At 59.7% G+C, this 112835-nt stretch carries 118 protein-coding genes and 1 tRNA gene (1 of these 119 cut by a window edge); 71 read left to right on the plus strand and 48 right to left on the minus strand.

The features are described 5' to 3' along the window. From rsgA to CFU_RS16690, 4 genes are all read left to right on the plus strand, one after another. A protein-coding gene (rsgA, locus tag CFU_RS16675) for a ribosome small subunit-dependent GTPase A (RefSeq protein WP_014007207.1) crosses the window boundary here: on the plus strand, positions 1 to 292 show its end. The gene continues 674 nt to the left of window position 1, outside the view; the window shows 292 of its 966 coding nt (coding positions 675-966); its start codon lies beyond the left edge, outside the window; the stop codon is at positions 290 to 292. A gap of 199 nt (positions 293 to 491) precedes the next feature. Beyond that, complete coding sequence (argF, locus tag CFU_RS16680; protein WP_014007208.1) at positions 492 to 1409, plus strand: ornithine carbamoyltransferase; 918 nt, start codon at positions 492 to 494, stop codon at positions 1407 to 1409. Positions 1410 to 1466: 57 nt separating this feature from the next. Continuing rightward, positions 1467 to 2798, plus strand: coding sequence for an argininosuccinate synthase (gene argG / locus CFU_RS16685; RefSeq protein ID WP_014007209.1), 1332 nt, complete (start codon positions 1467 to 1469; stop codon positions 2796 to 2798). A gap of 25 nt (positions 2799 to 2823) precedes the next feature. Beyond that, positions 2824 to 3138, plus strand: coding sequence for a pyrimidine/purine nucleoside phosphorylase (locus CFU_RS16690; RefSeq protein WP_014007210.1), 315 nt, complete (start codon positions 2824 to 2826; stop codon positions 3136 to 3138). 153 nt (positions 3139 to 3291) lie between these two features. On the opposite strand, the gene murB is transcribed toward CFU_RS16690, so the two are convergent. Beyond that, entirely contained in the window at positions 3292 to 4323 is a 1032-nt protein-coding gene (gene murB, locus CFU_RS16695; protein WP_014007211.1) for a UDP-N-acetylmuramate dehydrogenase, read from the minus strand. A gap of 150 nt (positions 4324 to 4473) precedes the next feature. Between murB and CFU_RS16700 the strand changes: the two genes are divergently transcribed. Together CFU_RS16700 and CFU_RS16705 are read left to right on the plus strand one after the other, a co-directional pair. After that, entirely contained in the window at positions 4474 to 4959 is a 486-nt protein-coding gene (locus CFU_RS16700; RefSeq protein ID WP_014007212.1) for a YajQ family cyclic di-GMP-binding protein, read from the plus strand. Between the two features lie 103 nt (positions 4960 to 5062). Beyond that, positions 5063 to 5698, plus strand: a complete 636-nt coding sequence (locus CFU_RS16705; RefSeq protein ID WP_041742233.1) for a retropepsin-like aspartic protease family protein — start codon at positions 5063 to 5065, stop codon at positions 5696 to 5698. A gap of 54 nt (positions 5699 to 5752) precedes the next feature. On the opposite strand, the gene aroG is transcribed toward CFU_RS16705, so the two are convergent. The 4 genes from aroG to CFU_RS16725 all read right to left on the minus strand — a co-directional run bounded on the left by aroG (position 5753) and on the right by CFU_RS16725 (position 9189). Next, positions 5753 to 6820: a 3-deoxy-7-phosphoheptulonate synthase AroG gene (gene aroG / locus CFU_RS16710; protein WP_041742234.1), complete on the minus strand. Its 1068-nt coding sequence runs from the start codon at positions 6818 to 6820 to the stop codon at positions 5753 to 5755. A 313-nt stretch (positions 6821 to 7133) separates the two neighbouring features. Next, on the minus strand, positions 7134 to 7424 hold the full coding sequence (gene nadS, locus CFU_RS16715) for a NadS family protein (protein WP_014007215.1): 291 nt from the start codon (positions 7422 to 7424) through the stop codon (positions 7134 to 7136). Between the two features lie 2 nt (positions 7425 to 7426). Continuing rightward, positions 7427 to 7744, minus strand: a complete 318-nt coding sequence (locus CFU_RS16720; RefSeq protein WP_425304674.1) for a type II toxin-antitoxin system RelE/ParE family toxin — start codon at positions 7742 to 7744, stop codon at positions 7427 to 7429. A 239-nt stretch (positions 7745 to 7983) separates the two neighbouring features. Continuing rightward, positions 7984 to 9189, minus strand: coding sequence for an MFS transporter (locus CFU_RS16725; protein WP_014007217.1), 1206 nt, complete (start codon positions 9187 to 9189; stop codon positions 7984 to 7986). A 322-nt stretch (positions 9190 to 9511) separates the two neighbouring features. Here CFU_RS16725 and CFU_RS16730 point away from each other — a divergent pair, with 322 nt between their 5' ends. The 6 genes from CFU_RS16730 (at position 9512) to CFU_RS16755 (ending at position 13636) form a co-directional block, all read left to right on the plus strand. Continuing rightward, positions 9512 to 10075 carry a methylated-DNA--[protein]-cysteine S-methyltransferase gene (locus CFU_RS16730; RefSeq protein WP_014007218.1) on the plus strand — a complete coding sequence of 188 codons (564 nt, stop codon included), beginning with the start codon at positions 9512 to 9514 and terminating at the stop codon, positions 10073 to 10075. Further along, a complete protein-coding gene (locus CFU_RS16735; RefSeq protein WP_014007219.1) occupies positions 10072 to 10815 on the plus strand; it encodes a 2OG-Fe(II) oxygenase in 744 nt (247 codons plus the stop codon). Before CFU_RS16730 ends, CFU_RS16735 begins: the two co-directional genes overlap by 4 nt. 10 nt (positions 10816 to 10825) lie before the next feature. Next, positions 10826 to 11488 (plus strand): DNA oxidative demethylase AlkB, encoded by a 663-nt coding sequence (gene alkB, locus CFU_RS16740; RefSeq protein ID WP_041742235.1) that lies wholly within the window; start codon positions 10826 to 10828, stop codon positions 11486 to 11488. Positions 11489 to 11500: 12 nt separating this feature from the next. Beyond that, on the plus strand, positions 11501 to 12184 hold the full coding sequence (locus CFU_RS16745; protein ID WP_041742236.1) for a DNA-3-methyladenine glycosylase family protein: 684 nt from the start codon (positions 11501 to 11503) through the stop codon (positions 12182 to 12184). Between the two features lie 86 nt (positions 12185 to 12270). Beyond that, a complete protein-coding gene (gene ada / locus CFU_RS16750) occupies positions 12271 to 13350 on the plus strand; it encodes a bifunctional DNA-binding transcriptional regulator/O6-methylguanine-DNA methyltransferase Ada (RefSeq protein WP_014007222.1) in 1080 nt (359 codons plus the stop codon). 7 nt (positions 13351 to 13357) lie between these two features. Then, positions 13358 to 13636 carry an Ada metal-binding domain-containing protein gene (locus tag CFU_RS16755; RefSeq protein ID WP_014007223.1) on the plus strand — a complete coding sequence of 93 codons (279 nt, stop codon included), beginning with the start codon at positions 13358 to 13360 and terminating at the stop codon, positions 13634 to 13636. Positions 13637 to 13639: 3 nt separating this feature from the next. Here CFU_RS16755 and CFU_RS16760 read toward each other — a convergent pair whose 3' ends face one another. The 6 genes from CFU_RS16760 to CFU_RS16785 form a co-directional block, all read right to left on the minus strand. Further along, a complete protein-coding gene (locus CFU_RS16760) occupies positions 13640 to 14011 on the minus strand; it encodes a cupin domain-containing protein (protein ID WP_041742237.1) in 372 nt (123 codons plus the stop codon). Between the two features lie 44 nt (positions 14012 to 14055). Further along, positions 14056 to 15081: a cupin-like domain-containing protein gene (locus CFU_RS16765; RefSeq protein WP_014007225.1), complete on the minus strand. Its 1026-nt coding sequence runs from the start codon at positions 15079 to 15081 to the stop codon at positions 14056 to 14058. A gap of 76 nt (positions 15082 to 15157) precedes the next feature. Then, entirely contained in the window at positions 15158 to 15613 is a 456-nt protein-coding gene (locus CFU_RS16770) for a GNAT family N-acetyltransferase (protein WP_014007226.1), read from the minus strand. Between the two features lie 19 nt (positions 15614 to 15632). After that, positions 15633 to 17093: a metalloprotease TldD gene (tldD, locus tag CFU_RS16775; RefSeq protein WP_014007227.1), complete on the minus strand. Its 1461-nt coding sequence runs from the start codon at positions 17091 to 17093 to the stop codon at positions 15633 to 15635. 113 nt (positions 17094 to 17206) lie between these two features. Continuing rightward, positions 17207 to 18037: a carbon-nitrogen hydrolase family protein gene (locus tag CFU_RS16780; protein WP_014007228.1), complete on the minus strand. Its 831-nt coding sequence runs from the start codon at positions 18035 to 18037 to the stop codon at positions 17207 to 17209. Between the two features lie 38 nt (positions 18038 to 18075). Beyond that, the gene (locus CFU_RS16785; RefSeq protein ID WP_041742238.1) at positions 18076 to 22281 is read right to left on the minus strand and encodes a YhdP family protein; all 4206 of its coding nucleotides are present in this window, start codon (positions 22279 to 22281) and stop codon (positions 18076 to 18078) included. A gap of 230 nt (positions 22282 to 22511) precedes the next feature. Here CFU_RS16785 and glnE point away from each other — a divergent pair, with 230 nt between their 5' ends. Next, positions 22512 to 25265 carry a bifunctional [glutamate--ammonia ligase]-adenylyl-L-tyrosine phosphorylase/[glutamate--ammonia-ligase] adenylyltransferase gene (glnE, locus tag CFU_RS16790; RefSeq protein ID WP_014007230.1) on the plus strand — a complete coding sequence of 918 codons (2754 nt, stop codon included), beginning with the start codon at positions 22512 to 22514 and terminating at the stop codon, positions 25263 to 25265. Between the two features lie 83 nt (positions 25266 to 25348). Here the strand turns inward: glnE and gap are convergent, their stop codons facing one another. The 3 genes from gap to tkt are packed head-to-tail and all read right to left on the minus strand — an operon-like array spanning position 25349 to position 28965. Continuing rightward, positions 25349 to 26362, minus strand: a complete 1014-nt coding sequence (gene gap, locus CFU_RS16795) for a type I glyceraldehyde-3-phosphate dehydrogenase (RefSeq protein ID WP_014007231.1) — start codon at positions 26360 to 26362, stop codon at positions 25349 to 25351. Between the two features lie 36 nt (positions 26363 to 26398). Continuing rightward, a complete protein-coding gene (locus tag CFU_RS16800) occupies positions 26399 to 26974 on the minus strand; it encodes a GNAT family N-acetyltransferase (protein WP_014007232.1) in 576 nt (191 codons plus the stop codon). After that, the gene (gene tkt, locus CFU_RS16805; protein ID WP_014007233.1) at positions 26971 to 28965 is read right to left on the minus strand and encodes a transketolase; all 1995 of its coding nucleotides are present in this window, start codon (positions 28963 to 28965) and stop codon (positions 26971 to 26973) included. Before tkt ends, CFU_RS16800 begins: the two co-directional genes overlap by 4 nt. Before the next feature lie 302 nt (positions 28966 to 29267). On the opposite strand from tkt, the gene CFU_RS16810 reads away from it, so the two are divergent. The 8 genes from CFU_RS16810 to CFU_RS16845 all read left to right on the plus strand — a co-directional run bounded on the left by CFU_RS16810 (position 29268) and on the right by CFU_RS16845 (position 38494). Further along, positions 29268 to 29993: a 16S rRNA (uracil(1498)-N(3))-methyltransferase gene (locus CFU_RS16810; RefSeq protein WP_014007234.1), complete on the plus strand. Its 726-nt coding sequence runs from the start codon at positions 29268 to 29270 to the stop codon at positions 29991 to 29993. A 245-nt stretch (positions 29994 to 30238) separates the two neighbouring features. After that, the gene (locus CFU_RS16815) at positions 30239 to 30718 is read left to right on the plus strand and encodes a YidB family protein (protein WP_014007235.1); all 480 of its coding nucleotides are present in this window, start codon (positions 30239 to 30241) and stop codon (positions 30716 to 30718) included. Positions 30719 to 30952: 234 nt separating this feature from the next. Continuing rightward, on the plus strand, positions 30953 to 31939 hold the full coding sequence (locus CFU_RS16820; protein WP_014007236.1) for a bifunctional riboflavin kinase/FAD synthetase: 987 nt from the start codon (positions 30953 to 30955) through the stop codon (positions 31937 to 31939). A gap of 67 nt (positions 31940 to 32006) precedes the next feature. Then, positions 32007 to 34916: an isoleucine--tRNA ligase gene (ileS, locus tag CFU_RS16825; protein WP_014007237.1), complete on the plus strand. Its 2910-nt coding sequence runs from the start codon at positions 32007 to 32009 to the stop codon at positions 34914 to 34916. A gap of 133 nt (positions 34917 to 35049) precedes the next feature. Further along, positions 35050 to 35553 carry a signal peptidase II gene (gene lspA / locus CFU_RS16830; protein WP_041742240.1) on the plus strand — a complete coding sequence of 168 codons (504 nt, stop codon included), beginning with the start codon at positions 35050 to 35052 and terminating at the stop codon, positions 35551 to 35553. A 68-nt stretch (positions 35554 to 35621) separates the two neighbouring features. Continuing rightward, positions 35622 to 36827 carry a bifunctional phosphopantothenoylcysteine decarboxylase/phosphopantothenate--cysteine ligase CoaBC gene (gene coaBC, locus CFU_RS16835; RefSeq protein ID WP_014007239.1) on the plus strand — a complete coding sequence of 402 codons (1206 nt, stop codon included), beginning with the start codon at positions 35622 to 35624 and terminating at the stop codon, positions 36825 to 36827. A 123-nt stretch (positions 36828 to 36950) separates the two neighbouring features. Further along, entirely contained in the window at positions 36951 to 37400 is a 450-nt protein-coding gene (dut, locus tag CFU_RS16840) for a dUTP diphosphatase (protein ID WP_041742241.1), read from the plus strand. Positions 37401 to 37411: 11 nt separating this feature from the next. Next, the gene (locus tag CFU_RS16845) at positions 37412 to 38494 is read left to right on the plus strand and encodes a M48 family metallopeptidase (RefSeq protein ID WP_238531327.1); all 1083 of its coding nucleotides are present in this window, start codon (positions 37412 to 37414) and stop codon (positions 38492 to 38494) included. 143 nt (positions 38495 to 38637) lie between these two features. On the opposite strand, the gene clpA is transcribed toward CFU_RS16845, so the two are convergent. Together clpA and clpS are read right to left on the minus strand one after the other, a co-directional pair. Continuing rightward, positions 38638 to 40938 carry an ATP-dependent Clp protease ATP-binding subunit ClpA gene (gene clpA / locus CFU_RS16850; RefSeq protein WP_041742243.1) on the minus strand — a complete coding sequence of 767 codons (2301 nt, stop codon included), beginning with the start codon at positions 40936 to 40938 and terminating at the stop codon, positions 38638 to 38640. Then, entirely contained in the window at positions 40935 to 41243 is a 309-nt protein-coding gene (clpS, locus tag CFU_RS16855) for an ATP-dependent Clp protease adapter ClpS (protein WP_014007243.1), read from the minus strand. Before clpS ends, clpA begins: the two co-directional genes overlap by 4 nt. A gap of 327 nt (positions 41244 to 41570) precedes the next feature. Between clpS and cspE the strand changes: the two genes are divergently transcribed. Next, positions 41571 to 41774, plus strand: a complete 204-nt coding sequence (gene cspE / locus CFU_RS16860) for a transcription antiterminator/RNA stability regulator CspE (RefSeq protein WP_009665919.1) — start codon at positions 41571 to 41573, stop codon at positions 41772 to 41774. A gap of 131 nt (positions 41775 to 41905) precedes the next feature. On the opposite strand, the gene icd is transcribed toward cspE, so the two are convergent. Then, on the minus strand, positions 41906 to 43159 hold the full coding sequence (gene icd / locus CFU_RS16865; protein ID WP_014007244.1) for an NADP-dependent isocitrate dehydrogenase: 1254 nt from the start codon (positions 43157 to 43159) through the stop codon (positions 41906 to 41908). A 191-nt stretch (positions 43160 to 43350) separates the two neighbouring features. Between icd and CFU_RS16870 the strand changes: the two genes are divergently transcribed. The 3 genes from CFU_RS16870 (at position 43351) to CFU_RS16880 (ending at position 44881) form a co-directional block, all read left to right on the plus strand. Beyond that, positions 43351 to 43920, plus strand: coding sequence for a pseudouridine synthase (locus tag CFU_RS16870; protein WP_041742244.1), 570 nt, complete (start codon positions 43351 to 43353; stop codon positions 43918 to 43920). Positions 43921 to 44054: 134 nt separating this feature from the next. Continuing rightward, complete coding sequence (locus CFU_RS16875) at positions 44055 to 44279, plus strand: hypothetical protein (RefSeq protein ID WP_081466571.1); 225 nt, start codon at positions 44055 to 44057, stop codon at positions 44277 to 44279. 140 nt (positions 44280 to 44419) lie between these two features. Beyond that, positions 44420 to 44881 (plus strand): DUF192 domain-containing protein, encoded by a 462-nt coding sequence (locus CFU_RS16880; RefSeq protein WP_014007247.1) that lies wholly within the window; start codon positions 44420 to 44422, stop codon positions 44879 to 44881. A 151-nt stretch (positions 44882 to 45032) separates the two neighbouring features. On the opposite strand, the gene rpsT is transcribed toward CFU_RS16880, so the two are convergent. Next, a complete protein-coding gene (gene rpsT / locus CFU_RS16885) occupies positions 45033 to 45302 on the minus strand; it encodes a 30S ribosomal protein S20 (protein ID WP_014007248.1) in 270 nt (89 codons plus the stop codon). 329 nt (positions 45303 to 45631) lie between these two features. On the opposite strand from rpsT, the gene murJ reads away from it, so the two are divergent. Beyond that, positions 45632 to 47182: a murein biosynthesis integral membrane protein MurJ gene (gene murJ / locus CFU_RS16890; protein ID WP_014007249.1), complete on the plus strand. Its 1551-nt coding sequence runs from the start codon at positions 45632 to 45634 to the stop codon at positions 47180 to 47182. A 41-nt stretch (positions 47183 to 47223) separates the two neighbouring features. Then, positions 47224 to 48075 carry a SirB1 family protein gene (locus CFU_RS16895; protein ID WP_014007250.1) on the plus strand — a complete coding sequence of 284 codons (852 nt, stop codon included), beginning with the start codon at positions 47224 to 47226 and terminating at the stop codon, positions 48073 to 48075. A gap of 4 nt (positions 48076 to 48079) precedes the next feature. Here CFU_RS16895 and CFU_RS16900 read toward each other — a convergent pair whose 3' ends face one another. Continuing rightward, on the minus strand, positions 48080 to 48649 hold the full coding sequence (locus CFU_RS16900) for a GNAT family N-acetyltransferase (RefSeq protein WP_014007251.1): 570 nt from the start codon (positions 48647 to 48649) through the stop codon (positions 48080 to 48082). 62 nt (positions 48650 to 48711) lie between these two features. Next, positions 48712 to 50607 carry an ATP-binding cassette domain-containing protein gene (locus CFU_RS16905; RefSeq protein WP_041742245.1) on the minus strand — a complete coding sequence of 632 codons (1896 nt, stop codon included), beginning with the start codon at positions 50605 to 50607 and terminating at the stop codon, positions 48712 to 48714. A gap of 423 nt (positions 50608 to 51030) precedes the next feature. On the opposite strand from CFU_RS16905, the gene CFU_RS16910 reads away from it, so the two are divergent. Then, positions 51031 to 51795 (plus strand): MHYT domain-containing protein, encoded by a 765-nt coding sequence (locus tag CFU_RS16910; RefSeq protein WP_041742246.1) that lies wholly within the window; start codon positions 51031 to 51033, stop codon positions 51793 to 51795. Positions 51796 to 51802: 7 nt separating this feature from the next. Here the strand turns inward: CFU_RS16910 and CFU_RS16915 are convergent, their stop codons facing one another. Next, complete coding sequence (locus CFU_RS16915; protein WP_148264868.1) at positions 51803 to 52864, minus strand: hypothetical protein; 1062 nt, start codon at positions 52862 to 52864, stop codon at positions 51803 to 51805. 124 nt (positions 52865 to 52988) lie between these two features. On the opposite strand from CFU_RS16915, the gene CFU_RS16920 reads away from it, so the two are divergent. Both CFU_RS16920 and CFU_RS16925 read left to right on the plus strand, forming a co-directional pair. After that, on the plus strand, positions 52989 to 53612 hold the full coding sequence (locus CFU_RS16920) for a TetR/AcrR family transcriptional regulator (protein ID WP_014007255.1): 624 nt from the start codon (positions 52989 to 52991) through the stop codon (positions 53610 to 53612). Between the two features lie 47 nt (positions 53613 to 53659). Further along, positions 53660 to 54862: an MFS transporter gene (locus CFU_RS16925; RefSeq protein ID WP_014007256.1), complete on the plus strand. Its 1203-nt coding sequence runs from the start codon at positions 53660 to 53662 to the stop codon at positions 54860 to 54862. A 276-nt stretch (positions 54863 to 55138) separates the two neighbouring features. Here CFU_RS16925 and CFU_RS16930 read toward each other — a convergent pair whose 3' ends face one another. Next, entirely contained in the window at positions 55139 to 55987 is an 849-nt protein-coding gene (locus CFU_RS16930) for an SDR family oxidoreductase (RefSeq protein WP_041742248.1), read from the minus strand. An 89-nt stretch (positions 55988 to 56076) separates the two neighbouring features. Between CFU_RS16930 and CFU_RS16935 the strand changes: the two genes are divergently transcribed. Both CFU_RS16935 and CFU_RS16940 read left to right on the plus strand, forming a co-directional pair. Then, entirely contained in the window at positions 56077 to 56487 is a 411-nt protein-coding gene (locus tag CFU_RS16935) for a winged helix-turn-helix transcriptional regulator (protein ID WP_014007258.1), read from the plus strand. A 120-nt stretch (positions 56488 to 56607) separates the two neighbouring features. After that, positions 56608 to 57042: a VOC family protein gene (locus CFU_RS16940; RefSeq protein WP_014007259.1), complete on the plus strand. Its 435-nt coding sequence runs from the start codon at positions 56608 to 56610 to the stop codon at positions 57040 to 57042. Between the two features lie 114 nt (positions 57043 to 57156). On the opposite strand, the gene CFU_RS16945 is transcribed toward CFU_RS16940, so the two are convergent. From CFU_RS16945 to CFU_RS16960, 5 genes are all read right to left on the minus strand, one after another. Then, positions 57157 to 58032: an SDR family NAD(P)-dependent oxidoreductase gene (locus CFU_RS16945; protein ID WP_190275167.1), complete on the minus strand. Its 876-nt coding sequence runs from the start codon at positions 58030 to 58032 to the stop codon at positions 57157 to 57159. Between the two features lie 700 nt (positions 58033 to 58732). After that, the gene (locus CFU_RS16950; protein WP_041743613.1) at positions 58733 to 60910 is read right to left on the minus strand and encodes a TonB-dependent siderophore receptor; all 2178 of its coding nucleotides are present in this window, start codon (positions 60908 to 60910) and stop codon (positions 58733 to 58735) included. A gap of 517 nt (positions 60911 to 61427) precedes the next feature. Further along, positions 61428 to 61820, minus strand: a complete 393-nt coding sequence (locus tag CFU_RS23975; protein ID WP_337999058.1) for a DUF2946 domain-containing protein — start codon at positions 61818 to 61820, stop codon at positions 61428 to 61430. A 977-nt stretch (positions 61821 to 62797) separates the two neighbouring features. Next, a complete protein-coding gene (locus CFU_RS24935; RefSeq protein ID WP_190275168.1) occupies positions 62798 to 62971 on the minus strand; it encodes a hypothetical protein in 174 nt (57 codons plus the stop codon). A 34-nt stretch (positions 62972 to 63005) separates the two neighbouring features. Beyond that, positions 63006 to 63449 carry a hemerythrin domain-containing protein gene (locus CFU_RS16960; RefSeq protein ID WP_014007262.1) on the minus strand — a complete coding sequence of 148 codons (444 nt, stop codon included), beginning with the start codon at positions 63447 to 63449 and terminating at the stop codon, positions 63006 to 63008. 411 nt (positions 63450 to 63860) lie between these two features. Between CFU_RS16960 and CFU_RS16965 the strand changes: the two genes are divergently transcribed. After that, positions 63861 to 64322 carry an Imm51 family immunity protein gene (locus tag CFU_RS16965; RefSeq protein ID WP_041742250.1) on the plus strand — a complete coding sequence of 154 codons (462 nt, stop codon included), beginning with the start codon at positions 63861 to 63863 and terminating at the stop codon, positions 64320 to 64322. 389 nt (positions 64323 to 64711) lie between these two features. Continuing rightward, positions 64712 to 65140 (plus strand): transposase, encoded by a 429-nt coding sequence (locus tag CFU_RS23405; RefSeq protein ID WP_050808626.1) that lies wholly within the window; start codon positions 64712 to 64714, stop codon positions 65138 to 65140. A 196-nt stretch (positions 65141 to 65336) separates the two neighbouring features. On the opposite strand, the gene CFU_RS16975 is transcribed toward CFU_RS23405, so the two are convergent. After that, positions 65337 to 65411, minus strand: a tRNA-Arg gene (locus tag CFU_RS16975). Between the two features lie 130 nt (positions 65412 to 65541). Here CFU_RS16975 and CFU_RS16980 point away from each other — a divergent pair. Continuing rightward, entirely contained in the window at positions 65542 to 67185 is a 1644-nt protein-coding gene (locus CFU_RS16980) for a diguanylate cyclase domain-containing protein (RefSeq protein WP_050808627.1), read from the plus strand. Between the two features lie 76 nt (positions 67186 to 67261). Here the strand turns inward: CFU_RS16980 and CFU_RS16985 are convergent, their stop codons facing one another. Continuing rightward, positions 67262 to 67741 carry a surface-adhesin E family protein gene (locus tag CFU_RS16985; protein WP_014007264.1) on the minus strand — a complete coding sequence of 160 codons (480 nt, stop codon included), beginning with the start codon at positions 67739 to 67741 and terminating at the stop codon, positions 67262 to 67264. Between the two features lie 150 nt (positions 67742 to 67891). After that, positions 67892 to 68182: a PsiF family protein gene (locus tag CFU_RS16990; RefSeq protein WP_041743616.1), complete on the minus strand. Its 291-nt coding sequence runs from the start codon at positions 68180 to 68182 to the stop codon at positions 67892 to 67894. 259 nt (positions 68183 to 68441) lie between these two features. Here CFU_RS16990 and CFU_RS24940 point away from each other — a divergent pair, with 259 nt between their 5' ends. Then, positions 68442 to 68609: a hypothetical protein gene (locus CFU_RS24940; RefSeq protein ID WP_014007266.1), complete on the plus strand. Its 168-nt coding sequence runs from the start codon at positions 68442 to 68444 to the stop codon at positions 68607 to 68609. A 414-nt stretch (positions 68610 to 69023) separates the two neighbouring features. Here the strand turns inward: CFU_RS24940 and CFU_RS16995 are convergent, their stop codons facing one another. The 7 genes from CFU_RS16995 to CFU_RS17025 all read right to left on the minus strand — a co-directional run bounded on the left by CFU_RS16995 (position 69024) and on the right by CFU_RS17025 (position 75341). Then, positions 69024 to 69281, minus strand: a complete 258-nt coding sequence (locus CFU_RS16995) for a hypothetical protein (RefSeq protein WP_041742252.1) — start codon at positions 69279 to 69281, stop codon at positions 69024 to 69026. A gap of 121 nt (positions 69282 to 69402) precedes the next feature. Continuing rightward, complete coding sequence (locus CFU_RS17000; protein ID WP_041742253.1) at positions 69403 to 70416, minus strand: 2-dehydropantoate 2-reductase; 1014 nt, start codon at positions 70414 to 70416, stop codon at positions 69403 to 69405. Next, positions 70416 to 70871 (minus strand): DUF962 domain-containing protein, encoded by a 456-nt coding sequence (locus tag CFU_RS17005; protein WP_041742254.1) that lies wholly within the window; start codon positions 70869 to 70871, stop codon positions 70416 to 70418. The genes CFU_RS17000 and CFU_RS17005 overlap by 1 nt, the downstream gene beginning before the upstream one ends. A 40-nt stretch (positions 70872 to 70911) precedes the next feature. Continuing rightward, on the minus strand, positions 70912 to 71679 hold the full coding sequence (locus tag CFU_RS17010; RefSeq protein WP_014007269.1) for a helix-turn-helix domain-containing protein: 768 nt from the start codon (positions 71677 to 71679) through the stop codon (positions 70912 to 70914). Between the two features lie 20 nt (positions 71680 to 71699). Next, a complete protein-coding gene (locus CFU_RS17015) occupies positions 71700 to 72647 on the minus strand; it encodes a cupin-like domain-containing protein (protein WP_148264869.1) in 948 nt (315 codons plus the stop codon). 114 nt (positions 72648 to 72761) lie between these two features. Further along, complete coding sequence (locus CFU_RS17020) at positions 72762 to 74024, minus strand: hypothetical protein (protein ID WP_041742255.1); 1263 nt, start codon at positions 74022 to 74024, stop codon at positions 72762 to 72764. A gap of 372 nt (positions 74025 to 74396) precedes the next feature. Beyond that, complete coding sequence (locus CFU_RS17025; protein ID WP_014007272.1) at positions 74397 to 75341, minus strand: LysR family transcriptional regulator; 945 nt, start codon at positions 75339 to 75341, stop codon at positions 74397 to 74399. Positions 75342 to 75404: 63 nt separating this feature from the next. On the opposite strand from CFU_RS17025, the gene CFU_RS17030 reads away from it, so the two are divergent. Then, complete coding sequence (locus tag CFU_RS17030) at positions 75405 to 76478, plus strand: zinc-binding dehydrogenase (protein WP_014007273.1); 1074 nt, start codon at positions 75405 to 75407, stop codon at positions 76476 to 76478. Between the two features lie 27 nt (positions 76479 to 76505). Here the strand turns inward: CFU_RS17030 and CFU_RS17035 are convergent, their stop codons facing one another. Continuing rightward, positions 76506 to 76898 (minus strand): SRPBCC domain-containing protein, encoded by a 393-nt coding sequence (locus CFU_RS17035; RefSeq protein WP_041742257.1) that lies wholly within the window; start codon positions 76896 to 76898, stop codon positions 76506 to 76508. Positions 76899 to 77041: 143 nt separating this feature from the next. Beyond that, on the minus strand, positions 77042 to 77266 hold the full coding sequence (locus CFU_RS17040; protein ID WP_014007275.1) for a VF530 family DNA-binding protein: 225 nt from the start codon (positions 77264 to 77266) through the stop codon (positions 77042 to 77044). Between the two features lie 621 nt (positions 77267 to 77887). On the opposite strand from CFU_RS17040, the gene CFU_RS17045 reads away from it, so the two are divergent. From CFU_RS17045 to CFU_RS17095, 11 genes are all read left to right on the plus strand, one after another. Continuing rightward, positions 77888 to 78433 (plus strand): glycoside hydrolase family 99-like domain-containing protein, encoded by a 546-nt coding sequence (locus CFU_RS17045; protein ID WP_014007276.1) that lies wholly within the window; start codon positions 77888 to 77890, stop codon positions 78431 to 78433. A 51-nt stretch (positions 78434 to 78484) separates the two neighbouring features. Then, positions 78485 to 79042, plus strand: coding sequence for a hypothetical protein (locus CFU_RS17050; protein ID WP_041742258.1), 558 nt, complete (start codon positions 78485 to 78487; stop codon positions 79040 to 79042). 18 nt (positions 79043 to 79060) lie between these two features. After that, positions 79061 to 79843: a glycoside hydrolase family 99-like domain-containing protein gene (locus CFU_RS17055; RefSeq protein ID WP_041742259.1), complete on the plus strand. Its 783-nt coding sequence runs from the start codon at positions 79061 to 79063 to the stop codon at positions 79841 to 79843. Then, complete coding sequence (locus CFU_RS17060) at positions 79840 to 80397, plus strand: glycoside hydrolase family 99-like domain-containing protein (protein ID WP_014007278.1); 558 nt, start codon at positions 79840 to 79842, stop codon at positions 80395 to 80397. The genes CFU_RS17055 and CFU_RS17060 overlap by 4 nt, the downstream gene beginning before the upstream one ends. A 62-nt stretch (positions 80398 to 80459) precedes the next feature. Further along, positions 80460 to 81143, plus strand: a complete 684-nt coding sequence (locus CFU_RS23410; RefSeq protein ID WP_148264870.1) for a hypothetical protein — start codon at positions 80460 to 80462, stop codon at positions 81141 to 81143. Further along, positions 81133 to 81897: a glycoside hydrolase family 99-like domain-containing protein gene (locus tag CFU_RS17070; RefSeq protein ID WP_190275169.1), complete on the plus strand. Its 765-nt coding sequence runs from the start codon at positions 81133 to 81135 to the stop codon at positions 81895 to 81897. Before CFU_RS23410 ends, CFU_RS17070 begins: the two co-directional genes overlap by 11 nt. After that, complete coding sequence (locus tag CFU_RS17075; protein ID WP_014007281.1) at positions 81894 to 82736, plus strand: formyltransferase family protein; 843 nt, start codon at positions 81894 to 81896, stop codon at positions 82734 to 82736. Before CFU_RS17070 ends, CFU_RS17075 begins: the two co-directional genes overlap by 4 nt. After that, positions 82733 to 83893 (plus strand): DegT/DnrJ/EryC1/StrS family aminotransferase, encoded by a 1161-nt coding sequence (locus CFU_RS17080; RefSeq protein ID WP_014007282.1) that lies wholly within the window; start codon positions 82733 to 82735, stop codon positions 83891 to 83893. Before CFU_RS17075 ends, CFU_RS17080 begins: the two co-directional genes overlap by 4 nt. A gap of 30 nt (positions 83894 to 83923) precedes the next feature. Then, positions 83924 to 85174, plus strand: a complete 1251-nt coding sequence (locus CFU_RS17085; protein ID WP_014007283.1) for a Mur ligase family protein — start codon at positions 83924 to 83926, stop codon at positions 85172 to 85174. Beyond that, complete coding sequence (locus CFU_RS17090) at positions 85171 to 85893, plus strand: DUF6071 family protein (protein WP_041742261.1); 723 nt, start codon at positions 85171 to 85173, stop codon at positions 85891 to 85893. Before CFU_RS17085 ends, CFU_RS17090 begins: the two co-directional genes overlap by 4 nt. Positions 85894 to 86005: 112 nt before the next feature. Then, on the plus strand, positions 86006 to 87553 hold the full coding sequence (locus CFU_RS17095) for a carbamoyltransferase family protein (protein WP_041742262.1): 1548 nt from the start codon (positions 86006 to 86008) through the stop codon (positions 87551 to 87553). Between the two features lie 22 nt (positions 87554 to 87575). On the opposite strand, the gene CFU_RS17100 is transcribed toward CFU_RS17095, so the two are convergent. Next, positions 87576 to 88853 (minus strand): SGNH/GDSL hydrolase family protein, encoded by a 1278-nt coding sequence (locus CFU_RS17100; RefSeq protein WP_202946125.1) that lies wholly within the window; start codon positions 88851 to 88853, stop codon positions 87576 to 87578. A gap of 386 nt (positions 88854 to 89239) precedes the next feature. Between CFU_RS17100 and CFU_RS17105 the strand changes: the two genes are divergently transcribed. From CFU_RS17105 to CFU_RS17145, 9 genes are all read left to right on the plus strand, one after another. After that, positions 89240 to 89896: a response regulator gene (locus CFU_RS17105; protein WP_014007287.1), complete on the plus strand. Its 657-nt coding sequence runs from the start codon at positions 89240 to 89242 to the stop codon at positions 89894 to 89896. Beyond that, positions 89893 to 91206: a sensor histidine kinase gene (locus CFU_RS17110; RefSeq protein ID WP_014007288.1), complete on the plus strand. Its 1314-nt coding sequence runs from the start codon at positions 89893 to 89895 to the stop codon at positions 91204 to 91206. The genes CFU_RS17105 and CFU_RS17110 overlap by 4 nt, the downstream gene beginning before the upstream one ends. A 94-nt stretch (positions 91207 to 91300) precedes the next feature. Further along, on the plus strand, positions 91301 to 91585 hold the full coding sequence (locus CFU_RS17115; RefSeq protein ID WP_425304676.1) for a BrnT family toxin: 285 nt from the start codon (positions 91301 to 91303) through the stop codon (positions 91583 to 91585). Continuing rightward, on the plus strand, positions 91569 to 91841 hold the full coding sequence (locus CFU_RS17120) for a BrnA antitoxin family protein (RefSeq protein WP_041742263.1): 273 nt from the start codon (positions 91569 to 91571) through the stop codon (positions 91839 to 91841). The genes CFU_RS17115 and CFU_RS17120 overlap by 17 nt, the downstream gene beginning before the upstream one ends. A gap of 107 nt (positions 91842 to 91948) precedes the next feature. Further along, positions 91949 to 93430, plus strand: coding sequence for a DegQ family serine endoprotease (locus tag CFU_RS17125; protein WP_041742264.1), 1482 nt, complete (start codon positions 91949 to 91951; stop codon positions 93428 to 93430). A gap of 26 nt (positions 93431 to 93456) precedes the next feature. After that, positions 93457 to 93759, plus strand: a complete 303-nt coding sequence (locus CFU_RS17130) for a hypothetical protein (RefSeq protein ID WP_041742265.1) — start codon at positions 93457 to 93459, stop codon at positions 93757 to 93759. Positions 93760 to 94208: 449 nt separating this feature from the next. Further along, on the plus strand, positions 94209 to 94634 hold the full coding sequence (locus CFU_RS17135) for a YciI family protein (protein ID WP_041742266.1): 426 nt from the start codon (positions 94209 to 94211) through the stop codon (positions 94632 to 94634). 51 nt (positions 94635 to 94685) lie between these two features. Beyond that, positions 94686 to 95210, plus strand: coding sequence for an SRPBCC family protein (locus tag CFU_RS17140; RefSeq protein ID WP_014007293.1), 525 nt, complete (start codon positions 94686 to 94688; stop codon positions 95208 to 95210). Between the two features lie 81 nt (positions 95211 to 95291). Continuing rightward, positions 95292 to 95702: a VOC family protein gene (locus tag CFU_RS17145; RefSeq protein WP_041742267.1), complete on the plus strand. Its 411-nt coding sequence runs from the start codon at positions 95292 to 95294 to the stop codon at positions 95700 to 95702. A 56-nt stretch (positions 95703 to 95758) separates the two neighbouring features. Here the strand turns inward: CFU_RS17145 and CFU_RS17150 are convergent, their stop codons facing one another. Beyond that, positions 95759 to 95986, minus strand: a complete 228-nt coding sequence (locus tag CFU_RS17150) for a hypothetical protein (protein WP_014007295.1) — start codon at positions 95984 to 95986, stop codon at positions 95759 to 95761. Between the two features lie 47 nt (positions 95987 to 96033). Continuing rightward, a complete protein-coding gene (locus tag CFU_RS17155) occupies positions 96034 to 96510 on the minus strand; it encodes an Lrp/AsnC family transcriptional regulator (protein WP_014007296.1) in 477 nt (158 codons plus the stop codon). Between the two features lie 192 nt (positions 96511 to 96702). On the opposite strand from CFU_RS17155, the gene kynB reads away from it, so the two are divergent. The 3 genes from kynB to kynA are packed head-to-tail and all read left to right on the plus strand — an operon-like array spanning position 96703 to position 99398. Further along, the gene (gene kynB, locus CFU_RS17160) at positions 96703 to 97299 is read left to right on the plus strand and encodes an arylformamidase (RefSeq protein WP_014007297.1); all 597 of its coding nucleotides are present in this window, start codon (positions 96703 to 96705) and stop codon (positions 97297 to 97299) included. Next, positions 97296 to 98537: a kynureninase gene (kynU, locus tag CFU_RS17165; protein WP_014007298.1), complete on the plus strand. Its 1242-nt coding sequence runs from the start codon at positions 97296 to 97298 to the stop codon at positions 98535 to 98537. Before kynB ends, kynU begins: the two co-directional genes overlap by 4 nt. An 18-nt stretch (positions 98538 to 98555) precedes the next feature. Then, entirely contained in the window at positions 98556 to 99398 is an 843-nt protein-coding gene (gene kynA, locus CFU_RS17170; RefSeq protein WP_014007299.1) for a tryptophan 2,3-dioxygenase, read from the plus strand. Positions 99399 to 99409: 11 nt separating this feature from the next. Here the strand turns inward: kynA and CFU_RS17175 are convergent, their stop codons facing one another. From CFU_RS17175 to CFU_RS17195, 5 genes are all read right to left on the minus strand, one after another. Then, on the minus strand, positions 99410 to 99973 hold the full coding sequence (locus tag CFU_RS17175) for a hypothetical protein (protein WP_041742269.1): 564 nt from the start codon (positions 99971 to 99973) through the stop codon (positions 99410 to 99412). A 17-nt stretch (positions 99974 to 99990) separates the two neighbouring features. Next, on the minus strand, positions 99991 to 100236 hold the full coding sequence (locus CFU_RS17180) for a hypothetical protein (protein ID WP_014007301.1): 246 nt from the start codon (positions 100234 to 100236) through the stop codon (positions 99991 to 99993). Next, positions 100229 to 101134 (minus strand): DNA/RNA non-specific endonuclease, encoded by a 906-nt coding sequence (locus CFU_RS17185; RefSeq protein WP_014007302.1) that lies wholly within the window; start codon positions 101132 to 101134, stop codon positions 100229 to 100231. Before CFU_RS17185 ends, CFU_RS17180 begins: the two co-directional genes overlap by 8 nt. An 84-nt stretch (positions 101135 to 101218) precedes the next feature. Next, on the minus strand, positions 101219 to 101749 hold the full coding sequence (locus CFU_RS17190; protein WP_041742270.1) for a hypothetical protein: 531 nt from the start codon (positions 101747 to 101749) through the stop codon (positions 101219 to 101221). Between the two features lie 76 nt (positions 101750 to 101825). Continuing rightward, positions 101826 to 102818, minus strand: a complete 993-nt coding sequence (locus tag CFU_RS17195; protein WP_014007304.1) for a GlxA family transcriptional regulator — start codon at positions 102816 to 102818, stop codon at positions 101826 to 101828. A gap of 157 nt (positions 102819 to 102975) precedes the next feature. Here CFU_RS17195 and CFU_RS17200 point away from each other — a divergent pair, with 157 nt between their 5' ends. Both CFU_RS17200 and lepB read left to right on the plus strand, forming a co-directional pair. Then, entirely contained in the window at positions 102976 to 103587 is a 612-nt protein-coding gene (locus CFU_RS17200; protein ID WP_014007305.1) for a cysteine hydrolase family protein, read from the plus strand. A gap of 193 nt (positions 103588 to 103780) precedes the next feature. Further along, positions 103781 to 104449: a signal peptidase I gene (gene lepB / locus CFU_RS17205; RefSeq protein WP_014007306.1), complete on the plus strand. Its 669-nt coding sequence runs from the start codon at positions 103781 to 103783 to the stop codon at positions 104447 to 104449. A 29-nt stretch (positions 104450 to 104478) separates the two neighbouring features. Here the strand turns inward: lepB and CFU_RS17210 are convergent, their stop codons facing one another. After that, a complete protein-coding gene (locus CFU_RS17210) occupies positions 104479 to 105396 on the minus strand; it encodes a LysR family transcriptional regulator (protein ID WP_014007307.1) in 918 nt (305 codons plus the stop codon). A 137-nt stretch (positions 105397 to 105533) separates the two neighbouring features. Between CFU_RS17210 and CFU_RS17215 the strand changes: the two genes are divergently transcribed. The 9 genes from CFU_RS17215 (at position 105534) to CFU_RS17255 (ending at position 112749) form a co-directional block, all read left to right on the plus strand. After that, positions 105534 to 106832, plus strand: coding sequence for a CitMHS family transporter (locus CFU_RS17215; protein WP_014007308.1), 1299 nt, complete (start codon positions 105534 to 105536; stop codon positions 106830 to 106832). A gap of 27 nt (positions 106833 to 106859) precedes the next feature. Continuing rightward, entirely contained in the window at positions 106860 to 108188 is a 1329-nt protein-coding gene (locus CFU_RS17220) for an acyclic terpene utilization AtuA family protein (RefSeq protein ID WP_014007309.1), read from the plus strand. A gap of 8 nt (positions 108189 to 108196) precedes the next feature. Then, on the plus strand, positions 108197 to 108517 hold the full coding sequence (locus tag CFU_RS17225; protein ID WP_041742271.1) for an AtuA-related protein: 321 nt from the start codon (positions 108197 to 108199) through the stop codon (positions 108515 to 108517). A gap of 29 nt (positions 108518 to 108546) precedes the next feature. After that, positions 108547 to 109956, plus strand: a complete 1410-nt coding sequence (locus tag CFU_RS17230; RefSeq protein WP_014007311.1) for a M20/M25/M40 family metallo-hydrolase — start codon at positions 108547 to 108549, stop codon at positions 109954 to 109956. 136 nt (positions 109957 to 110092) lie between these two features. Beyond that, the gene (locus CFU_RS17235) at positions 110093 to 110977 is read left to right on the plus strand and encodes a DMT family transporter (RefSeq protein WP_014007312.1); all 885 of its coding nucleotides are present in this window, start codon (positions 110093 to 110095) and stop codon (positions 110975 to 110977) included. A 133-nt stretch (positions 110978 to 111110) separates the two neighbouring features. Further along, entirely contained in the window at positions 111111 to 111332 is a 222-nt protein-coding gene (locus CFU_RS17240) for a hypothetical protein (RefSeq protein WP_014007313.1), read from the plus strand. Positions 111333 to 111347: 15 nt separating this feature from the next. After that, complete coding sequence (locus CFU_RS17245; protein ID WP_014007314.1) at positions 111348 to 111890, plus strand: DUF2975 domain-containing protein; 543 nt, start codon at positions 111348 to 111350, stop codon at positions 111888 to 111890. Further along, positions 111891 to 112142 carry a helix-turn-helix domain-containing protein gene (locus tag CFU_RS17250; protein ID WP_014007315.1) on the plus strand — a complete coding sequence of 84 codons (252 nt, stop codon included), beginning with the start codon at positions 111891 to 111893 and terminating at the stop codon, positions 112140 to 112142. Next, entirely contained in the window at positions 112135 to 112749 is a 615-nt protein-coding gene (locus tag CFU_RS17255) for a hypothetical protein (RefSeq protein ID WP_014007316.1), read from the plus strand. The genes CFU_RS17250 and CFU_RS17255 overlap by 8 nt, the downstream gene beginning before the upstream one ends. Positions 112750 to 112835 lie beyond the last annotated feature (86 nt).

A 112835-nucleotide genomic window follows, 5' to 3' on the forward strand; every position in this document is an offset into this window, starting at 1 on the left:
CCGCCTATATGAAATGGACATGGCCGATACCAGCCTGGACGGCCATCCGGCCAACATCATCGATTCGCCGGGCTTCCAGGAATTCGGCCTGTACCAGCTGAGCGAAGGCATGCTGGAGCGCGCCTTCGTCGAATTCTCGCCCTACCTCGGCAAATGCAAGTTTTACAATTGCCACCACCTAATCGAACCGAGCTGCGCCGTGCTGGAAGCCGTCAAGGAAAACAAGATAGCGGCCATGCGCCACCAGCTGTACGTGCAGTTGCTGCACGAATCGTCGCAAAAGCTGTATTGATTGCCAAAAACACCATCTTTTGATGGGTATCTTTTCTACTGAAATCCCTTATAATTGAAGCACTTATTTCATTTCTAAGCCAATCTCAGGCACTCTGTCCAGGTACGCTGGATACGCGCGGACGGCATTACAGTAGTTGTTTTAAAAATGGAATTCCAACTATCGGCGGCAGTCGCCACAGCGGCCGCCGTTTTCATTTATGGCAATCAAACATTACCTGCAGTTTTCTGATTTTTCGCTGGACGAATACGAGTACGTGATTGAACGTAGCCGTCTCATCAAACGCAAATTCAAGAATTACGAACCGCACTACACGCTGCTCGACCGCACGCTGGTGATGGTGTTCGAGAAAAACTCGACCCGCACCCGCCTTTCGTTCGAAGCCGGCATGCACCAGCTGGGCGGCGCCGCCATTTACCTCAACACGCGCGACAGCCAGCTTGGCCGCGGCGAACCGGTGGAAGATGCGGCGCAGGTCATGTCGCGCATGTGCGACGTCATCATGATCCGTACTTTCGGCCAGGACATCATCGAGCGCTTCGCCACCCATTCGCGGGTGCCGGTGATCAACGGCCTGACCAACGAGCAGCATCCCTGCCAGGTGCTGGCCGACGTCTTTACCTATATCGAGCATCGCGGCTCCATCGCCGGCAAGAAAGTGGCCTGGATCGGCGACGCCAACAACATGCTGTACTCCTGGCTGCAAGCGGCCCAGGTATTCGGTTTCCACGTCAATGTCTCGACCCCCAAGGGCTACGATATCGATCCGGGCCAGGTGGCCGCCGACAACCAGCGCTACACCTTCTTCGCCAACCCGTCCGACGCCTGCGAAGGGGCCGACCTGGTCACCACCGACGTCTGGACCAGCATGGGTTACGAAGACGAAAACACAGCGCGCCTGAAAGCCTTCGACGGCTGGATCGTCGACCAGGCCAAGATGCAGCGCGCCCAGCCGGACGCCTTGTTCATGCACTGCCTGCCGGCGCATCGCGGCGAGGAAGTCGCGGCCGAAGTGATCGACGGCCCGCAATCGGTAGTCTGGGATGAAGCCGAGAACCGCCTGCATGTGCAAAAGGCCCTGCTCGAATATCTGGTGCTCGGAAAAGTGGATCAATAGTACAAAACCGCGGTACAAACAGCACAACCCCAGTCACAACAACCCACACGAAATATCATGTCCAATATCCTGCAATCCGTTCCAGTTAACGAAAAAGTCGGCATCGCCTTTTCAGGCGGCCTAGATACCAGCGCCGCGCTGCACTGGATGCGCCAGAAAGGCGCCATTCCTTACGCCTATACCGCCAACCTGGGCCAGCCCGACGAGCCGGACTACGACGCCATCCCTAAAAAAGCCAAGGCCTACGGCGCTGAACTGGCGCGCCTGGTCGATTGCCGCGAACAGCTGGTGGCCGAAGGCATCGCGGCATTGCAAAGCGGCGCTTTCCACATCTCTACTGCAGGCGTGACCTATTTCAACACCACCCCGCTCGGACGCGCCGTCACCGGCACCATGCTGGTGGCCGCCATGCGCGAAGACAATGTCGATATCTGGGGCGACGGCAGCACCTTCAAGGGCAACGATATCGAGCGTTTCTACCGCTACGGCCTGCTGGTCAATCCCAAGCTGCGCATCTACAAACCCTGGCTCGACGACCAGTTCATCGACGAATTGGGCGGCCGCAAGGAAATGTCGGAATTCATGATCAAGTCGGGTTTCGATTACAAGATGTCGGTGGAAAAAGCCTATTCGACCGATTCCAACATGCTGGGCGCCACGCATGAAGCGAAAGACCTGGAATACCTGAACTCCGGCATGCAGATTGTCGAACCGATCATGGGCGTCGCCTTCTGGCGCGACGATGTCGAAGTCAAGCGCGAAACGGTCACCGTGCGCTTCGAAGAAGGCCGCCCGGTCGCCCTCAACGGCATCGCGTTTGCCAGCCAGGTCGAGCTGATGATGGAAGCCAACCGCATCGGCGGACGCCATGGCCTGGGCATGAGCGACCAGATCGAAAACCGCATCATCGAAGCCAAGAGCCGCGGCATCTATGAAGCACCGGGCCTGGCCCTGCTGTTCATCGCCTACGAGCGCCTGGTCACCGGCATCCATAACGAAGACACCATCGAGCAATACCGCGAAAGCGGCCGCCGCTTGGGCCGCCTGCTGTACCAAGGCCGCTGGTTCGATTCGCAGGCGATCATGCTGCGCGAGTCGGCGCAGCGCTGGGTAGCGCGCGCCATCACCGGCGAAGTGACGATCGAGCTGCGCCGCGGCAACGATTATTCGATCCTCAACACCGAGTCGGCCAACCTGACCTATCATCCGGAACGCCTGACCATGGAAAAGGGCGCAGGCGCCTTCTCGCCGCAGGATCGTATCGGCCAGCTGACCATGCGCAACCTCGATATCAGCGATACCCGCCAGAAGCTGGCGATCTATCAAAGCACCGGCCTGCTGGCATCCAGCAACGCGGTATCGCTGCCGCTGCTCGACAAAGACGAATAACCCACGCCAACGAAAAGAACCCAACATGACTACTCAGTTCGATAATGTCACGGTCCTCAAGCAAGGCAATGTCTATTTCGACGGCAAGTGCGTTTCCCATACCGTGGTTTTCGCCGACGGCAGCAAGAAGACGCTGGGCGTGATCCTGCCCTCGTCGCTGACTTTCAGCACCGGCGTCGCCGAAATCATGGATGTCACCAGCGGCAGCTGCCGCGTGCGCCAGAAGGACCAGCAAGCTTGGACCACCTATAGCAGCGGCGAGAGTTTTGAGGTGCCGGCCAATTCGAGTTTTGATATCGAAACGCTGGAAACCTTGAACTACGTCTGCAATTACGCCTGAGGCGGGTAAAAAAATAGGCAAAAAAAACCCGCGATGCTGTTGCATGGCGGGTTAAATCCATTACCTTAGGGAGTGTTGGATATGAGGCATAACAGAGATTAATTCCGTTATGTGACCTAATAATGACACATTAAGATACAAATTGCTTGCGCCTCAAATAAAAATAGGTTCCGGCTCCAGTCCCACCCCAAATCTCGCCATGACGTCGGCTTGCACCGCCTGCGCCAGGCGCACCACATCCTGGCCGCTGGCGCCGCCGCGGTTGACCAGCACCAGCGCCTGTTTTTCATAGACGCCGGCCGCGCCCAGGTTCTTCCCTTTCCAGCCGCACTGATCGATCAGCCAGCCGGCAGCCAGCTTGAAACTGCCGTCCGCCTGTTGATAATTCACCAATTGCGGATGCTGCGCCAGCAAGGCTGCGCGTTGCGCCGCCGTTACAATAGGATTCTTGAAAAAACTACCGGCATTGCCGATCAGCGCCGGATCCGGCAATTTGCGGGTGCGGATGGCGATCACCGCAGCGCTGATATCGCGCGCGCTCGGCTGCGCCAGCTTGCGCGCGTCCAGCTCTTGCGCCACATCGGCATAGCGCAGGTCGGGCTGCCAGCGCTTGGGCAAGGCGAAAGTCACGTCCAGCACCACTGCCCGGTCGCGCAGGCTGTGCTTGAACACGCTGTCGCGGTAGGCAAAGGCACAGGCATTGCGGTCCAGGGACAGGATTTCACCGCTCTCCATGTCGATCGCGGTCAGCGCATGGAAACGCTCTTGCAGCTCGATGCCGTAAGCGCCGATGTTCTGGATAGGCGCGGCGCCGACGCTGCCCGGAATCAGGGACAGGTTTTCCAGCCCGGCCAGCCCCTGCTCCAAGGTCCATAGCACCAGCTCATGCCAGTTCTCGCCGGCGGCGGCGCGCACATAAACGGCGTCGTCGTCTTCGCCGACGATTTCCCGTCCGCGATTACACATATGCAACACCAGTCCCGGGAAATCCTGGGTCAGCACCAGGTTGCTGCCGCCGCCCAGCACCAGGCGCGGCAAGTGTGATGCATGGGCGTCCGACCTGAGCGCCTGCAGGATAGCCAGCGATGTGACCGGCAGATAGGCATGCGCGCTGGCGTCGATACCGAAGGTATTGTGCCGGCGCAGCGAAAAATCGAATTGGAGCGGGAGCTGGGAGATAGTCATAGCACCGGGATTATAAACTTAAGTAACTGCGGCAAGAAAATAGCGCGGCAGACCGACACCTCGGGTTTCTTGTCCGCTAAAATGCGCATAGCTCGACGGCCGCACACCACCGCGGCCGGCTTTGTTTGAACATACAGAAGGAATATCACCATGCCATCATTCGATACCGTATCGGAAGCCAACCTGGTCGAAGTAAAAAACGCCAACGACCAGGCCAACAAGGAAATCTCGACCCGCTTCGACTTCAAGGGCAGCGACGCCCGCATCGAGTTGAAAGAGCGCGACCTGACCGCCTATGCCGACTCGGAATTCCAGCTGAGCCAAGTGCGCGACGTACTGACCGCAAAACTGGTCAAGCGCAATGTCGACACCCGCTTCCTCGACATCGGCAAGATCGAAAAGATCGGCGGCGACAAGGTCAAGCAGGTCATCAAGATCAAGAACGGCATCGAATCCGAAGCGGCCAAGAAGATCGTCCGCATCGTCAAGGACAGCAAGATGAAAGTCCAGGCCAGCATTCAGGGCGACGCCGTGCGCATCACCGGCGCCAAGCGCGACGATTTGCAGGCAGCGATGGCGATGCTGCGCAAGGAAGTGGCCGATTTGCCACTCGAATTCAATAATTTCCGTGACTAAATTGAAACTAGGCAACATATAAGGTTATCATCCACCTGCTGTTGCCTGCTGACTACTAAATCAGCGGCACTCTCTTAACCTCTTGCCAAGAAAGTCGGACCCCATGCGCCCGCTTGCCCTGATCTCCAGCCTGTTTCTGTTTGCCTCCGTCACCGCCCAAGCTTCCGACATCGGCGTGGTTGGCCTGTTCCCGGGCAAGGCGGTGCTGGTGATCGACGGCTCCGGACCGAAGACTTTTGCGGTCGGCAGCAAGGTCACCGACGACGTCAAGCTGGTGGAAGCCAACGGCGCCACCGCCACGCTGGAAATCAAAGGCAAGCGCCAGGTCATCGGCATCGGCGACTATGTCAGCCGCAGCGCCCCGGGCGCCACCTCCAGCGTCACCCTGAAAGTCAATCCGCAAGGCCACTTCGTGGCGCAAGCCCAGATCAACGGCGCCATGATGACCATGCTGGTCGATACCGGCGCCACCATGATCGCCCTGCCGGCATCGGATGCGATGCGGCTCGGCGTGGACTACAAGAAGGGCCGGATGACCATGGTCAATACCGCCAACGGCGCGGCGCCGGCGTATATGGTCAAGCTGAACACCGTGAAGATCGGCGATATCGAAATGAACCAGGTCGACGCCCTGGTGCAGGAAGCCGGGCTGCCGTTCGCGCTGCTCGGCATGTCGTTCCTGAACCGCACCGAAATGAAACGCGAAGGCGAGATGATGGTGCTGACCAAGCGCTTCTGACAGCGCCTGGCCTGCATGCGGGCGGAACACATATCCGCCCTTTGAACCGCCCGCTTAAGCCGGGCTGCTATTGAGCAAACGGCGCTGTTTTACCGCTGCCGCCAAACCTTCCAGCACCGCCACGCTTTCTTCCCAGTTGATGCAGCCGTCGGTCACCGACTGGCCGTAGACCAGTTCCTTGCCCGGCACCAGGTCCTGGCGGCCGGCGATCAGGTGCGACTCCACCATGACACCGACGATACGGCCATCGCCGGCGGCAACCTGGCTGCCGATATCGGCGCATACGGGAATCTGGTTTTCCGGCTTCTTCGAGCTGTTGGCGTGCGAAGCATCGATCATCAGGCGCGACGCCAGGCCGCTGTTGGCGATATCCTTGCAAGCCGCATCGACGCTGGCCGCATCGTAGTTGGGTGCCTTGCCGCCGCGCAGGATGATATGGCAGTCTTCATTGCCGTTGGTCGACACGATCGCCGAGTGGCCGCCCTTGGTCACCGACAGGAAATGATGCGGCTGCGAAGCGGCCTTGATGGCGTCCACTGCAATCTTGATGTTGCCGTCGGTGCCGTTCTTGAAACCGACCGGGCACGACAGGCCGGAAGCCAGCTCGCGGTGCACCTGCGATTCGGTGGTGCGGGCGCCGATCGCACCCCAGCTGATCAGGTCGGCGATGTATTGCGGGCTGATCACGTCCAGGAACTCGGTGCCGGCCGGCAGGCCCAGCTCGTTGATGTTCAGCAGCAGCTCGCGCGCCAGGCGCAGGCCGTCGTTGATGCGGAAGCTGTTGTCCATGTACGGATCGTTGATCAGGCCCTTCCAGCCCACCGTGGTGCGCGGCTTTTCGAAGTACACGCGCATGACGATTTCCAGTTCGCCCTTGAAGCGCTCGCGCTCGCCGACCAGGCGGCCGGCATATTCCATCGCCGCCTTGGTGTCGTGGATCGAGCATGGGCCGATCACCACCATCAGGCGGTCATCCTGGCCGTGCAAGATGCGATGCAGGGCAATGCGCGAATTGGCAGCCGTATCGGCCACTTTCTCGGAGCAGCCGAATTCGCGGATCAAATGGGACGGTGGAACTAATTCTTTCATTTCTCGTATGCGCAGATCGTCGGTGCGTAGCATGTTTTTCTCCTGGCTCAAAAGTGACTGGGTATAAAAAAACCGCCATCGCTGGCGGTTTTTTAGAAATTTCGGTTTGCTCTTTACTTACGAACGCTTACCGCTTTTCACCGCCGTGGGGCTGGAATAGCTAAAGTAAAAAAAGAAGTAAGCGCGTGCGAAAGACATGTTTTTCAGTAAAGGATTATTAAAATCAAGGCCAATAGTGCAGGATTTCCGGAAATTTGGCAAGGCCAGGATTACCACAGGCCAGGACACCGCTCCAAGGCAGTTAAGCGGATCCATGGAGTCCACTCGCCTCAACCAATGGCTCTATTCAACTATGCAATGACTTAAGCGCTATATCTGGCGCCGTTGATACAATTTTGAGCAAGGCGGCGGCTGGGCCAGTCGGACTGCGCCGGTGCTGCTCCCAGTTTTGCAAAGTCTTGATGCTGACACGCATCAGTTTTGCAAATTCGCTCTGAGATAAGCCAATTTGCTCACGAACGGCTTTTACATCGGTAGGCGACATCTGAAATCGGCGCGATGCCTCGGCTTTCCCTTCGGAAATAGCCTTTGCTTCTTTCAGACTTTGCAGCAGGTCATCAAAAAGTACATTTTCCATACTTACAGTTCCTTCACAAATTCCCGCAAAATAGCAATTTCCTTATCGGATAGCGTATCTTTTTTGGATTTCGGATAGGCCACTAGCATGTAAACCTGGTGGTTATCCTTTATCCAATAATAGATCACTCTGATTCCGCCGCTTTTGCCACGACCTCGCGCTGCGTACCGCATTTTGCGGATGCCGCCGCCATCTTTGATGACATCGCCCCGGGACGGATCCTCCATCAATACCGATTGCAGTTCCCGGTATTCTTCCTCTGCAAGCAAGGCTGTGATCATCCGAGTAAAAGTGGGCGTCTCGATGAATTCCATTATCATTATATACGCCATTGGCGTATAGAGAAAACACCAGTCATTTTCGTCGCCGATATGACCAGTTAGTAAAAAAGGAATATTGGAACATGATGAAAACTCTATTTCGCCAAGAGCCTCCCGTAAAGTCATACGACATAGGGTAATCACCTAAATAGCTGTCTCGCGCGCACCGGTGGCGCATCAACCGCAACCATTCCCTGGCAATCCCGGCTCGCGCAAAACAAACCAGGACCTACGCTCAATCAATGCATAGCAACCGCATGCCCCGACCCAACGATGGGCGCAATCCCGTCCCGCCGATCCAGCCGTCCCGCCAGTGAAGTCAGGCCCAACGCACCCAGCACCACGACGGCGCCGATCCAGGGCGTCGCCATCAAGCCAAGATGGCTGACGATCAGGCCGCCGCCCCAGGCGCCTAGCGCAATACCGACATTGAACGCCGCGATGTTCAGGCCGGACGCCACATCCACCGCGCGCGGCGCATGGCGTTCAGCCTGCTGCACCACATACACCTGCAAACCCGGCACATTGCCGAAGGCGAAAGCCCCCCAGGCCAGCACGGTCAGCACAGCCAGCCAAGGATTGGCCGCGGTAAAGGTAAGCACGAACAGGACCACAGCCAGCATGGCAAACACGATCTGCAATGCGCGTATCGGACCCCTTTTGTCGGCCAGCTTGCCGCCCCAGATATTACCGAAGGCAACCGAAACGCCGTACACCAGCATCACCAGGCTAACGGTAGAAGCCGAGAAACCGGAGATTTCCTGCAGGATCGGCGCCAGGTAGGTGAACGCGATGAAAGAACCGCCGTAACCCAGGGCAGTGATCGCATACACCAGCAACAGCCGCGGTTTCTTCAGCACGGCGGCCTGCGTCAGCAAGGACGCCGGCTTGCTGCTGGCAATATTGTTAGGCACCAGGATCCAGCTGCCGACAAACGCGATCACACCTAGCAGCGACACCGCCAGGAAAGTCGACTGCCAGCCGAACGTCTGGCCGATGAAAGTTCCAAGCGGCACGCCGGTGACCAGGGCAACGGTCAGCCCGGTGAACATGAGGGCGATTGCACTGGCCGCCTTTTCTTTCGGCACCAGGCCGGTGGCGATGGTCGATCCGATCGAGAAGAACACGCCGTGCGCCAATCCTGTCAGCACACGCGCCGCCATCAGCGCTTCGTAGCCCGGCGCCATCCAGGCAACAAGGTTGCCGATCGTGAACAAGGCCATCAGGCCCAGCAACAGCTGCTTGCGCGGCACGCGGCCGGTCAAGGCTGTCAGCACCGGCGCGCCTACCGCAACACCCAGCGCATAGAGGCTGACCAGCAGGCCGGCCGAAGGAACGGAAACGCCGAGACTGGTGGCGATAGTTGGAATCAGGCCAACGATAACGAATTCTGTCGTACCGATGGCAAAAGCGCTGAGCGTGAGCGCCCAAAGTGCGAGTGGCATGATGATTTTCCTGTTTGAAGTTTGACGCCATGCAGTTTGACGGCAGGCGCAACAAAGAAAAACCATTATGGCCACAATACATATTTGACTAAAAATCAAATATATAGGAGATTTAATGTAAATTTCGCACAAAACTTGCCCAATGCCACGGCCTGTGCTCCGTAGCCAATCAATTAGGGTCAGAGTCGAATTTTTAAGCATCAAATAATTCGACTCTGACCCTAATTAACTGCTGGATTACTGAATTCGACCGCAAGACCCGGAGTGCGACACCCTGACTGGCTGCCTAGACTGGGAACCGTCAACCACTCTGGAGTAAGTCATGAACACACTACATAACGCTATCGGACCAGCCCCCTACCTGCGGCAACCCCAAACTGCGGTGGAGGAAGAAATCCATTACGCCATCGGCAACGGCCTGCTCGGTAAATTCCTGGCGGCCCGGACCTCGCACGGTATCTGCGCCATCATGTTCGGCGACGATGAAGAAGTCCTGGTCACCGAACTGGCGCGCGGCTTTCCCAAAGCAAAATGCATCTTGAGCGACCACGCGCTGCAAGAACTGCTCACGGAAATAAACACCGTGATGGCTTGGCCGGAATACAGGCTGAGCCAGCCGCTGGACATCGGCGGCACCAGCTTCCAGCAGCAGGTATGGCAAGCGCTGCTGGAAATTCCTGCAGGCGCCACCGCCAGCTACCAGGACATCGCCAACCGCCTCGGCAAACCCGATGCCGTGCGCGCCGTGGCAGGCGCCTGCGCCGCCAACCTGCTGGCGCTGGCCATCCCCTGCCACCGGGTCATCAGACAAGACGGCGACATCTCAGGCTACCGCTGGGGCGTGCAACGCAAGCAGGCGCTGCTGCAACGCGAGGCGCAGGCATGAACGCCCCCATCCGCACCGCCGCGGCCAGCGCCGATACCATATCCAGTCGGCTGCAAGCCATGGACTGGGAAAGCGTTTACCAGGACTTGGACAGCTACGGCAGCGCGCTGCTGCCGCGCCTGGCAACACCGGCCGAATGCGCGGCGTTGACCGCGCTTTACCCGCGCGACGACATCTTCCGCAGCCGGGTCGTGATGGAGCGCCACGGCTTCGGACGCGGCGAATACAAGTATTTCAACTATCCCTTGCCCGGCCTGATAGCGGACTTGCGCAGCGCGCTCTATCCACTCTTGGCGCCTCTGGCCAACCGCTGGAACGAAACGATGCATATCGCCGCCCGCTTCCCGCAGCAACATGCCGATTTCATTGCCCGCTGCCACGCTGCAGGGCAATTGCGTCCGACGCCGCTGATGCTGCAATACGGCGCGGGCGACTACAACTGCCTGCATCAAGACCTGTACGGCGAACATGTGTTTCCGCTGCAGGCGGCAATCCTGCTGTCGGAACCGGGCCGCGATTTCCGCGGCGGCGAATTCGTGATGACCGAACAAAGGCCGCGCATGCAGTCGCGCCCCGAGGTCATCCCTCTGACCCAGGGCGACGCCGTCGTGTTTGCGGTCCATAATCGCCCGGTGCAAGGCCAACGCGGCGCATATAGGGTAAATTTACGGCATGGCGTCAGCCGCATCCGCTCCGGGTCGCGGCACACGCTGGGCGTGATTTTCCATGACGCTTTATGAAGAGCAGCACATGACTTTAGATTTGTTCGACCTTGAAGAATTGTCCGAATTGTCAGACAAACGCCAGCAACAGCTGGCGCAAGATGCATTCGTATTGCGTGCCTTCGCCACGCCTTACGTGGCGCAGCTGTTGCCGCTGCTGGAAACAATCCAGCAAGCATCGCCGTTCCGCCACCTGGTGACTCCGGGCGGCTTCCGCATGTCGGTAGCCATGACCTGCTGCGGCGCCCTAGGCTGGACCAGCGACCGCCGCGGCTATCGCTACAGCGCTATCGACCCGGACAACGGCCGCAACTGGCCCGCCATGCCCGACATTTTTTTACTGCTGGCGCAAGCTGCGGCAGCACAAGCCGGGTTCGACGGCTTCCTGCCGGATGCTTGCCTGATCAACCGCTACCAGCCGGGAACCAGGCTGACCCTGCATCAGGACAAGGATGAGCAGGACTACGCCGCGCCCATCGTTTCCGTCTCGCTGGGCATCCCTGCGATGTTCCTGTTCGGCGGCCACGAGCGCAGCGACAAGGCGGCGCGCGTGCCGCTGTTCCATGGCGACGTCGTAGTCTGGGGCGGCGTCGACCGCTTGCGCTATCACGGCGTGCTGCCGCTGAAGGAAGCCGAACACCCGCTGCTCGGCGGGCAAAGGATCAATCTCACTTTTCGCAAGGCCGCTTAAGTGCTCACTTCAATGCCCGCTTCAACCATTCTCGCTGCCGACATATCAGACAACGCCTACCATGAAGCAGAACAATTCCTCTCGGCGCTAGATGCTGACTGGGCGCGCCATATAACCCGCATCGGCCCCTGCCGCCACGCCGCCAAGCCGGCGCGCGATCCCTATGAAGCCCTGGTGCGGGCAATCGCTTATCAACAGCTGCATGCACGCGCCGGCGACGCCATCCTTGGCCGCATGCTGGCTCTGTTTGGCGATGCGCCTTTTCCGAGTGCGCGGCAATTGCGGGATACGCCTGTCGACATCTTGCACGGCTGCGGCTTCTCGGCCGGCAAGATCGCCACGATCCACGGCATTGCCCAGGCGGCACTGGATGGCGTTGTGCCGCCGCGCGCCGAAGCGGTAACCATGAGCGACGCCGACCTCATTGAACGCCTGACCAGCCTGCGCGGCGTCGGCCGCTGGACCGTGGAAATGTTCCTGATTTATACGCTGGAGCGCATGGATATCTTGCCGGCCGACGATTTCGGCGTACGCGAAGGCTACCGCCGCCTGAAGAACCTGCCGCAGGCGCCGACCAAAAAACAGATCGGCGACATCGGCCGGGCCTGGAGCCCTTACCGCACCGTGGCCGCCTGGTATCTGTGGCGTCTGCCGAAAAATCCAGCAAATCATGAGGATAACAAGGGTATTGTCTGAATTTGACAGCAAGACTCGGAGTGCTACGGCTCCGATGCGTTGCTAAAGTACAGCTACGATACAACGATAGCTAACCGGAAGCCGATATGCGAACGCTGACACAACACCAACACACCGCCCGGCAAGCTGCCGAGCGCGACCCGCGCTGGGCGGCGGTACTGGCGCGCGATCCGGCCGCAGATACGCAATTTGTCTACGCCGTCAAGACCACCGGCGTGTATTGCCGCCCGAGCAGCCCGACACGCCTGCCGCGTCCGGAAAACGTCGAGTTTTTCGATACGCCGGCGGCGGCCGAAGCAGCCGGCTACCGGCCTAGCAAACGCGGCGCCGACCAGACCTCGGTGGCGGCCCAGCATGCCGAACTGGTAGCGGCCGCCTGCCGCCGCATCGAAAGCGCGGAAGAACTGCCGAGCCTGGAGGCGCTGGCGGCCGACGCCGGCCTCAGCCTGTTTCATTTCCACCGCGTGTTCAAGGCCGTCACCGGGCTGACGCCCAAGGCCTATGCTAACGCCCACCGCGCAAAAAAAATACGCGACCATCTCAGGCGCAGCCATTCCGTCACCGAGGCAATCTACGACGCCGGCTTCAATTCCAACAGCCGCTTCTATGAAGCCTCGGGCAAGGTGCTGGGCATGACGCCAACCGACTATCGCGCCGGCGGCGCCAACACCGATATCCGTTTTGCCATCGGCGAATGCTCGCTGGGGGCGATCCTGGTGGCGCGCAGCGAACGCGGCGTCTGCGCCATCTTCCTGGGCGACGATCCGAATGCGCTGGCGCACGACTTGCAGGATAAATTCCCGCGCGCCCACCTGATCGGCGCCGACCATGATTTCGAACAGCTGGTGGCACAAGTGGTGGGCTTCATCGAAGCGCCGGCCCTCGGCCTCGACCTGCCGCTGGATGTGCGCGGCACAGCTTTCCAGCAGCGCGTCTGGCAGGCGTTGCGCGACATACCTGCCGGCAGCACCACCAGCTATGCCGAAATCGCGGCCCGCATCGGTTCGCCCAAGGCGGTGCGCGCCGTGGCCCAGGCTTGCGCCGCCAACAGCCTGGCGGTAGCGATTCCCTGCCATCGCGTGATCCGCAGCGACGGCAGCGCCTCCGGTTATCGCTGGGGGGTGGAACGCAAGCACGCATTGCTGGAACGCGAACAAATAAAATGAAACGAAAGTGAGTAAAGCGTGGCGGCTCGTCGGCGCCGACGGCAACAGCTATGACAGCGACCGTCCGGGCGCATTGGGCGGCCACCGCCGCAGCCGCATATACGGCCGCCTGGATTGCCGCGCGGCGTTACAGGCGATTGCACGCGGCGGTTATGTGAAGAACCGGGTGTTCTTTCTCAACCAGACTGATGCACGAGCCGCCGGCTACCGCCCTTGTGCAGTCTGCCTGCCGCAAGATTACGCACGCTGGAAAATGCAGCAGGACCAGGCGGCTGCAAGCCGGTAATTTTTACAGTGGGCGCAACTGCTCGTCCAGCGAACGCGTTTTTTCACTGACGACATCGCCGGTATGCAGCGTCGTCTTGCGTTCGATCAGCATGATGTGACACTCTTGTTCTGCTACCGGGTTATGCCGCACGCCTTTCGGCACCACGAACATTTCTCCTTCGCCCAACTCTACCGTGCGGTCTTCCATCTCGATGCGCAGATGGCCTTTCAGGATCAGGAACAGTTCGTCTTCGTTGTCATGGCTGTGCCAGGCCAGCGAACCTTTTACCTTGGCGACCTTGACGTAAGAGTCGTCGACCTCGGCGACCACGCGCGGCGACCAGTGTTCTGTCAGTGAAGCTGCTATCTGTTGCGGTGAGCTGACGTTAGACATGATTTTCCTATCGGTTGCTGTTTCCATTAATTGCTGGAGGCCCATCATGGGCCTTTCAGTTTGGTGGCCAGGTAATTCCGCACTTGCTGTTCCTGTTCCGTCGACATGTCGCCCAGCACGCCATGCCGGTGTGCGGGAATGTGCGCAGCCAGGTCTGCATTGTCGTCAAAGACATAGTGATTGAAGATGGCGGCCCAGGCCTGGCGATACGCCGGCGCCCGCTTCTTCAGATTGACCAGGGCCAGCATCAGGCTGTCGGAACCGGAGTGGATCGAATCGGCCGTGCCGACCGCGCCGCCCCACCAGTAATTGACCAGGATATTGCAAGCCTGCAGCGACTCGACATGGTGCCACCACAGCGGCGGTATGTAGAGCGCGTCGCCCGGCTCCAGTTCCGCCGACCGGGCCGCTTTCAGGGCATCCCTGAACCTGGGATATTTTTCGAAATCCGGCTCATTCAGCGCCACCATGCTGATCGGCGCACCGGTGGGCGCGAAATCCAAAGGGCCGATATAAAGATTGCCGATCTGCTCCGGCGGGAACAGGGTAAAACGGCGCTTGCCGCTGACCACGCAGGCGATGTTATGGGCATCGTCAAAATGCGCGGGAGTGGTGACGGCGTTGCCTATCCAAATCCGAGGGATGACTTCCGGGCCAAGCACCGACAATCTGTTCTCATCCAGGAATCCCGGCAGGCAGCTGGAGATCAGCGCGCTCTGGGCCGCGACAGCCGGCGGATTGGCAAACTGCCGGTAGCGCAGCAATTGTTCGAGGATGACGGAAACCGGCAACCGGTTGCGCAGGTAGTTGAAGCCGTTCATGGCTTCATCGTAGAAGATGCGTCCCTTGGCTTGCGGCGGCGTCATGATCGCATCGACGTCGCTGCCGCTATCCAGTTTCCTCAGGTAGCCGCAAATCGCTTCGGTAGAAGTCTTGGCCAACCGCACTGCCGGCCAGTCTTTCACATAACCGCGCAGGACCACCGGCTGGTATTGGGTGGCGATCTCCTCCTTGAAGATGCGGTCGTCCACATCGTATCGTTCGGCAATCGCTTGCAAGTTCTGGCTCATTCGGCTTCCTGGTAAAAGACGGCTATCAATTTGCCTGAGGAGGATAACTCGATTTGAGCTGATGATCCAGAATGCGTTATGGTGCGGCCGGTGCGATCATATGAATGTGTGAAATACCATCTTCGTCGTACAGCTCGCCGACAGGCTGGAAGCCAAAGCGACTATAAAACCGCTGCAAGTGCGCTTGCGCGCCGATCTTGACGTCATGCCCTGGAAACAGCCTGGCGGTTTGCGCCATGGCCTGCTGCATCAGTTCGTAACCGGCGCTTTTGCCGCGCAGCTCGGGCGCGGTCACTACCCGCCCGATCGACGGCAAGTGGAACGCTTGCCCCGGCGGCACGATGCGCGCATAGGCGCCCAGCTCGCCGTTCGGCAGATAACCCAGGCCGTGCCAGGAATGCAGATCGATACCGTCGGCATCCTGGAATACGCAGGTCTGTTCCAGCACGAATACACGCTGCCGCAACTGCATCGCCGCATACAGCTGCACAGTGCTCAACTCCTGGAATGGCAACCAATGCCACTCCATCATCGTTGCTTCTGCCATCACCTTAAGCGGTGCCGCCGACAGTCACGCCGTCGATGCGCAAGGTAGGCTGGCCGACGCCGACCGGCACGCTCTGGCCTTCCTTGCCGCAGACGCCGACGCCGGGATCGAGCTTCATGTCGTTGCCGATCATGGAAACCCGGTTCAGCACGTCCGGACCGTTGCCGATCAGGGTTGCGCCCTTGACCGGATAGGTGACCTTGCCGTTTTCGATCATGTAGGCTTCGCTCGCCGAAAACACGAACTTGCCGTTGGTGATATCGACCTGGCCGCCGCCGAAATTGACTGCGTACAAACCATTCTTCACCGACGCCAGGATTTCCGCCGGATCCTTGTCGCCGGCCAGCATGTAGGTGTTGGTCATGCGCGGCATCGGCAGGTGGGCGAACGATTCGCGGCGGGCATTGCCGGTCACCGGCATCTTCATCAGGCGCGCGTTCATGGTGTCCTGGATGTAGCCTTTCAGGATGCCGTCTTCAATCAGGGTGGTGCACTGGCTAGGATTGCCTTCGTCGTCGATGTTCAGAGAACCGCGGCGGTCGGCGATGGTGCCGTCATCCACCACGGTGACGCCCTTGGCCGCCACCCGTTCGCCGATGCGGCCGGAGAACGTGCTGGAACCCTTGCGGTTGAAATCGCCTTCCAGGCCGTGGCCGATCGCTTCGTGCAGCAGGATGCCAGGCCAGCCAGGTCCGAGCACCACGGTCATCGGACCGGCCGGAGCCGGCCGCGCGTCCAGGTTGACCAGCGCCGAAGCGACTGCATCGGCCGCGTACTGCTCCAGCAGGGCGTCGCTGAAATAACTGTAGCTGTAGCGTCCGCCGCCGCCGCTGCTGCCGGTTTCACGGCGGCCGTTCTGTTCGACGATAACTGTCACCGACAGGCGCACCAGCGGCCGGATATCGGCGGCGATCACACCGTCGCTGCGCGCCACCAGCACCACATCGTATTCTGCGGCCAGGCCGGCCATCACTTGCACCACGCGCGGATCCTTGGCGCGCGCCAAGCGCTCTACCCGTTCCAGCAGCTTGACCTTTTCGGTGGCGTCCAGCGACACCAGCGGGTCGTTTGGCAGATAGAGCGAGCGGCCGCCGCTTTGCTGCATGCCGGCGGCGATCTTGATCTTGCCGGCGCCCTGGCGGGCGATGGTGCGGGTAGCTACCGCAGCATCGTGCAGGGCGCGCTCGGAAATTTCATCGGAATACGAAAACGCGGTCTTGTCGCCGGAAATGGCGCGCACGCCGACTCCCTGGTCGATGGAGAAACTGCCGGTCTTGACGATGCCTTCTTCCAGGCTCCAGCCTTCGCTCTTGGTGAACTGGAAGTAGAGATCAGCGTAGTCGACCTTGTGCGTGAACATGGTCCCCAGCGCTTTCAGCAAGCTCGATTCGTCCAGGCCGAAAGGCGTCAGCAGGATATCGCGCGCGATGGCTAAAGTGCCCAGGTTTGGTTCAAATGGTTTCATTGGTATTCCGGTTTTACTGTGGTGTAGTACGGATTGTAGAGCATCCGGGGCCGGGCTGGTCCTGGCGCTGAAAATAGTAATATCTAATAGTAAATTCGTATTGCCAACGATTGCTACAACTTGCGATGCAGCAACGCCGGCAAACTGTCCCGCACTCCCTTAAGGAAATGGGGGTCGATGCTGCCGCAGACAAGGCCCTCGCCCTCCGCCAGCACCGATTTAATTTCACCCCAGGGGTCGATCAGCATGCTGTGGCCCCAGGTGCGGCGGCCGTTGGGGTGTTTGCCGCCTTGCGCCGCCGCCAGCACATAACACTGGTTTTCGACGGCGCGGGCGCGCAGCAGGATTTCCCAGTGGGCCTTGCCGGTGGTGTAGGTAAACGCCGCCGGCACCACGATCAGGCTGCAATCGCCCAGCGCCCGGTACAGCTCAGGGAAACGCAAGTCATAGCAGACCGACAAGCCGACCTTGCCGAACGGCGCTTGGAAACTGCCGGTGTCCTTGCCGTAGACGATGGTGCGCGCTTCATCGTAGGATTCCTCGCCCTTGCTGAAGCTGAACAGGTGGATCTTGTCGTAGCGGCTGACCTGGCGGCCGTCGGGGTCGAACACCAGAGTGGTGTTGAGCACCTTGCCGACCTCGTCGGCGATCATTGGCAAGGTGCCGCCGATCAGCCAGATGCCATGCTCTCGCGCCAGCTGCGCCATGAAAGTCTGGATCGGCCCTTCGCCCAGGATTTCGGCGCAGGTCAGCTTGTCGGTATCCTGCATGCCCATGATCGGCCAGTACTCGGGCAACAGCACCAGCTGCGCGCCCTGCGCGGCGGCTTCGGCCACCAGGCGCCGCGCGGTGTTGAAATTTTCTTCCAGCACCGGCGTCGACACCATCTGGATCGCGGCGACGTTGAAACTGGCTGAACTGGCTGAGCTGGGTATTTGGCTCATGGTGCGGACTCCTGTGCGGGAACAAAGCTAAGGAAAAATTACCGGCCGGATGACAAGTCAGGCGTGCTCGCCGTCGGCGTTTCGGTCTTGTGATCGAGTTTGGTCACGACCGGATCGGTCCAGCCGCCGGTAATATTATATTCAAAGGTGAAGGCCCGCATCAGCGGGTCGCGCAGGAACAGCTGCGCCAGGAAGGTGCCGATGCCGATCACCGGATTGATCGCCAGCGCCACCACCGAGGCGGTGCCGGCATTAATCTCTGGCAGCACCGCCACGTGCAGGTCCTGGGTCTCGCGCGCGATGTCGGCCACGCCGTCCATCAGCACCGTGGCGCTGACGCCGCGCATCTTGAAATTGTCGGTATGCGCCTTGCCTTGGGTGATGGAAGCGGTGCCGACGACGCTGTCGAAAGCAAAACCTTCAGAAAAGATGTCGCGGAAATCCAGCGTCAGGCGGCGCGGCAGCGATTGCAGGCTGAGCACGCCGAGCAGCTTGGCGGCGCCCGGGTCGACTTTCAGGAACTGGCCAGCCGCCATGTCCAGGTTGATCTGGCCGGACAAGGATGGGATATCCATGGTGAACGGCAAACCCTTCCAGCTGACTTCGCCGTCCATCCGTCCCTTGGCGGCGCGCAGCACGTGCGCAAAACCGAAACGGTCCAGCAGCTTGCCGGCATCGGCGATGTCCATGGCGTAGGTCAGGCTGGTGGTGTTGTCGCCGTTGACGGAGGTCCATTTGCCGTCGGCCTTCAATTCCGCATCGGGATTCTTGATCGACAGTTTATGGATGCGCCATTCGTTGCCGACATTGGCGCGTACATTGTTGGCGCTCAGTTCAAGCCGTCCGAGCTTCTTGCCGAGCAGCTGGAAATCTTCGGCGACGATGTCCAGCCCGGGAATCTGGGTGGAGCCGCCCTTGCCTTCCAGCACGTCACCGACATCCGTCTCGCCGCCCTGAGGAATGATCAGCGAAGACAGGCGCGCGGTCACCTTGCCGAGGCCGCGGCCCGAGGGTGAAGCGTTCCAGGTCACAAAACCCGAAGCCTGCCTGGAGTCGATGTTGACCTGCCAGGCGTTTTTCTGATGGGTCGCGCCCAGCACCACGTTGTCCAGCGTCTTGCCCAGCAGGATCAGCTGGCCGGCCCTGACCGACACCAGGTTCGGTTCGGCATACTGCGCCAGGCCGGTCAGGGGCGTTTCCTCGCCCGTCTTGACGGCGCCGTCCTCGTTCAAGGCGCCGGCCAGGTTGTTCCAGGCGTCGACGTTCAAGGTCTTGGCGTTCATGTTGATCGCCACCCCGCTATCCGGTTCCGGCAGAGGCGAATTGATGCCGATGCCGCCGCGCAGGATTTTCCAGTCGGCCGGCTTGCCATTCTCGACGGCGTTCTTGCCGAGCGGCTTCTGCCGCTGGTAACGCGCAACGATGGCCGATCCCAGCGCCAGCTTGAGTTCATCGCGCGCCATTGCCGCATCGTCGGAAGCGACGCCGAGCCACTCGAATTTGAACGGCATGGCTTCGCTGGCGCTCTTGCGCAAGGGTTCAGGGAAATCCAGGCCTATGCCTTGCAAGCTGGATTCGACCACCAGCTCCGGATGATGGTCGCGGATCGCCACGGTGGCGGTGTAACGGCTGCTGCCGCTGGCGTGCGACAGCAGCTTTTGCATCGCCGCGGCGGGATATATGGCGCGCAGGCCGTCGGCGCCGGCGTTGCCTTCGATCTTGATCAGGGTCTGGCGGTCAGCCTGGGTGCCGCCGCTGGCTTGCACCGGCCCGCCCAGCAGGCTGCCCTTGATGCCGTTCAGGTTGAAGCCTTTTTCGTTGAATTCCAGCTGGCCGGTGGCGTTGGCGATAGGCGGAATGATCTTTTGCAGGACCACGTCATTGTTCTGGAATTGCAGCACGCCGGTGACCTTGGCGTCGATCAGATGGGCCAGCGGCAACTGCAGGTTCAGCTGCAGCTTGGCGTTGCCCTTGGCTTGCGATTCGCTGGTGAAGCTGTCGATCCAGTGCAGCACCGGACTGTCTTTGGTGAACTGCACGAAATTCTGCAAGGCGCCGGCAGCGCTGCCGTCGATCAGCAGCATCTCGTCGTGCGACGACAGGTCCGGTACGGTCGCCGTCACGTCGCTCACCGCCACCTCCGAGGTTTGCGCGCTGGCGGCCTTGATCTGCAGGCGCGTGCGGTCCACCGCGAACGTGCCCTCTATCTTTTCCAGCAACGGCCACAGAGGCTGCTTGCCGTCCTGGCCAACATGCGCGGGATCGTATTCAAGGGTGCCGTTTTCTATTTTGCCGGCAATGCTGAATTCGCCTTTCGGTTTAGCGTTCGCGGTGTCGGTGCGGAACGGGAAATCGGCCAGGTCGCCCTTGAGCCTGATCGTTACGTCTTTTGCCTTGCCTTCCTTGAGCGCGCCGACCAGCCAGTTGCGCAAATGCTCGGGGGTATGCAGCGGCAGGTAGTTGCCGATTTTTTTCAGGTCGAATTCGCTGATGTTGCCGGTCATGTCGATCACCCCCAGCGCGCCGTCGCGGCGATCGTGGCGATCTTGCAGCGGCAACAGGTGCGTGCCCGACAAAGACCCGGCCAGGCCATCCTGGACGAAATTCATGCTGTCGATCTGCAGCAGCACATTCTTTTGCTGGAAATTCCAGCGCGCCTGCATGTCGAGCTTGTCGAAAGGCAGCAGCGGCGCGTCGAAGAAGCCGGGCAGCTCCAGCTGGGTTTTTTCCGATTTCAGGTTGACGCTGCCGCCCTCCTGGTTGGCGTTGACGCTGCCGCTCAGGTTATCGACCCCGGGAATCCCCGGCACCGCGGCTTGCGCCGGCTGGCTGGCAGTCTTGGGCTGCGCCGCACGGGGCGCTTGGGCCTTGACGGTCAAACCTTCGAACTGGCCTTTTGCGCTGTACGATGCGATCGCCGGATAAGCGCCCTGCCATTGCGCGGCAAAATCGCGCAACTGGCCGCGCGGCGCAAAATCGTCAATCATCTTGATCTGTGCAGCGCTCAGGGGCAGGCGCTGAGCAAAACTCGCCAGCGTCTGCAAATCCAGCTGCCTGGCCTGCAAGCTGTATTTTTCCGCTTGCTTGCCTTGCGCCGGCACATACGATTCGCTGATGGTAGTGCGCGGCAGGCTCAGGCCGTCGGCGGTCTTCAGTGAAAAATCGGTGAGCGTTACCGTGTGGCCGTTGGCGCCGAAGGACGGCACGCCGTCTTGCGGCGCCGGCCCCAGTTCCTCATGGGCGGAAACCCGTCCGCTGATATTCTCCAGGGCCAAGGGCTGCAGGTCGGGCCGCAGCCGCATGGCCAGGCCGTCCAGTTCAAGATCGGCGGTAAAGTTGCTCATCTTGGCGTGGTCCAGGTCCAGCCAGGCTTGGACCGCGCCCTTGCCCTGGCTGATTTCGACCGGATAGTCGAAGTAAGGCTTCCACACGGTCAGGTCGGCGTCGTGCAGGTTGGCGTAGAGGGTGCCGGTCCAGCGCTTGACATCGGCGGTCTTGTGGGTAAATACCGGATGGACAAAATTCGCCCGCACATCCAGCGGCGCGGCGAATGACGCCGGCGGCGTCGCCCGCACCGACAATTGATGGCGGCGCCAGCGGTTTTGCAGCACCAGGTCGATATTGGTCAGGACCAGTTCCGGCGCCTTGCGCAAGTCGTCGCGCCAGCGCAGCTGACCGTCGCGGATCACGATCTTGCGCTGGGCCAGCAGCCATTCGGCGCCGGCGCCATCGTTTTCCTGCTTGGAATTGACCAGGATGCCGGCCACGAACAGATTGCCCTGGGCATCGCGCTCGACCTGCAAATCGGGTTTATTGATCTCCAGCGAAGCCAGCCGGACGGCGCCCACCAGCGCGGAGCGCCAGGAAATGGTGGCCGCCACCTGCGGCAAGGTCAGGGCGGGCTGACCTCCTTTATCGTGCACCACTACGTTGTCCAGCACCAGGTGCGGCTGCAAGCCATGCCAGGATGCCTGGATCGCGCCGATCGAAATCGGATTGCCCACTGTTTTGCTGACGATATGCTCAACTTCAGCCTTGTAGTAGCCGACGTTCGGCAACACTACATAACGCAAACCCAGGAACAGTCCGCAAAACAGGAAATACGCCACGACCAGCAATGTCAGCAAAGCGCCCAGCAGATGATGGGTAACCAGGTTAACGTGTTTGTAAGTGGCAATCCCGGCGCGCCAGCAGATGGCAAGCTTGCTGGCCGGCGACGGGATTTTTGCTTGTTCTTCCAACATCAATCAGAATGGGTAAAATTAATCATTGTGAGACAGGGCGGGGATAGGAAGTAAAATAAATCGGCTATATCTGAGTGTTTCAAAATAGCAAACTGTTCGACAAGCCGCCAAGCCATATGTTCGCATGGATCGGCCCGCACATAGCTGAAAAAACGAAAAGGCCCTGGAAAACCCTGCCATTTTCCTTGAATCCTGCGCCATTTACCCTTTAATTCTTTGAATCCGTCTCTGTGAATCCATCTCTATTAAGCAGCACCGCCGCCTCGCGTTATTTCTCGCGCTGGGTGAATGCCGAAGCCGGACGCGCCGGCCAGGTCGCAGAGTTGGCCAGACCGTTGACAAGATTAACCGTCGACGCGCCGCTGCTCAGGCATTTATTACAAAAAGAAACAGATTCCGGCATGCCGTTACCGCGCGCCATGCGCCGCCTGCGCAACCTGCTGGTGTGCACCCTGATCGAACGCGACCTGCGCGGCGTGGCCGACCTGGATGAAGTGGTCAGCGCCGTCACCGCCTTCGCCGAATTCGCGGTGCAAACCCACCTGGCGGCGCTGACTGCCGACCTGGTGGCGCTGCACGGCATGCCGCTGGGCGAAGAATCGGGGCAACCGCAAGAGTTGCTGGTGCTGGGCATGGGCAAACTGGGCGGCTGCGAACTCAACGTTTCTTCCGATATCGACCTGATCTTCACCTACGCCGAAGATGGCGATACCCAGGCCGGCGACGGCCAGCGCGCGCTGTCGAACCATGAGTTCTTTACCCGCCTCGGCAAGAAACTGATCGGCGCCTTGTCCGAGATCACCGAAGACGGCTTCACCTTCCGGGTCGACATGGCGCTGCGGCCGAACGGCGCCTCGGGGCCGCTGGTGGCCAGCTTCAACATGGTCGAGACCTACCTGGTGACCCAGGGCCGGGAATGGGAACGCTATGCCTGGTGCAAGGCGCGCGCGCTGACCGGGCGGCCGGAGGACATCGCTGTCCTGGCCAACATCAGCCGTCCGTTCGTGTTCCGGCGTTACCTGGATTACGGCTCGATCGACGCCATGCGTTCCATGCACGCGCAGATCCGCACCGAAGTAAAACGCCTGGAAGCGTTGCATCCGGAACGCAGCAACAACGTCAAGCTGGGGCGCGGCGGCATCCGCGAAATCGAATTCCTGGCGCAGGTGTTCCAGCTGATCCGCGGCGGCCGCGACTGCGATTTGCGCGACCGCTCGACCCGCGCCACGCTGCGCACCCTGGCCGTCAAAAACCTGCTGGACGCCGAAGTCGTCGACAAGCTGCTGGCAGCCTACGATTTCCTGCGCAACCTGGAGCACCGGCTGCAATACCTGGACGATGCGCAAACCCATACCTTCCCGACCAATGACGCCGACTGCCTGATCGTCGCCCAGACCATGGGTTTTCCCGATGTGCCGTCACTGATGCTGGAACTCGACCAGCACCGGGCGCTGGTCGACGCCCAGTTCGACGATATCTTCAAGGACAAGCGACACAGCCGCCCCAGCCAGCAAGACTGGGACGACTGTGATAATCCGCTGCACACGCTGAGCGAAACCGACAGCCGTGAAACGATTGCGCTGGTGCTGACCCACTGCGGCTTCTCCGACGCCTCGGCGGCGGCGCAGCGCCTGGTCACCACCTGGCAATCGACGCGCGTGCAGAACCTGCCGGCGGCCAGCCGCGCGCGCCTGCTGGCGCTGGTCAATGCGGCGCTGCCGGTGGTGGCAGCCATTCCGGAGCCCGAGCGCCACCTGCCCACCCTCAACCGCCTGCTGGATTTCCTGGAGGCGATCGTGCGCCGCGCCGCCTACCTGGCGCTGCTGACCGAATATCCGGCCACCCTGCACCGCGTGATCCGCATGATCAGCGCCAGCGACTGGGCCGCGAAGTACCTGACCCAGCATCCGATCCTGCTGGACGAGCTGCTCGATCCGCGCAGCCTGAACGCGGCGCCGGACTGGCCGGTGTTCGCCCAGGAATGCAAGCGCCAGCTCGATACCGCGCCGGGCGACACCGAACGGCAGATGGATATCCTGCGCGAAATGCACCATGCACAGCAATTCCGCCTGCTGGCGCAAGACCTGGAGGGGGTGCTCAGCGTCGAGGCGCTGGCCGACCATCTTTCCATCCTGGCCGACATTCTGGTGGCCGCCACCGTGCAGGCGATCTGGAACATGATGCCGGGCCGCCATCGCGAAACGCCGCTGTTCACCGTGATCGCCTACGGCAAGCTGGGCGGCAAGGAGCTCGGTTACGTCTCCGACCTGGACGTGGTGTTCCTGTACGAGGATGAAGACCAGGACGGCCCTGCCCTCTACGCCAAGCTGGCGCAACGCTTCATCACCTGGATGACCAGCCATACGCCGGCCGGCATCCTGTTCGACATCGACATCGCGCTGCGCCCCGACGGCGCCAGCGGCCTGCTGGTGTCGTCGTTCGGCAAGTTCGAGAAATACCAGCGAGAATCGGCCTGGCTGTGGGAGCACCAGGCCCTGACCCGAGCCCGCTACTGCGCCGGCGACGCCGCCATCGGCGAACGCTTCGAAACCTTGCGCGTGGAAGTGCTGCGCCAGCAGCGCGATGCCGCCAAGCTGCAAAGCGAAGTGCTGGAGATGCGCCAGAAAATGCGCGACGCCCATCCCAACCGCAGCGACCGTTTCGACCTCAAGCACGACGCCGGCGGCATGATCGACATCGAATTCCTGGTGCAATTCCTGATCTTGCGTCACGCTGCCGCCTACCCGCAGCTGACCGCCGACATCGGCAACATCGCCTTGCTGAAACTGTGCGGGGAACTCGGACTGATTGACGGCAGCCTGGCCAACGCAGTAGCCGACGCCTACCGCACTTTCCGCAAACTGCAGCATCAGGGCCGCTTGCAGGGAGAAGAACGGGCGCGCGTGGCGGCGAGCCGCATAGCGTCCGAAATCTCGGTGGTAAAACAATTGTGGTCCGAAGTTTTTACGACCACAGCAACGTAGGGTGGGCACGCCTTTGTGCCCACCCTACGCAAAACGCCCCGCTCAATGCATGAGCGGGGCGTTTTATTTATGCAAACCCGGTTTTATTTGGCGTTAACCAGTGCCACCGTGGTGTCCAGCATACGGTTCGAGAAACCCCACTCATTGTCGTACCAGCTCGACACCTTGACCAGGCGACCGGACACCTTGGTCAGCGTGGAATCGAAGTTGGAAGAAGCCGGGTTGTGGTTGAAATCGACCGACACCAGGGGTTCGACGTTGTAAGTCAGCAAGCCCTTCAAGGCGCCGTTTTCCGATGCATCTTTCATGATCGCATTGACTTCATCGACAGTCGTGTCGCGCGCGGCGACGAACGACAAGTCGACCAGCGAGACGTTGATGGTCGGCACGCGGATCGCAAAACCGTCCAGCTTGCCGTTCAGCTCAGGCAGCACCAGGCCGACCGCAGCGGCAGCACCGGTCTTGGCCGGAATCATGCTCATGGTGGCGGAACGGGCGCGGCGCAGATCTTCGTGATAGACGTCGGTCAGCACCTGGTCGTTGGTGTAGGAATGGACAGTGGTCATCAGGCCGTTCAGCACGCCGATCTTGTCGTTCAGCGGCTTGACCAGCGGCGCCAGGCAGTTGGTGGTGCAGGACGCGTTGGAGATCACGGTGTCGCTGGCTTTCAGCACGCCGTGGTTGACGCCGAACACGACAGTGGCGTCGACATCCTTGCCGCCCGGTGCGGAGATGATGACTTTCTTGGCGCCGCCCTTGATATGGGCGCTGGCCTTTTCCTTGGTGGTGAAGAAGCCGGTGCATTCCAGCACGACGTCCACGCCCAGCTCGCCCCATGGCAGTTCGGCCGGGTTACGCTGCGCCAATACCTTGATGCGGTCGCCGTTGACCACGATGAAATCGCCGTCCACCGTCACGGTGCCTGGGAACTTGCCGTGGGCGGTATCGTACTGGGTCAGGTGGGCATTGGTTTTTGAGTCGCCGAGGTCGTTGATGGCGACGATCTCGATGTCATGCTTTTTGCCGCCTTCGTAATGGGCGCGAAGGATGTTGCGGCCGATGCGGCCATAGCCATTGATGGCGACGCGAATAGTCATGGTTTTCTCCTAAGGTATTAACATATCAAAAAAAATTCAATTGACCCTGATAGTACGCCAGCCGTAGCCGGCTTCCTGCAAATCCAGACCATCCCAGCTGAACGGCTGCTCGGCCAGCAGCTCGGCGCCGAGCATCTCGTAAAACTGCCGCGCCGGGCGATTGTCCGCCAGCACCCATACCAGCATGTTGTTGGCGCCGGCGCTGGCCAGGGCGGCGGCCACGTGCGCCACCAGCTTGCGGCCGATGCCGGCCCGCTGCACCGACGGCTCCAGATAGATCGCGGTCAGCTCGGAATCGAAGCCGAGCTTGGCCTCTGCCAGCGTCATGCCGGCAGCAAAACCCAGCACCTCGCCGTCGACCTCAGCCACGAAAACATTGGCGGCATTCGATGTCGCCGCCAGGATGCGGCTCCAGATAGCCTTACTGTCTTCGACCTTCATGCCGTCCAGGTAATCGTCCGGAATGATGCCGCGGTAAGTGGTGCGCCAGCTATCGATACGCACCGCCGCAATCACCCCCGCATCGGCGACGGTGGCGCGGCGGATGACAACATCACCGACGACGTTGGTGATGTCCATCTTGCCGATAGCTCTCGCAGCTCTCAGATTCATGCCAGTACCAGCTTGGTCTTGGCCACGACGTTTTCAACAGTGAAGCCGAAGTGCTTGAACAGCACAGGGGCAGGAGCCGATTCGCCGAAGGTGTCGATGCCGACCACGGCGCCTTCCAGGCCGACATACTTGTGCCAGAACGCCGTCACGCCGGCTTCGATCGCCACGCGCGGCACGCCGCGCTCCAATACGCTGGCCTTGTATGCAGCTTCCTGGCGGTCGAAGACGTCGGCGCAAGGCATGGACACCACGCGCACTGCAATGCCTTCCTGCGCCAGCGCAGCGGCGGACTGCATCGCCAGTTCCACTTCGGAACCGGTGGCGATCAGGATTGCCTTGGCGTCCGGCGCATCTTTCAGGATGTAAGCGCCGCGCTTGATGTCGGCGATCTGCTGCGCATCGCGTTCCTGGTATTGCAGGTTCTGGCGCGAGAAAATCAGCGTGCTCGGACCGTTCTTGCGTTTCACCGCCTGTTCCCATGCCACGGCCGATTCAACCGTGTCGCATGGACGCCAGTTGTCCAGCTGCGGAATCAGACGCAGGCTCGACACGTGTTCCACCGATTGGTGGGTCGGGCCGTCTTCGCCCAGGCCGATGGAGTCATGGGTGAACACGAAGATCGAACGGATCTTCATCAGCGCCGCCATGCGCAGGGCATTGCGGCTGTAATCGGAGAAGGTCAGGAAAGTGGCGCCGAACGGGATGTAGCCGCCATGCAGGGCGATGCCGTTGATCATGGCGCTCATGCCGAATTCGCGCACGCCGTAGTTGATGTGGTTGCCCGGCTGGTCGGCGCGCACTGCCACCGATTCTTTCCAGTTGGTCAGGTTGGAACCGGTCAGGTCGGCCGAACCGCCGAGGAATTCCGGCAGCACCGGCGCCAGCGCCTGGATCGCGTTCTGGCTGGCTTTGCGGGTGGCGATGGTTTCTTTCTTGGCGACGCAGCTGGCGACGTAGTCGCTCGCGGTCTGTTCGAAATTGCCTGGCAATTCGCCCTTCATGCGGCGCGTGAATTCAAGCGCTTGCTGCGGGTATTCGGCAGCGTAGGCGGCGAACAGCGCGTTCCAGTCGCCTTCGAACTGCTTGCCTTGCGGCTTGGCGTCCCAGGCGGCGTAGACGTCTTCCGGGATTTCGAACGGCGCCGAAGTCCAGCCCAGCGCTTCGCGCACGGCGGCGATTTCCTTGTCGCCCAATGCCGCGCCGTGCACCTTGTCGGTGCCGGCCAGGTTCGGCGAACCCTTGCCGATCACGGTCTTGCAGCAGATCAGGGTCGGCTTGTCGGACAGCTTGGCCTGGTGAATGGCAGCGCTGACGGCTTCCACATTGTGGCCGTCGACGGCGCGGATCACGTTCCAGCCGTAGGCTTCGAAACGCTTCGGGGTGTCGTCCTTGAACCAGCCTTCGACATGGCCGTCGATCGAGATGCCGTTGTCATCGTAAAGCGCGATCAGCTTCGACAGGCGCAGCGTGCCGGCCAGCGAACAGGCTTCGTGCGAAATGCCTTCCATCAGACAGCCGTCGCCGACGAAAGTGTAGGTGTAGTGGTCGACTACCGGGAAATTGGCGCGGTTGAATTCCGCCGCCAGCAGTTTTTCCGCCAGCGCCATGCCGACCGCATTGGTCAGCCCCTGGCCCAGCGGACCGGTAGTGGTTTCTATGCCCGGCGTGACATCGACTTCAGGATGGCCCGGCGTCTTCGAGTGCATCTGGCGGAAATTGCGCAGCTCGTCCATCGGCAGGTCGTAGCCGGTCAGGTGCAGCAACGCGTACTGCAGCATCGAACCATGACCGTTCGACAACACAAACCGGTCACGGTTGAACCAGTGCGGATTGGCCGGGTTGTGACGGTAGTGCTTGGCCCACAAGGCGACTGCGATTTCCGCCATGCCCATCGGCATGCCGGGATGGCCGGAGTTGGCTTTCTGTACAGCGTCCATTGCCAGCGCGCGGATTGCATTGGCCATCTTGGTAGTCGGGAGTGTGGAGGTCATGGTGTGAGCAAGTAGACAACGAGTTGAAAATCGGTTGGCGGGCCAAAAGCGGCAAAACAGCCCACAAAGGCCGATATTTTACCAAAATGCGATCGATTCCGGTTCAAATCGGCTCGTCTCTCCTGCGTCGATACCGTAAAGGAGCAGTAAAATGCTGCGGCGCTCCATACAAAAGCTATGTACAGTGGATATCCGGGGGCAGGATCGGTTCCTGCTTATTTCTTGCTACAGTCATGCTGGCTGCCCGCGCATTACTCTGTACCCGCTCCATCAATACCGACGAATAAGAACTTATCAACGCCATGCCTCGTTTCTACATCCCTGCCCCGCTCGAAATCGGCCAGCTGCTGGCGCTGCCGGAAGCCGTCGCCCATCACCTGCTGGTGCTGCGGCTGGGGCTGGCGGCGCCGATTACCCTGTTCAACGGCGAAGGCGGCGAGTACACCGCCACCATCGTCAGCATCGAAAAAAAGCGCGTGAACGTCGAGATCAAGACTTTTTCACCGCGCGAAGCCGAGCTGCCGTATGCAATCACGCTGGCCCAGGCGCTGCCGGAATCGTCGAAACTGGACTGGATCATCGAAAAAGCCGTCGAGCTCGGCGTTGCTGCGATCCAGCCGCTGGCGGCGCAACGCTGCGTGGTGCGCCTCAACAGCGAGCGCGCCGAGAAGAAGCAAAACCACTGGCAAGCGGTGATCGTCGCCGCTGCCGAACAGAGCGGCCGCAACCGCCTGCCTACCCTGTCCACCCTCAGTCCTTTCAACGACTGGGCGCAGCAGCAGGATCTCCACAAGCGCATCCTGCTGTCGCCGCGCGGCGAACAGTCGCTGTCGGACTGGGCGCGCCACCAGCCGCCGCAGGCGCTGGCGCTGCTGATCGGTCCGGAGGGCGGCTTCACCGAAGCGGAAGAAAACCTGGCCTGCAGCCAGGGCGCGCTGATGCTGTCCATGGGTCCGCGCATCCTGCGCACTGAAACCGCTGGCCTGGCGGCGCTGGCGGCCATCAATGCGATCTGGGGCGAGATGTAGTTTCGCCAACTTATTTGATCGGCTTATCGCTTGCCTCTATCGATCCTACAATTTGTTCTAAGCAAAAATATCAGCACTGGCTAGAATGAGAGACGCAGCCAAGACACAATCGTTTTCAGTTGCATAACTACTCAAAGCACTTAACGCGTTGTAAGATTAATCTTCTCAACTGCTTTGTATTCCGCGAAGCAGTAATCTGCCTTGATGGCTGACGTTTTATTAAGCATTTTACTCAGGAGAATATTATGGGATTGCTGGATTCGGTACTTGGCGCAATCGGTGGCGGCGGCCAACAGCAAGCAGGTGGAAATAACACGCAAGCCCTGTTGATCCAGGCTGCATTGCCGTTGCTGCTGAAGGCATTGCAAGGCGGCGGCACAGGCGCTGGCCAGGCTGCCGGCGCGGACGCTGGTTCTGCTGGCGGCGGCCTGCTCAGCGCATTGGAAGGCGCGGGCCTGGGTTCGGTCGTGCAGTCATGGATAGGCACTGGCCAGAACCAGCCTATTTCGCCGGACCAGGTACAACAGGCTCTGGGCGGCGGCCAGCTGCAGGAACTGGCGCAAAAGGCCGGCATTTCACCGAGCGAAGCAGCCGGGCATCTGTCGGAAATCCTGCCTGGCCTGGTAGACAAGCTGACGCCACACGGCGAAGCTAGCCCTGCCCCTGGCGGCGTCGATCTCAGCAGTTTGCTGGGTGGACTTCTGGGTGGGAACAAACCGGCCTAAGCAAAACCAGGCTGAGCTGATTGATAAAAATCGCCCTCCGGGGCGATTTTTTTTGGCCATGGCAATCCTGAATTCCTGATTCAGTATCCAAAATTCAATAAAATAGCCGTTTTATCAATTAAAAATCGTGCAATCAGCTGCGGTTCGACTTCAGGGCAGGGGCAAGACGCCGAAAGCATTTATAATGCAGGGTTTTGGCAACAAATATTCCGGTCACTTATTTCGGTCACTCCCATGAAGGTATTTCGCGGACTTCCCAACGCCGAATCGCGCGCGCCTTGCGCGCTCACTATCGGCAACTTTGACGGCGTGCATCGCGGCCACCAGGTGCTGCTCGCGCACGTCCGCAAGGCCGCCACCGAACTGGGGCTGGATGCCGCGGTAATGACGTTCGAGCCGCACCCGCGCGAGTTTTTTGCGCAACGTTCCGGCCAGCCGGACAATATGCCGACCCGCGTCGCCAACCTGCGCGACAAGCTGCAGTCGCTGTCGCAGGCCGGTATAGACCGTGTGATCGTCGAACATTTCAACGCCAGCTTTGCCGCCATGTCGCCCCAGGATTTCATCGAAAAAGTGCTGGTGGAAGGCTTGCATGTGAAATGGCTGATGGTGGGCGAAGATTTCTGTTTCGGCGCCCGCCGCGCCGGCAATATCGCGACCTTGGTCGAGGCCGGCAAGAAATATGGCTTCCAGGTCGAGACTTTGCCGACCGTGATGAACGACGGCGCGCGGGTATCCTCATCGGCGGTGCGGGCTGCGCTGGCGGCTGGCGATTTCAGCCATGCGCGAGCCTTGCTGGGCCATCCGTACTCGATCTCGGGCCACGTAGTGCACGGCAAAAAGCTGGGCCGCACCATCGGTTTCCCGACCCTGAACCTGCGCGTCAACCATAAGCTGCCGGCGCTGTCCGGCATCTTTGTGGTCAATGTCCACGGCCTGGCCGAACAGCCTTTGCCGGCAGTCGCCAGCATCGGCATCCGCCCCACCGTGGACGACAGCGGTCGAGTGCTGCTGGAGAGTTATATCCTCGACTTTGCCGGCGATTGCTACGGCAAGCTGATACAGGTCGAGTTTTTGCAGAAACTGCGCGACGAAGAGAAATATGTCGACCTGCCGACCCTGACTGCCGCGATTACGCGCGATGTCGGCAATGCGCGCGCGTATTTCCGCCAGCACGGCCAGCACGATATGTCGGCAGTTTCGGCCACTGACCGAATTTGACGCTGTCGCAACTCCTCGGCCTTGCCCGCATTTATGTTGGCCCCACAGAATTCCACTGAAGAAAATTATGTCCGACCAGACCAGCAAACCAGAAAACGATAAACCTGCGAAACCGCAAAGTAAATTGCAAAATAAACCGCAGAGCAAATACCCGGTCAACATGACCGAGACGCCCTTCCCCATGCGCGGCGACCTCGCCAAGCGCGAGCCGCAATGGGTCAAGCAATGGCAGGAAAAGAAAGTCTACGAACGGATCCGCAAAGCCTCCAAGGGCCGCCCGAAATTCATCCTGCATGACGGCCCGCCGTACGCCAACGGCGAGATCCACCTGGGCCACGCCGTCAACAAGATCCTCAAGGACATGATCGTCAAGGCCCGCAACATGGCCGGCTTCGATGCGCCTTATGTGCCGGGCTGGGATTGCCACGGCATGCCGATCGAGATCCAGATCGAAAAGAAATACGGCAAGAACCTGCCGGTGGCTGAAGTGCAGTCGAAAGCGCGCGCTTACGCCAACGAACAGATCGACCTGCAGCGCAAAGACTTCATCCGCCTCGGCGTGCTGGGCGAATGGGACAACCCCTACCTGACCATGGCCTTCGGCAATGAAGCCGACGAACTGCGCGCGCTCGGTGCCATCCTGGAAAAGGGTTATGTCTATCGCGGCCTGAAACCGGTCAACTGGTGCTTCGATTGCGGTTCGGCCCTGGCCGAGGCGGAAGTCGAATACCAGGACAAGCGCGACCCGTCGATCGACGTCGGCTTCCCGTTTGCCGAGCCGGACAAGATCGCCGCCGCGTTCGGCCTGGCGTCGCTGCCGGCCGGCCAAGGTTATGTCGTGATCTGGACCACCACGCCGTGGACCATCCCGTCCAACCAGGCCCTCAACGTCCATCCGGAAGTCGACTACGCGCTGGTGCAGACCACGCGCAACGGCGCGCCGCTGCTGCTGATCCTGGCGCAGGACCTGGTGGAAGACTCGCTGCAGCGTTTCGGCCTCGAAGGCAAGGTCATCGCCAGCTGCAAAGGCGAAGCGCTGGCGCTGATCAATTTCAAGCATCCGCTGGCCGCCAGCGATCCCGGCTACAACCGCCTGTCGCCGGTCTACCTGGGCGACTACGTCACCACCGACAGCGGCACCGGCATCGTGCACTCTGCGCCAGCCTACGGCATCGAAGACTTCATCTCCTGCAAAGCGCATGGCATGAAGGACGACGACATCATCAGCCCGGTCATGGGCGACGGCAAGTTCGCGTCCTGGCTGCCGTTCTTTGCCGGCATGACCATCTGGGAAGCATCCAAGCCGATCTGCGCCAAGCTGGAAGAAGCCGGCGCGCTGTTCAAGCTGGTCATGTTCGACCACAGCTACATGCACTGCTGGCGCCACAAGACGCCGATCATCTACCGCGCCACTTCGCAGTGGTTCGCCAGCATGGACAACTTGCCGAAGGACGGCCAGCCGAGCCTGCGCGCAACCGCCCTGCAAGCGATTGAAGAAACCGCATTTTTCCCTGCCTGGGGCAAGGCGCGCCTGCACGGCATGATCGCCAACCGCCCCGACTGGACCCTATCGCGCCAACGCCAGTGGGGCGTGCCGATGGCGTTCTTCGTGCACAAGGAAAGCGGCCAGCTGCATCCGCGCACGCCGGAGCTGCTGGAACAGATCGCGCAGCGCGTCGAGCAAAGCGGGATCGAAGCCTGGCAGGCGCTGGACCCGAAGGAATTGCTGGGCGACGACGCCGTCAACTACCTCAAGAACAAGGACACGCTGGATGTCTGGTTCGACTCCGGCTCTACCCACCAGACGGTATTGCGCGGTTCGCACGCCAGCCAGCTGCAGTTCCCGGCCGACCTCTACCTGGAAGGTTCGGACCAGCATCGCGGCTGGTTCCACTCGTCGCTGCTGACTTCCTCCATGCTGAATGGCCGTGCGCCGTATAACGCGCTGCTGACGCACGGTTTCGTGGTCGACGGCGAAGGCCGCAAGATGTCGAAGTCGCTGAAGAACGGCGTCGAACCGCAAAAGGTAGCGGATTCGCTGGGCGCGGAAATCCTGCGCCTGTGGGTGGCTGCCAGCGACTACTCAGGCGAGATCACCATCTCCGACGAAATCCTGAAACGCGTCACCGAATCGTATCGCCGCATCCGCAATACCTTGCGCTTCCTGCTGGCCAACACCTCCGACTTCGATCCGTTGAAGGACGCGGTGCCGATCGCCGACCTGCTGGAAATCGACCGCTATGCGATCGCCAGCATGGCGCAGTTGCAAGCCGACATCCTGCAGCACTACGAGACTTACGAATTCCATCCGGTGATCTCGAAGCTGCAGATGTACTGCTCGGAAGACCTGGGCGGCTTCTACCTCGACATCCTGAAAGACCGCCTGTACACCAGCGGCGTCAGTTCGCCGGCGCGCCGTTCCGCGCAGACCGCGATCTGGCACATCACCCAGGCCTTGCTGCGGGTGATGGCGCCGACGCTGTCGTTCACGGCGGAAGAAGCCTGGTCGTTCTTCGCCAGCCCGGAAGCGTTTGCCGCCAGCGATGAAACCATTTTCACCCAGACCTATTACACGCTGCCGGAAATCGACGGCGCTGCCGCCCTGATCGATAAATTCAGCGCGCTGCGTGCGGTGCGCGCCGACGTCACCAAGCAGCTGGAAGAAGTGCGGGTCGCGGGTGGCATCGGTTCTTCGCTGCAGGCGGAAGTCGAAATCAAGGCGGCGCCGGCCAAGCATGCGCTGCTCAGCAGCCTGGGCGACGACCTGAAGTTTGTCTTGATCACTTCCAGCGCAACGGTATCGGAAGTGGCGACCGAAGCAGAAGAAACGATCGTGGTGACGCCGTCGGCGCAGCAGAAATGCGAACGCTGCTGGCATTACCGGGCCGACGTCGGCAGCCACCCGGAACATCCGGGCCTGTGCGGACGCTGTGTCGCCAACCTGTTCGGCGACGGCGAAGACCGGCATTTTGCGTAGGGTGGGCACGCCGTGCCCACGCGTGACAGCGATAGCCGGAGTATTGGCCCATTCGGTACTGAAATAGACATATACGTAGAGTGAATTCCTGCGTGGGCACGATGTGCCCACCCTACAACCAACTTATCTTAATATGGCCACCAAAAAACGTTCCTCGTCATCTTCTTCCAACTACGGCCTGGCGCCATGGCTGGCGATCGCCGCACTGGTGCTGCTGCTCGACCAGCTCACCAAGATCACCATCGTGCGCCTGTTCAGCTACGGCGAATCGCATGCCGTGACCTCCTTCTTCAACCTGGTGCTGGTGTATAACAAGGGCGCCGCGTTCAGCTTCCTGTCCACCGAATCCGGCTGGCAGCGCTATTTTTTCACCGCGCTCGGCATCGCCGCTGCGCTGTTCATCACGTTCCTGCTGAAACGCCACGCCGGACAACGCATGTTCTGCACCGCGCTGGCCCTGATACTGGGCGGCGCCATCGGCAACGTGGTCGACCGTATCGCCTACGGCCATGTGATCGATTTTCTCGACATCTACGTGCGCAACTGGCACTGGCCGGCTTTCAACATCGCCGATAGCGCGATCTGCATCGGTGCGGTATTGTTTGTCATTGATGAGCTGCGCCGCGTGAACAAGTAACTGAGCAAGCAACTAAGCAAATAAGCAAGTAAGCAAGTAGCCAATAGATAACGTTTCCAGGAGCAGGTATGGATCTCGCTGGTAAAAAAATCGTGCTGGGGCTGACCGGCGGCATCGCCTGCTACAAGGCGGCCGAATTCGCGCGGGCGCTGATCAAGGCCGGCGCTTCGGTGCAAGTCGTGATGACCGCGGCGGCCACCCACTTCATCACTCCCATCACCATGCAGGGCCTGTCCGGCAAGCCGGTGTTTACCGACCAGTGGGATGCGCGCATCGGCAACAACATGCCGCACATCGACCTCACCCGCGACGCCGACGCCATCGTGATCGTGCCCTGCTCCGCCGATTTCATCTTCAAGCTGGCGCACGGCGCCTGCGACGACCTGCTGTCGACGCTGTGCGTAGCGCGTCCAGCCACCCTGCCCTTGCTGGTGGCGCCGGCAATGAATGTCGAAATGTGGCAAAACGCGGCGACCCAGCGCAACCTGGCGCAGCTGCTGGCGGACGGCATCCAGCTGCTGGGGCCCGACGCCGGCGAGCAAGCTTGCGGCGAAGTCGGCATGGGCCGCATGCTGGAAGCCCATGAGCTGCTGGCAGAAGTAATCGCCTCGTTCCAGCCTAAGCTGCTCAAAGGCAAACGTGTGCTGCTGACCGCCGGCCCCACCTTCGAACCGATCGATCCGGTGCGCGGCATCACCAATCTTTCATCCGGAAAAATGGGGTATGCCGTGGCCCGCGCCGCGTATGAAGCGGGAGCGGAAGTCACCCTGGTATCCGGCCCGACGGCGCTCACCGCGCCCTACGGCGTGCGCCGCATCAGCGTCCAGACCGCGCAGCAGATGCACGATATCGTGCTGGCGCAGCTGGCCGGCGCCGATGAGCGCACCGATGTTTTCGTCGCCGTGGCGGCGGTGGCCGACTGGCGGGTAGCCAACGCCAGCCCGCAAAAACTGAAAAAGAACGCCGACGGCAGCGCGCCCGCACTGGTGTTCGAACAAAACCCCGATATCCTGGCGACAGTTGCAGCTTTGCCGAAAGCGCCTTACTGTGTCGGTTTTGCGGCCGAATCGGAAAACCTGCTGCAATATGGCGAGGCCAAGCGCCTGCGGAAAAACGTGCCGCTGTTGGTCGGCAATATCGGCCACGACACATTCGGCAAGGACGACAACCAGCTGGTGCTGTTCGACGCCAGCGGCCATGTCGACCTGCCGCGCGCCGGCAAGCAGCAGCTGGCGCGCCAGCTGATTGCGGCCATCGCAGCTCGTCTTGTTTAACAAATCGCCGGTCGTTTCAGCGCTGGCAATTTGCATCGAAAAGTAGCCTAATGAACACCCGGCGGCTGGTTTCTGCCATGTTTGCTGCATCTTTTTTTACCTAATAGATTGTTACAAAATTCAATGAATATCATCGACGTCAAGATTCTCGACCCGCGCATGCAAGATCAACTGCCGGCCTACGCTACCGAAGGCAGCGCCGGCCTCGACCTGCGCGCCTGCCTGGACGCCGCACTGACGATCAAACCCGGTGAAACCCACCTGGTCCCGACCGGCCTGGCGATCCATATCGGCGACCCGGCTTACGCGGCGATGATCCTGCCGCGCAGCGGCCTCGGCCACAAACACGGCATCGTGCTGGGGAACCTGGTGGGCCTGATCGACTCTGATTACCAGGGTCAACTGATGGTTTCCACCTGGAACCGCGGCACGACCGAATTTACCCTTAACCCGATGGACCGGCTGGCGCAATTGATCATTGTGCCTGTGGCCCGTGTCCGTTTTAATGTCGTAGCCGATTTCGAGAGCAGCGAACGCGGCGCAGGCGGCTTCGGCAGCACCGGAAAACATTGATGGAGAAACTGATGAGATTGACGCGTAACAATGGATGGCGGCAAGCCCGGCGCTGTGCAACGCTGGCGCTGCCAGTGCTGTTGCTGGCAGCCTGTGCCACACAGGAGCCGGCCACCACCGCGCCGCAAGTCGTGCCAGTCCCTCCCAAACCGGTCGTACTCACACCGCCGCCGCAACAGGCTGAACTGAAAGCCCTGATCGGCTTGCAAGACCGCTTGTACGACGTTGCCGCGCCTTTGCTGGTGAACAATGCCCTGCTGTGCCGGAACAATGCGCGCAACCTGCTGGGCTTCACCGCCAAGACCAAATATTCCTTTACCTCCGAGTTCATTGAAGCGGCAAGCGCTCTCGGCCTGAGCGACCAGCTACAAGTGACCGGCGTGCTGGCCGGCAGCGGCGCCGCCAAGGTCGGCCTGCAGCGCGGCGACCTGCTGGTGAGCATCCAGGACAAGCCGGTGCCGGCCGGCGCCGACGCCGAACGCCAGACTGCCCTGCTGCTCGGGCCGCTAGTGAACGGCCGCAACAGCATCAAGGTCGTCATTGCGCGCAACGGCGCCAACCAGACCCTGAACATCCCGCTGACCCGCGCCTGCGCTTTCGGCATCGAACTCGGCAACACCGAGAACGTGATCAGTTATGCCGACGGCCGCCGCGTGCTGATCAGCAGCGGCATGATGAAATACACCAAGAACAACGACGAACTGGCGCTGGTGATCGCCAAGGAAATGGCGCATAACACGCTGACGCATCCGTCGCGCCAGCGCAATACCGCCACCATGACCGGCGTCATCGACAACCTGATCCGCCTGAAGCCGGATACCGCGGCCCTGAACGGTATGGCCGGTGTCAAGCCTTATCCGCAGCAGTTGGACGTGGCGGCCGACAAGCTGTCGCTGTACATGGTTGCCCGCGCCGGCTACAAGGTCGACGACGCCGCGGCTTTCTGGCAACGGCTGGCGACCAGCTATCCGGCCAGCGTGCTCAATGGTTATACGGCGATCCATCCCGGCACGGAATCCCGCCTGTCGGCAATCCAGCAGGCTGTTTCGGACATCCAGGCCAAGCAGGCGAGCGGCACCGCCATACAACCTTAAACAAGCTCCATCGCGTTGCAGTTCAGCGATGGAGCGCCGCCCGATCCTCACAATGCGGCGGCCATAAAAAAGCCTGAATCACTTGCGTGCATTCAGGCTTTTTAACGCGCCGGGCAAACGCCCGGCTGCATCGGCTGGCTTCGTTATTCGACTTCCACCGTTTCTTCTGGAGCCGCCGGCGAGGACGAATCTTTTTCTGCAAAGTCCAGGCTGATCAGGTCCTTGTCGTCGAGGTCGACCGTCACGCGGCCGCCGGTCACCAGCTTGCCGAACAGCAGTTCGTCGGCCAGCGCCTTGCGGATCATGTCCTGGATCAGGCGTGACATCGGCCGCGCGCCCATCAACGGATCGAAACCCTTCTTGGCCAGGAACTTGCGCAGGTTCTCGGTGAAGACCGCTTCCACTTTTTTCTCGTGCAGCTGCTCTTCCAGCTGCATCAGGAACTTGTCGACCACGCGCAGGATGACTTCTTCATCCAGCGCATGGAAGCTGATGATGGAATCGATGCGGTTGCGGAATTCCGGCGTAAACATACGCTTGATATCCGCCATCTCGTCGCCGGCTTCTTTCTTGTCGGTGAAACCGATCGACCGTTTTTGCAGGCTTTCCGCGCCGGCATTGGTGGTCATGATGATGATCACATTGCGGAAATCCGCCTTGCGTCCATTATTGTCGGTCAATGCGCCGTGATCCATCACTTGCAGCAGGATGTTGAAAATGTCCGGATGGGCTTTTTCGATTTCGTCCAGCAGCAGCACCGCATGCGGTTTCTTGGTCACGGCTTCGGTCAGCAGGCCGCCCTGGTCGAAACCGACATAACCCGGAGGCGCGCCAATCAGGCGGCTCACCGCATGGCGCTCCATGTATTCCGACATGTCGAAACGGATCAGGTCGATGCCGAGGATGAACGCCAGCTGCTTGGCCACCTCGGTCTTGCCGACGCCGGTCGGACCGGAGAACAGGAAGGAACCGATCGGACGGTCGGTCTTGCCGAGGCCGGCGCGCGCCATCTTGATCGCCGACGCCAGGGCGTCGATCGCCGGATCCTGGCCGAACACCACATTGCGCAAATCGCGGTCTATGGTTTGCAGCTTGCTGCGGTCGTCCTGGTTGACCGACTGCGGCGGAATGCGCGCGATCTTGGCGATGATGTCCTCGATCTCGCCTTTGCCGATGGTCTTCTTCTGCTTCGACTTCGGCAGGATGCGTTGCGCCGCGCCGGCTTCATCGATCACATCGATAGCCTTGTCGGGCAGATGGCGGTCATTGATGAAACGCGCCGCCAGTTCGGCCGCACTGGTCAGTGCGGACGCCGAATACTTGACGCCGTGATGTTCTTCAAAGCGCGACTTCAGGCCGCGCAGGATCTGCACGGTTTGCTCGACCGTCGGTTCGTTGACGTCGATCTTCTGGAAGCGCCGCGACAGTGCATGGTCTTTCTCGAACACGCCGCGGAACTCGGTGTAGGTAGTCGCGCCGATGCATTTCAGCTGGCCGCTGGACAACGCCGGTTTCAGCAGGTTGGACGCATCCAGCGTACCGCCGGAAGCCGAACCGGCGCCGATGATGGTGTGGATTTCGTCGATGAACAGGATGCCGTTCGGGCTGTCTTTCAACTGCTTGAGCACCGCTTTCAGGCGCTGCTCGAAATCGCCGCGGTATTTGGTGCCGGCCAGCAGCGAACCCATGTCGAGCGAATAGACGATCGCATTCTGCAGGATTTCAGGCACGTCGCCCTGGGTGATGCGCCACGCCAGTCCCTCCGCAATCGCGGTCTTGCCGACGCCGGCTTCGCCGACCAGCAGAGGGTTGTTCTTGCGGCGCCGGCACAAGGTCTGGATCACGCGTTCGACCTCGTACTCGCGGCCGATCAGGGGATCGATCTTGCCTTCAGTCGCCAGCTTGTTCAGGTTTTGCGTGAACTGGTCGAGCGGGCTTTCCTTGGCCTGGCCTTCGGCCTGCACTTCTTCCGCGCCTTCCGAGGATTTCTGCGCATCGGCCTGCTGGTCCTTGCGCACCCCGTGCGAAATGAAATTCACCACGTCGAGCCGCGTCACGCCTTGCTGGTGCAGGTAATACACCGCGTGCGAATCCTTTTCGCCGAAGATCGCGACCAGCACATTGGCGCCGGTCACTTCCTTCTTGCCGTTGGAAGCCGATTGCACATGCATGATGGCGCGCTGGATGACGCGCTGGAAACCTAAGGTCGGCTGGGTATCCACTTCATTCGAACCCGGCACCGTCGGTGTGTTGTCGCCAATGAAGATGGTCAGCGTCTTGCGCATATCATCAATATTGACGGCACACGCACGCAGCACCTCTGCCGCGGACGGGTTATCGAGCAAGGCCAGCAGCAGGTGTTCAACCGTGATGAACTCGTGCCGTGCTTGCCGTGCCTCGACAAACGCCATGTGCAAACTTACTTCCAGTTCCTGCGCAATCATGCTTCCTCCATCATGCATTGCAGGGGATGCCCTGCTTTGCGTGCGTGCGTTAATACCAGTTCAACCTTGGTGGAAGCGATATCTTTCGGATATACCCCACACATGCCTTTGCCATCGCGATGCACTTTCAACATTATCTGCGTTGCGGCTTCACGATCCTTGTTGAAATATTCCTGCAGGATAGCGACCACGAACTCCATTGGAGTGTAGTCGTCATTGAGCAAAAATACTTGATACATGGGGGGCGGCTTGAGCTTTTGCTCCTGTCGCGTCGCTACTGTCCCGTCTTCGTGCTTGGTTACCATGCGCCTATTCTAAAACCTTCCAACAAATGCGCAACGCGCGACACAGAATAAAAGATGACTTATAACGATATTACGCGTTTTCCGATTGCTATGCAGATGACGATAGAAGAGATTAAATCAAGAGCAAAAAAACGGCCAAAACCAGAAATTTAATTGCATAAAGGAAATTACTTGACTTTTTTATTTTTTGCGCAAAGAATGACATTCATTGGTGAGCGTGTTTCTGCTTATTAATAGAAGTGAGCAAGTTCTAGAAGGGGCAGCGTTACGCGAGGCTTCTTGCTTTTACGGCTCGTGTGATTGTTATTATTTGAAAGACGCTATTTTATGGCAACAGGTACAGTCAAGTGGTTCAACGATTCTAAGGGCTTCGGCTTTATCACTCCGGATGACGGCGGTGAAGATTTGTTTGCACACTTTTCCGCAATCCAGATGAACGGCTTCAAGACCCTCAAAGAAGGTCAAAAAGTCCAGTTCGAAGTCACGCAAGGCCCTAAAGGCAAGCAAGCTTCTAACATCCAAGCTCCTTAATTTCGCTTTGCGTCATTAAGCGGCTTTTGTGAAAAACCTCACCGCGGTGGGGTTTTTTTATGCGTACGGCCCGCAAGCAAGCCGAAAAAAAAGCCAGGACATGTCCTGGCTTTTTTGTGAAAACAGCAAAATTACATGTTTTCGATCAGCACTTCGCCGAAACCCGAGCAGGAAACCTGGGTAGCGCCTTCCATCAGGCGCGCAAAGTCGTAGGTGACCTTTTTCGAGGTAATCGACTTTTGCATCGATTCGATGATCAGGTCGGCAGCTTCGACCCAGCCCATGTGGCGCAACATCATTTCCGCCGACAGGATCAGCGAACCCGGGTTGACATAGTCCTTGCCTGCATATTTAGGCGCGGTGCCGTGGGTTGCTTCGAACATGGCGACCGAATCCGACAGGTTGGCGCCCGGCGCGATGCCGATGCCGCCGACTTGCGCCGCCAGCGCGTCGGAAATGTAGTCGCCGTTCAGGTTCAGGGTGGCGATCACGCTGTATTCGTTTGGACGCAACAGGATTTGTTGCAGGAATGCATCAGCGATCGAATCCTTGACGATGATTTCGCGGCCGGTCTTCGGGTTCTTGAATTTCGCCCATGGACCGCCGTCGATCAACTCGGCGCCGAATTCCTTTTGCGCCAGCGCGTAGGCCCAGTCACGGAAGCCACCTTCGGTGAACTTCATGATGTTGCCCTTGTGGACAATGGTGACGGACGGTTTGTCGTTGTCGATCGCGTACTGGATCGCCTTGCGCACCAGGCGCTCGGTGCCTTCGCGCGAAACCGGCTTGACGCCGATGCCGGAAGTGTCAGGGAAGCGGATCTTCTTGACGCCCATTTCCTTGATCAGGAACTCGATCAGTTTCTTGGCGCCGTCGCTGCCTTCTTGCCATTCGATGCCGGCGTAGATGTCTTCCGAGTTTTCGCGGAAAATCACCATGTCGGTCTTTTCCGGCTCACGCACCGGCGAAGGCACGCCCTTGAAATAACGCACCGGGCGCAGGCAGACGTACAGGTCCAGTTCCTGGCGCAAGGCCACGTTGAGGGAACGGATGCCGCCGCCGACCGGCGTGGTCAGCGGGCCTTTGATCGACACGACGTAATCCTTGATCGCGGCCAGGGTCTCTTCCGGCAGCCAGACGTCAGGACCGTATACCTTGGTCGACTTTTCGCCGGCGAACACTTCCATCCAGCTGATCTTGCGCTTGCCTGCATATGCCTTGGACACAGCGGCGTCCACAACCTTGATCATGACTGGGCTGATATCGACGCCGGTGCCGTCGCCTTCGATGTAAGGAATGATTGGATTGTCAGGGACGTTGATCGAAAAATCGGCGTTGACGGTGATTTTTTTGCCTTCGGCAGGCACTTTGATATGTTGGGACATCTGTGTATCTCCGGAGTTGAGGAGGTAAAAGTGACTAGTGCAGTCTGATTTGAAACACGGTTGGTCTTATATAAGACATAAGACAAGCATTCCATATTATGCACTAGTATTTTACTGGACGCTATGTTTTTGCGACACCGGCGCTGCGCTTCCGTCGTGCTGCGCCCATGGCGAAGCACTATACTAGCGCCATGTCTCTGATTCTATTCAACAAACCATTTCAAGTGATGTGCCAGTTTTCAGCCCATCCCGGCCGCCCTACGCTCGCCGACTATATCAAGATCCCCGATATCTATCCGGCCGGACGCCTAGATGCCGATAGTGAAGGATTATTGTTACTTACCGATGACGGCCAGCTGCAGCACAATATCAGCCATCCGGCGGTGAAGCAGCCCAAGACCTACATGGCGCAGGTCGAAGGCGTGCCGACCGAGGTCTTGCTGGAGCGCTTGCGGCACGGCGTCGATCTTGGCGATTTCCGCAGCAAGCCGTGCCAGGCGCGCCAGATCGAGGAACCGGACTGGCTGTGGCCGCGCGATCCGCCGATCCGCCAACGCCAGGACAAACCCACCAGCTGGCTGGCGCTGACTCTGACCGAAGGCAAGAACCGCCAGGTGCGGCGCATGACGGCGGCGGTGGGATTGCCGACCTTGCGCCTGGTGCGAGTGGCGATCGGCCAGGTGTCGCTGCAAAGCCATCCGCTGTGGCCGGGCGAGTCGCTGGCGATCGATCCGGCGGATCTGGTCACCCTGAGGAAGTAGCAGTTGATACAAATAGATACAGGTTTCCGCTCTTTTTAAAAATCAATGTCAACCATACCTTTCCGGAGGTCGTTAATCGCAGTGATTCAAGTGAATCATCGATTGATTAACTCGCTAACTGAATGGATTTGAAAATGAAAAAACTGATCGCTGTTCTGATTGCCGGCCTGTTCGCTTCTTCCGTTTTCGCTGCCGATGCAGCTCCTGCTGCTCCAGCAGCACCTGCTGCCGCCGCTGCTGAAGCTTCGGCGCCTGCTGCAAAGAAGGCTACACACAAAGTCAAGAAAGCCAAGAAAACTGCAAAAGCCAAAGCTGCAAAAGCTGAAGCCCCAGCAGCCGACGCTCCTGCTGCCAAGTAATTCCAGCATCAGCTTCAACAAGAAAGGCAGGCGCGTCCTGCCTTTTTTTACGTCCTGAAACAATTAATGTCCACCACCCCTACCCCTCCGGCGATTTACCTCTCTGTATAATCTCCCGATCCTAAAGGAGCTTTATCGATATGAGAAAAATTCGCGCCGCCTACCTTGCAGCCACCGCTGCCTGCCTCGCAAGCCTTGCTGCCGTCGCACTGCCGGCAACGGCCCAGGAAATCCAGCAGCTCCCGGTCACTCCCCTGAATATCGGCATCCACGTGATCAAGGCCGAAGTGGCGCGCAGCGAAGATCAGCGCGAACAAGGGCTGATGTTCCGCAAGAAAATGGGCGCCAACGAGGGCATGGTGTTTGTATTCGAGACTCCTGCGGGCATCTGCATGTGGATGAAGAACACCCTGATTCCGCTGTCGGTGGCGTTCATCGACGCCAAGGGCGCGATCCTGAATGTCGAGGAAATGAAGGCGCAGACGCTGGATTCCCATTGCGCCCAGGGCGCGGCGTCTTATGCGCTGGAGATGAACAAGGGCTGGTTCAAGGACAAGAACATCAAGCCGGGCACCGTGATCCAAGGTTTGCCGCAACTGTAAACACCTCCGGCGGCGGCCTGAACAGCTGCCGCCGGACAATCAAGACAAAACAGAAAAACCCTGCATAACGCACGTTATGCAGGGTTTTTCTTAACCATCAACAACTTAACAAGAAACGCCAGCCGCGGCTGACGCTGCTACTTGCTAGTTATTAAGCAGCCGACAATGCTTTCAGAGCAGCATTCAAACGGCTCTTATGGCGTGCAGCCTTGTTCTTGTGGATGATTTTCTTGTCCGCGATACGATCGATAGTCGATACGGAAGTTTGCAGGACCAGCGCTGCTGCAGCCTTGTCGCCGCCAGTGATTGCCTTGCGGGCAGCTTTGATAGCTGTGCGCAGGGTCGAACGCTGACTGGAGTTGTGCAGGTTTTGCTGAACTGCTTGACGAGCACGCTTACGTGCTTGTGCGGTATTTGCCATTTATATTTCCTAAAACGAGGTCGGGAATGCGAGGTAAGAAATGCTTACGCGGCAAACCAGACCGCGGCGCAGAATTCTGTAAAGCCACGGATTATAACCAGTTTTTGAAGAACAGGCAAATCCCCTCTTGCTTTGGAAGCAATTCTGTCGCAAGAAAGCACAGTTTCCAGAATGACAATCTTATATCATGCTCGCTGCGGGAACGTTCCAGTGCGGACTTTATCACAGTCAGTGTTTGCCGGCAGTCAACGAAACCGGCACGAACTCCCGCTTTTCCACCTCCTGAGAAAGCTGCGGCAGGCGATCTGCTACAGCTATAATGCCGCTCCATGAACTTGCATAAAACGCTTGCCACCGTCTCTGGCATGACCATGGTGTCGCGTGTGACGGGCCTGATTCGCGAAATCCTGTACGCGCGCGCATTCGGCGCCGACGGCTACACCGATGCTTTCGCCATCGCTTTCCGTATTCCCAACCTGTTGCGCCGGCTGTTTGCCGAAGGCGCTTTTTCCCAAGCGTTCGTGCCCATCCTGGGCGAATACAAGAACCAGAAAGGCGAAGCGGCGACCAAACAGCTGGTCGACCACGTCGCCACCGTGCTGACCTGGGCCATGCTGTTTACCTGCATCGTCGGCATCCTGGCCACCCCGGTGCTGGTGTATTTCATCGCCACCGGCCTGAAAGACAACAAGGAAGTATTCGACGCCTCGGTCTTCATGACCCGCATCATGTTTCCCTACATCGGCTTCATGTCCTTTGTTGCGCTGGCCGGCGGCATCCTGAATACCTGGCATGAATTCAAGATCCCGGCCTTCACTTCGGTGCTGCTCAACCTGGCGTTCATCGTTGCCTCGCTGTTCGTTGCACCTTATATGCAACATCCCATCTATGCGATGGCGTTTGCGGTGCTGGTCGGCGGCGTGCTGCAGGTGGCGATCCAGGTGCCGGCGCTGCTCAAGGTCGGCATGCTGCCGCGGATCGCGCTCAATCCCATGGTCGGCTTGCGCGACCTGGGCGTGCAGCGGGTCCTGAAAAAAATGGGGCCGGCAGTGTTTGCGGTGTCGGCCGCCCAGCTCAGCCTGCTGATCAACACCAACATCGCCTCGCGCCTGGGGCATGGCAGCGTGTCCCTGCTGACCTATGGCGACCGCCTGATGGAGTTCCCTACAGCATTGCTGGGCGTGGCCCTCGGCACCATCCTGTTGCCCAGCCTGTCGAAAGCCAATGCCGACAAGGACCATGGCGAATATTCGTCGCTGCTGGACTGGGGCTTGCGCCTCACCTTCCTGCTGGCGCTGCCGTCCGCGGTCGGCCTGGCAACCTTGTCAGTACCGCTGACGGCAACCTTGTTCCAGCATGGCAAATTCGATGCGGCCTCGGTCGCGGTCACCAGCCAGGTGCTGATCGCCTACGGCGTTGGCTTGATCGGCCTGATCGTGGTGAAAATCCTGGCGCCCGGCTTTTACGCCAAGCAGGATATCCGGACTCCGGTCAAGATCGCGGTCGGCGTGTTGATCGCTACACAATTGATGAACTACCTGTTCGTGCCGGTATTTGCAGTGGCCGGCCTGGCGCTGTCGATCAGCGTCGGCGCCTGCCTGAACGCCGGTTTCCTGCTGTGGAGCCTGATGCGGCGCGGCATCTACAAGCCGGAAAGCGGCTGGATCCGCTATTTCATGCGTCTGCTCGGCGCCCTGTTCCTGATGGCGGCGGTGGCGCTGTGGTGCGGCCAGCAATTCGACTGGACCGGTCCGCACACCAGCTCGCTGGCGCGCATCGCCGCCCTGTGCGCGGTGCTGGCGGCCTGCGGCATTACTTACTTTGGAGCACTATTGGCGATGGGGTTCCGATTCAGCGATTTCAAGCGGATTGCGCGTTAAACTGGATCGCGCTAGGGAAAATAGTTTGCTAGGATAGAGTCATGACGATTACATCTCTTGACTACTTTACTTCGCTGGTGCAACAGGCCAACGATGTTCCTTTGTTCGAGGCAGCCTTGGCGATTGCGCAGGATGTCTATCCCAAGCTGGATTTCGATGCGCCGCAGAATGACCTGGACCGGCTGGCCAATACCTTGCGCCTGCGCCTGCCGGCGGACGCCTCGGCGATCCAGAAGCTACGCCTGCTGAACCAGTTCTTCTACCAGGAGCTGGGATTCGCGATCAACGTCAATCATTATTACGACACCGACAACAGCTACCTGCACCGGGTGATCGCCAAACGGCGCGGCATCCCGATTTCGCTGGCGCTGGTCTATATGGAACTGGCGCAGCAGATCGGCTTGCCGGTCAAAGGCGTGTCCTTCCCCGGCCATTTCCTGATGAAGCTGACCGTGCCCTCGGGCGACATCATGATCGATCCGGCCAACGGCGCCAGCCTGTCGCGCGAAGAACTGGAAGAACGGCTGGAGCCTTACCTGCCGACCGAAAACGATGAAGAAAGAGCGGCCAGCCGGCTATCGCTGATCAGCTATCTGCAGATCGCCCACCCGCACGACATCCTGGTGCGCATACTGCGCAACCTGAAAGCCATCTACCAGCAAGGCAATCATTGGCAACGGCTGCTGGAAGTACAGCAGCGGATCCTGATCCTGCTGCCCGGCGACGCCGTCGAACGGCGCGACCGCGGCCTGGCGTTCGCGCAGCTGGATTGCCCGCAAGCGGCTCTGGAAGACCTAGAACATTACCTGGCGCAGCGGCCGCTGGCCGCCGATGCAGCGACCTTGCGCGAGCAGGTGATGGAACTGCGCGAGGCTTGCAAACGCTTGAATTAAGCAGTTAGTCGATATTGGTCGCCGGCCATTCGCTGCGCAGCAGCGACAACATCAGCATGTCGTGGTAGCGGCCGCCCCAGTGGCCGACCTGGCGCATCCTTCCTTCATCGACGAAACCGAGCTGGCGCAGCAGCTTGAGCGAACCCAGGTTGTCGGGATGGACCATGGCTTCGATGCGGTTGAGCGCCATCTCGGCGAAACCCCAGGTCATGACGGCGGTCAGCGTCTCGCGCATGAAACCCTGCTTCTGGACATGCGTCGAGAGTTCGTAGCCGATCATGCATTTGCGCCAGTTGCGGTCCCAGCGGAACAAGCCGCACGATCCCAGCAACTGATTGTTTTCCCTGACCTGGATACCCCAGCGGGTACCTGGATTTTCATCCAGGCGGAAACTGGCGAAGCGCTTGATCAAACCTTGCGCCGCCGCCAGGTCCGGCAAGGGATCCACGCCAAACCAGCGCATCAGCTCAGGATCGCCATGCATGGCGAGTATCTGCTCAGCATCGCTCTCGACGATCTCGCGCAGCAGCAGGCGTTCGGTCTGGATGACGGGGAAAGCCGGGGTTTCGCTCATTGCTCAGCCATGTCCTTCCATGAAAGGTTACGTAGATCTGGAGGGCGAAGCCTTCTCCTTTTTTACCCCTTGCTGCGCGCCTCGATCACTTCCCACTTCTCCAGGCTCTCCAGCAGCAGGCCGTCGATCTCGGCGAAGCGGTCGTTGAGGCGCTTCACTTCGTCCGGCTTCTGCTTGTACAGGTCAGGATCGGCCAGCTGGCTGGAAATGGTTTTCTGTTCCGCTTCCAGCTTGGCGATCAGCAGCGGCAATTCTTTCAATTCCTGCTGTTCCTTGTAGCTGAGTTTTTTCTGCTTGGCGACAGGCTCCGCCTTGGCTTCCAGCTTGGCGTCGCCCTTGGCCTTGGCGATCACGGCTGACTGGCTCGGGCGCACGCGCTCCCAGTCGGTGTAGCCGCCGACATACTCGCGCCACATGCCGTCGCCCTCGGCAGCGATCACCTGGGTCACCACATTGTCGAGGAAGGTGCGGTCATGGCTGACCAGGAACACCGTGCCGCTATAGTCTTCCAGCAGTTCTTCCAGCAGTTCCAGGGTATCGATATCGAGGTCGTTGGTCGGTTCATCCAGCACCAGCACGTTGGCCGGCTTGGCGAACAGGCGCGCCAGCAACAGGCGGTTGCGCTCGCCGCCGGACAGCGACTTGACCGGCGAGCGCGCACGCTCCGGCGCGAACAGGAAATCGTTCAGGTAAGTCATCACATGCTTGCGCTGGCCGTTGATCTCGACCCAGTCGCTGCCCGGCGCGATGGTGTCGGCCAGGCTGGCGTCTTCGTTCAGCTGCGCGCGCATCTGGTCGAAATACGCGATCTGCAGTTTGGTGCCCTGCTTGACCGTGCCGCTGTCGGGCTGGTCCTGGCCCAAGATCAGTTTCAGCAAGGTGGTCTTGCCGGCGCCGTTCTGGCCGATCAGGCCGACCTTGTCGCCGCGCATGATGGTGGCGGTGAAATTGTTCACGATGACCTTGTCGCCAAACGCCTTGTTGACATCGGTCAGCTCGGCCACGATCTTGCCGGAACGCTCGCCCGAAGACACATCCAGCTTGACCTGGCCCTGCTGGTCGCGGCGCGCGCTGCGCGCCAGGCGCAGAGATTCCAGGCGGCGCACGCGGCCTTCGTCGCGGGTGCGGCGTGCCTGCACGCCTTTGCGGATCCAGATTTCTTCCTGCGCCAGGAATTTGTCGAACTTGGCGTTTTCGACTTCTTCGATTTCCAGCTGCTCGGCCTTGCGCACCTGGTAAGCCGTGAAATTGCCTGGGAAGGACAAGATGCGGCCGCGATCCAGTTCGATGATGCGGGTGGCGACGTTGTCCAGGAAACTGCGGTCATGGGTGATGAAAAGCACGCTGCCTTTGTAGTCGCGCAGCAAACCCTCGAGCCACATGATGGAGCTGAAATCCAGGTGGTTGGTCGGCTCGTCGAGCAGCAACACATCGGGCGCGCTGACCAGGGCGCATGCCAGCGCCACGCGCTTTTGCATACCGCCCGAGAGCTGGCCCATCAGCAGGTCTTTATCCAGGTTGAGGCGATCCAGCGTGGTCTCGACCTTGTTGGTCAGGCTCCAGGCATCGGCAGCGTCGAGCTTGCTCTGGATCTCGTGCATGCGTTCCATGATGGCGTCGTCGTTGTCGCCGCCGAACTGACCGGTCAGTGCATCGTATTCGTTCAGCAATGCCTGCATCTCACCCATGCCTGACGCCACGGCGTCGAACACCGACATCTCGGTTTCGAAATGCGGTTCCTGGTCGACATAGGCGATCTTGATGCCTTGCTGCATCACCATCAGGCCGTCGTCCAGCCTCGATACGCCGGCGATGGTTTTCAGCAGCGACGACTTGCCGGTGCCGTTGCGGCCGATCAGGCCGACCCGCTCTCCCGATTCCAGGGAAAATTCCGCGCGGTCCAGCAGCGCAACGTGACCGAATGCGAGTTGCGCATTGGTGATAGAGATGACAGCCATAATTTGGATAAAACCAGAAAAAGAAAGATCTGCAGCAGCGCAACAGCGGCTTTGTGCAGTCGATTGGATGAATGAACCGCACATTGTACCTATACTCGCGCCGCGTGGCCGTACATTTGTCGCGGCCGGGCCTGCACTGAACCCGTATTGAACCTGCGCCCGACCCGCCCGAGGCTTGGCGGCCAGCTTCCCGCCAATGGTGATTTTGACCAGTCAGCCGCCGCCACAAAATATTTCTAAAAATGTATTGCCGTATAGAAATTTTAGCCCTATATTATTTCCACATGGAAATACCTACCCACAAGGTGGGCACATGTCATGGCGTAACTTATCCGACCCGCATTTCATAATAACATTGTTGCAAAAACAAGGGCAAAAGTGCTTCGCTTTTGTCTCACACATTCATACGACAGGGAGAAAGCCATGGATCCATTACTAGGCCAATTATTGGCGCCGAAATACGACGCAGCGCTGGTTTTGCTGTCATACATGATTTCGTTCTGGGGCGCGCTGCTGGCCCTGCAATGCGCCAAATCCATGTTTCGCAAGGACGGCACGCTGGACCTCGGCATGACCATCTGCGCCGCCGCTTCGCTGGGCGGCATCGGCATCTGGTCGATGCACTTCCTGGCCATGCAGGCTTACCGCCTGACCGTGCCGATCGCCTACGATGTCGTGCTGACCGCGGCCTCGCTGGGGGCGGCGATCCTGATTTCCGGCATCGCACTCTATCTGGCCGGCAGCCACGGCAAATTCAAGGTATCCGGCTGGCTGGCCGGCAGCCTGCTGGCCGGCGTCGGCGTGTGCGTGATGCACTACATGGGCATGTATGCGATGAACCTGCGCGCCACCATGCTGCTTAACCCGACCATCGTCGTGATCTCGATCGTCATCGCGATCGCCGCCGCCTCCGCTGCGCTATGGCTGGCGTTCAACCTGACCCGGCTGCTGCACCGCGTGATCGCCGCGTTGGTGATGGCGCTGGCGGTGTGCAGCATGCACTACGTCGGCATGTATGCCGCCAACATGATCTGCACCAGCGACGCACCGCTGATCCCGCTCAAGATCGGCGGCAACTATCTCGATGTGTCGGTCTATGCCGTCGCCGGCTTGCTGTCGCTATGCATTTTCTGGGTAGTGCTGGGGCGCAGCATGGATGAAAACAAGCTGGTCGAGACGCTGCGCTGAACAGACGCTAGAGGTCGAAGCCTTTCATGATGCCGATCGTCATCAGGTCGGCATCATTCTTGTTCCTGAAAGTGACCACCCGGCCGAAACTGGCGAAGCCGCGCAATTGATGGCCCAGGTCGCGCCCGACCTGCAGGCTGATCAGGCCGTTGACTTTCCAGTCGCTCGAATCGCGTTTATTGACCGCCAGATAAGGCCCGGCGCCGGCGCTGATATCCCAGTGCTCGGCGACCGGCTGCACATACCAGCCCTGCGCGGCGATCCCGTGCCGGTTCACGCGTACGCCGTCGTCGCCTTCTTCAATCGCAGACACCGAAGCGGCCCAGGGGCCATAATATTTTTTCGCTTCCAGCGCATAACTCAGGCGCTTGCCCGGCCCCGACTGGTTGGTCTGGGCAAAACCGCCCAGCGCCGCCAGCCACACGCCATGCCGGCCGTCCGCATCGGGCGGGCTCACATGCGCCGCGCCGAAATCCTTGCCGAGGCCAACCAGGAAAGCATCCGAGGAAGGCGCGCCGGGCGTCAGCACGTGGTTGTACGCCAGCCGAAGACTGAGGCCAGGCGAATACTGGTCAAGGCGCGTCAGCAGCGCCACGGAAACCAGGCCGCCCAGGCGCGCATCGTCTTTTTCCGTACCGTTGACGGTAGTTCGATTCATGCTGAAATACGGACCGGCGCCTACTTCAAGGTCAAAACTGGGACGCAAATTCTGGCGGTAAACCATCTGCACGGCGTAACCGTCGCGGTGGTTGTTGTCGGGATGGCCCTCGTTGTAATACACATAGTCAAGCCGGGTGCTGGCGCCCGCCGGCAGATGCCCGCCGGCCGCCAGCCCGAACAGGTCGAGAGCCGGCCCGAAGCGGATTTCCGCCGCGCGCCAGCGCATCGGCTTCTGGCCGTCCAGGCTGGTGCCGTACAGGATGCCGTTGCCGAGTGCGGCCGAGGCGTAGCTGCTGTCGCCCGCCGGCGCCAGCGGCGGCATGGCGTCATCGGCCTGGGTGAAGGGATGCCAGCAAAGAAACATGGATGCCAGCGCAACATTCCTAACTACTCTGTTTTTCTTAGACATGGCAGCCTCCATTATCAATAAGACCTTGTTTTACGGCTTGCTCAAGCTTGTTTGTATGTGACCAACAAATAACGATAATGTTTCAGTCCTTGACTTAGGGAACAAACGTTTCCATAATCCAGAAATGTCAAATTCCCTGTCAGATCCAGTCAATGTTTCCCGCAGCCGCGGCAGGCCGCGCGAGTTCGACATGGACCAGGCGCTCGACAAGGCCGTACGCGTATTCAGCGAGCGCGGTTATCACGCCACCACGGTATGCGACCTGACGCAAGCCATGCAGCTCGCCTCGGGCAGCGTCTACAAGGCGTTCAAGGACAAAAAGAGTGTTTTCCTGGCAGCGCTCGACCGTTACAAGACCGTGCGCGATGCGCAGCTGCGGGCGGTGGTCAGTGCGGGCGCGACGGGAAAGGACCAGGTGCGCCTGGCGTTAGCCTTCTATGCCGATGCATCGCATGGCGCCGGCGGTCTCGAGGGTTGCATGGTGGTCGGCAGCGCGGCGGAACTGGCCACCTTTGATCCGGATGTCGCGCAGTGGGTGACTGCAGCACTGACTCGCAACGAAGTATTGATCGGTGCGCTGATCCGGCAGGGCCAGCAAGACGGCTCGATTCCGCCGCATATAGATAGCGCAGCTACCGCCCGCCTGCTGCTGTGCATGATCCAGGGCATGCGCGTGGTCGGCAAGACCGGCCGCACCCGGAACGAGATGAGCGTGCTGACAGATATCGCCATGAAGGTGCTCGCCTGATTTTTTTGCCAATTTAGGAAACGTTTATTCCCTTTTTAAGGATCACCATGACCACATTTAGCGCTAGCGCCGAGACCAGAACCGAACCGTCAGCCTCGGCCTGGATGATGCTCCTGCTGGCATTCGCCTGCGGGCTGATTGCCGCCAACCTGTATTACGCCCAGCCCCTGGCCGGACCGATAGGCGTAGCGCTGGGCCTGTCGCCCGGCGCCACCGGACTGATCGTCACCTTGACCCAGATCGGCTACGGCATCGGATTGCTGTTCATCGTGCCGCTCGGCGACCTGCTCGAGACCCGCCGCCTGGTGCTGACCCTGATCGGCCTCGCCGCCCTGGCGCTGCTGGCAGCCGCATTGTCGACGCATCCCCTGCCCTTCTTCGCCGCCACGCTGTGCATCGGCCTCGCCTCGGTTGCAGTGCAGGTGCTGGTGCCATATGCCGCGCACCTGGTGCCGGAAGCGGAACGCGGCCGCGCCGTCGGCAGCGTCGTCAGCGGCCTGATGCTCGGCATCATGCTGGCGCGTCCGGTCTCCAGTTTCATCGCCCAGTTTGCATCGTGGCACACGGTGTTTTTCATCTCGGCCGCGGCGATGGCGCTGCTGGCGCTCATGCTCAGGCTGGCCTTGCCGCGGCGAGAACCGGTATCCACCATTTCCTACGGCAAGCTGCTGGCCTCCATGGTCGACCTGATGCGCAACACGCCGGTGCTGCGGCGGCGCGCGTTCTATCAGGCCAGCCTGTTTGCCGCCTTCAGCCTGTTCTGGACCACTACCCCGCTGCTGCTGGCGGGACCGGAGTTCCGGCTGTCGCAGGGAGGCATTGCACTGTTCGCCCTGGCGGGCGTAGCTGGCGCCATCGCCTCGCCCATCGCCGGCCGTTTCGCCGATCGCGGCTGGACCAAGGCGGCGACTGCATTCGCGATGCTGGCCGTCGCCGGCGCCTTCCTCATCACCCATATCGGCGCCTATGGCTCGCCGCTCGCACTGGGCTTGCTGGTTGCCGCCGGCATCCTGCTGGATTTTGGCGCCACCACCAACCTGGTGCTGGGGCAGCGCGCCATCTTTGTATTGGGCGCCGAATATCGGAGCCGCCTCAATGGCCTCTACATGGCGACTTTCTTCGCCGGCGGCGCGCTCGGTTCGGCGCTGGGCGGCCTGGCTTTCGCGCATGGCGGATGGGTCATGGCGTCGTGGCTTGGTTTTGCTTTGCCTATGGTTGCATTACTCTATTTTTTCACCGAGCCGAAATAGATTTTCCGGAGGTTTCCCCACCGTCTGCTTACGGGCGGTGGGGAGCTTGTTCTACTGTGGGCAAGCTACAAATTCTGGGCCTGGCATTTAACGTCAATGCCAGCATCACGGGTTTGAAGCCGGCGAAAACCGGCGGGCTTCAAAACCCGAATTTCCCGTTCTGGTTTTTCCACTCGCTCTGCGCGGAATCGCTTGGTGAACATCCCAGTGCTCGGCAATCTTGCCGTCCTGTACCCGGAACAAATCGTATAAGGAAACCGGCTTATCCGAGGCAGGTCAGGCAAGCGCTGCTTTAACCAGCGTCGCAAGCGACGTCGTCGGCCGGCCGATCAGCCGGCTCAGCTGATGGCTATCGTCAAACAGTGCGCCTTTAGATGCCCCGATATCGGAATCCGACAGCAAACCGGCGACATGCTCAGGCAAGCCTGCGCCAAGCAGCGCTTCCTTGAAATCGGCTTCCGCCAGGTTCTGGTAGACCACCGTCTTGCCCGACTGGCGACTGATTTCAGCCGCCAGTTCCGTCAGTGTGTAGGTTTCGTCGCCGGCCAATTCATATACCTTGCCGGCCTGGTCGGCGCTGGTCAATACGGCCGCAGCTGCAGCGGCGTAGTCGGCACGCGCCGCCGATGCAATCCGGCCTTCGCCGGCACTGCCAATGTAGGCGCCATGCAAGGCGGTGGGTACGCTGGCCAGGTAGTTTTCCGTGTACCAGCCGTTGCGCAGCACTACATGCGGCAGGCCGGACGCCTTCAGCAGCGCTTCGGTTGCCCTATGTTCGCCGGCCAGGCCCAACGGCGAAGTATCGGCGCGCAGGACACTGGTGTAGGCCACCAGGCCGACACCGGCGCGCTTGGCGGCGTCAATCGCATTGCGATGCTGCGGCAGGCGCTGCCCCACTTCGCTGGACGAAATCAGCAGCAGCTTGCCGGCGCCCTTGAATGCAGCGTCGAGCGTCGCCGGCTGGGCATAGTCGGCCAGCCGTACCTGCACACCCAAGGCGGCCAGGTCAGAAACTTTTTCGGGAGTGCGCACGGCGGCGACGATTTCGCTTGCCGGCAGTGTTTTAAGCAGTTCCTTGATGGCAAGACGGCCCAGTTGGCCGGAGGCTCCAGTTACGACGATCATGGTCAAACTCCTTTATATGCGAGAGAAGAACTGGCACAATATCACTCAAACTTACGTTTAGTAAGTACCAACACAAAGGTAAGTGCCCAATGAATAAAGACGCCAACAGCCCGACAGCGGCAACCATGCCCCTCTCCGCCCAGATGCAGAGAGGCGACCTGTTTACCGGCAAGTGTCCGTCACGCGAAGTGCTGACCCACGTCACCAGCCGCTGGGGAGTGCTGATCCTGGTCGCCTTGCTCGGCGGGACCTACCGTTTCAGCGATTTGCGCAGGAAGGTGAATGGCGTCAGCGAAAGGATGCTGGCGCAGACGCTGCAATGGCTGGAAGCCGACGGATTCGTGCTGCGCAAATCCTATCCGGTTGTGCCGCCGCATGTCGAATACAGCCTGACGCCCCTCGGGCTAGAGGTCGGAAATAAAGTGGAGGCACTGGCCGACTGGATTGAAGAGAGCTTGCCGCAGATCATGGAAGCGCGGCGTCTTGTTGCAGAGGCGTGAGCCCTCGGCGATAAACCGGGCATAATTTATAGTGTTGCCGCACGTGCTAAGATCGCCCCAAAAGACGCTAGGCAACTCATCCCAGCGCTTTCGACCAAGCTAGATTCCGAGAGGAACGCCATGCCAGTACATCACGCCCTGATTCCTTGCCTGCGCTATAGCGATGCGCCGGCTGCCATCTCTTTCCTCTGCACGGCCTTCGGCTTCGAACGCAAAGCCGTGTATGCCGACGAGGGCGATCCCTCGATCGTGCACCATGCCGAGCTGCTGCTGAATGGCCAGATGATCATGCTTGGTTCGGACAGGCCTGGCGAGGTCAAGGACAAGTATCGCTGGAAGACCGTCGCCGAAGCGGGCGGCATAACGGCCTGCATATACGCTGTGATAGATGACCCGGACGCGCACTGCGCCCGGGCTCGCGCCGCCGGCGCTGAAATACTCACAGATCCGAAGGACAATGACGGTTATCCCGGCCGCGGCTACGATGCGCGCGACACCGAAGGCAACGTCTGGAATTTCGGCAGCTACGATCCGTTCGCCTCAGAGCAGCATTGATAAACGGCGTAGTGTCGTGCGCAGTTCAGCTTCGAGGCGGCGAAACAATTGCCTCCACTGCATGTCCCACCGAGAGAATGTGGTGATCGCCCCTATCTCGATCCATTTTTACAACTAAGGCGTCGCGTGCTTTTTTATCGCTTTCCTGAGATCGCCGTCATTCAACATCCGCACCAGCGACGGCAAATGACGGCTGGCCAGAAAAGAAAACCATCCGTCCCAGCCGATTGGGTTCTCAAAACGCGAACCACATGTGGCTATCAGCAGCCGGCGCGCCACCTCGTCGGCGCTACGCACCACGTTAAACGCATTGTTGCTTTCGATTTCCCACACTACCTTAGGCTTGTCAGCATTCTCCTGGGCCAGGCCAGGGGTGTCGATAGTGCCGGGATACACTACTTTCACCTGCACGCCGTATAACCCTAATTCCTGCCGCAAGCCCTCGGCGAAACCGACGATGGCCCACTTGCTGGCCGAATACGCGGCATAGCCGTAAGTACTGAGATAGCCAAGCACAGAGCTGACCATCACTACCGTGCCGGCTTTCTGCTGCATGAAATGCGGCGCAAACGCGCGGCAGAGGTAGGCATGGCCAAGGTAATTCACCTCGATCAGCTGTTTGAAGTCCTTGACTGGAAGCTCATGCACCTGGCCGGCGTGGGCGAAGCCCTGGTTGCAGATCAACAGATCCAGTCCGCCGAGCGCGGCCACCGCATCCGCAGCCACCAGCTCCACCGCCGCCGGATCGGTAACATCTACATTGCGCGCGATCAGCACCGTGTCTCGGCCGGTCGCCGCCTGCCTCATCTCTGCCACGGTCTGCGCCAAGGCGTCGAGCCCTCGAGCCGCCACGCATACATGAGCGCCATCGCGGGCGAGCTGCAAGGCAATGGCGCGGCCAAGCCCTTGAGAACCGCCGGAAACGAACACCCTCTTGCCTGCGTAGCTATTTTTTTGATGTTGCTGAATATCGTTGATTGGCAAACCCATTCTTGAACTCCGAAGACAATGGCCAGACCGATTTGAATTGTTTAGCGTCCATCCAATGTAACCAGATCCGAGCCGCAGTGTGAGGGCTGAAACGGACGACATGGGGGTCATTGACGGACAAATCATTGTTCGTTCCATAGATTGACGCTGGGCAGACATATGTGTCGCCAACGGCCGTCTTGACCAGCTGAAAAGCTGGCTTCGGGTATCTCGTCCGCCGGCTACTTGCTAAGCGCCGAATCCGAGACCAACCAGGTATTCCCCATACTGCCGGACTCCGTGATCTCCACGCTGCAGCGAGACTTTCAGTTCTATGTCTGGGAGAAGCTGGGACCGGACAGTTCGATGATTCGTTTGGTCACTTCGTGGGCAACCTCATGTCGATGCGTTTCTATCGAAGCTGCCGCCCGTGCAATAACCACCGCAGGGACAGTTTGAATCGATGCCGGGCCGGCGCAAGGCCGGCGCCCGGTACTGCGAACAAAAAAATGCCCGCCAACCTTTCGGCTGCGGGCATGAAGGTCCATCGAGGGAGGGGATACCGTCATGGTTAGTGACGGGGTAAGTATAAGACGGACTTGATTCAATAACATTAAGGTAGCGTTAAGATCGGCGAAGCACCAAGACAGATGCCGCAACGCGGTATTGCCGCTGGACTGTTTGTCAATGGGAAGAAGGTGACGAGCGAGTCCATAAAGGCTCAGTAATCTACTCGCAGCGTGACTTTGGCCGTACGTGGATCGCCAAGCTTGATCCAATCCTGCACGAACTGGTGGCTGCCAGTGTAGTACTTCTTGTTGAAGACATTGTCGATGTTGAACTGCAGCGACGCCTTGGAGCTGGCGAGGCCGAATTTATACGCCAACATCGCATCTACTCGAGCGTATCCCGGCAATTGGAACGTATTACCGACATCTCCTTGGCGCTGTCCCTGTGCGAAGATGCCGCCAGCAGCCGCCCACTGGCTATCGAGTGCATAGCGTGCCCACATACTGGCGGTGTGGCGCGCGACGTTTGCCAGCGTCTTTCCCTGGTAAGTAGGATCTTCTGTGACTTCCGTGGCCGTGTAGGCATAGGAGGCAATCAAGGACAGGCGTTTCGTCAACTGGCCCGAGACATCCCATTCGACGCCGCGTGAGCGGGCCTTGCCAATCGTAACGGTGTCGTAGAACGGGGCAACTGCAATGGGTACCGAGCCTCCTCGGTTGCGCTTGGTTAGCTCGTATAGTGCGACGGTGGAGCTGAGTTTTCCGCCGAACAGTTCGATCTTGTGACCAATCTCAAATTGCTTTGCCCGTTCTGCTGCTAGCGGAGCACGGGTAACTGTGTCGCGCCCGTTGTTCGCAGACACTGCGTCCTGATACTGCACATAGATGGCCTGGTTCGGCGCAAACTGCCAAACGGCACCCAGCCGTGGCGTGGTAAAGGATTGTTTGTTTGGTTCTGTCCCTGGGGGAGCATAGATGGCACTGGTGCGGTCGTGCCGCAGGGCGCCGGTCAAAAAAACATTACCCAGGGCCAGTTGGTCTTGTACGTACAAGCTAGTCCAGCGGTTGCGGTCATCGATCTCCGTCGGCATCGACATGGCGGCGTCGAACGCAGGCGTGCCGCCAAGCTGCGGGTTGTAAATGTCTACAGCCGAGATCTGTTGAAAGTAGGTCGTACCGCTCTTCTTGCTGGTATAGGTATCTAAGCCCAACAGGACGGTATGTCCGATATCGCCCGTCTGGAACTTGCCGATCAGATCGGTGTTGAACTGATCGAGCTGGTATCGACCATTGGGGCGCACGTAAAAATAGTAACGGCACAAGGGATTTCCCGTGCCGGGACAGGCCTGGTCCGGCGCCATCGCGGCCCCGAGGTCCACACGGTAAGGACTGATGTCCATCTCCGAAGTGTCGCTGCGCAGGCTCAGGAATTTGGCTTTGATTTGCCAGGTGTCGTTCAACTGGTGCGACACGTCGAGCTTGAAGCTGGCAGTCTTGGCGCTCGACAGGTAAGGCGAGTCATTGAACTGTTGCGACCAGGGCAGGTCCGCCGGGCGACTGCCTACGGCGGGGACGCCATAGTCGGTGCGATAACGCTGGTCGGTGTAGTCGAGCGTTGCGGTGACACTGGTGCGTGCGTCGGGCACCCAGGCCAGACTCCCGTTGAAAGCGCCGAGCCGATCCGTTACGAAATCACGGATGGAGTTCGATGTGTGGTAGGAGGCAGCTACTCTGCCGCGTACCGTCCTGTCTTCATTAAGGGCACCAGAGGCCTCGATAGCAGTGCGCGACAGACCGCGCTGGCCAACGGTCTGCTCGACGCTGAATTCGGGTACGCTGGAGATCGGCTTGGTTACGACGTTGACCAATCCCCCAGGTTCAGCCCGGCCATACAGGACGCTTGACGGCCCCTTGATCACCTCGACCGACTGGACATTGGCCATGTTGATTGGAACGCCCGTTACCTTACTGCCGTCAAGATAGTAGGTGGACATGCCTGACATCGGTCCCATTGCGGTCATGGATGCGCTAGGGAAACCGCGCAGGATGATCAAAGGCTGCATCGAGCCGTTGAAGCCAAAATCGAACTGTACGCCAGCCACGTTACGCAAGGCCTCCGACGGTGTCAACGCGTTTTGATCACGGATCACTGCTTGGGGCACGATCTGAATGTTCTGCGGCGTCTGTAACGACGGTGTGTCAGTGCGTGTGGCGGTGGTGCTTGAAGACGGCTGGTAGCCCTCTCGGTCACCGGTGATCGTAACGGCCGGCAATGTTTGCACAGGCTGGCCGGCTACGGCATCGGATTGCGCCTGCGCAATGGCCGGCAGCCCTGCGATACCGGCCATGCACAGCGCGGTCGTCAGGGGATTTAGGACGGAGCGTTTCATGAGCGGTATTTCTTTTAGTTCTCGCTGATTCGAGCAAGAGTCTTCGGCAAAGCGTAGACCTGGGGATTTGGGGCCAGTAGCGACAATCCTGAAGCTACGGATCAACGGCAGCCTGAACTGCCCGCGCGGAGAACGCAGGAATTTTTTTAATGACATTCGATGCTCCTTATACCTACTCTAGTAACGGCTTGGGTGGCACACCTGGCGAGGCTTTCCGATGAGATTAATTGCTTGAAGGCGCTCGTGGCCTTCTGCCGCGATACGGTGGCGCGCACCCAGGCGTTCTTGACGACAGGCTGCGCGCGCACGTCAGCAAAGGCCGACGCCAAAAGCGCAGACAGAATGAAAAATTTCAAAAGATATCCAGTGTCAAATCGACCAACCCACATCCAACGCAGGGGCCGAAATCGATTGGCGGCATCACCCAATGGCGCGAAATTATCGGGCCGAGCCTTGAGCGGAAATTACGGAAGCCGGACACGCATAGCACATGCGGGTCAAGCCAGCGGCGACAGGATCAGACTGGTATGGGAGGCGCGCGAGATTGCGCAACAGTCCATATAGGAAGGGGCTGCGGAGACTGGAAGAAAAGGACGGGGTAAATATCCTGCGTTTCGATCAGGGGGGTGGTAAATCCTGAATTCGGCGGTAAGGCGAACGAGCCGGCGTGCGTGGCACAGAACGGACAATGTTCAAGGTGGATTGAATCTTGCGTGGTCGGTTCGGAAACCCCTCCCCTGTCAACGCTCACATCGACGAATTTCGTGCGGCCGGCGCTGCAAATCTCGGTCCAGATTTCACCTCGAGACACCGAAAGGGCATGAGAAATCGATGGCGCCAGCGCACCGAAGATCATCGCAAAACACGCGATCCAGGCGGCGAAGCGGCGAGTGACTCTTTTCATTCCCATGAAGAAAGTATATCAGCGTACGCAGTATTTCGTAAGCCGCAAGGGTCCACTTCAGAATACGCACTACACGCGACTTGAATGTTTTACTTCTCCTAATCCGGTCGCTAGGCGGGAAATTCACTTTATCTCTATTTTTGTAAAAAATGGCACTCAATTGTTAACAATATAAGTAATATATCCTCAAAGCAATTCCTCGCATCGGATGAGATGAGGCTAAGTAACCCGAAATTAGAAACCAGGGAGCCGTCGGTCATGAGTACTACATCACCATCAAGAATCAGCGATGCTCGGCGTGCCAGCCGAGCAATTGGTGTAATGTTTTTCAGCGTCTTTGGTGGTGCTTGGCTAATCTTGTGGAGTTATTCGGTATTCGGGGTAGCCCCTATTGTCCTAGGGGGCGTCGTCACAGCGACGATCATATTATTTTCTTGCGCACTATTGCGATATCGCAGATATCGAGACGCATTAGCGGCAGACGCTAATTCTCCCGAAAGACGGCGAACAGCGCGCGTTTTTAATATAGTAAATGCAGTTCAATGGACACTCATTATTATTGTTGCCAATGTTTTCTCAAATTTTGGCATGACTTCGTGGATTGTCCCCTCTATTATTTTTATCGTTGGCCTACACTTCTTACCCTTGGCCCGTGTCTTTTCAAACCGAGCTCACTATGTCACCGGAAGCTCGTTGATGTTGCTAGCCATCGCCTATCCACTATTTGCTCAAGCTGGTGCCAGCGACCCAGTCGGATGCCTTGGTGCCGGCATCATTCTTTGGGCTAGCGCAGTGTGGGGGTTATGTACTAGCCCCACCTCAGGAACACGAATGATTGACGTACCTAATAAACGTTAGTTATATGAAGCGATCCCGTTATCGGCAATTTTAACTATCTTAAACGGACATCCGTGTGGGGACCGCGAAAGCGGCCCATGTCAGTCTCACGATTTCGTTCTTTGAATACGGGCTTCTTATGAAAGCTACTGCGGTTTATTTTCATGACTGATATCGACGCAGTCTTCCTTGACTTTCCGCTCTATTTTTTCTGTTTGTTTCCTCTCGTCTTGATGTTCTTCAGCGACCTCTTTACTCGGTCCATGTTCAACTTCAGCTTTTATTTCCTTGGGAATGGCTCCTGTAAAAGTTTTCATCATTTTGCCCCCTCATCATATTGGTGATACGACCTTATCAAGATGATTCGTCTTTCCGAGCTTGCATAACCTCACCTAGCTGAACGAGATCAAGATTAGTCTTTCTCACTTTGGGAAACATCGTGCCCTCTTCTTCGCTGACATGATGATCGATTTGTTCCGAGAGCACGGTAACTTTGGCATCGTATAGTTCCTCGCCTGGCTCCATGCCTGCGATCTCTGCAATCAACTCCTTTGCACTGGCATGCTCCACTAGCGCCTCGTCCATCAGATCGTCATCTTTGATGGCCTCGCGCACGGCGGGATAAAATATTTCTTCTTCGATTATCGTATGCAAAGTCAAGGCATCGCAGATTTGGTCCGCAATCTTTTTCTTTCCAATTTTGGAGCGATCAGTAAGTCCCTCGAACTCCTTGAACATCGCCTTGACCTTCTTATGGTCGCCGATCAGCAATTCGATCGCATCGTTAGGTTTTTTCATAATTTCCTCTTTTCTGTAAAGACACCGGAGAAAAAATGGTGCGCTTTCGCGAATAGAAAGTATGTTCGGTGACTAACACCCTCATTGGAAAAAATAAAAATCTGTTCGCGTCTCAGCCTATTTAGAACGAAGCTTTTTGGCGCCTTAGCGATATGCCGGCCCATTCTTTATAGTCCATTAATCCCTTCCCGTGATTGACGCAAGCCGGCACTCACAGCCAGTGAGATGTCATTGTATTTGCCAATTATTATTTTTATTGAGGCCGGTATATTTTTTTCAAAAAGTTGAAATTTTTTAATGGAATTCGCTATCAAGTATTTCTAACATTTAAGCGGCGCCAATGCGCTAACTAGCACACCACAATGTCTGAGTTAATTTTTCTAGCCACATTGATATAAAGGAAGATAGGCAATGAAGCTCGATACCATGACAAGGATCGCCGAGGAACAGGCGATCATAGGCATGCCGCAGGGCAAAAGCGACTTGGTAGATACGACAACGTTCACACCATTTTTTCTTATTGATGGCAGTTGTACGGCACTGGTTCTGCTGGATTCAAGTTTTGAAGAAAAAGCGCACATATTCCAAGAACGAGCAGAAGAAGGCTGGACCGGTAATGGGCTGGACTGGGATTCCGTTGCACAAGTGATCATTGCGGAGCAGTTGCCGCATTTGGCTGAGGAACTGACGTTCACTTCTGACGCCGATATTTTCTCTGTTTCTGGAACCAGAGCGAATTTGACTATGCTAGGCCTCGCGTTGAAAATCACCTTCGATGACGATCACATCCTCAGAGATATTTTGTTTCGCGCCAAGTTGCACGATAGTGGCCGAAGTGCCATAACAGAAAGTCTCCGATCAACTCCAGCTTAACCGGCGCCAACCTGGTTGGGCCGAGCAAGGATATGCCGGCCCTTTTTTATTCCATCAGTCCCCCAGGGCTCGAATCCCGTAAACGCGGCTACGTAATCAGTGGGGCAGGTGCCGCCACCGTGCCGGCAGAGCGCAGCATCAAATCAAGGCCGCGCCATCTGTACGGTTAAACGAAGCGGCACATTTATACAGGCACGCCCAAATGCTGGCCACGGTTGCGAAAGTTCCTTCATGTCGCGTCGCTGAGCCGAACTCAGATCGCTACTATCAAATTTGACAGTAGCCAACAATTAAATTTGCCTAAATGATAGCGCTAACAATGGAAGATATTTCATGTTGCTTCCTTTTCCGCGCTCGCGAAAAGTCTTGGAAAAATTTTGGTAATTAATATGGCACAGTTGAAGAAATTGCATGATTGGCAATGGGAGCAAATAGAACGCAGCTTCCCCGGAAAAAGTAGTCTTCTTAGAAACGATAATCGTCTATTCATCGAGGCTATATTCTGGATCGTAGAGCGTAAGGGAACATGGGCAGAATTGCCTCTTCAATATGGCAATTGGAGGGCGGTGTATATGCGTTTCCGGCGTTGGTGCGCCGCTGATTTCTGGAGGCGGCTGGCACGTAGTCGACGCATTGAGGATTACAGGGTGCGGTTCCTGCTGATACAGATCGAACAGTTTAGCCGCGATTATTTGCATCACACTCACCAGCTTAAGGAAAAGCGGGCGCGCAAAACATTAAACGTCGAGTCAGAAAATAATAAAGCTGTCTCGATAGAGGGTGTTTCAACTTCAATTCAAGCCGATAAGGTGCTGTAAAAGTACATCACGCACCAACGCATGATCCATAGTGCCAAAGTCGAATAAAGGCCGGGCTGGATACCTGAATCCCGTTGCCCCTGGACGTAGAGTTGAACACGCCAAACATTTCCATCTTTTTTCGTGGGAATCACGAATGGGGAAGGATCACCGGTGGCTTATGGCAAATTGAAGGGGGAGTTAAAGAAAAGAGACTTGGTCCCGCCAACAGGAATCGGACCTGTATCTAGCGCTTAGGAGGCACTCGTTCTATCCATTGAACTATGGCGAGACTTGCATTGCAGGCAGGAGTATAGCAAAAACCTGCATGGCCAAGATGAGGAAATAGCCACACATCGCCGCCGAGACACAGATTGGCCCTGGGAATGCTGCAATCGGGCCGACTTCTGTATGATTCCCTCATGCCAATCTTCCAAAGCATCAAGTTCCGCCTGATTGGCCTCGGTATCCTGATTATCGTGGCCGGCATCGGTCTACGCCTGTTTTTTGCGCTGCCTTTCGCCCAGGGACTGTTGCGCGACGAGGTGGCGGCCCAGCAATTGTCGATTGCGTCGTATATCGCACGCGACATTGACCATAGCGTCCAGGCGCGCCAGGCACTGATCGCCGAACTGAGTTCGGCACTGCCGCCGGCGCTGCTGCAGCAGCCCGAGAAGCTGGCGATCTGGCTTGAGGAACGGCAGCGCGTCAATCCCCTGTTTAACAGCGGCCTGCTGGTGGTACGGCCGGATGGCGACGGCTTGCTGGCGGAATATCCGACGGTGGCCGGGCGCAGCGAGCTGGTTTTTTCCGAAGTCGGGTGGTTCCAGTCCGCCTTGCAGGCCGATACTCCGGTGATGGGCCGGCCGCAGCGCGGCCGCGCCAGCGGCGAACCGATCCTGATCATGGCGGCGCCGGTGCGCAACGCGGCGCGCCAGGTAGTGGCGGTGCTGGCGGGCGTGGTGGCGCTCAATACGCCCGGTTTTCTCGACCGCTTGCAGGAAACCCAGCTCGGCGTCAGCGGCGGGTTTCTGCTGGTGTCGCCGGCCGACAAGCTGTTCGTCGGCGCCAGCGATCCTGCCATGGTGCTGAAACCGACGCCGCCGGTCGGCGTCAACCTGCTGCACGACCGCGCCATGGCCGGTTACCGCGGCACCGGGATAACCATTAACGCCAAGGGCATCGAAGAACTGTCGGCAATGGTGACGGTGCCCAGCACCGGCTGGTTTGTGGTCGCCCGCATGCCTACCGCGGAGGTGTTCCATCCGATTAACGCCATGCTTGGTTTCTATCTCAAGAACACGCTGCTGATCGTGGCCGGCATGATTGCCATCATGCTGCTGCTGTTGCCGCGCACTTTACGGCCGTTGACGGATGCCGCACATGCGATGCGTGAAATGGCTGACGGCAAGCGCCAGCTGGCGCCGTTGCCGATCAGGCGCCAGGACGAGGTCGGCAGCCTGGTGCTGGGCTTCAACTACCTGGTGGAGCGGTTGCGCGACAAGGAAATGGCGCTGAAGGAGAGCGAAGCGCGCATGGCTTTCATGGCGCATCACGATGCGCTTACCGGCTTGTGCAACCGGGCCATGCTGGAGGACCGTTTACAGCAGGCGATGGCGCGCGCGCAGCGCGACGGCGGTCATTTTGCGCTGCTGTTTTGCGACCTCGACGATTTCAAGCCGATCAACGACGAATACGGACACGAGGCCGGCGACGCCATCCTGCGCCAGGTAGCGGCGCGCCTGCAGGACGGCCGCCGCAGCACCGATACCGTGGCGCGCCTGGGCGGCGACGAGTTTGTGATCCTGCTGACGGACCTGAACGATACCCGCAATGCAGCGGTCGGCGTCGCCCAGCAATTGCTGGCGGCGATCGGCATACCGTTCAATATCGCCGGCACCATATTCGAGCTCAGCGCTTCGATCGGCATTGCCCTGTACTGCGGGGGCGGCATCTCTACTTCGCAATTGATGTCGCAGGCCGATATCGCCATGTATCAGGCCAAGCGGGCCGGCAAGAACGAGTTTTTCGTGTTCGACGAAACGCTGGAGCCTTTCCGCATCTAGCGCGGAAAAGATGACGCAGGACTCAGCGCGAAAATTGCGCGAGTGCCTGCGACTGTTTGCTCAGAGGGGAAATTGCTTACTTGCTTTTTTGAGCCGGGGCCGGGACCGGGGCTGGGGTTGCAGCAGCAGCCGGCTTGCCGTCGAGTGGGAATGCGCAAACGAAATTCATCATGACCTCGGCCACCGAGTCCTTGGCCGGTGCGGCATAGGTCGAATTCTTCAGGGCGTCGCTGTGATCCACCCTTGCGCCGGCGCCGTCAGCCTCGGCAAACAGGATTTCCCGCTTCAGGCTCAAGGTCTTGGCTTTGCAATCGTATACGGTGAAATCCTGGTACGACTTAAAAGTCGGCAATACCTTGGCGTCGCCGTCATTCTTGCGCGCCTCCTTGAAGTTCCACATGGACCATGCTTCGCGGATGCCCTTGTTGTCCTTGATCGAATTCTGGTCCAGCTTGAGCTCTGCAGTATCGCTGGAGCCGACGGATTGCCAGTCGGGAGCAGCCTGGACGGCGACGCAAGCCAGGCCGAGAGTCAGGGTGAGCGCTAGTTTTTTCATGTGTGGATCCTTAAAAAGTGCAAGCTTGGTTTCGACTTTGCATAGTAAACATTAATTCCCATGATAAGGAAGCAATTTGGTAACAAAATGAAAAAGCCCCGTCTGCGACAGGGCTTTTTTGCTACAGCAGGAATACGTGAATGGAATGTCTTATGCCTTAGGTTTGGACAGGCATTGTTTCATGAACGCCTTGCGGTCGTCGCCCTTCTTGCCGGTAGCGTCGACATTGCACGACTTCATTTTTTCTTGCTGTGTCGCAGGAGCCGCGGCTTCCGGCTTTTTGCTCAGGCAATCCTTCATGAAAGCTTTGCGGTCGTCGCCAGCCTTGCCGGTCGCATCCTTGTTGCATGTCGCCATCTTGCTTTGTTGCGAATTTGCGGCAAATACCGGGTTAAAAATAAAGCAGCAAGCGAGCAGTGCCAGACCTGTCAGTTTTTTCATGATTTTCTCCGTTTCCACAGTGAGGGTTACCGCATTATTCTGCGTCGATGCGGCTTGCTGCATTACAGCACGAAAATTGTCGGCTGCCAATATGTTAGCTATATGCTTATGCGGGCTTGGCATATGCAACCATTTATCCAGGCAAAACCGTGTGATATTCATAAACCGTATGATTCGTATGTGAAAGCGAAATTGGATTAGTCATTTCATATTGCATATACTGCACTGCAACATAGACGACTAACTGAAAGGGAATATCATGGCCAGCATCTCTCCTCCACTGCCGCTGTCAACACGCGCGATGCAAGCCCAAGCTCGCCCTGATATGTACAAGACGGCTCAACAACAGCCAAGCCTGCTCGACAAGGTGCTGACCGTCTGGAGCGCGCCTTACAAGAAACTGAGCGGTTCTTTCCTGCGCTTCTGAAAACAGGACACTGTCGGACCGGTTGGAACCAGCCCCGCTGCCTGCGGGGCTTTTTTTTTTGCCCACAGAAACGCCGGACTCCTCAACCACCCGAGTTACCCACAGAAAATGTGCGCAAGCCTGTTGATAACCTCACCGTAAAAAATCCAAGCCTTTGATTCGCATCATCTTTTTTACAATGCTCGCAGCCGGATCAAATCTCACTCTGGGAATAGTTGTCCACGCCTTTGCACGATCCGTACAGGCAAAAAAAAGCCCGCTCACCTTGCGGTTGCGGGCTGAATCCAAACCTTAGGAGGTGTTGGAGGAGACAGGTGCAACTATATGGCGACGCAGCAATCGTGTCTGCTTTATTTGTCTGATAACAGATATTCTTTATCTATATATCTGTACGATATTTATCGTCGGCGGGTTTCATTTTGGTTTTCGGTCATGGTCACGGCAAGCATCGGCGCGCGCCTTGCGCATCGTCCCATCCTTGCAACGCATTACGCTGTGCGTCCCCATCCGGCGGCTGCCGTCGTAAAAAGATTCGGGCCGCCTGTCATTGCGGGCATCCGGATGGCCTTCCAGCCCCATGCCCGGTTCGGGCCGCGGCATGGGTTCGTTCTGCGCATGGACCCAGGGTGTAAAAGCCAGCAATAGCGTCAGTGCGCCTAAAAGCTTCTTCATATCGGACCTTTCTTTGCAAGTGGATTAACAGAGCGATCTCTGTTGCAACGACCCTGTTTCGAGTCAGGCCTGGCGCTTTGCGTTCCGTTATTTACAGAAAACGTTGCCGGTTCGGCTGCGCTCAATGCAAGGCGCGATACAGCTCCGCGCCGGACAGGGGCTGCACACCGTCCTGTTCGGCGGCATGGACCAGCGCCGTGATGCGCCGGTTGGCCGGCGCATCACGCGTCAGCGATTCGGCCAGGCGCACTATCGCACCATTCAGGTAATCCACTTCCGTCAGGCGCCCTGCTTGCAAGTCTTGCCACATCGAGGAGCGCGCTTCAGGATCGATTTTCAGCAGGGCCGCGGCAACCCGCTTGAAAACGACGTCAGGCAAACGCAACAGGACGGGCAGCAGCTGCGGCCTGACGCCGGCGATCCTGGCCGGACGAATCCCGGCAGCGCGCAGCACCGTTAGCGCTTCGTCAATCAGCAACGCCAGGCAACGGCGGTAGGCGCGTTGCGACAGCTCGCTTTTGAGCGCCAGGCCGGACAGGGCATTCACCGCATTGTTCAAATTCAGCAACAGCTTGCCCCACTGGACTGCGGCGAAATCCTCGCACTGCTGCAATGGCAGATGGGCCTGGCGAAACGGCGCCAGCCAGGGCTCCAGCCTGGCGTCCGCCTCAATCATCAACTCGCCGCCGGTGGCCCGGTGAAAACGATTGCCGTCCATCTGCGCCACGTTGAACGGCACCATGGCCGCCAGCACTTGCCAGCCGCCTAACAGGCTGCGCAGCGTATCGGCGTTGCCGACGCCGTTTTGCAGGCTGACGATCAGCGCCGACGGCTTGGCGTGGCCGGCGATCGCGTGCGCCGCCGCGGCGCTGTCGGCGCTCTTGACGGTCACCAGGATCAGGTCGGCGCCGGCCAGCGCCGATGCGCTTTCCTGATACGGAACATGCGCGCCTTCAAGCCGTTGCTGGCGGCCTTCCAGGTCGCTCAGCAGCAAACCCTGGCTAGCGATCTGCGCGCGCATGCGGGCCCGCCCTATCAGCACCACGTCGACGCCCGCTGCCAGCAGCGAAGCGCCGACATAAATACCGATGGCGCGGGCGCCGAAGACGGCGACTTTCAGGGAAGCAGCAGGCATCAATACGCGATATGCAGGCGGCGGTACAGGAAACCGAGGACAAACAGGGGGCCGATCAGGAGAAAACGCAGATCCTCGAAAAACGACGGCTTCTTGCCCTCGATCTTGTGGCCGACAAACTGCCCGATCCAGGCGATCACGAACACGCTGACCGACAGCGGCAGCACCAGTCCGGGCGGCAGCACATAGAGCAAGGCCAGCATGGCGCCCGACATCAGCAGCATGCCGATCGCGAACGGCACCGACAAGGAAAAGTAGTAGAGCATGGAGGCCAGCACCGCCGCCAGCGCCACCGCGGGGTGGATAACCCACAGCAAACCCAGCAAGGTGAACACGATGACCGGCACGCAAATGAAATGGATCACTTCATTTACCGGGTTCAGGTGGCTTTCGGAGTATTTGGCCAGCAAGGCGTCTATGGAACGGCCCGCTGCCTGTTGCGACTGCTGGTTCATGACGGTCTCCATCTTATATATGTACAACCATCTTAGACCATCATTTTTCCTCGCGCTTGAACGCAATCGCCATCTTTTGCAGCTCCGACGGCACTACGCCGAAGGTATGGCGGAAGGTGCGGCTCATGTGCGCCAGGTCGGCGAAACCCGCGGCGTGCGCGGCGTGCGTCATGTTATCGCCGCGCCCCACCGCCTCAACCGCAGCCAGCAGGCGCGACCACAGCAGGTAGCGCGACAGCGACAAACCGGTCTGCTGCCGGAACAGGTGGGTAAACCGGCTGGCCGATAAATGCACGGCCGCCGCCAATGCCGCGCCGTTCGGCGCCTGCCCCGGCTGCGCGGCGATCAGCGCCAGCGCCTGGCTGATTCGATGATCGAAACCCGGCTGCGGCGGCTCAACCAGAGCGGTGCAATCCAGCCATTGCTGGCCCAGTTGTTCGACCTGCGACAGCGCAAGCCGGCCCAGCCTGGCTTGCGCCAGCCCCGCTTGCACCTGCAAGAATCCGGGGGCGCTGTCATAAGCGGCCAGCAGCACGCTGGGCGCGCCTTGCGCGCGCTGCGGCAACTCGACAAACAGATGCGCCAGCTGGGTCGCGTCGCAATGGATCTGGTGCGGCTGGTTGGAAGCGAAGATGGCGGCACGGGTGGTGGTCCACGGCTGGTCCGGCGCCAGCCGCGCCTGGAACGGCGCGTCCAGGCCCCAGGTCAGCTGGGTGCCGAAATGGGCATGGAAGCGGGAGTCGATGCCGGGGCCGAGGACCAGGGCCCGGCCGCGCCAGAGAAACAGATGAGAGTGTTGCCGGTTCATTGCGCTCTGATCAAGGCAGGCTAGAATTTATGGCAGGTGCAATTGCCCCAGCGGTACAGGTGCATCTTGTGGAACACGTTTTTGATCTCGTTCGGCACGCCGCCAAACAGCACCTCGGGCGCGGTCAGGCCGAACACGCCGAGGCTGATCGACGGCTCCAGCGCCACCACCGCATGCCATGTGCGCTTGGGAATGAACAGCGCATCCCCGGCCTCGACCCGGGCGTACAGGCCCTGCGTTTTTTCAAATTCCTTGAGTTTGTCCGGCTGCCGGTCCAGCTGCGAGATATTGATGTCGCTCAGGATCGCACCCCAGTCGTATTTCTCTGAAATGCACATGTGCGGCGTCTGCTCAGGCGGGAACAGGATGAACTCCTTGCTGCCGCGCACCTGGCAAAACCAGTTGTGCGGGAAGTCGTAGTGCAGGCCGGTGACGGTATTGGCCGGCCCCATGAATACATATTCCCAGGTCCAGCGCCAGCCCGGCCACAGGTCCTTGATCGAGAAATCATGGCGCAGCGCCGGGAATTCGTCCAGGATATTCCACTGCGCCAGGTACATGCGGTCGGGCTGGAACGACTGCATGTGCGACCAGTCGAGAAAAAACCGTTCGCCCGCCGCCAGCTGGCGCCGCCGCCGGTCCGGCAACAGGCCGACATCGTCCGGCAGCGCCTGCTTGGCCAGCGCCGCCAGTTCCTGTAGATAAGGGCCGACCGGCATCACCGGCCGGTGCCGGGTCTGACCCTGCTCCACCAGGCCGTTCTGGAATTTCACCTGCGGTTCGGAACCGTCCTTGTAGCGCAGCGCCGCCATCTGTTCGAACGACCAGCTTTGCTGCGCCTGCCAGTTGCGCAACGCGCCCTTGACCAGCAAAGGCCGGGTGCGCGCGCCGAAACCGCCGTCGCGCTGCAGCTGCTCGGCATCGATCTGGTCGACTAGCTGGAAGGAAGGACCGCGGATCGAAGTCATAGGCGCGAAGTGATAGACAATTAAGAAGCTGAAATAAAAATGGGGGCGAAACCCCGCGGCAAGGGTTCCACAGTTTAGCAGGATGAGCCGGGAATCTTCCGGCAAGACCATTCTTTAGAAGTTGCGTATGTCGTCCTGGATCATCCTGATCCGGTTGTCGCTGTTGAGGCGATTGATCAGCTGCGCCTGGGCCGCCCGCCACAGCTGGTCGCGGTCCATCAGGTAACCTTCGGTACGGTAGCCGTAGCGGCCGTTGCCCGGCACATCGCCGTAATAGCTGATCGTCGCCCGCCGGCTTTCGGCGACTTCGTTATAACGCAGGTCGAGCGGCGGCACCCTGGTCACGGACAGGTCGAGGATGATCTGCATGGCGTTGGCTTCTTCGACCACCCTGCGGTTGAAGCGATAGGTGCGCACTGCGGTGGTGCCGTCGGCTTTTTTATATTCGACGTTCTCGCTCATTGCCTCTACGTACTGCCGGTACTTGGGCGGCTGGTACACGTAAGAGGTATTCAGGTACATGCCGAGGTCGGCGGCACCGCCGCCCTGGTATTGAAAGCGGGTAAAGCCGAGATCGAACAATGCCAGCACGCTCCTGGTGATCTCGCTGTTCGGTTCATTGCTGCTGATTTGCAGCACCACGGCGCCCATGTTGCGGTATTTGTCGGAGAGCGGCTGCGCATCCTTGTAAGGACCGTGCTGGCGGTAGATGTCGTAGGCGTTGAAAAAAGCCAGACTGGCGTCGCGGTACAGCGCCTTGCGGCGCTGCGGATTATTCGCCGCCAGCTCGGTCCCCTGCTGGTAATAGCTGGCGGCGTCCTTGCTGTCCGCCGCATACTTGTACTTGTCGGCCAGTTTCCTGGCGTCCTTGAACTCGCCGTATTTCTGGTAGGCGTCATAAGACGCTGCATAGCTGACGGCTGCCATCCGGTCATCCTTGGCGGCGGCCGCCGCCCGTGCTTTCAGGTAGTACTGGCCGGCCAGGTTTTCCCGCAAGCCGACCTCAAGATAGCGATTCGGCAAATCCGTATATTTTGCGTAATAGGGCCTGCTGGCGAGCATGGTCCGGATTGCCAGCAGATCGGAATAAGCGGCTATCTTCCTGTCGTATTCCTGGTCGCTGACGGTCTGCACCGTGGTAGCGTAACTGTCTTCGATAATCCGCAGGCGCTCGCGGATGCCGTTTCTTTCATCGCTGTCGTCGTAATCCGCTTTCTTGTATTTGTCGTCGAGGTAGACCAGGGTCGATTGCACGCTGGCGACATAGTTGCCGTCCTTGAACTGTGAAATCGAGGTGGACAGGGAAGCGCAACCCGCAAGCAGCAAGGCGCAGCCGAAGAATAAAAACGCAGATACGATTGATTTGATTTTTTGCATTCGGTTTTCCCTGTGGCGAAACTGATCCGGCGTCGAGCGATGGCAGATCTTAAGCGGAAGTACAGGGAGGAGGCAATCTCTGCGGCAGCCATGGAAAAACCGTGCGCTCATGGCGCGATGGCGGTCAAGCGATCCCGGGGCGCGGCGCCGAGGCGCCTGGAATCGAGTTAAAAAAAAGCCCACCGCCTTGCGGCAGCGGGCTAAATATCAACATAGGAGAGGATAGGCTCCGATAGACAGTTTTATTCTAGTGAGAATTGGAAACTGCCACACCTGTCACTTTTAACAGGTTTACAAATCCGTGCTCCTGACAGTCATGTCAAGTATGACAACACCGTTGTCCGGGCAGGTGATCGTTCCATGTCCGCGATGCTAGGCGGCGCCGATGGCAGCCAGCGCTTCGCGCAGCCACAGTAGTGCGGGATCGGCCTGGTTGCGAGGATGCCAGGCGGCGAACAGGGAAAAATTCTCAGCCTGGAAAGGCAGTTCAAAAGCATCCAGCCTATCGCTATAGCGCGCAAACAAACGGCTTGGCAAGGTTGCAACATAGTCGCTATTGCACAACAGATCCGGCACCAGCGTGAAATTCTGCACCGACAAACAGACTTCGCGCTGGCGGCCCAGCCGTTCCAGGTGTTCATCCATGAAACCGGAAAAACTGCCGCCGCTGGTCGACACCAGCACGTGCTTCAGGCTGCAGTATTCATCTATGTCCAGCGCACCGGCGCCGCGCGGATGCCCTTTCCTTTGCACCATCACAAACCGTTCATCGTACAGTTTCCTGGCTTTCATCGACGGCGGCACCATGCGCTCGGAACCGAGCAGCAGGTCGATCTCGGCCCGCTCGAGCTGCAGCGCCACCTGGCGCTGGTCGGCATTTACAAAAGCGATCTTGATGCCGGCGCCGGCCAGCTGCGGCAATTGCTCCATCAAGCGCAGGCCGAGCACCGCGGCGGCATTGTCGTTGGCCGCGATCACAAAATGCCGGCGGTCCTGGTAAGGATCGAACGCCGGCCGTTGCCTGACCACCGCCTGCAGATCGTTGAGCGCCGCATGCAGCGGCACGATCAGTCCCAGCGCCCGCGCGCTCGGCGTCATGCCGCGGCCGCTGTCGGCCGGGATCAGCAAGGGATCGTCGAAAATCTTACGCAGCCGCGCCAGCTGCGTGGACACCGCCGGCTGGGTCAGGTGCAGCCGCGCCGCGGCCTTGGTCACATTGCACTCTTCCAGCAAGGCGTCGAGCGACACCAGCAGGTTGAGATCGACACCGCGCAGATCAATCACGTTGATAGGTCCTATGCCATTAATTGATTTCAAATATACGTCCTCACGCTCTAGAGTTCAATCATCGTTCAACCCGGAAACCAAAAGGAGTTCAACATGAAAGCATGGATGTTCAATCGCGCCGAACTGACGCTGGCGTTGCAAGAAACACCACAACCGGAGCTGCGTGCCGGCGCCGCGCTGGTGCGCATGGAAGCGGTGCCGCTGCTGAGTTATACCCGCAGTTACCTGAAGGGCGAATTGCCCTACGCCTATCCGCCCGGCACCTTCACGCCCGGCACCAACGGCATCGGTCGTATCACCGCCGTCGGCGCCGGCGTGCAGCAGTTCCGGCCGGGACAGCGGGTCGCCATCAATCCTTACTGGATCGCCAACGAAGCAGTAGCCGAACCGCCGCAAATCCTGATCGGCCTGACCGGCATCAGCCTGGACAGCGCGCAGATGCTCCAGGAATTCCCGCATGGCAGCCTGCGTGAAGTGGCCGACGTTCCGGCTTCCACCCTGCTGCCGCTGGATGGACTCGATCACCTGAGCAGCGAACGGCTGGCGGTGCTGGCGAAATTCGTGGTGCCGTTCGGCGGCCTGCGCCGCGGCCGCCTGGCCGCCGGTGAAACGGTGGCCATCAACGGCGCCGGCGGCTATTTTGGTTCGGCGGCGGTGCTGGCCGCACTGGCGCTGGGCGCGGCTAAAGTCATCGCGCTGGGACGCCGCCCCGAAGCGCTCCGCAAACTGGTGGAATTAGGCCGTGGCAGAGTGTTGCCGGTGCTGCTTTCGGGCGACAGCAGCGCCGATGCGGCAGCGATCCGGGCCGCGGCCGGCGGCGGCGTCGAGCTGGCTTTCGACATGGTCGGCAAGGCTGGCGACGCCCACAGCACGCTGGCGCTGCTGCGCAGCTTGCGGCGCGGCGGCCGGCTGGTGCTGATGGGGAGCATGCAAGTGCCCCTGCCGATACCTTACGGCGACATGCTGCTCAACAGTTGGGAACTGATCGGCCATTTCATGTATACGCCAGCCGACTACCTGGCGCTGCTGTCGCTGATCAGGGCCGGGCTGTTGTCGCTGGACGACATTGAAGTGAAAAGCTTCGCCTTCCCGGACCTGGAACAGGCCATGGACCATGCTGCCCAAATGCAGGGATTACAGGCGACAGTCACGCTTTTTGCGCAGTGAAATTGACGATCCGGCGCCGGCAATGGCTCAATTCGCGAGGAATTCACGCCATGGCTCGAAATATTTTTCGCGCCAGCCGAGCTTGACCTCTTCGTAATCCTGGTCCGGCACGTCCAGGTGCACCAGTTCAATCCGCCCGTGCTCGCCTTGCGGGTGGAACGACAGGATCAGGATCGAATCCGGATCGTCTTCGGCAAACGCCGGCGAGCGCCAGGTCTGGACAATCAGGCGCGGTTTGACCACCTGCAGCATGACGCCGGTCAGGGCGCCGTCGAAAGCCACGAACTCAGCCCCGGCTTGCGCAGCAATAGTGACCGGCAAGCCGGTGATCGCCTGGTGCAGCACCGGATCGACATACATGTCGAACAAAGCGTCGGGAGTAGCTTTCAAGACCACCGTTTTATAAATCACATTGCGCATGCTGGTTCTTCCTTCGATGCTGTGAATCAACAGGCGCCATGGCAAGCCGAGAGGTCCTGGCGCGGTAAAGAGTTTCCGAGACGGCTGCAAGTCGCCCGCAGTCACAGAGCCCATCGCAAAACTTTACCTTATTTTGCAAAAACTCATTTCATTGCACGCCGCATGCCGACATACAGGGCTTCCACTTTTTCGCGCGCCCATGCCGTCTTGCGCAAGAATGTCAGGCTGGACTTGATGCTCGGATCGGCCTTGAAGCAACGGATGTCTATCCTCTGTCCCAGGCCTTCCCAGCCGTAGTGAGCGACCAGCTCGGTCAGCATGGCCTCCAGCGTGACGCCGTGCAGGTGGTTCTGTGTGTGTTGTGTCATGAGCTTCTCGATCTACATTTCAAGCTGCTATTTTACGGGCTCGCCGGGCGATCCGGAAAAAAGGCTGCATACGTACTGCATCCGCCTCTTCATTCTCCTCCACAAATCCTAAAACAGTTTTTCGATGGGAAACCTGTCGAAAACTTTCAGTTCCTGACATGCATGGCGCAACTTTCCACCTGTTAAAAGTGACAGGTGTTTGTTGGAATGTGTTTTCGTAAAAAAATAATATTCCGGAATACTCGACACAGGACGATGCACTACCTAGCTATGAGATTTTTTAAAATCATTTTTTTTCATACGATTCATGCCAGATTATTTTTCAGAATATTCAACTACTCCTGGATCGAATCCAGCACGATGCAAAGTCAAAAAACTTGACTTACAGAAAGCAGAAGCTATGTTAAATAAACGTAGATTCGACGGACCGAAAACGACAAACTAGAAATTCCCGTCCCGTGCACGATGCGTTGCAAACGCACGTGTCCATGCACCTGAATCTCGCGGACCACGCCGAATACGCGCGGGTAGATAGCTCCAGTTAAATGTAGCAATGCGTGTGGCAAGGCGCGTGGCAATACGGGAGACGCTTGTGGGCAAGCCATTACCTCAGGATTTATCGTGAGCGCACTGTTCATCGCGTACGTCTATCCCGGCTGGCACGCGTCGTCGTTCCGTCCAGGTTTCGACGAGTGGAAACTGCTCGACCGCTTCCGGTCTTACTACGAGGGGCACGTGACGCCGCCCAGGCCGCAGGCCGGGTATTACGACGACTCCCGTCCCGAAACGGCCGAGGCAAGCATGCGCCAGGCGAGCGCCTACGGCATTGCCGGATTTTCCTATTTCGCTTACTACCGGCGCGGCGGATTTGTCCTCGACGCACCTGTCGATGCAGCATTCGCGCGCGCCACAACCGTATCTGCGTTTCAATTGTCGCTGACGCTTTGCCTGCGCTTGCCGCATCGCGCACTGCCGCTGCCGCTCGACTACCGCCACTGGCGCGATGCCCGCCAGGCGGCTGCCGAGCCCTGCCTGCAACCGGATATCGCCCGGCGCGCAGAGATCCCACGGCAGCATACTTTTAGCGAAGTCTCCGACCTCATCGGAGGTTCCGAACTGGAAGGCTTCTCGGTCGCATCATTCCTGCGAATGAAAAACTGCAGATAGCCGCTTATCCACCTCATGCGCCGATGACCGGCGAAAAAAGGGAGAAACATCATGTCCGACGACGGCGACTATGGCTCTTGGTTCCACCACGACTGGGTAGAAGACTTGATCGATGTCATCAGATCCTATGTGGTGGATCCGGTCGACATCACCTTCGGCCAGCTGCGCGAACTGGTCGGCGCGGTCACCGAGCTCGACGTAGCCGGCGGCAACGCCGGCAAAGTGACGCTGCGCGCACTGGAGGCCACCATCCGCAGCCACAATGCGACGTTCCTGCCGGTGTCTTCGGTATTCGGCATCGTCGAGCTGTGCAGCAAGCATGCGAAAGCCGCCCACGGCCGCAGTTCGGTGCTGGACAGCCTGACGATGAACCAGCTGGGCGCCATCATGCGGCCCCAGTTTGCGCGGCTGAAACTGGAAGACCTGGTCGGCGTCGCCAAGCTGGCATCGCGCCAGGCGCGCCATGTCGACGTCTTCGACCAGGTCACCGTGGAACTGCTGACGCATTCGCTCTCGCATTCTGCCTTGCGCGCATTTACGCTTGCCGAATTGCGAACCACCCTGGAAGGATTGGCGACATCGGGAGTCTTCGCGAAGAGCGAGAAGTAATTCCGTCCAGGCGCCGCCATGAATCGGGACAATCCGCACGAGCGGCTCGAACTGCTCGACTGGCAAAGCATGATTGCGTTATTCGAAGGATGGGCCGAGCGCTACTGCGCACATCCTTCGTATTTCCGCATCGGCGGCCGGCCGGTATGTTCGTTCCTGAACCTGGGCGATTTCGTGAACACCTATGGTCTGGATGGATTCCAGCTCATCATCCAGACCGCCCGCCAGATCATGCAAAGGCGCCTGGGGCAGGATCCTTTTGTCATCGGCGTGTTTGGCGAAGCCACCTTGAAGCACTGCGCGCTGGCGAACCTGACTTCGATCGACGGCACCACGGGCTACGGACTGCTGCCGGAATGGACCGGCCCGCCGGTGCAGCACTATGCCGAACTGATTCCGCGCAGGACCGCCGAATGGGCCATGGTGCAGCGTCATCTGCGGGTGCCGTTCTTTCCCGTCGTGTGCGCCGGCTGGGATGCAACCGTGCGCGGCGAATGGGCGGCGGACCTGCGCAACTGCCGCGGCTTTCCCTGGCGCCCGGTAGTCGACGGCGTCAACGCCGAACTGTTCGGCCACTTCGTCGATGCCGCGGTCGCTTTCAACCTTGCCCACCACCCGGAGCTCAATGTGGTCTATGTGCATGCATGGAACGAATGGACGGAATCTTCCGCGATCGAACCCAGCGACCGCTTCGGCGACCAGTTCCTGCGGCAGCTGGCGCAGCGGACGCGCCCGATGCCGCTCGAACCGACTCCGAACCTGCCCTTGAATGGCGCTAACCACCGGGACATATCGACATGAAACAACCTACACAGTTCATCGCCTATGTCTATCCTGGCTGGCACGCCAATGCATTCCGCGGCGATTTTGACGAATGGACCCTGTTTGACAAGTTCTCGCCCTATTTTGACGGGCACCAGATGCCGTCGCGCCCTGCAGCCGGATTCTATGACGACAGCCAGCAGTCATGTTCAAGACGGCAGGTGCAGGAAGCCGCTGACGCCGGCATCAATGGCTTCACCTATTTTTTTTATTACGGCAACGACGGTCCGATCATGGCCGAACCGCTTGGCGCTGCCCTCGATGCAGCGGCCGCAGCCGACACTGTAGCTGATACCGCATTCGAGGTAGGAACAACCTGGTGCCTACGCCTGCCCCACACAAATTTTCCCATTCCACTGGTTTCCGACGGCATGGGAATCAGCATCGACAGGATTACAGGCAAGGCCGCGCCGGACGGCGAATTCACCATCGGTGAGCTGGGCCGGGTGCTGGGACCGAATTGCCTTGACCAGCTTTCGCTCAGCGCAGCAATGCGGCTGACGCAAATCGGGCCCAGGCAGAAAAAGAAATAACCGGCCACTTTGTGCGGGAAGGAAAGACCAGGCGCAGCGATATCGAAGAAAACGAGGCTTCCATGCTAAATCACCTGATCGTGAAGTACGACATAGAGCGCTATCCTTTTGCGCGCATCGTCGCCAGCCACTTGAAATGCTCGAACCTCGCCGCCATCCATCATGTCCATCAATATCCGAGATTCGACTGCGCCATTGAGCAGTCCACCGAGCTGCACCATCGGCTGTATGCGATCGGCAAGGAATTCTTCGATGTCTACGGCCGCTTCATCAGGGACCAGATCGCGCCGATGATCGGCGACGAAATCGTGTACCAGGCGCGGCCGAACTTCCGCTTCCAGCTGCCCGGAAACGTCGCCGTATCCGGCTTCCATCGCGACCGGGACAACCATCATCACACTGCCGAAATCAATTTCTGGGTGCCGCTCACGCCGGTCTCGGAGCATACCGCCGTATGGATCGAATCGAGCGAAGGGAAACAGGATTTCCATCCCTATGTGGCCCAGTACGGCGAGATCCTGGTGTTCGACGGTGCCAACCTCATGCATGGCAATGTCGTCAACGAAAGCCAGGTCACCCGCTTCAGTTTCGATTTCCGCGCAGTGCCGGCGCGCCTGTTCGAGAACACCGGCATGCGCAGCGTAAACACGGAAGTCCCGATGTCTGTCGGCGGCTATTTTGCGCCGCTCGATCTTGCGCCTGCCCGCGATATCGCTGCATCGGATGCGGCCTGCCATGTCGACTAACCCGGCGACCAGGAATCCGCAGCCGCTGCGCCCTGTCATCCAGCGCTCGGGCCGGTTGAGCATCGGCGCCGTCGACGGTTTTCTCGACGACTGGATCGCCCGGTTTGCTTCGCGCCGGGCGTTTCTCCGGATTGACGGCCGCCCGGTGCTGTCGCTGCTCAACGTTACCGATTTCGACAAGCTCTATGGGACGGACGGCTTCCTGTTCCTGCTGCAGTACATCCGCCGCAAGCTGATCTCCCATTTCGGCGTGAATCCCTTTCTGATCGGCGTCTTTCCGCTGATCGACGAATACCACACCAGAATTCTCCAGCGCTTGCCGGTAGACGCCGTCACCGGGTACGGCATGCTGCCCGACTGGGAAGGGCCGCCGGTGCAATGGTACGGCGAACTGATACCCAAGCGGGTGGCCGAATGGCATCGGCTCCAGCAGCGGCTCAGCATCCCGTTCCTGCCGGTGGTCTGCGCCGGCTGGGACGCCACGCTGCGCGGTGCGCCGGTCGCCGACATCCGGCAAGTGCGAGGTTTCCCCTGGCGGCCGATCGTGGCCGGCGTCACGCCCCAGCTGTTCGGCCGCTTCCTGGACGAAGCGATTGCCTTCAACCAGCGCTGGCACCCGGCCCACCGCGTGGTTTTCCTGCACGCCTACAACGAATGGACCGAGGCTTCGGCTATCGAGCCCAGCGAACGGTTTGGCTCGGGCTTCCTGGAGCAGATTCACGCCAGGTCCAGGCAGCTGGAAGGAGCGTTATGAAACTGCTAATCGCCGGCAAGAGTTTCATCGGCTGCCACAGCTTGCGCCATGCCAGCGACATGCGGGCGCTGGGTATAACCGGCTATACGCTGCTGGCGCTGCCCAATGCCGGCGGTGACACTGCCTGGGAACCGTCAATGCGCCGCACTGCGCGCCAGCTTGGCGTCGATATCGTCGACGACATCGCCGCTGCCGGCCTCAGCGGCAGCGATATATTCCTGTCGGTCGAATACGATCGCAAAGTCCGCATCGAGGATTTGGGCGGCGCCCGCGCCTACAATCTCCACCTGGCGGCGCTGCCTGGCTATCGCGGCTGCCTCAACAGCACCTGGCCGCTGCGCAATGGCGAATCTACCGCGGCCGCCACGCTGCACCAGCTGACCGACAAAATAGACGCGGGACCGGTGATCGCCGTTCGCCGATTCCAGATTTCAGCGTTTCATAGCGCCTTCGATTTGTATCTCCTCCTGCAACGCCATGGGTTCGAACTGGTGAAGGAACAATTCGCCGCCATGCTCACCGCCGATCACGTCCTGCAGCCGCAAGCTGCCGGCCAGGCGGCTTTTTATGCGCGAGGCTCGATCGATTTCCAGTCCCTGGACGTCGGTGATTTCGAGCGGCCGGCGCGTGTTGTCGATGGCTGGGTGCGCTCCCTGATTTTTCCGCCGCATCAGCTTCCCCGATTCGGCGGACGCGCCATCTGTGCCTGCGAATGCATTGCGCTGCCGCGCAGGAAGCAGCACCGGCCGGGAGAGGTAGCCGCCGGCAGCGGCAGCCACGCAGTGATCGCCTGCGGAGATGGTTATGTGCGCTTCGAATTCGAGGGAGGCTTGCAATGAACATCGCTTCGGCAAAGATCGTCATGCCGGCAGAGGATATCGACGAAATCACGCGAAACATCCGCCTCATTCTCGAAAGCGGGCGGCTTATCCTCGGGCCTTACACCGAGGCCTTCGAACACGCTCTGTCAAGCATGCATGGCGGCGCGCACGCAATCGCCGTCAGCAACGGTACCGGTGCGCTGGAAATCATCCTGCGCGCGCTGGGCGTGCAGGGCAGACAGGTAGTGGTTCCTGCCAATACCTTTTTTGCGACAGCCGCAGCAGCGCTGCATGCCGGCGCCACCCTGCGCTTTGCCGACGTCGGCGCGCAGACCATGATGCTTACCCTGGCGAGCGTCGAACGCGCGGTGACGGCCGATACCGCAGCGGTGGTCATGGTGCATATCGGCGGCGCCATTTCGCCAGAACTGGATGCGATCAAAGCGTTTTGCGAAGCGCGCGGCATATATCTGGCTGAAGATGCGGCGCACGCCCTGGGATCGACCTATCAAGGACGGGCGGCAGGAACGCTCGGCGCAGCAGGCTCATTCTCGTTCTATCCGACCAAGATCGTCACTTGCGGCGAAGGCGGCGCGATCATCACGCACGATGCAGCGATTGCGCGCGAAGCCGTCATTCACCGCGACCAGGGCAAACAGGCTTTTTCCGAGAATTGCCACATCCGGCTCGGCTATAACTGGCGCCTGAGCGAAATTCATGCGGCGGTTGGACTGGTCCAGCTACGGCGGCTGCAGCAGTTCATCACGGCAAAACGCGCCGTTGCCGCAAGATACGACCAGCGCATCGCTGTCCTCGACGGCGTCACGCCGGTCCCGGAAGGCGCCGGCGTACGTTCGAATTACCATAAATATGTTGTGCTGCTCGATGCCGGCTGCGACAGGGCGATGCTGCGCTCCATGATGCAGGAAACGGCTGGCATCCAGCTTGGAACCGGCGTCTACGATGTGCCGCTGCATCTGCAGCCGGTTTTTTCGGGCATGGACAATACCGGCCTGCAGGTAGCGGAAGACGTTTGCGCCCGCCACGTCTGCCTGCCGATTCATTCCGACATGACATTTGCGGACGCCGACCGCGTCATTACCGCGCTGGCCGCCTGCCTGGCCCGCTTGCGCAAAACCGCGGCGCCGCTTGTCCACGAAGGCGATCTGCAATGAAAACGCAGGCTTCCCACACCGCAGCGCGCCATGGATAGGCATGCTGCGCTGCCTCGCATGCGCCCTCCTGCGCCGCCCCTATGGAGCGATTGCCTGCTGACGGTCGGCGTCACCGGGACCAACGGCAAGACTTCGACTACCGGCATGGTGGCAAACGCGCTTGGCTGCCTGCAACAGCCGGTGGCTCGCATCACCAGCATCGGCGCCTATGTCGGCAGCGAGCACATGAACGTGCCGCGCAGCTACGCCGGCCTGGTCGAGACGATGCGCGCGGTCTTGCAGCGTGGCGGCCATTACGCCGCGCTTGAGCTGGCCAGCTGGTCGTTGGCCCAGGGTTTCATGCAAGCGTGGCCGTGCCAGGTTGGCGTCTTTACCAACCTTACCCCCGAACATATGGATATCCACGGCTCGATGGAAAACTACCTGGCCGCCAAGACCCAGCTGTTCATCAACCTGCCGGAAGCGGGGATCGCCGTGCTCAATGGCTGCGACCCGGCGTCAGAAGTTATCGCAGCCGTCACGCCGCCTGGAACGCGGATCATTTATTACGGTACGGCGTCGCGCGGCCGGCCGCGGCACGCGCTGGACATTATCGCGGACGAGGTTGCCGTGAGCTGGACCGGCACCCGCCTGCGCTTGTCGGCAGCAGCCGGCCTCGGTGCAGTGCCGGTGAAACTGACGCTGCGGGCGATTGGTGAAATTTACGCGGAAAATGCGCTAGCCGCACTGGCTGCAGCCATCGGCGCTGGTGTCCCGGCGCAGCAGGCGGCCGATGCCATTGCGGCAACCGCGCCGCCGCCGGGCCGCTTTGAAATACTCGGGCAATCACCATGGATCGTGCTGGACTATGCCCACACGCCCGATGCCATCTGCCGTACGCTTTCCACGGCGCGCCAGTTGAGCCACGGCTGCATCTCGATCGTCTTCGGCGCCGGCGGCGACCGCGACCGGCCCAAGCGGAAGCTGATGGGACAGGCGGCAATGGCGGCCGACCGCGTGTTCCTTACCAGCGACAATCCGCGCAACGAAGATCCGCTGGCCATCATCGAAGATATCCGGCTTGGACTGCAAGGACATCGGGACATCAGTGTCAATCCCGATCGCAGGCAGGCCATCATCGCAGCGCTTGCAGCGGCCTCGGGCGACGATGTCGTCATCCTCGCCGGCCGCGGCCCGGAGACGCACCAATGCGTACGGGCGGCCTGGCACCCCATGTGCGACGCCGATATCGTCCGGGAGATCATCGGCGGCGAACCGGTGGTTCACGAAGGATGGACATGACGGCTCCCAAAAAAATACTGCTGGTCAACGGCTGCAGCCACACCGCGGGATCGGAAATCGATACGCTTGGCGTGGCGCCGCACGGGTATTCGCCGGAAAAGGCATTCGGCGCCCATCTTGCCAATGCAATGGGTTGCGACGATTACGTCAACATTGCAATGCCCGGGGGTTCCAACGAACGGATCACGCGCACCACGATCGACTGGATAGGCAAATACCATAAGCCCGCGGACCAGCTGTTCGTGGTGATCATGTGGACCGGCCGCGACCGCTTCGAACTTTACGACGACCGCAACCGGATCTGGCTCAGCCTGTGTCCGGGCGTAGAACGCTCCAGGTGGTTCGCCGACTTCACTTATGCGGTCCAGCAATACTTCAAGTTCCACATGCTGGTGCGCACCAGCGATGTCCAGACTTACTCGCGGCTCTGGGCCGAAGTCATCATGATGCAGAGCTACCTGAAGATCAACCACATCAACTACATGTTCTGCAACGCCTACCAGGGCCTTCCCGAAACCCTGGACTATGCCGGCTTCCGCAGCCAGGTCGATCTTGCCGCCTACTACCAGCCATTCGAAGACAGCACCGGTTTTGTGCAGATCCTGACGCAGCAGGGATTCAAGACGCGCGCCGGCGACAACGTGCATTTTGGCGAAGACGGGCATCGTTATTGGGCCGGCGTCTTGCACGCCTTTATTCAAGACAGGAGACTGGCATGATCAACTATCTCAAGCAGCTGCTGCAGCGCTGGAGCACCGCGCGCGCGTACAAGAAAAAAATGCGCGCCATCAGGAAACGCGATCCCTATATTTACAAATAACGGCCGCCGCCATGATTTCCTGGGGCATCTCTGCCCGCAGCCATGACGCGGCATTGGCGGTATTCGCCGACGGAACGCTGGTGTTTGCAGGGCATGCGGAACGCTATTCAAAAATCAAGAACGACAGCGAACTTGCTCCCGGCCTGGTTGCGGACGCGCTCGCCTATGGCGAACCGGGACAGATCGTCTGGTACGAGCGCCCCTGGCTGAAAAAAACCAGGCAGATGCTGGCAGGACAATGGCAGGAAATCCGGAAGACCGAAAACATCGCTCGCTACCTGTCCAGATACCTGACCTCTCGCCCCATTTCATTCACCGGCCATCACCTGAGCCACGCGGCGGCAGGATATTACACATCGCCTTTCCGCGATGCGACGATCATTGTGCTGGACGCCATCGGCGAATGGCAAACCTATACCATCTGGGAAGCCACGGGAACCCAGCTCAAGCTCCGCTTCAGCCAGCGCTACCCGCATTCGGTCGGCCTCTGGTACTCCGCCATGACCCAGCGCTGCGGCTTCAAGCCGAACGAAGAAGAGTACATCCTGATGGGCCTGTCGGCCTTCGGCGATCCGCTGAAATATTACGACAGGATCAAGGCCGATTTTTTTGTGTGGCAGCAGGGCCACCCGTCGATTCGGCTGCGCCATAACCTGCATCGCGGCTGCAGATGGTGGGCGCCGGAGGTGACGGATGTGGAAAACATCGCCGCCGCGACCCAAAGGATCTATGAGGACATCCTGCTGCACGCATCGCGCTTTGCATGCAAGACCCTGCCGAGCAGGAACCTGGTGCTGATGGGCGGCTGCGCCCTCAACTGCGTAGCCAACCGGCGCCTGGCGGACAGCGGCGACTGGGGTGACATATGGGTGATGCCCTGTCCCGGCGATGCCGGCAGCAGCATCGGCTGTGTGCTGGCGACCATGCAGGAATTCGTGCACTGGCCCGGACCGTTTCTCGGGCACAGGATCGACGGCGCCTATCCCGTCGCACCGGCCTTGCGGCGCCTGACGGCCGGCGAAGTGGTCGGCATCGCCAACGGCCGGGCCGAGTTCGGCCCGCGTGCGCTGGGCAACCGCAGCCTGCTGGCTGATCCACGGATTGCCGACAGCCAGTCGAAGGTCAACGCCATCAAGCAGCGGGAGCGCTTCAGGCCGTTCGCGCCCGCCATCATCGTTGAAATGGCCACAGATTATTTCGACATGGGTGTGCCGTCCAGCCCCTACATGCAATTTACCGCCAGGTGCAGGCAGCCTGAACAGTTTCCAGGCATTGTCCACGTCGACGGCACCTCGCGCGTGCAGACCGTGACGGCCACGGACAATCCCGGATTCTACGCATTGCTGCGGGAATTCCACCACGCCACGGGCTGTCCCATGCTGCTCAATACCAGCCTGAATGTGAAAGGTGAACCGCTCGTCAACGATAGGCACGATGCTGCGCGCTTTGCCATTACCTATGGCGTGCCGGTGTTCTGCGATGGAACAGAAGAAAAGCCGGGGCCGCCGGTAACGGCAACCCGGTCGGACCCGACTCTTCTCTTTTCATACAACCCCTAAGACCGCGCCAGGATCGCCGGCGTTACTGCCCTGCCTTGTAAAAAGCCGTCACCGCATCGGCCAGCAGCTTGTGCGTATGCGTGGTCGGATGCAGCGTGTCCCAGAACACAAAACTGTCCGGATTGCTGCACTGTGATCGCGCGCTCTGCGTGCTCAGGTAGTTGGTGCTGGAATCGGTGTTGATGTTCAGGCAGGACTGGGTGGTATTGCTGACCTGGTATTTGGCCGGGTTGCTCAGCAGGTCGTTGAACAGCGCATAGCTGTCGAACAGGCGGATATGCAAACTTGAGCCGTATTGCGTCTGCAAGGAGGCGACCAGCGCCGCCAGCCGCGTGTTCAGGTCAACCACCTGCGCCGCAACAGCCGGGCCGTTGGTCTTGATGGTAAACACAGGCGCCTTGGATACATCGGGCAGCTTGAGCAGCAGGATATTCCTGGCGCCGGCCTGGATCAGGTTTTGCAAGGCCTGACTCTGGCCGCTGATCACCTGGTCGACCGTGCTGTTGTAGTTGACCAGGTCGTTGCCGCCTATGAGCATGGTAAACAAGGTGTTTTGCGGCTGGTAATTCTGCGCCTTCTGCATGTACTCGGTGTACGACTGCACTTGCTGGATCACGCCCGGAATCACCAGGTTCTGGGTGCTCACGCCGGCGCCGCCGATAGCCCAGTTGTACAAGGGAAGCTGCAGATTGTCGGCCAGGTATTCGACCCAGTTCTTGCCGTTGCTGAAGCGGCCCAGGAACCAGCTGCCGGAATTGGGCAGCTTCCATTGCGAGGCGTTGTAGACGTTCTGGGTATCGGACAAGCTGTCGCCGAACGCGACGATCTTGTTGATGCCGCCCTGGACCACGCTGTCGTTGGTCCACACGGTGTAGTTGAACGACAGCGCATTGTCGGCGGCCGCCACCATCGCCACCGGCTGGCTGATGCCTTTGGCGCTTAGCGTACTTTGGCATACCGATTGCAGCGTGTTCTGCGTGACATCGCTGTAGAACATGTTTTCCCAATTGAGCAGGCCGCCGGCCCACCAGTAGCCGTTGATGCGGTAATAATCGCCGCTGGACGGATCGAGCCCCCAGACGTAGGTGGTGGTCGGCTTGGTCGGGTTGCTGCCGGTGCGGTACCAGCAGCGCAAATAAGTGTAGGTGCTGGTGCTGGCCGCCGCGGTCGCAGCCATGCTGCGCGCGGCAGGCTTTTGCGCCTGCTGCTTCAGCAACTGCTCTTTGGAGAGCGGGCCGGACGACGATAGCCGGTGGGTATAAGCAGGATCGGGTTTTGCATCGGATTGGACTTCTGCCACGGCTAGATTCGAACACAAAGCACAAAGTAAAAACAGAGTTTTCATTATGGATTTCCTTGTCGTCTCGTTAGTCTCTGGATCACGGGAACAGCGCTGCCATCGATAGCAAATTGCCATCATTGATATGGCCGCGACAATATTGACACAAGGAAACAATATCCAGGTGACATTAAGATGACGGCGGGTCCTTTCCGATGATTACCTCTAATTCCGGGTTACCCACAGAAAGGACAGTCCTGTTGATAACGCCCATGTGTTTTAGCTATGTGCCTGATATGTATAGGTTTTTCATCACTGCACAAAGTTGCCCCGCAGCGCTTTAAGAATCGTTTAATTCAATCCGGCTAAACTGTCACGATTTCCGCTGTTTCTAAGGAGCCGGTCCCATGCGTTTGCTGTTGGTGGAAGACGATCTGATGGTAGGCGAAGCCGTGCGCAAGGGATTGCGCCAGGACGGGTTCGCGGTCGACTGGGTGCAGGACGGCGCCGCGGCGCTCAGCGCGCTGGCGCAGGAAGACTACCAGCTGCTGCTGCTCGATCTCGGCCTGCCGAAAAAGAACGGCCTGGAAGTGCTGAAATCGCTGCGCGCCGGCGGCAACCGCATCCCGGTCCTGATCATGACCGCGCGCGACGCCATCTCGGACCGGGTCGCCGGCCTCGACGGCGGCGCCGACGATTACCTGGTCAAGCCGTTCGACCTGGAAGAACTGGCGGCGCGCATCCGCGCCCTGCTGCGGCGCCAGTCGGGACGCGCCGAACCGTTGATCGAACTGGGCCAGCTGACGCTCAACCCGGCCACCCATGAAGTATTGCTGGAAGGCCGCCAGGTGAACCTGTCGGCGCGCGAATTCGCCCTGCTGCGCGCCTTCCTCGATCGCCCCGGCGTAGTGCTGTCGCGCGCCCAGCTGGAAGAAAAAATGTACGGCTGGGACGACAGCATCGAAAGCAATGCGGTGGAGGTCTATATCCATGCCTTGCGCAAAAAACTCGGCAGCAACTTCATCAAGAATGTGCGCGGCATCGGTTACATGGTGGCCAAATGAAATCGGCGCCGTCGATACGCAGGAGCTTGCTGCTGTGGCTGGCGCTCGGCCTGAGCGGCGCCATCCTGGTGGCCGGCATCGCCCTGTATTTCCAGGCGCGCGGCGAAGCCAACGAACTGTTCGATTATCAGATGCGGCAGATCGTCGCGTCCCTGCCGCGCCAGGCGTTTTCACCGATGACAGAGAATGGCGACGGCGGCCCCGAGCTGGACGACCAGATCATGATCCAGATCTGGGACAACACCGGCGTCGTCATCTACCACTCGCATGGGCAGGCCAGCCTGCCGCCGCAAGCCGAGCTCGGATTCACCAACGTCCGCCAGAGCAATGGCCTGTGGCGCGTCTACAGCGCGCAGATCGGCAATACCGTGGTGCAGATCGCGCAGCCGCAAAGCGCGCGCAACCAGATCGCCGCGCAGATGGCGGTCAAGACCGTCACTCCCCTGCTGCTGCTGTTTCCGCTGCTGGGCCTGCTGATCTGGGTCGCCGTCAGCCGCGGGCTGGCGCCGATCAGACGCGCTGCGATGGAGGTCCAGGCGCGTGACATGCATGCCTTGTCGCCGATCCCCGACGCCACGCTGCCAGGAGAAATCCAGCCCTTGACTCAAGCCCTCAATGATTTGCTGGCGCGCCTGGGACAATCGATCAAGGCGCAACGCGCCTTCGTCGCCGACGCCGCGCATGAGCTGCGCACGCCGCTGACCGCCCTGCGCCTGCAAGTCCAGCTGGCGGAACGCGCCGCCGGCGAAGGCGAGCGGCAAGCGGCTTTCGGCGACCTGAAACAAGGGCTGGAACGCGCCACCCACTTGTTGCAGCAACTGCTGACGCTGGCGCGCCAGGAGCCTGGCGCCTTCGATCAGGCCCATGCCGAACTCGACTTGCGCGCACTGCTGCACAGCGTGATCGGCGACTTCGCCCTGACCGCCCACGAACGCCAGGTCGATCTCGGCATCAGTACGGAGATGCCTGCCAGCGTGACCGGCAACGCCGACGCCTTGCGCATCCTGTTCAACAACCTGATCGACAACGCCTTGCAATACAGCCCTGCCGGCGGCACCATCGACGTCTCGCTGGCCGCCGGCGCCGCCGGCGTCACCGTAACGGTGCAAGACGGCGGCCCCGGCATTCCCGAGGCCGACCTGGCACGCGTATTCGATCGCTTCTACCGCGCCGCCGACAGCCAGTCGCAGACACGCGGCAGCGGCCTCGGCCTAGCGATCGTCAAGCAGATCGCCGATGCCCACCAGGCCAGCGTCAGCCTGCAAAATACCGGGCATGGGCTGCGCGCCAGCGTACGTTTCAACGCCTGAGCAACTCTTTAAGTTATTGCTCAAATGCTCTCATAAATGATATTTATTTAACAATTTAAACTACAATAATGTAACTACATATTTGGAGTTACAATTGTTTGCATGGGATGAGGCCAAAAACGAGAGTAACCGGCGCAAACATGGCGTCAGTTTCGAGGCTGCGACACTTGTCTTTGACGACCCTTTGCATCTCACCAGGCAAGATCGTGTCGAAAACAACGAGCAACGATGGCAGACCATCGGCATGGTCAGCGGCGTCACCTTGTTGTTGGTTGCCCATACCTGGCACGAAGCAGAAAGCGGTTCGGAACATATCCGCATCATCTCCGCGCGACGCGCGACAAAGCTGGAAAGGAAAATCTATGAACAAGGTACCTGAATCTATCCGCAAAGAACTGGCGGCATTGGCAGCCAAGCCAGAGAGCGATATCGATTTCTCCGACCTCCCGGCCACCACCAAACAGGACTGGCAAGGCGCAGTCCGCGGGAAATTCTATCGCCCCGTCAAACAACAGCTGACTGTACGCATTGACGCCGATGTCGTGGAGTGGCTCAAGGAAGAAGGAAAAGGTTACCAAAGCCGCATGAACGATATCTTGCGGACAGCCATGCTGGACAAGGTTCGTCACCGTTAGATTGATCCGTGATCTGAAACAAGCGTCTGGTTTGCTGTTTAAGTTTGCTTTAATTTTTCGTATTTATGCTGTGTGCTAGTTCTAATCCATCTGCAAAGGAGCACAGCATGAGTCGTCAAACCCGTCAAACCTTTATCCGCAGCGCCATTGCCATCGCCGTCCTGGTGGTGGCCGGCGGCACCTACCTGCATTCGAAGAATGGCGATATCGGCATCGACAACGCCAATGCAGCGATCGTCGCCCCCGCCCCCGTGGTAAGCAATACCGCGCCGGCAGTTGCGGTGGCCACCGATTTTTCCGGCATCGTCGAACGCGCCGGGCCGGCCGTGGTGAATATCAGCGTCACCGGCAAGGCGAAGCAGAGTGCGGTGTCCGACCAGGACGATGAACTCGATCCGAACGATCCTTTCTCCCAATTCTTCAAACGCTTCGGCCCGCAGCTGCAAATCCCGCGCCATCCGCAAATCATGCGCGGAGAAGGCTCCGGCTTCATCATCAGCGCCGACGGCCTGATCCTGACCAACGCCCACGTGGTCGAGGGCGCCTCGGAAGTCACGGTCAAGCTGACCGACCGCCGCGAATTCAGGGCCAAGGTATTGGGCTCCGACAAACAGAGCGACATCGCCGTGATACGGATAGACGCCAAGAACCTGCCGATCGTGCAGATCGGCAATCCGGCGCTGACCAGGGTCGGCGAACCGGTGCTGGCGATAGGCTCGCCTTACGGTTTTGAAAATACCGCCACCGCCGGCATCGTCAGCGCCAAGTCGCGCTCCTTGCCGGACGATACCTATGTGCCGTTCATCCAGACCGACGTCGCCGTCAATCCCGGCAACTCGGGCGGTCCGCTGTTCAATATCAAAGGCGAAGTGATCGGCATCAATTCGCAGATCTACAGCCAGACCGGCGGCTACCAAGGCCTGTCGTTTGCGATTCCCATCGATGTCGCCACCAAGGTCGAGCAGCAGCTGGTCAAGCACGGCAAGGTCACGCGCAGCCATCTCGGCGTCAGCGTGCAAGAGGTGAACCAGGCGCTGGCCGAATCGTTCGGCCTAAAGAGCGCCGCCGGCGCGCTGGTCAGCTCGGTCGACAAGGGCAGTCCGGCCGACAAGGGCGGCCTGCAGACCGGCGATGTGATCCTGCGCTTCAACGGCCAGCCGATCAGCCATTCTTCCGACCTGCCGAGCCTGGTGGCCGACACCGCGCCGGGCACCGCCAGCACGATTGAAGTGGTGCGCAACGGCCAGCCCAAGACGCTGACCGTCAAGCCGACCGAAGCAGAAGCGGTGAAAACCGCCAGCAACGACGAAGGCGCCGGTTCGCAGGCGCGGCTGGGACTGGCGCTGCGCCAGCTCAGCCCGGACGAACAGCAACAGGTAGGGATCCATGGCGGGCTGGTGGTGGAAGATGCTTCCGGACCGTCGGCGCTGGCCGGCATCCAGCGCGGCGACGTGATCCTGTCGCTCAACGGCAAGCCGGTCAACAGCGTTGAGCAGTTGCGCCAGCTGGTGAGCAAGGCCGGCAAGAACGTGGCGCTGCTGGTGCAGCGTGACAAGGACAAGATCTTCGTCCCGCTCAACCTGGGCTGACGCCTCAACCGCAGGATGTGGAAACGATGATCAAGCTGGCCAACAACAATCTGTCGCAGCACATCCTGCCCTCTTCCGCCACGATGATCGGCGTCTGCATCACCGCGCTGTCGATCATCAAGCTGGCCAGGTTCAGCGGACTGGCGCTTTGGCTGGGCCACCTGCTGGCGCTCAACAGCCTGGTGTTCCTGACCAGCGGCGTGCTGTCGTACGCCTCCATGCGTTCCAGCCGCAGCATGCGCCTGGAACAATACGCCGACATCGCCTTCATCTTTGGCCTGATCCTGCTCAGCCTGTCCACCGTCTTCATGGCGGTGGTGATTGATTGAATTTTCATTCCCCTCGAAGTTACCCACAGAAACTGTGGACAGTCCTGTTGATAACTCCAGCGAGTTTTATCTATGTGGTTGATCTATATGGATTTTTCAGGCCTGCTCATTGTTGTGCGGACAGTGCCGCTGAAACGGGAGCGGATGTAGGCGTCTGCGCCGGAATCGCCGCACCATAAAAATATCCAGCCTGAACGAACGCTCGGTTTGAGGCCCATGTCGAACCTGCCTAAGCATGATTGTGCTTCAATGTCCGGTGCGGCAGCTTCTGCCTGGGAGGGGATATTGCAATTTAGATAATCAGAATCCGTTCCGTCAAATATAATTCAAAAAAAATCTGCAAGCTGTCGATCTGGCGATTTCCCGCTCGACTAGTTAGCAGATCCGGGAGTTAATTGCATGCAGTCGGCAGCCCGGCACTTACCCTGAAACCAAACGGAGATATTACGATGCGATTCATGATCATACGCAAAGCAGACAAGGATACCGAAGCCGGCACCATGCCCAGCACAGAGCTGATCGCCGCCATGATGAAATACAACGAAGAACTGGTGCAAGCCGGCGTCATGCTGGCCGGCGAAGGACTGCAGCCAAGCACCAAGGGTGCTCGCATCAGCTTTGCGGGCGGCAAGCCGACCGTGTTCGACGGCCCCTTCGCCGAAACCAAGGAACTGATCGCCGGGTTTACCATGATCCAGGTGAAGTCGAAACAGGAAGCCATCGAATGGGTCAAGCGCTGGCCCGCCCTGGATGGCAACGGCGCCGTCGAGCTCGAACTGCGCCAGGTATTCGAGGCGGAAGATTTCGGCGCCGAGTTCACGCCGGAACTCAGGGAAACCGAAGAACGCTTGCGCCGCCAGAGTTCAGGCGCCTAAGCTGCCTGCGCAGTTCGCACCGCCATTACAACGCCATCAGGAGATAAAGTAATGATCAAGACCATCGCCATCGTTATCGTCGTCGCACTGGCCGCCACCCTCGGCTATGCGGCGACCCGGCCCGATACTTTCCGCGTCCAGCGCACGATCTCGATCAAGGCGCCGCCGGAAAAGATCCTGGCGCAGGTCAACAACTTCCACGACTGGAGCGGCTGGTCGCCTTACGAAAAAATGGATCCGGCGATGAAACGGACTTTCAGCGGCGCCGCCAGCGGCCCGGGCGCGGTGTATGCCTGGGACGGCAACGGCGACGCCGGCGCCGGACGCATGGAGATCAAGGAAGCGTCACCGTCGAAAACCGTCATCAAGCTCGATTTCAGCAAACCGTTTGAAGCCAGCAATGTCGCTGAGTTCAGCGTCGACACCCAGGGCGACAGCAGCAACGTCACCTGGGCCATGTATGGACCCGCGCCTTATATCAGCAAGGTGATGGGCTTGTTTTTCAATATGGACAGCATGATCGGCAAGGATTTCGAAGCCGGGCTTGCCAACCTGAAGACCGTCGCCGAGAAATAAACGACGGTCACCCTGGCGTCACGCACACAAGCAGGCGTGACGCTGTTTTCATTATCCATCGCAGGAACAGAGGAGATCAACATGCTATTGAATGCCTACCTGAATTTCAACGGCCAGTGCGACGCCGCCTTCAAGTTCTATCAGCAAGTCCTGGGCGGGAAAATCGCCTTCAGGCTGACCAACAAAGAAACGCCGATGGCAGAACAGACGCCGCCTGACCGGCAAGACAAGATCGCGCACATCCGCCTGGAACTGGATGGCGGCGTCTTGATGGGCTCGGATTGCCCGCCCGATTATTTCGAAAAAATGCAAGGCATGGTGTTGTCGATCAACGTCGACACGATTGCGGACGGCGCCCGCATCTTCAATGCCCTGGCAAAAAACGGCACGGTCAAGATGCCTTACGAGAAAACCTTCTGGGCCGCCAGTTTCGGCATGCTGGAAGACCAGTTCGGCACGCCGTGGATGGTCAATTGCGAGAAAGACGGCTAAGCAACGGTTGCCGCACAGGCGCGCCGCCATCCTCGTAAGGATGGCGGCGCGCCGGATCAGGACAGCGGCAGCTTGACCGCCGTCACGCGGTCTATGAAAAATTCGCCGTCGACGCACTTGCGGTGCGGCACGCCGGCCACCTTGAATCCCGGTCCGCCCTGCGCCACCCAGATTTTGGCGACCGTGTCGAAATCTTCCAACTCCAGCCCGAGCAGCGGCGCCGACAGCACGAATTGCGCGCCCTCTTTTTGTCTTGCCAGAACTTCTTCAATCGTCTTTGCCATGGTGTCAATCTGATGTCTCGGGTTAATCGTTATCCGCGCGCGGCGCCTCAGCCATCGCGCAGCAATTCGCGCGGCAGCTCGTAGGTTTCCTTGATCGCCTGCAGCACGATATTGGAGCGGATATCCTGCACGCCCGGTATTTTATATAACTTCTCCAGTACAAAAGCGGAATAGTGCTTCAGGTTGCGCGCCTTCACCCGCAGCAGGTAGTTGGCGTCGCCGGTGATGATGTAGGAACCGACCACTTCCGGGTAATCCTGCAGCACCTGCATGAAGTTCTCGTGCCAGCTCTCGACATCGCGCCGCATCGTCACCTGCACGAACACATCCAGCTCCAACCCCAGTTTTTCCGGGCTCAGCACGGCGCTGTAGCGGCTGATGATGCCAGCCTCTTCCAGGATGCGGACGCGGCGCAGGCAGGATGAAGGCGACAGGAACACCTGCTCCGCCAGGTCCTGGTTGCTGATGCGGCCATTCTGCTGCAGCAGCGTCAGGATGTTCAAATCGATAGTATCGAGTTGCATTGAAATTATCTTTCAATATTAGTCAATTAGTCTTCATTTTATTCTAATTAATATTGAAATCGACTATTAATTTCGTATAAAAATTCCGGCCAGCTCATCTAAAATAATTGTTCGGATTCAGCACCGGGGAACGCCATCGCCACTTCAAAACCTATCTGGGATATCAGCCCAGCCCTGTCCGCACGGATCCCCGTGTGGCCGGGCGACACCGCCTTTAGCGCACAAGCCACCTGGGAAATCGGCGACGGCTGCCCGGTGCATGTCAGCCGGATCACGCTTTCCACCCATACCGGCGCCCACTGCGATGCGCCCAGCCATTACGATGCACAGGGCCTGTCTATCGACCAGGTCGCCCTGGATGCCTATATCGGCCCCTGCCGCGTGATCCATTGCATAGGCGTTGCGCTGGTCATGCCGCAGCACATTGCCCATGCCTTGGCCGACATCCCGCCGCGCGTGCTGCTGCGCACTTACGCCAGCGCGCCGCAACAGCAATGGGATCCGGCGTTTGCAGCGGTAGCGCCGCAAACCATCGCACTGCTGGCGCAACACGGGGTGCGCCTGGTCGGCATCGATACGCCGTCGCTCGATCCGCAGGAATCCAAGACCATGCTGGCGCACCACGCCGTCAGGCAGCACGGCATGGCGATACTGGAAGGCATCGTGCTCGATGCGATAGACGCCGGCGACTATGAACTGATTGCCCTGCCGCTGCGCCTGGCCGGCATGGACGCCAGTCCGGTGCGGGCGGTTTTGCGTCCTCTTTCACCTTCAGGAACACTCTCATGACAAACAGTAGCCGTGCAGCTTGCCAAGCCCTGGACGCAGACGATCCGCTGGCGCCGCTGCGAACCTGGTTCGACCTGCCGCCAGGCATGATTTACCTGGACGGCAATTCGCTCGGCGCGCGCCCGCACGCAGCGCTGCAGCGCGCGCAACAAGTGATCCAGCAGGAATGGGGACACGACCTGATCCGCAGCTGGAACAAGGCCGGCTGGTTCGACCTGCCGAGCCGGCTGGGCAACAAGCTGGCGCCGCTGATCGGCGCCGGCGAGAACGAAGTGGTGGTCACCGATTCCACTTCCATCAACCTGTTCAAGCTGCTGGCCGGCGCCTTGCAGATCCAGGCCGCCAGCCGCAAGGTGATCGTCACCGAACGCGACAATTTCCCGACCGACATCTACATGGCGCAAGGCCTTACCGAATGGCTGGACCGCGGCTACCGCATCCACCTGATCGACACGCCGCAAGAACTCACCACGGCGGTAAACGCGGAAACCGCAGTCCTCATGCTGACCCACGTCAACTACCGCAGCGGCCACCTGCACGACATGCAGGCCGTCACCCAAGCCGCGCAAGAACAAGGTGCGCTAGTGCTGTGGGACCTGGCGCATTCGGCCGGCGCCGTGCCGATCGACCTGCATGCGGCAAATGCCGACTTTGCCGTCGGCTGCACCTACAAATACCTCAACGGCGGTCCCGGCGCGCCGGCCTTCGCCTGGATCGCGCCGCGCCACCACGCGCAGTTCCGGCAACCGCTGAGCGGCTGGTGGAGCCACCAGGCGCCGTTCACCATGCAACCCGCCTTTGCGCCCGGCGAAGGCATACGCCGCGCACTGTGCGGCACCCAGCCGGTCATATCGCTGGCGATGGTGGAATGCGGGCTCGACGTCTTCGCTCAAACCGACATGCACGCCTTGCGCCGCAAATCGCTGGCGCTGACCGACCTGTTCATCGCCCTGGTCGAAAGCCGCTGCGCCGGCCTCGGCCTGGCGCTGGTGACGCCGCGCCCGCATGCGCAACGCGGCAGCCACGTCAGTTTCACCCACGTGCACGGCTACGCCGTCATGCGCGAGCTGATCGCGCACGGCGTCATCGGCGATTACCGCGAACCGCAGGTGATGCGCTTCGGCTTCACGCCGCTGTATACGCAGTTCACCGATGTCTGGGATGCCGTCAGCATCCTGCGCCGGATCCTGGCCGACCAGGACTATGAAATCGATGCGCGGCAGGAAGCTGTCACCTAATTACCCAGGAGCCACGCAATGGAATGCCCTTACAAACCCAACCAATCATGGCATGGCGCGAAGATGGAATTCGGCGAGAACATGAGTTACGGCGACTACCTGGCGCTGGACCAGGTATTGTCGGCGCAGCGGCCGCTCTCGCCCAACCACAATGAAATGCTGTTCATCGTCCAGCACCAGACCAGCGAGCTGTGGATGAAGCTGATGCTGCATGAACTGCACGCAGTGCGCGCGCAGATGCGCAGCAACGACTTGTCGCCTGCGTTCAAGATGATGGCCAGGGTGGCGCGCATCATGGACCAGCTGGTGCATGCCTGGGATGTGCTGGCGACCATGACGCCGCCGGAATACACCGCGATCCGCCCCTACCTCGGACAGTCGTCCGGTTTCCAGTCGTTCCAGTACCGGGAAATCGAATTCCTGCTGGGGAACAAGAACGCCGCCTTGTTGCAGGTGCACCAGCATTCGCCGGAATCGTATGCGCGGCTGCAGGACGCCTTGCAGCAGCCGTCGGTCTATGACGAAGCAGTGATGCTGCTGGCGCGCGCCGGCCTGGCGGTCGACCCGGCCCGCCTGAGCCGCGACTGGAGCCAGGCGACCGCCGCCGACCATTCGGTGGAAACGGCCTGGCTGGCGGTGTATCAGGCCCCGGACACGCATTGGGAGTTATACGAGTTGGCCGAAAAACTGGTCGATCTGGAAACCGCGTTCCGCTACTGGCGCTTCCGCCACCTGACCACGGTGGAACGCATCATCGGCTTCAAGAAAGGCACCGGCGGCACCGAAGGCGCCAGCTACCTGAAGATGATGCTGGACGTGGTGCTGTTCCCGGAATTGTTTTCGCTGCGCACGTCGCTCTGAACTAGCGCAGGCTACGTCCCCGCGTTGCGCCTTGCCATATGCGTGCGCACCTCTTGCACATCGGCCGGATCGCAGCGCAGTTCCAGCAGCTGGTTGACCGCGATTTCGTCGGCCAGCGAAGTCGCCGTCACTTTGGCGCCGAAAAAATCGGCGTCCAGTCCGAGCGCATTGCAGATGCGTTTGCGGCCTGCTTCGTCCTGCGGCAACTGCAGCACCACTGTCAGGAAGTTTGCCGCTGCGCCGCCCTGCGTTGTGTCCGGCAAAAACTGGCGGACCGCAGCCTGCTCCGGTGCAGCTTGCGCGGGAAATCGTATTTGCTGTTCCTCGGCGATTTCATCCACCGTCACCAGCACGCTGCTGTGCGGCCCCGGCCACTTCTTGACGCCGCCAATCACAGCCGGCGCGCCGCCGCTGACTTCGTACTCAGTCTCGGAAATCTTCTCGTAGTGAAACGGCTCCCAGGCCGGATCGCCGTGCTTGCGCATCGCCACCGCCTCCAGCACCTGGCCGGCCAGCGCGCCGTTGCCCAGCATGCCAACCGCGCCTAGCCCTGCATCGGCTGTCGTATCGTCCATCTCGCCACCTCGCTTGTTCAAAAAGGATTGTTGACCTTGACTACCGGCGCGGCAGGCAGCACTTCTGGCAAGGTGCGCGACTCCAGTTCCTCCACCACCCGGTTGAGCAGCGACTGCAGCGTCTTGGCTTGCTCCAGCCCGCGCTGGTCGAGGGTCAGGTCGAGATCGCCGAACAGGCTGACCCGGTCCAGGCGGTTCTCGACATTCAGCTTGCCGATGGTGAGAGTGGCGCTCTCATCCGAGAACGGGGTAAATTTAGACATGCGACCATCCTTTATGGATCAGGTTTGTGATGAAATTCAGGAACATTTTCAAGCCTTCGTTGAATAGCCTGGACAGCAAATCTGCCTCGATCTTCTTGACCTGGGCAGCCGGCTCTTCTCTTTTTTCGGGAGCGCTCATGCCGCCGTGCCGGCCCGCACCCGGCAATGCCATCGCCACATCCTTGATGCGCTTCGGCACGCCGGGCAGCAGATCGATGCGCAAGGTGTTTTCCAGCTGCGTCACCGACAAGGCCTGGTAACGGGAAGTGTCTTCGTTCTTGATGAAGTAGGCGGCGGCCTGCTGCTTCCTCGGACTATAGACCACTTTATAGATATAAGTCGGCACCAGCACATTGCCGATCTTTTGCAGGTCCTGGCCGAGGAACGCCGGGCCGGTAATCACGTACAGCTCGCCGTCTTTCTCGGCCAGGCGCCGCACCGCGCTTTCGATTTCGGCCCAGACATGGCGGTTGTTCTGCGGATTCTGCGGAATCATGTTGGCCAGGCTGAAGCTTTCATATTGCGAAGTACGGTTCGCCATGTCGCCGTTGGGGCTCATGTGGCCGCGGTCGAAACCGGAGCGCGCATAGTCTTTCAGCTCGGCGCGGCCGCTGATCAGCAGGCCGGGTTCGGGATGAAAGGAATTTTCGCGCGACAGCGTGCGGGCGGCGTCGATATTGCTGCGCGTCAGATGCTCGGCGGACCATAAAGGCGTGCGCGTAACCCCTGAATGCATGACTGCAAAAGCCTGGTAGCACAACTCCTGGGTCTGGCGCGCCAGCTTGTCGTTAAGGATTTCAGGGGCGCGGCCGGCAGCGTAATGCGAGGGACAATCTGTGGCAAGAACCGTAGAACTGAAAAAGAAAAGCAGGAAGAAGGTACATAGCTTGTGCGGCATTGCTCACCAAAAACTGTATAAATACCCAGTATAAGGTTTAACTTAAATCGCTCCAAGCACTATCCCCGATTTCTCCCTGCAATTTTAGTGCGGCGTACGGAATTCGTTGGCTGCCCAGGCGCTGGCGCTGCTCTGGCTGAGCTTGAAAGTTGCGGCCACCCGCACTTGCGCCAGCTGTTCGCCGTCTGCATCGTGGGCGGTCAGCAAGGCATAAGGGAAATCGTCGTCGGGAACGATGTCGAGCGTAATATTGAGCGTTGTTTCGGCATGGTCCACCACGATGCTCTTGTGCAGCATGGCATGCAATTGCTGCTCGTGCCGGCGCACGAATTCCGAGGCTGTCTTGACCAGCGTAATGAAGGCCGAGGGGTCCAGCGGCTTGGGATTCTTCTTGTCGCGGCCCATGGTCCAGGGGCCGATCAGCGCCGGTTCCGGTTCGCCGTCCTTGATCATCGCTACCGCCCAGCCGTCGTCATCGTCGTTCTTGATGATGCGCGCGGTCCAGCCGTCATCCTGCCACAGGCGCGGTTCCTGGATTTTCTGGTCGCCGGCGGCGGCGGCGCTTTCATCGTGGGCATCGTGTGCTTCGGGGCTTGCTGCGGAATGGTCTGTCATTGCGGATTGCTTCACTGCTGATGGAGGATAAGGAGGCTGGAACTAGCCCGAATTGTATAGTACAAAGCGCGGCGGCTCACTGGCGCCGGAATTGTTTGCGGTAGGCGGCCGGCGAAACCGAGAACGCGGAGGTGAAATGCTGGCGCAGCGACACGGTGGAGCCGAAGCCGACTATTTCGGCGACGCGGTCGATCGCCTTGTCGCTGGTCTCCAGCAATCGCTGCGCCGCAGCCAGCCTGTGATTGAGCAGCCATTGCGATACCGTGGTCCCGGTTTTCATCTTGAAGCGGCGCGTGAAATTGCGCCGGCTCATGGCCGCCCGCGCCGCCAGCACATCCAGGCACAGCGGCTGCTCAAGATGTTCCATGGCCCAGTCCAGGGTGGTCGTGAGCTGGTCGCTGCCGCCGGTTGCCGGCAAGGGCTGTTCGATATATTGCGCCTGGCCGCCATTGCGGTGCGGCGCCACCACCATGCGCCGGGCGATGCGGTTCGCCACTTCGGCGCCATGGTCGCGCCGCAGCAGATGCAGGCAGCAGTCGATTGCAGCGGCGGTGCCGGCTGACGTCAGGATGTCGCCGTCGTCCACGTACAGTACTTTCTGGTCCAGCCTGACGCGCGGGTATTTCCGCGCAAAGTCGTCGGCCCACACCCAGTGGGTGGAGGCTGCGCGGCCATCCAGCAAACCGGCTTCGGCCAGCACAAAAGCTCCCAGGCATAAACCGACGATCCTGGCGCCGCGCGCGTGCGCCTTGCGCAAAGCCCGCAGCAGGGCTTCGGGCGGACGCTCGTCGGGATCGCGCCAGGCCGGCACGATCACCGTATCGGCCTGAGCCAGCGCAGACAAATCATGCTGCACATCGATATTGAAGCCCGACATGGTCGGAATCAGCCCCGCCTGCTCGCCGCATATCAGCAAACGGTAACGCGGTGCGCCCAGCCGGGCAAGGTCGTCGCCGAACACCATGCAGGGCACGGACAGGTGAAACGGGCTGATGCCCTCGAACGCGATCACCGCTACGGTGTGGGCTGCCTCGGGTGCAATCTCGGGAATATGGGCTGGTTTCAGCATGGCCCGATCTTATCATATTATGTCTATCGGGACACTTTCGCCTCCAACCCCGACATCCGATACTTCGTCCTGTTCCGGCGCTCAATGCAGCGAGCCAAGGGAAAAGCAGAGATGAGCGACTGGCGTTCGTCATGCCCAATCAGACAGGAGCTTCAATATGAACCATCCAACCATCCGCACTATCGCCGGCGCCGGCGCACCGGCCACGATAGAGGCCGGCAGCGCCGCCCTGCTGGTGATCGACTTTCAAAACGAATACTTCAGCGGCAAGATGCCGATTCCCGACGGCAAACGCGCGCTTGGCAACGCCCGGCGCCTGGTCGAATTCGCCGACCGGGCCGGCATCCCGGTGTTCCATATCCAGCATGTCACCCCGGCCGGCACGCCGATTTTTGCCGAGGACGGCGCCACGGTCCAGTTCCATGCCGAACTGCAACCCGCAGCCCACCATACCGTGCTGCAGAAATCCTCTGTCAGCGTATTCCCGACCACCGACATCGACAGCCGCCTGAAGGCAGCCGGCATCAAGACCTTGATCATCAGCGGCCTGATGACCCACGCCTGTGTAGCCGGCGCGGCGCGCGACGCCGTGCCGCATGGTTATGAAGTGATTGTTGCCGACGACGCCTGCGCCACACGCGACCTCGACAGCGTCGATGGCGCCGTCCTGCCGCACGCCGCGCTCCACCGCGCATCGCTAGCAACCATCGCCGACACTTTCGGCGATGTCATGACAACCGCACAGATCTTGCAACTCCCCCTAGCCTAAACCACCGCACTTATTAATTAGGGTCAGAGTCGAATATTCTCGTGCATCAATATTCCACTCTGACCCTAATTAACTGGGTGGCATGGTTGTGGGCGGTTTGGGGGCTATTGGCGGCGGGCGGAAATAATCCGGAAAATAGGTGGCATACTATGCGGATCGCAAGGCTGAACACTACTGAAAAAGGCGGAATGAAATGAAAAACTGGATTCGTCTCAACAAGGGATTCCTGCTGTTCCTTTTTCTTTTCGGGATTTTCCGCACCGCCGTCGCCGACTGGAATCCGATCCCTTCCGGCTCGATGCGCCCCAACCTGCTGGAAGGCGACGTGGTGTTCGTCAACCGCCTTGCATTCAACCTCAAAGTCCCGCTTACCAATATCGTCATCGGCCACCTCGGCGAACCGAAGCGCGGCGACATCGTCACCTTCTTTTCACCGCTGGATGAAACCAGGCTCATCAAGCGCGTGATCGCCTTGCCCGGCGACACCGTCGAAATGCGCGATGAAAAGATGATCATCAACGGCCAGGAAGCCAGCTACGCCATGCTGGGCAGCGCGCCGGAACCGCTGGACCACGGCGGCGCCCTGGTCGCCTTGCGCCTGAATGAAAAAATGGGAGCGGAACAGCATCGCATCCAGCTGCTGCCGCAAGTCAACGCCAACCGCAATTTCGGCCCGATCACGGTGCCGCAAGACCACTACATGATGCTAGGCGATAACCGCGACAACAGCGGCGATTACCGCCATTTCGGCTTCGTCCCGCGCGAGCTGCTGATCGGGCGCGCGGAGCGGGTGCTGGTATCGGCCGATATCAAAGGCGACTGGATGCCAAGGACAGAACGTTTCGGCATGCAGCTGCACTAGCAGCCGATCATCCTAAGTCCGACAGGCTGCTACCGCTTCGCTGCACGGCTGCCGATGTTATGCAGCCGCTTTTCAATCAGTTCCGACATGCCCTGCGCTGCAATCGACAGAGAGCGCTCTTTCTTTTTCACGATCAGGATAGGCCGCACGATGTCATGCGCATCGATCGGGATACTGACCAGGTCCATGTGACGGAACTGGAACAAGGTCAGTTCCGGCACGATGCTGACGCCGAGGCCGGATTCGATCAAGCCCGCCACCGTAGCCAGATGCTCCACTTCAAGGCCGGAATTCATCACCGGGATGCCGCGCAACAGCAGCTCGACATGCTGGCGCACGCTGGTGGAGCGCGCCAGGTGGATCAGCTCGCAGCCGCTCAGGTCAGATATCCGGATGCGGCGCTTGCCGGCCAGCGCGTGATCCTGGCGGCACACCAGGTAAAACGGATCGCTGCATAAGGTCTTCGTATCGAATTCGATCAGGCCCGAGCCCGGCGCGGTCAGGGCAATATCCACCTTGCCCTGGCGCAGCATGGCAAGGCACTGGTCCGACAAGGCATCGAACAGCTGCACCGTGATCCCGGGATAAGCCCGCTTGTATTCGGCAATCACCGCCGGCAAACCGTTCGCCGCCAGCGACGGCAAGGCCGCAATCGCAACCCTGCCCTTGCGCCTGGCAACGTAATCGCTCATGTCCGCAAACGCCGATTCGATATCGCTCACCAGCGAACGCGCCACTTCCGCGAACAGTTCGCCCTCTGCGGTCAGCGTGACATTGCGCGTATCGCGTTCGAACAGCTTGGCGCCTACCGCTACTTCCAGCTTCTGGATCATGACGCTGAACGCGGATTGCGACATGAAACAACGCTCGGCGGCATGGGTGAAGTGCTTGCATTCCTGCAGCGCCAGGAAGGCGTGCAGCGAGCGGGTGGAGATATTGAGTTTCATCGATTAATCCGTTTTTACGATCAATCCATCGAAAAAAATCATTTTACAGCACAAACCCAAGCTCCCAGAATGCGTTTAAAACAAGAGCAATAACAGGTATTCCCATAAAAATATCCAAGGGATAGGAGACAGACAACATGCTGGCATTACTCGGCTTCATTACCATCGTCACCCTGCTGGCGGCGATCCTGACAAAAAAGATGTCGCCGCTGGTGGCGCTTATCGCGATTCCCATCATCGCCGCCCTGATAGGCGGCTTTGGCCTGGAGACTTCCAAATTCATCGTATCGGGCATCACCAGCATTGCGCCGGTGGCCGGCATGTTCGTATTCGCCATCCTGTTCTTCGGCATAGTCACCGATGCCGGCATGCTGGATCCGATCATCTCCGCCATCCTGCGCATCGTCGGCAGCCGCCCCACCCGCATCGTGCCCGGCACCGCATTGCTGGCGCTGCTGATCCACCTGGACGGCTCGGGCGCGGTCACCTTCCTGGTGACGATTCCGGCCATGCTGCCGCTATATACGCGGCTCGGCATAGACAAGCGCATCCTGGCCTGTGTCGCCTCGCTGGCGGCCGGCGTCAATTTCCTGCCGTGGACCGGCCCCATGATCCGCGCTTCCGCCGCCCTGCACATCCCGGTCAGTGACATCTTCACGCCGCTGATCCCGGTGCAGATCGTCGGCCTGGTGTTCGTTTTTTCGGTGGCTTATTACCTGGGTTTGAAGGAAGAACGGCGGCTCGGCCTGACCAAGGGCGCTCCGCTTGGATTCGTCCATACCCACGAATTGTCGGAAGCGGAAAAGAACATACGCCGTCCGCAGAATTTCTGGATCAATATCGTGCTGACCGTGTTTGTATTGGGAGTGATGATCAGCGGAAAAATCGATCCGGTGGTGATGTTCATGATCGGCGTGGTGCTGGCGCTAATGATCAATTACCGCAACGCCGACATGCAGCGCACCCGCATCGACGCCCATGCCAAGGCTGCCTTGCTGATGGCCAGCATCCTGTTCGCTGCCGGCGTGTTCACCGGCATCATGACTAAATCGGGGATGCTGAGCGCCATGGCCAAGATGGCGGTGGGCCTGGTGCCGCCTTCGATGGCGTCGCATATCCCGGCAGCGCTCGGGCTGCTGTCGATGCCGCTGTCGATGGTGTTCGATCCCGACTCTTTCTACTTCGGCGTGCTGCCCGTGATCGCCGAAGTCGGCCACATGCTGGGCGTACAGCCGCTGCATGTGGCGCAAGCCGCGCTGCTGGGCCAGATGACCACCGGCTTCCCCGTCAGTCCGCTGACGCCGGCGACCTTCCTGGTGGCGGGCCTGGCCGGCATCGACCTGGCCGACCACCAGAAATACACGTTCAAATACCTGTTCGCCGCGTCCGTCATCATGACCATCACCTGCGTCTTGATCGGCGTCTTTCCCCTGTGAGACGCGCTTTAGATTGAGGAAACCAGCATGAGACATATCCGCATCGGCGCCGGCGCCGGCTATTCCGGCGACCGCATCGAACCCGCCATCGAACTGGCAGAGAAAGGCGAAATCGACTACCTGGTGTTCGAATGCCTGGCCGAGCGCACCATCGCCATCGCCCAGCAGACCCGGATGAAAGATCCTGCGCTCGGTTTCGACCCGCTGCTGGCGGAGCGGATGCAGGCAGTGCTCGCCATCTGCAGCGAAAAAAAAATCAAGATCATCACCAATATGGGCGCCGCCAATCCGCTGGCCGCAGCCGCCATGGTCAGGCAGATTGCGCAGGCCATGCATCTCAAGCTGAAGGTAGCTGCGGTAACCGGTGACGATGTGCTCGACACCCTGAAAGCTGGCGACTACACCAGCGACCAAGACATCGCCGTCAATAGCCTCGGCGACAAGCTGCTGTCGGCCAATGCCTATATCGGCGCCGCACCGCTGGTGGAAGCGCTGGCGCAAGGCGCCGACGTGATCATCACCGGCCGCGTGGCCGATCCGGCGCTGTTCCTGGCGCCCCTGATCCACGAATTCAACTGGGCCATGGACGACTGGCGCCGCCTCGGCCAGGGCACGCTGGTGGGGCATTTGCTGGAATGCGCCGGCCAGGTCAGCGGCGGCTACTTCGCCGATCCCGGCTACAAAGACGTCCAGGGACTGGCGCGGCTGGGGTTCCCGATCGGCGAGGTGGCGGAAGACGGTTCGGTGGTCATCACCAAGGTGGCGGGTTCCGGCGGCCAGGTGACGGCGGCCACCTGCAAGGAACAGCTGCTGTACGAAATACACGATCCCGCCAGTTACCTGACGCCGGACGTGGTGGCCGATTTTTCCGCGGCGACGGTGGAACAGATCGGCCCCGACCGGGTGCTGGTGCGAGGCGCCACCGGCCGCGCCAGGCCGGATACCCTGAAAGTATCGATAGGCTACATCGACAGCTACATCGGCGAAGGGCAGATTTCCTATGCCGGGCCGGGCGCGCTGGCGCGCGGCAAACTGGCGCAGGCGATTGTTGCGGAACGGCTGCAACTCAGCGCGGCGGCGTTCGATGAAATCCGCTATGACTTGCTGGGAGTCGACGCCATCCACGGCGCCGCCTTGTCTGCGCAAGCGAGCGAGCCGTATGAAGTGCGGGTCCGCGTGAGCGCTCGCAGCGGCAACATGCGCGACGCCATCCGCATCGGCAACGAAGTCGAAACGCTGTACACCTGCGGTCCGGCCGGCGGCGGCGGCGCCACCAAGGCGGCGAAGGAAGTGGTCGCCGTGCAGTCATGCCTGCTGCCGCGCCGGCAAGTAACAACCTCTGTGCATTTCGAGTGAGGATAAAGATGAAACTACGCGAACTTGCCCATTCCCGCGCCGGCGACAAAGGCGACATCTCGAACATTTCGGTGATCGCCTACCTGGAGAAAGATTACGCGCTGCTGGAAAAATACCTTACCCCGGAACGCGTCAAGGCGCATTTCGTAGGCATCGCGCAGGGCGAGGTGCTGCGTTATGCACTGCCAAGCATTGGCGCGCTGAACTTCGTCATGCAGCGCGCCCTGGGCGGCGGCGTCACCCGCTCGCTCGCGCTGGATGCTCACGGAAAATGCCTGAGTTCGGCGATAATGACCATGGAAATTCCTGACGATACCGATCCATCCTGATCCATCCACCCCGCCAAGAAAGGAAGTCCATGAGAATGCAGATTGGCCGCTTGCCGACACAAGCCACGCTGGCCCTTGCCCTTGCCGCATTGGGAGCCATGGCGTCGGCGCAAACGCTGACGCCGGAAACCCAGCGCTACCACGACATCTACAAAGAGCTGGTGGAAATCAATACCAGCCACTCCGCGGGCGACACCACGAAGGCCGCGCACGCGATGGAAAAGCACTTGCTGGACGCCGGTTTCACGGCCGCCGATATCCAGGTGATCGAACCGTTCCCGCGCAAAGGCAACCTGGTGCTGCGTTTCAAGGGCAACGGCAGCAAGCAGCCGCTGCTGTTGCTGGCGCATATCGACGTGGTCGAAGCCAAACGCGAGGACTGGAAGACCGATCCCTTCCAGCTGCAGGAAACCGGCGGCTATTTCACCGCCCGCGGCTCGATCGACGACAAGGCGATGGCCTCGGCTTTCGTCTCGGTGCTGAGCCAGCTCAAGAAGGAAGGATTCAAGCCCAGCCGCGACATCATCCTGGCGCTGACTACCGATGAAGAGCGTGGCGATGTGGAGAGCAACGGCGCCAAATGGCTGATCGCCAACAAGCCGGAGTTGCTCAAGGCGGAGTTCGGCATCAACGAAGGCGGCGGCGGCGAGCTGCGCGACGGCAAGCCGAACCTGCACCGGATCCAGGTCGCCGAGAAAATCTACGCCACCTATGAACTGGAAGCGCGCGACGCCGGCGGCCACAGTTCGACCCCGACCGCCAACAATCCGATCTATGCCATCGCCGCAGCCCTGAACAGGCTGAGCGCTTACCGCTTCCCGGTGCACCTGGCCGAAGTCACCACCGGCTATTTCGCCCGCAGCGCGCCATTCGCCGGCGGCCAGCTGGCCGCAGACATGCGCGCGGTCGGCAGCGGCAAACCGGACACCGCTGCAATCGAGCGCCTGTCGGCAGTGCCCGACTACAATGCACAGCTGCGCAGCACCTGTGTAGCCACCATGGTCAACGCCGGCCATGCGGAAAACGCATTACCGCAATCGGCCAAGGCGACAGTCAACTGCCGCATCCTGCCGCAAGACGATCCTGACGACATAGATCGCCAGCTCAAGCAGGTGATCAATAACGACAAGATCGCGGTGCGCTACACCAACAAACCGCTGCGCAGCCCGGCTTCGCCGCTGAACGGCGACCTGGTGAAGACAGTCGAGGCGCTGACCCAGGATATGTGGCCAGGCGTGCCGGTAGTGCCGGCCATGAGCACCGGCGCCACCGACAGCAGCTACATGCGCAATGCGGGCATTCCCATGTATGGCGTGTCAGGCCTGTTTGTCGAACCTTCGGACCGCCGCACGCACGGCCTCGACGAGCGCGTCGAAATCCAGCGCCTGTACGACGGCCGGGAATTCCTCTACCGCTTGGTGAAGCGCCTGGCGCAATAAGGCTTGGAGCTGCAACGGCGCTGACCGGGGCCGGACTGCCGAATTCGATCGCAAGAAGCAGAGTGTCCAGGGTCTCGACATGTCCTATGTTTCAGTTACGCAGCAGCTGCTGCTCGCCAACTGACGGACACTCGCCATGAACTTTATCGAATTGCTCCTGCTCGCCGCGATCTGGGGCGCCTCTTTTCTCTTCCTGCGGATTGCCGCGCCCGAATTCGGACCTTTCGCGCTGATCGCGCTGCGCGTCGGCATCGCCGCACTGGTGCTGGCGCCGGTGTTGCGCTCAGCCGCCGCCGGCAGCCAATGCCGCGGCAAGGCATGGCCTTTGTTTGTGGTCGGCATCAGCAATTCTGCGATTCCCTTCGGCCTGTTTGCTTATTCCACGCTGTACGTGAATGCCGGCATCGATTCCATCCTGAATGCAACCACACCGATCTGGGCCGCCCTGATCGCAGCGCTCTGGTTCGGACAAGCCATGAACCGCAGCCAGGTCTGTGACCTGATGCTGGGCCTGGCCGGGGTTGCCGTGCTGGTGTGGGATACCGCGGGCGGCGGTGTTGCCGGCATGCCGCTGGCGATCGGCGCCGCGCTGCTGGCCGCCGTATGCTACGGTTTTGCGGTAAATTATTCAAAGCGGCGCCTGGCTGGAGTCCAGCCGCTGGTGGTCGCCTTCGGCAGCCAGCTGGCCGCCTCTGTCGTACTGCTGCCGCCGGCGCTGCTGTCCTGGCCGCAACAGGCGATCGCACCTTCAATATGGCTGTGCGTCGCTGCCCTCGGCGTGATCTGCACCGGCTTTGCCTACATCCTGTATTTCCGCCTGATCGAACGGGTGGGTGCAGCTTATGCCGCCTCCGTCACTTTCCTGATTCCGGTCTTTGGGCTGGTCTGGGGTGCTGTTTTCCTTAACGAAAAAATCACGCCGGCAATGCTGGCCGGCTGCGCCATCACCCTGCTTGGGACCGGGCTTGCCAGCGGCAAGCTGAGCGATTTGCTGCCGGGGAAGCACAAAAAATTGGCATGAACCGGGCAGCCATGGCAAGCAGGTGTTGCCGCCAGCTTCAAAATTTAACTAAATGATTAAGAAATACTGATTTATTATTGTTTTACGATAATTTTATACTAGAATACGACCATCCTATCGAACAGGAGGCGTCGTGCAGAAAAACATCATCACCCTGGTCCGCCGCGTCCTGGCCGCGCTCTGCTCATGGCTGGCGATTGCCATCTTGGGTTTCTATCTCGCCGCCAGGATCTTGCCGCACCTGGGCATCAGCGCTTCACTGGAAATGGTCCTTCAGCACACCCTGGCCGACCAGGCCATGGCGCGTCTTGGCCACACCTTCTGCATTTCCATCCGCCTCAATAACAAGCAATAAATCCAAGGACGCTGCATGAAACAAGATCGCATTGCGCAAACCAGCCAGCGCATGGCCAGCCTCACCATGCTGTTGCTGGTTGCCATACTGGTTTTTAATATCGGCGGCTGGCTGTTCCCCGATACGCTCAATCAAGTACTGGAATTTTCCAATGCCGGGACCAAGCTTGGCATCGACATTTCCACCCTGCCGCCATGGCAGCTGCTGGGCGCCATTGTCCTGACCAATATTCCGCTGCTGGCATTGGGATATGGCTTGTTCCAGCTGCGCGCCCTGTTCCGGCGCTACGCCCTAGGCGAATATTTCTCGCCGGCGGCCGCCATCCACCTGGGCCGGGTCGGCCACGGCATCGCGTGGTGGGTGCTGCTGGATTTCCTGTGCGGGCCACTCTCCTCCGTCTGGCTGACGATCACCCGGCCGGCAGGCCAGCGCCTGCTCAATATCGGCTTTGACGGCAACGCGATAGTCGCCCTCTTCATGGCGGCCTGCATTACCGTGATCGCCCGCATCCTGCAACGCGCCAGCGAAGTCGATGCAGAAAACCGGCAGTTCGTATAAATGAGCATCGTCATTACGCTGGACGTCATGCTGGCAAAACGCAAGGCGAAATCCAAGGACCTGGCAGCGGCCATCGGCATCACCGAGCAAAACCTGTCCCTGCTAAAACAAGGCAAGGTAAAGGGCGTACGCCTGGAAACCCTGGAGGCGATCTGCCGCTACCTGGATTGCCAACCGGGCGACCTGCTGAGCTACCAGCCGGATGACATGGCTACTGCAAGGGAAACGGATTCCCTTCTAAAAAATGGCTAACCAGAGCCGCTGGCCTGCCGCGGTAAGCCGGCGTGCCATGAGCCTGGGCTTGTTGCTGTCCCTGGTGCTGCATGCCGGTTTGCTGCAATTGTTCCGTCCTCACAAAATAATCGATGCCGGCCCGGCTACACAGGCAGCGATGACGCTGTTGCTGCTGCCGGCAACGCTGCCCCGGCCAATTCCGGTACGAACGCTATCGCCGGCCAAGCCAGTAGTCGTGCAGCATGGCTCGCGCCCTGAAAAATCGTCTCCACGCGCAAACACAATAACGCCGCCGCAACTTGTTTCGCCACGCGAGAACAGCATCAGCGATACGGCAGCCATCTCCCCGCCGCCGGACAGACAACCTCGCGTGGATCTGGACGCCGCACTGAAAACGGCCCGGCAGATAGCCACAGATCCGGCCAGCAGGCGCAACGGCAGCGCCGTCTCGCAATTGCAGACGCATCCGCTCGAAGCCCAGCCGGACAGCCGCCTGGCGCAGGACATTCAACGCAGCGCGCGCGCCGACTGCCTGGACGTCGGCCGTCCCTTCGGCTTACTGGCGCCGCTGGTGCTGGCCGCTGATGCGGTATTGTCAAAAAAAGATGGCGGCTGCAAATGGTAGGGTTCGCGGATGTTCTTGTGGCCAGCTAGTTACGGTGTTACATTTTTCTCTTTTGCAATTCGGGGTCAGAGTCAAATAAATAATTC

Origin of the sequence: Collimonas fungivorans Ter331 (genome assembly GCF_000221045.1) — a bacterium.
Lineage (GTDB): Bacteria > Pseudomonadota > Gammaproteobacteria > Burkholderiales > Burkholderiaceae_D > Collimonas > Collimonas fungivorans_A.

Coding starts and splice junctions, on each gene's coding strand:
- CFU_RS17055 (WP_041742259.1), top strand. CDS start 79,061: ATGAATCGGGACAATCCGCACGAGCGGCTCGAACTGCTCGACTGGCAA.
- kynU (WP_014007298.1), top strand. CDS start 97,296: ATGACAAACAGTAGCCGTGCAGCTTGCCAAGCCCTGGACGCAGACGAT.
- CFU_RS24935 (WP_190275168.1), bottom strand. CDS start 62,971: ATGATGAAAACTTTTACAGGAGCCATTCCCAAGGAAATAAAAGCTGAA.
- CFU_RS17120 (WP_041742263.1), top strand. CDS start 91,569: ATGAACAAGGTACCTGAATCTATCCGCAAAGAACTGGCGGCATTGGCA.
- CFU_RS17035 (WP_041742257.1), bottom strand. CDS start 76,898: ATGCGCAATGTGATTTATAAAACGGTGGTCTTGAAAGCTACTCCCGAC.
- clpA (WP_041742243.1), bottom strand. CDS start 40,938: ATGATTGCGCAGGAACTGGAAGTAAGTTTGCACATGGCGTTTGTCGAG.
- CFU_RS17180 (WP_014007301.1), bottom strand. CDS start 100,236: ATGTCTAAATTTACCCCGTTCTCGGATGAGAGCGCCACTCTCACCATC.
- CFU_RS17225 (WP_041742271.1), top strand. CDS start 108,197: ATGAAACTACGCGAACTTGCCCATTCCCGCGCCGGCGACAAAGGCGAC.
- CFU_RS16800 (WP_014007232.1), bottom strand. CDS start 26,974: ATGAATCTGAGAGCTGCGAGAGCTATCGGCAAGATGGACATCACCAAC.
- murB (WP_014007211.1), bottom strand. CDS start 4,323: ATGACTATCTCCCAGCTCCCGCTCCAATTCGATTTTTCGCTGCGCCGG.
- CFU_RS16810 (WP_014007234.1), top strand. CDS start 29,268: ATGCCTCGTTTCTACATCCCTGCCCCGCTCGAAATCGGCCAGCTGCTG.
- CFU_RS17230 (WP_014007311.1), top strand. CDS start 108,547: ATGAGAATGCAGATTGGCCGCTTGCCGACACAAGCCACGCTGGCCCTT.
- CFU_RS16690 (WP_014007210.1), top strand. CDS start 2,824: ATGACTACTCAGTTCGATAATGTCACGGTCCTCAAGCAAGGCAATGTC.
- CFU_RS16730 (WP_014007218.1), top strand. CDS start 9,512: ATGAACACACTACATAACGCTATCGGACCAGCCCCCTACCTGCGGCAA.
- CFU_RS17145 (WP_041742267.1), top strand. CDS start 95,292: ATGCTATTGAATGCCTACCTGAATTTCAACGGCCAGTGCGACGCCGCC.
- CFU_RS17050 (WP_041742258.1), top strand. CDS start 78,485: ATGTCCGACGACGGCGACTATGGCTCTTGGTTCCACCACGACTGGGTA.
- CFU_RS17210 (WP_014007307.1), bottom strand. CDS start 105,396: ATGAAACTCAATATCTCCACCCGCTCGCTGCACGCCTTCCTGGCGCTG.
- CFU_RS16995 (WP_041742252.1), bottom strand. CDS start 69,281: ATGAAGAAGCTTTTAGGCGCACTGACGCTATTGCTGGCTTTTACACCC.
- CFU_RS17105 (WP_014007287.1), top strand. CDS start 89,240: ATGCGTTTGCTGTTGGTGGAAGACGATCTGATGGTAGGCGAAGCCGTG.
- CFU_RS16760 (WP_041742237.1), bottom strand. CDS start 14,011: ATGTCTAACGTCAGCTCACCGCAACAGATAGCAGCTTCACTGACAGAA.
- gap (WP_014007231.1), bottom strand. CDS start 26,362: ATGACTATTCGCGTCGCCATCAATGGCTATGGCCGCATCGGCCGCAAC.
- murJ (WP_014007249.1), top strand. CDS start 45,632: ATGAACTTGCATAAAACGCTTGCCACCGTCTCTGGCATGACCATGGTG.
- CFU_RS17140 (WP_014007293.1), top strand. CDS start 94,686: ATGATCAAGACCATCGCCATCGTTATCGTCGTCGCACTGGCCGCCACC.
- CFU_RS17005 (WP_041742254.1), bottom strand. CDS start 70,871: ATGAACCAGCAGTCGCAACAGGCAGCGGGCCGTTCCATAGACGCCTTG.
- CFU_RS16930 (WP_041742248.1), bottom strand. CDS start 55,987: ATGATCGTCGTAACTGGAGCCTCCGGCCAACTGGGCCGTCTTGCCATC.
- CFU_RS16720 (WP_425304674.1), bottom strand. CDS start 7,744: ATGATAATGGAATTCATCGAGACGCCCACTTTTACTCGGATGATCACA.
- CFU_RS17040 (WP_014007275.1), bottom strand. CDS start 77,266: ATGACACAACACACACAGAACCACCTGCACGGCGTCACGCTGGAGGCC.
- CFU_RS24940 (WP_014007266.1), top strand. CDS start 68,442: ATGGCCAGCATCTCTCCTCCACTGCCGCTGTCAACACGCGCGATGCAA.
- tkt (WP_014007233.1), bottom strand. CDS start 28,965: ATGACCTCCACACTCCCGACTACCAAGATGGCCAATGCAATCCGCGCG.
- CFU_RS17250 (WP_014007315.1), top strand. CDS start 111,891: ATGAGCATCGTCATTACGCTGGACGTCATGCTGGCAAAACGCAAGGCG.
- clpS (WP_014007243.1), bottom strand. CDS start 41,243: ATGGTAACCAAGCACGAAGACGGGACAGTAGCGACGCGACAGGAGCAA.
- CFU_RS16980 (WP_050808627.1), top strand. CDS start 65,542: ATGCCAATCTTCCAAAGCATCAAGTTCCGCCTGATTGGCCTCGGTATC.
- CFU_RS16735 (WP_014007219.1), top strand. CDS start 10,072: ATGAACGCCCCCATCCGCACCGCCGCGGCCAGCGCCGATACCATATCC.
- CFU_RS17110 (WP_014007288.1), top strand. CDS start 89,893: ATGAAATCGGCGCCGTCGATACGCAGGAGCTTGCTGCTGTGGCTGGCG.
- CFU_RS17125 (WP_041742264.1), top strand. CDS start 91,949: ATGAGTCGTCAAACCCGTCAAACCTTTATCCGCAGCGCCATTGCCATC.
- CFU_RS16700 (WP_014007212.1), top strand. CDS start 4,474: ATGCCATCATTCGATACCGTATCGGAAGCCAACCTGGTCGAAGTAAAA.
- CFU_RS17085 (WP_014007283.1), top strand. CDS start 83,924: ATGGATAGGCATGCTGCGCTGCCTCGCATGCGCCCTCCTGCGCCGCCC.
- CFU_RS17060 (WP_014007278.1), top strand. CDS start 79,840: ATGAAACAACCTACACAGTTCATCGCCTATGTCTATCCTGGCTGGCAC.
- CFU_RS16990 (WP_041743616.1), bottom strand. CDS start 68,182: ATGAAAAAACTGACAGGTCTGGCACTGCTCGCTTGCTGCTTTATTTTT.
- CFU_RS16915 (WP_148264868.1), bottom strand. CDS start 52,864: ATGTCTAAGAAAAACAGAGTAGTTAGGAATGTTGCGCTGGCATCCATG.
- CFU_RS17255 (WP_014007316.1), top strand. CDS start 112,135: ATGGCTAACCAGAGCCGCTGGCCTGCCGCGGTAAGCCGGCGTGCCATG.
- CFU_RS16910 (WP_041742246.1), top strand. CDS start 51,031: ATGGATCCATTACTAGGCCAATTATTGGCGCCGAAATACGACGCAGCG.
- CFU_RS16900 (WP_014007251.1), bottom strand. CDS start 48,649: ATGAGCGAAACCCCGGCTTTCCCCGTCATCCAGACCGAACGCCTGCTG.
- CFU_RS16820 (WP_014007236.1), top strand. CDS start 30,953: ATGAAGGTATTTCGCGGACTTCCCAACGCCGAATCGCGCGCGCCTTGC.
- coaBC (WP_014007239.1), top strand. CDS start 35,622: ATGGATCTCGCTGGTAAAAAAATCGTGCTGGGGCTGACCGGCGGCATC.
- CFU_RS16965 (WP_041742250.1), top strand. CDS start 63,861: ATGAAGCTCGATACCATGACAAGGATCGCCGAGGAACAGGCGATCATA.
- argF (WP_014007208.1), top strand. CDS start 492: ATGGCAATCAAACATTACCTGCAGTTTTCTGATTTTTCGCTGGACGAA.
- ileS (WP_014007237.1), top strand. CDS start 32,007: ATGTCCGACCAGACCAGCAAACCAGAAAACGATAAACCTGCGAAACCG.
- nadS (WP_014007215.1), bottom strand. CDS start 7,424: ATGGAAAATGTACTTTTTGATGACCTGCTGCAAAGTCTGAAAGAAGCA.
- CFU_RS17190 (WP_041742270.1), bottom strand. CDS start 101,749: ATGACAGACCATTCCGCAGCAAGCCCCGAAGCACACGATGCCCACGAT.
- tldD (WP_014007227.1), bottom strand. CDS start 17,093: ATGAAACCATTTGAACCAAACCTGGGCACTTTAGCCATCGCGCGCGAT.
- CFU_RS17195 (WP_014007304.1), bottom strand. CDS start 102,818: ATGCTGAAACCAGCCCATATTCCCGAGATTGCACCCGAGGCAGCCCAC.
- aroG (WP_041742234.1), bottom strand. CDS start 6,820: ATGCTACGCACCGACGATCTGCGCATACGAGAAATGAAAGAATTAGTT.
- CFU_RS16765 (WP_014007225.1), bottom strand. CDS start 15,081: ATGAGCCAGAACTTGCAAGCGATTGCCGAACGATACGATGTGGACGAC.
- CFU_RS17090 (WP_041742261.1), top strand. CDS start 85,171: ATGACGGCTCCCAAAAAAATACTGCTGGTCAACGGCTGCAGCCACACC.
- CFU_RS17245 (WP_014007314.1), top strand. CDS start 111,348: ATGAAACAAGATCGCATTGCGCAAACCAGCCAGCGCATGGCCAGCCTC.
- CFU_RS17095 (WP_041742262.1), top strand. CDS start 86,006: ATGATTTCCTGGGGCATCTCTGCCCGCAGCCATGACGCGGCATTGGCG.
- CFU_RS17135 (WP_041742266.1), top strand. CDS start 94,209: ATGCGATTCATGATCATACGCAAAGCAGACAAGGATACCGAAGCCGGC.
- CFU_RS23405 (WP_050808626.1), top strand. CDS start 64,712: ATGGCACAGTTGAAGAAATTGCATGATTGGCAATGGGAGCAAATAGAA.
- CFU_RS16905 (WP_041742245.1), bottom strand. CDS start 50,607: ATGGCTGTCATCTCTATCACCAATGCGCAACTCGCATTCGGTCACGTT.
- CFU_RS17200 (WP_014007305.1), top strand. CDS start 102,976: ATGAACCATCCAACCATCCGCACTATCGCCGGCGCCGGCGCACCGGCC.
- CFU_RS16875 (WP_081466571.1), top strand. CDS start 44,055: ATGAAAAAACTGATCGCTGTTCTGATTGCCGGCCTGTTCGCTTCTTCC.
- CFU_RS16925 (WP_014007256.1), top strand. CDS start 53,660: ATGACCACATTTAGCGCTAGCGCCGAGACCAGAACCGAACCGTCAGCC.
- CFU_RS17070 (WP_190275169.1), top strand. CDS start 81,133: ATGTCGACTAACCCGGCGACCAGGAATCCGCAGCCGCTGCGCCCTGTC.
- CFU_RS16870 (WP_041742244.1), top strand. CDS start 43,351: ATGTCTCTGATTCTATTCAACAAACCATTTCAAGTGATGTGCCAGTTT.
- icd (WP_014007244.1), bottom strand. CDS start 43,159: ATGTCCCAACATATCAAAGTGCCTGCCGAAGGCAAAAAAATCACCGTC.
- CFU_RS16785 (WP_041742238.1), bottom strand. CDS start 22,281: ATGTTGGAAGAACAAGCAAAAATCCCGTCGCCGGCCAGCAAGCTTGCC.
- CFU_RS17075 (WP_014007281.1), top strand. CDS start 81,894: ATGAAACTGCTAATCGCCGGCAAGAGTTTCATCGGCTGCCACAGCTTG.
- CFU_RS16705 (WP_041742233.1), top strand. CDS start 5,063: ATGCGCCCGCTTGCCCTGATCTCCAGCCTGTTTCTGTTTGCCTCCGTC.
- CFU_RS16960 (WP_014007262.1), bottom strand. CDS start 63,449: ATGAAAAAACCTAACGATGCGATCGAATTGCTGATCGGCGACCATAAG.
- cspE (WP_009665919.1), top strand. CDS start 41,571: ATGGCAACAGGTACAGTCAAGTGGTTCAACGATTCTAAGGGCTTCGGC.
- CFU_RS17030 (WP_014007273.1), top strand. CDS start 75,405: ATGAAAGCATGGATGTTCAATCGCGCCGAACTGACGCTGGCGTTGCAA.
- CFU_RS16725 (WP_014007217.1), bottom strand. CDS start 9,189: ATGCCACTCGCACTTTGGGCGCTCACGCTCAGCGCTTTTGCCATCGGT.
- ada (WP_014007222.1), top strand. CDS start 12,271: ATGCGAACGCTGACACAACACCAACACACCGCCCGGCAAGCTGCCGAG.
- CFU_RS17175 (WP_041742269.1), bottom strand. CDS start 99,973: ATGGACGATACGACAGCCGATGCAGGGCTAGGCGCGGTTGGCATGCTG.
- CFU_RS23975 (WP_337999058.1), bottom strand. CDS start 61,820: ATGGGAATGAAAAGAGTCACTCGCCGCTTCGCCGCCTGGATCGCGTGT.
- CFU_RS17000 (WP_041742253.1), bottom strand. CDS start 70,416: ATGCCTGCTGCTTCCCTGAAAGTCGCCGTCTTCGGCGCCCGCGCCATC.
- CFU_RS17010 (WP_014007269.1), bottom strand. CDS start 71,679: ATGAACCGGCAACACTCTCATCTGTTTCTCTGGCGCGGCCGGGCCCTG.
- CFU_RS16815 (WP_014007235.1), top strand. CDS start 30,239: ATGGGATTGCTGGATTCGGTACTTGGCGCAATCGGTGGCGGCGGCCAA.
- CFU_RS23410 (WP_148264870.1), top strand. CDS start 80,460: ATGCTAAATCACCTGATCGTGAAGTACGACATAGAGCGCTATCCTTTT.
- dut (WP_041742241.1), top strand. CDS start 36,951: ATGAATATCATCGACGTCAAGATTCTCGACCCGCGCATGCAAGATCAA.
- rpsT (WP_014007248.1), bottom strand. CDS start 45,302: ATGGCAAATACCGCACAAGCACGTAAGCGTGCTCGTCAAGCAGTTCAG.
- CFU_RS16985 (WP_014007264.1), bottom strand. CDS start 67,741: ATGAAAAAACTAGCGCTCACCCTGACTCTCGGCCTGGCTTGCGTCGCC.
- CFU_RS16745 (WP_041742236.1), top strand. CDS start 11,501: ATGCCCGCTTCAACCATTCTCGCTGCCGACATATCAGACAACGCCTAC.
- CFU_RS16940 (WP_014007259.1), top strand. CDS start 56,608: ATGCCAGTACATCACGCCCTGATTCCTTGCCTGCGCTATAGCGATGCG.
- CFU_RS17080 (WP_014007282.1), top strand. CDS start 82,733: ATGAACATCGCTTCGGCAAAGATCGTCATGCCGGCAGAGGATATCGAC.
- lspA (WP_041742240.1), top strand. CDS start 35,050: ATGGCCACCAAAAAACGTTCCTCGTCATCTTCTTCCAACTACGGCCTG.
- CFU_RS16845 (WP_238531327.1), top strand. CDS start 37,412: ATGAGATTGACGCGTAACAATGGATGGCGGCAAGCCCGGCGCTGTGCA.
- CFU_RS17155 (WP_014007296.1), bottom strand. CDS start 96,510: ATGCAACTCGATACTATCGATTTGAACATCCTGACGCTGCTGCAGCAG.
- CFU_RS16770 (WP_014007226.1), bottom strand. CDS start 15,613: ATGATGGAGTGGCATTGGTTGCCATTCCAGGAGTTGAGCACTGTGCAG.
- CFU_RS16895 (WP_014007250.1), top strand. CDS start 47,224: ATGACGATTACATCTCTTGACTACTTTACTTCGCTGGTGCAACAGGCC.
- CFU_RS16920 (WP_014007255.1), top strand. CDS start 52,989: ATGTCAAATTCCCTGTCAGATCCAGTCAATGTTTCCCGCAGCCGCGGC.
- kynA (WP_014007299.1), top strand. CDS start 98,556: ATGGAATGCCCTTACAAACCCAACCAATCATGGCATGGCGCGAAGATG.
- CFU_RS17015 (WP_148264869.1), bottom strand. CDS start 72,647: ATGACTTCGATCCGCGGTCCTTCCTTCCAGCTAGTCGACCAGATCGAT.
- CFU_RS17220 (WP_014007309.1), top strand. CDS start 106,860: ATGAGACATATCCGCATCGGCGCCGGCGCCGGCTATTCCGGCGACCGC.
- argG (WP_014007209.1), top strand. CDS start 1,467: ATGTCCAATATCCTGCAATCCGTTCCAGTTAACGAAAAAGTCGGCATC.
- CFU_RS16935 (WP_014007258.1), top strand. CDS start 56,077: ATGAATAAAGACGCCAACAGCCCGACAGCGGCAACCATGCCCCTCTCC.
- CFU_RS17020 (WP_041742255.1), bottom strand. CDS start 74,024: ATGCAAAAAATCAAATCAATCGTATCTGCGTTTTTATTCTTCGGCTGC.
- CFU_RS16950 (WP_041743613.1), bottom strand. CDS start 60,910: ATGAAACGCTCCGTCCTAAATCCCCTGACGACCGCGCTGTGCATGGCC.
- CFU_RS16880 (WP_014007247.1), top strand. CDS start 44,420: ATGAGAAAAATTCGCGCCGCCTACCTTGCAGCCACCGCTGCCTGCCTC.
- CFU_RS17130 (WP_041742265.1), top strand. CDS start 93,457: ATGATCAAGCTGGCCAACAACAATCTGTCGCAGCACATCCTGCCCTCT.
- alkB (WP_041742235.1), top strand. CDS start 10,826: ATGACTTTAGATTTGTTCGACCTTGAAGAATTGTCCGAATTGTCAGAC.
- CFU_RS16780 (WP_014007228.1), bottom strand. CDS start 18,037: ATGAGCCAAATACCCAGCTCAGCCAGTTCAGCCAGTTTCAACGTCGCC.
- CFU_RS17185 (WP_014007302.1), bottom strand. CDS start 101,134: ATGCCGCACAAGCTATGTACCTTCTTCCTGCTTTTCTTTTTCAGTTCT.
- CFU_RS17235 (WP_014007312.1), top strand. CDS start 110,093: ATGAACTTTATCGAATTGCTCCTGCTCGCCGCGATCTGGGGCGCCTCT.
- lepB (WP_014007306.1), top strand. CDS start 103,781: ATGAAAAACTGGATTCGTCTCAACAAGGGATTCCTGCTGTTCCTTTTT.
- CFU_RS17215 (WP_014007308.1), top strand. CDS start 105,534: ATGCTGGCATTACTCGGCTTCATTACCATCGTCACCCTGCTGGCGGCG.
- CFU_RS16945 (WP_190275167.1), bottom strand. CDS start 58,032: ATGGGTTTGCCAATCAACGATATTCAGCAACATCAAAAAAATAGCTAC.
- CFU_RS17150 (WP_014007295.1), bottom strand. CDS start 95,986: ATGGCAAAGACGATTGAAGAAGTTCTGGCAAGACAAAAAGAGGGCGCG.